A 113075-nucleotide genomic window follows, 5' to 3' on the forward strand; every position below is an offset into this window, starting at 1 on the left:
AAGGGCTCGCCTAGGCCGACTTCCGCCGCGCCCCGGCCGCCTGCTTCTTGGCGGCGGCCTCCTTCGCCGGCTTCTTGCCCGCGATCGGCATCAGCATTTCCTTCTGGCCGGCCGAGGCTTTCTTCGGCTTTTTGGCGGGCTTCTTTTGCGCCGCCGTCTCAGCCGCAGCGCCGCCTACGCTCTTGCGCAGCGCGTCCAGCAGATCGACGACGTTTTCGCCCTTCGGCCGCTCCTTCGGACGGATGACCTTGCCGGCGCGCTTCTGATTGATCAAGTCGACCAGGGCGCTCTCGTAGTGATCTCGAACTTTTCCGGATCGAAGCGACCCGCCTTCTAATTCACGATGTGCTTGGCGAGATCGAGCATGTCCTTCGTGACCTTCACGTCCTGTATCTCGTCGAAATACTCCTGCTCGCTGCGGACTTCGTAGGGGTAGCGCAGCAGCGTGCCGACGAGCCCTTTGTCCACCGCCTCGAGCGCGATGATGTGCTCGCGGTTGGTCAGCACCACCCGCCCGATCGCGACCTTGTCGGTATTGGTGGCCGCGAATCCTTGCAGTGCGGCTTCGATGGACCATAGCAACGAAGTCCAGAGGCCCGACCGATGCCGGAACGTATCCGAGCAAAGTGGGTTCCTTATGGAGTCAGTTGCGTGAGTGCGGACAGACCGCACGGTCTGACGCTTGGAGGTGTGCCATGGAACGCATTGCGTTTTACGGGGGCGCAGCTTTGGTGATGTTCGGGCTGCTCTTCCTGGTCTTCAGTCGAAGAGAACCAAGAGGCGAACACCGCTTCGAATTTGGACCCTTCAAGTTGAGGTCACGAACGCCGGCCTTCGTTGTCATGGCATTCGGGCTCGTGTTGATGTGGATTAGCCCGCGATTTCCTGTTCCGATGTCCTATGCCCGCGAGCCGCAGGTAATCACAAAGGATGGGGGCATGGTGGACTACGGGTGTGGTTCACATGCAGTCTCGACTGTCGAATACAGCGCTCCAGCCGGGTTCAAGATTGTGAGCGCGCAGCCGGACACAAAGGATGTTGTCAGCACAAAGACTGCCACGCCAAAAATCACGTCGAAGGACGAGCGGCACGTGACGGCACAGGCTGATTTCGACGGCAAGGACAAAGACACCCTTGGTCTAAATTGTCCTGGCGGTGGCCACGGCCGTGTCAGTTTGCGCATTGAGATTCAGCCCGAATGAGGCTCCAGCGCAACCGATCGATTGGCGCGGACACGACTTCGCAGGTGCGCAGCGCGGCTGCCCGCTGAACGGTGTTTGCTTCTTCCACCAGGCGGAGCGCCGCCGTCGACGTCTGCCACGCGCTCCCGGAATGGCTCGATTTCGATCTGTCGACCAAGCGCGCCGCCGCTCGCATGGCTGCTGGATACGGCCCGCAAAGCGACCTGCGGATACCGGCAAAGCGAGCGCCGTTCGAGCTCAAGGAGTTCTTAAAAAAAACGTGGCTACCGCTGGTCTGACGGCGGCGACGGGCGGCCCCGCTCCTGGTATGTCGATATCGACGAATTCGCCCTCGATGACGAGGGTCGCGTTCCTGCGGACCGATATCTACATCCGGGACGTTGAACCCATCGTTCCTTGCGCCCCCTTACCGTCCGTGAAGCGCGTGAGCGTCTTGGGAAGGTGTGGCGCGCCTCATTACCTCACACCGTAATCCCACCGAAATATCTCGAATACCTTGTCCCGGTTGTCGCGGAGGTGCGAACGTTCCGGCTGCGAGACCAAGTGCAGGTATTTCGAGACCAGATTGGGAACGAAACCTGCGGCAAGGTCCATAGGTTCGAGCGTGGCGAGGGGACGGTGGGTGCCTAGAACATCCCCCGCAGACACGTTGGCGGGAAAACTGAGGGCCATGCCATGAGACGGATAGAAGTCGAGATGGAAAGCTTCGAACACTCCGCCCGGATTTGGTACGTTTGTGGCGGCCACCGAAACCCAATTGCGGATCGCAATTTGACAGGCCTCTTCGATCTCGTCCTCATCGCCTTGAAAAAGCGTCGCGCCGTACCACAAGATCAGGTGGACTCCTTGAGTCCAGCGCGCCTGGCGCGCGGCTATCCGTGTTCGCCTGTCGAACGCCTTCACCTTCTTCCGATGTGTCTTGGCGTCTAGCGTTGCGTCTTCAGCCGCGAGGAGCTCGGCAGCACCCGTTTCCTCGTCGAACAGGAGTTCAAAGGGCTCCTCGACGCGGGCGCGCATGTTCGCCCGTGCCGCGCGAACGGCGCGGAGTATATCGCCCTTTGAACCTCCCAGCTTGTCCGTCAAGGTCACTCGAAACGTCGCCTTCAACCTGTGGGAGGAAGGCAATGTCGGAACGGATGGCGGCGGCGCCTTCGGCACGTCAGGTGGTCCCGCAAAGCGCACCCTATCGGACGCCGGATATTGCTGCCGCACGCGATCGAACGTGGTTTCGACAAGGAGAAGATAGTGATCATGGCTGATGACCCCGGGCACCTTGCCGCGCGCGCCGCGTTGAACCTCCAGCCAGTCTGAGAAGGTGCTCGTCAGCGGCGTCCAATCTGCCGATGCGGAGGCGAAATTCGAGATCTCCCGCAGACCACGCGCGAGGTCGGAGACGTCGTTGTCGACTTCCAAATCAGCCGTTGCGATAGCGAAATTGCGCATCACTTCCTTAGGTACCGGGTCGTCGTGAGCTTGCACGGCCAGGCCGCCTCGTCCGTTGGGCGCGACCGACAGGGCCTCTGCCCGCTTCTTCTGAACGAAGCTCAAAGCCGTCCGATGTACGTCCGCCAAAGGGGGAGAGGCGCGACCGCCTCCAAGGTTTTCGATTTCGCTCCTTTTGAATATATCGTAGGCCCTCGCATTCGTCAGAATATGCTTTACGCCATCCTTGTGGACTGCGTGGTCGATCTCGAAACGTGTCACCGGGACGAGGCTGACTATCTGCTTGGACGCGTTTTCTCGGCCAAGCTTACGGAGTAACTTGGTTTCCAGTTCGAGCTTGGCGTCACGCAACGCGTTGATCAGAGCGACCCGCTCACCGGCGGACACGGCCTCCCAGTCGACCACCACGACGACGTCGAGATCGCCTTTGTCCGGTTGAAACCGATTGCCGCCGTCGTTGACCGTGCTGCCGAACAGATAGGCTCCTAAAAACTTGGGCGAACCAAGGGATGCGACCCAGTCGGAAAGCATAGTCTGCAATTCGTCGATGACGGCGGGACGTTGGAGCATTTCGAACCTCGAACGATCCAAGCCTGATAGCAGCAAGGACGCGTGTCGACGAGTCCTATTGGGCTTGCAAGCGACGCGCGCCTACCCAACCGGGATCATCCGGGGCGGCGACCCGAACTAGAAGACCGGCACCGGAACTAACGGTCGATCTTGCAACATATCCAGCCTACCGGCGGCGCTCACGGCCGGGCCGCCCCGCGACAGCGGGACATAGAGCGCCTTGCGGCCTTCTGCGTTGGTCGCCCCACCCCCGCCGCGGATCGTCGAAACGTTCGGCGCCGCGCCGGCGCGGGACGCGTTCGCCGGGATGATTGATCGGACCTGCCCAGGTCGCTGCACGCTCATGGAGACACCAGCGTCATCCGCTCGTCCCGACCAGGCTGGCCTGCATTACGCACCAGATCGACGCGTGCGTCATCCGGTTGTTCGGCGGCGTTGCTGCCGCCATCGCTTTGGTGCACGGCGCCGGCAAGGGCATCCACCAGTCGCGTACGGAACGCTGCCGCTCACGATATTCGGGGCGGCTCGGCCTCGCGGCGCCCCCACCGCACGCTGTCGGGATAGGACTTCGCCGACAAGACGGGTGTGTCATTCGCTGCGGCCGACCTGTTCGCTTAATCGCATGGGTACTCGACAGAAACCGATCGGGATGCCTAAGGGAGCTGACCAAATCGGACACGCTACCGCGGTAGCGTCTACAACGATGGTCCCAGTGCGGGACAGCTTGAGCAAGCCGACAGGCTTCGCGGGAGGTAGCCTACGCCCGCGCATGAAGGCTAGCCGATTGAACACGGCGCAGCGAATTGGACGTTGATTGACGGCGCCAAACTGGCTAAAAGGCCGCCATTGGTTTGCGGCTCCCGGCGGGGGCCGCATTCGTTTGTGGGTTCCCTCTTGGGGTCCCGCAGAGCTGAGTGAGCTGAGGTTTCTGCTACGGTTTCTGCTACAGAGCACAAACTAGCTGCAATAAGCCTCTGATAACACTAGCAATCTTGCTGGTCTCGCTCTAACCGCTCGAAGGGAGCGGGACAGCTGATGATGGTATTTGGACTGATAGCCCTGATCGCCGGCGCTGCGTCGGCCCTGATGTTCGCCTCGATCGTGTCGGGCGCGCTGATCTCGCTCGTCCTGATTTGCCTTGCTCCGCTCCCCTTGATGCTCGCCGCGATCGCCTGGGGGCCGTTTTGCGGTGCGATTGGCGGTCTTGTCGCCACGCTCTTGATCGGCGGTGCTCTCAGTCTGCCCCTTGCCCTCGGTTACGGTCTCGCGATCGCGTTGCCGGCCTGGTGGCTGGGCCATCTCGCCATGCTGGGAAGGCCTTTGGCTGCCGACATCGCGGGCACCGATGCGGATTCGGTGGAATGGTACCCGCTCGGGCGGATCCTGTTCTGGATTGCGGCGCTGGCGACGCTTCTGACCGCGGGATCGCTATTTTCGCTGGGAAGTGACGCATCGGCTATCAGCGACGCGCTGCACCGCGGCTTCGCCAAGGTTTTCTCGATGATGGGCGACACGACGGTCACGGAGAGCGATCCCCGCGTCGGCCTGATGGTGTCGGTCACGCCGGTTCTGCTTGCGGCCTCGCATATGACGACGCTGATCTTGAACCTCTGGCTGGCCGCCAGGGTCGCGGCTGTTTCAGGGCGACTGCACCGGCCCTGGCCGGAGCTCAGCAGCACGAGCTTGCCTCCGATGACCCTCGTGGTGCTCTGTGTCGCGCTTGCCTTCAGCTTCTTCGGCGGAATGACCGGCATTCTCGCCGTCGTCGTCACCACCGTTTTGATGATGGCCTATGCGCTGGTTGGCTTTGCCGTTCTGCACACCATCACGCGCGACCTCGCCAATCGGGCGTTCTGGCTCGCCAGCGCCTACGTCATCGTCTTCATGTTCAGCGTGAGCCTCATCCTGCTGACCGTCCTCGGGCTCGCCGATGCCTTGTTCGGCGTCCGCGAGCGCTTCCTGCGCAACCGGCAACCGCCGCCATTGCCGACATCTTAAGTCCAACCCGAAATCTGAAAACCCAGAGCACTTCAAAGGAGAACGAATATGGAAGTCATTTTGCTGGAACGCGTGAGCAAGCTCGGCCAGATGGGCGAAGTCGTGAAGGTTCGCGACGGCTATGCCCGCAATTTCCTGCTCAAGCGCGGCAAGGCGCTGCGCGCCACCGCCGACAACCGCGCCAAGTACGACGGCATGAAGGCCGATCTCGAAGCTCGCAACCTGGCCTCGAAGGGCGAGGCGTCCAAGATCGCCGAGAAGATCGAGGGCAAGAACATCATCGTGATCCGTCAGGCGTCGGAAGCCGGTCAGCTGTTCGGTTCGGTCACCGTGCGCGACGTGGTCGCCGCCTTCGAGGCTGACGGCGTCGCCCTCGCGCGTCCGCAGGTGCAGCTCGACGCGCCGATCAAGACCATCGGCAAGCACTCGATCACCGTCGCGGTTCACCCCGAGGTCGAGGTCGAGGTCACCGTCACGGTTGCGCGCAGCCAGGACGAGGCCGAGCGCATCAACCGTGGCGAGGACATCTCGACCCGCAACGAGGACCGCGACGCGGCCGCCGAGGCGATCGCCGCCGCCGGCGAATTCTTCGATCCGGAAGCCCAGCACGACGACGTCGCGCCGGCTCCGGCTGCGGACGACACCGAGAAGTAAGCCTCGCATTTACGCAGGCTGCGAAGCCCGGCTGCCTCAGGCGGCCGGGCTTTTCGTTCTTGCGGACACGTCTTCGTTCAGCATCGCGATCGAGGCGAGCGCGGTGGCCGTATGCTTCTCGACGCCGTCGCTGACGCAGAACACATCGGCCGCAACCACGGACACCTGGCGGCCCGGCTTGATCACCCTCGCACGGCAGATCAGTTTGTCGCCGACCGCCGGTGACAGCAGATTGAGCTTGTATTCCGCCGTCAGCGCCGGCTGACCGCGCGAGGTCGCCGCCGCAATGGTCGTGGCGTTGTCGACCAGGAAAGCGGTGACGCCGCCATGGAAGAAGCCATGCTGCTGCAACAGCTCCGGCCGGCGCTCGACCGCAATCGTGCAATTGCCCCGCGATATCTCGGAGAGTTCGGCACCGACCAGGTTCATAAAGCCCTGGCGGGCGACATTGGCCTGAATGCGCTCGGCGATCGGCGTGAAGTCGGGATCGGCTTCGTTGCTCATCATGCCACTCCTTCCCTGTTGTTGGCACGTCCGGGCGGCACCAGCGCGCGGATGGCACAGGCGATCAATGTGTCGGCCTCCCCGCGCGGATCGGCGCGATCCCGCCCGGAGAGAAAGGCGCGGCAGAAGATCTGCGCCGGCCCGATCAACTGACTGACGAACATCACCGGCGTCATCGGCCACAGTTCGCCGCGCGCGACCAGCGGCGCGCGCCAACGCTCCACGCCTTCAGCGAGCCGCGCGTTCTGCGCGCGCTGCGCTTCGCGGACGTCCTCACCCCATTCGTTGCGTGAGATCTCGAACAGATACCGCGCCTCGCGGCGGCTCAGTACGACCCAGTCGAGATGGGCGCGGATCAGGCGATCGATGCCCTGCTTTGCATCCGGCGCCGGATCGAGCGCAGCAAGCATGGCGGCGTGATAGTGCCGCAGCACCTCCAGGAATAACGCGCCGGCGAGCTCCTTCTTGGAGCCGAACGCATGAAAGAAGCTGCCGTTGGAGGCACGGGCCTTGGCGCGGATCGCGGCCACCGTCGCGCCCTCGAAGCCCGACCGGTCGAACACCGCGAGCCCCGCAGCCAATAGATCCTCGCGCACGCCTGAAGACATCGTCAGCTCCTAGAGTATTACTCTAGAGCAATGCTCTAATGGCGGTCAACACGAGAGAAGGCCGCGCTGGGCGCGGCCTTCCGAGATCAAGGGGATGATCGGCTTATCGCGAGATCGGCGGCGCCGGCGGACCAGAAGACTCGGCAGGTGCAGGCGATGGAGCCGCGGCGGGTGCGGACGGCGCCGGCTCCGCCGGCTTGGCTGCCGGTTCGGCGCTGGGCGCGGGCTCGGCCGGCTTTGAGACGGCGGCTTCCGCAGGCTTGGGCGCAGCCGGTTCAGCCGGCTTGTCAGGAGCCGCCGGCGGGGCTGGGGTCACCTGCGGCACCGGATCGGCGCGCAGGGCCGGCGTCTCGCTGCTGCTCGGCTGGACCTTGGCGCTCTCCGGTTTGGCTTCGGCCGGCTTGGCGCTCTCAGGCTTGGACTCGTCGCGACCGGATTCGACCTTGGCGTTCTCGTTCTTCGGTTCAGCCTTCGGCTCGGTTTTCGGCTCGGACTTGGGCTCAGTCTTGGAGTCGACCTTGGGCTCAACCTTCGGCGCGGCTGTATCGTCCGTCTCCGGCTTGCCGCGCTTGCTCATGCGCTTACCCTTGCCCTTGCGACCCTCAGGCGGTTGCTCTGTGGCGGCCTCAGGCTTGGTACCTTCCTTTGCACCTTCCTTGGCCCCTTCCTCGCTCGTCCGCGCCGCGCGCTTCTGACGGCCCTCAGGCGCCGGGCTCGCGGCGCCCTCGCCCTCCGGCTTCGCGGTCTCCTGCGAGCGCTGGCGGCGCCCCTGATGCTCAGGCGACTGCCCAGGGTTCGTGTTGGCGTCCTTCTCCCTGGCGCCGTCCTTCTTGTCCTTGCCGTCCTTGCCGCCGTCCCTGGACTGGTAGCGGGCGTCGGTGGCACCGTTGGAGATGAGGTAGGAAGCCAGCACGCCGGCCATGTCGGGGCTGGTGGTGTAGTGCTGGCGCAGGAAGCCCGGCAGCGAGCCCGGCGCCACCGTCTTCAACAGTCCTCGCGGGCTCTTGTGGCAGGCATTGCAGGTCTGCGCGAAGATCTGGGATGGGGCCTTGCCGGCCTCGAGGTTCGTCGCCTGCGCCAGAACGGCATCGGCGGCGCCGAAGCCAATCAAAAATAGCACCGTGGCGAGACTGATCGCTCGGCTCGACATTCCCATCATCTCCATGAAATCCGACAGATACAGCCGGCATCGGGCGCGGCGGCGGTCACCTTTTAGCCGATTGCGGCGCGAATGGAAGCGCACTCATCAAGCATGTGAACACGCGATTTTCGAATATCGGCTTTGAACACAACGCAATAGCGGGGTGGGAATAGGCTGCCTAGATTTACATGCGAACGCATTGGAACCAATATATCTTCCGGGCGTCGGTGTGATGGCCGGGTAGTCGCATCTTTTCGGGTTCGCTCGAGAGGTTGGTGCCTATGGACCGCTTGTTGCGTAAGTTCTTGTCCCAATTCATCCGCCGCGGTTCGATGACGATGACCACGGCGGGTGGCATGACATTCACCGTCGGTGACGGCTCCGGTGAGCCGGTCGAAGTTCGCTTCACCACCGCCGACGCCCAACGAAAAATCCTCGTCAACCCCGAGCTCGGACTTGGCGAGGCCTATATGAACGGCGAGTTCGTCGTCGAGCGCGGCAGCATTGCCGATGCCCTCGCGATCCTGCTCGATCAATCCGACCTGTTGCCGCAATGGGCAAAGCCCTGGTGGCACCTGCGCTATCTCACGCGGCATTTGAGGCAGTTCAATCCACGGACACGCTCGCGCAGCAATGTCGCGCATCACTATGATCTCGACGCGCGGCTCTATTCGCTCTTCCTTGATGCCGACAAGCAATATAGCTGCGCCTATTTCGAGACGCCGGACGCCACGCTCGACGACGCGCAGCTCGCCAAGAAGCGGCACGTCACGGCGAAGCTGCTGGTCAAGCGCGGCCAGCGCGTGCTCGATATCGGCTCAGGCTGGGGCGGGCTCGGCCTCTATCTCGCCGAGACCGCCGGCGCCGATGTCACCGGCGTGACGCTGTCGACGGAACAGTTGCAGATCGCAAACGCGCGCGCCGCCGAAAAGGGGCTGACGCGACAGGCGCGGTTTCTGCTGCAGGACTATCGCGACATCGAGGGGCCATTCGACCGCATCGTCTCGGTCGGGATGTTCGAACATGTCGGAGCACAGTTCTACGGCACGTATTTCAAGCGCTGCGCCGAGCTGCTGAGCGAGGATGGCGTGATGCTGCTGCATTCGATCGGCCGCTCGCAGGGCCCGGATTCGACCAATCCGTGGATCGCCAAATACATCTTCCCCGGCGGCTACATACCGTCGCTGTCGGAGGCGCTGCCTGCGATCGAGGACGCCGGTCTCCTGGTCTGCGACATCGAGATCCTGCGCCTGCATTATGCCGAGACGTTGAAGGCCTGGCGGGAACGCTTCATGGCGCGGCGCGAGGAGGCCGTGCAGCTCTATGACGAGCGGTTCGCGCTGATGTGGGAATTCTATCTCGCGGCCTGCGAGATGACCTTCCGCAAGCAGGGCATGATGAACTTCCAGATCCAGCTCACCAAGCGCCAGGGCGTGGTGCCGATAACCCGCGACTATATCGCGCATGAGGAAGCCCGACTGCGCGCGCTGGAGGGCGGCGCGAGGCCGAAACTGAAGCTTGCCGGTGAATAGGATCTAATGACGCAGGGTGGATATCTGGGAAGAACGGTAAGAGGCCGTTAATGCGAGCTGCGCCCTCAATTCCACGAGGACCTCGGGTGCGACCGGCTGGCGCCGGATTTCGGGCTGCTCGGCGTGCTGCATGGCCGCGATCAGCCCGGACAGCCAAAGCCGGCTACCCGCCTCGCTTCGCCAATTCTGGTGCCGCCGTTCTGGCCGCATCGCTTGCCTCGTTCCCTGTTGGCGGGTTGCGGGAGACAATTCCCTGCCCGCCTGCCTGTTCCGGTCTTACCCCCGAAAGAATCCGGGGAGATGTGATCTAGTTCACATTCCTCTCGACGGCGCTGCCCTAGACCGTCGCCATGAGCAAAGAGACCCAAACCTCCTTCGACGTGCAGGACGACCTCCGCACCGATTACGCCCTGATCGCCACCGGCGTCGGCGCGGCTCTGGTTGCGCTGGTCTACCTCCTGCTGGTCTGAACCCGTCCGGGAAGCGCCAGCGCGCCATTTCGCGCGCCTTCAAATACGTCTGCATTCAATTCATTAGGTTCATCGTTTCGGGATTTTTCCGTGGCGTGATCGCGGCCACTTCCGGTCCGCTCCCGAGTTCCGCAAAAATCCGTCAAGCGCGCCGCATGCTGCGGCTGCTAATCATCCACCGCTTTTAAGATCGGTTGATAGCGGCGAGCTTTTGCTTCCGCTTTGGCTTGAGGCGGCGCTTTATCCCGGCCCCGCATCCGCCGTAGAAAATTGCTATCGCTCGACCATGGCCCTGACTGATTCGAACGTCCTCAAACTCGCGCCGGAGCCGGGAACCCCCGCCTATCGCAGCGCGCCGCACAATATCGAGGCCGAACAGAGCCTTCTGGGCGCGATCCTGGTCAACAACGACGCGTTCTACCGTGTCTCCGACTTCCTGGAGCCGAAGCATTATTTCGAGCCGCTGCACCAGACGATCTATGAGACCGCCGGCAGCCTGATCCGGATGGGCAAGATCGCCACGCCCGTGACGCTGAAGACGTTCCTGCCCGCCGATACCGATGTCGGCGGCATGACCATCGGCCAATATCTGGCGCGGCTCGCGGCCGAAGCGACCACCATCATCAACGCCCAGGACTATGGCCGCACCATCTACGATCTCGCGCTGCGTCGTGACCTGATCGGCATCGGCGAGGACATGGTCAATGTCGCCTATGACGCCCCGGTCGACTTTGCGCCGCGGGCGCAGATCGAGGACGCGGAGCGCCGGCTCTACGAACTCGCCGAATCCGGCCGCTATGACGGCGGCTTCCAGAAATTCTCACAAGCGTTGGCTGTTGCGGTCGATCTCGCGGCAAAGGCGTTCCAACGCGACGGAAAGCTGTCGGGCATCTCGACGGGCATGCGCGACCTCGACACCAAGATGGGCGGCCTGCAGCATTCCGACCTCATCATCGTGGCTGGCCGCCCGGGCATGGGCAAGACGTCGCTGGCGACCAACATCGCCTACAATGTCGCCAAGGCCTATGTCGGCGAACTCCAGGCCGACGGCACCATGAAGGCCGCCAATGGCGGCGTGATCGGCTTCTTCTCCTGCGAAATGTCGGCCGACCAGCTCGCCACGCGTATCGTGGCCGAGCGCACCGGCGTTCCCTCTTCCCACATCCGCCGCGGCGGCATCACGGAGAACGATTTCGACAAGATCCGGGAGGTCTCGATCGAGCTGCAATCGCTGCCGTTCTATGTCGACGCGACCGGTGGCCTGTCGATCGCGCAATTGATGGCACGCGCCCGCCGGCTGAAGCGCCAGAAGGGCCTCGATCTCCTCGTGATCGACTACATCCAACTGCTGTCCGGCTCCGGCAAGCGGAGTGACAACCGCGTGCAGGAAATCACCGAGATCACGACCAGTCTGAAGGCGCTCGCCAAGGAGCTCAGCGTTCCGATCATCGCGCTGTCCCAGCTCTCACGCCAGGTCGAATCCCGCGACGACAAACGGCCGCAGCTCTCAGACTTGCGTGAATCCGGATCAATCGAGCAGGACGCCGACGTGGTGCTGTTCGTTTACCGCGAGGAATATTACCTCGCGATGAAGGAGCCCCGCCCGGGCACGCCTGAACACGAGAAGTGGCAGCTTGACATGAGCCTTGCGCACGGAAAAGCCGAGGTCATCATCGGCAAGCAGCGCCATGGCCCGACCGGCACCGTCGATCTGGCGTTCGAAGCCTCGATCACGCGGTTCGGCGACCTCGCGCCTGACAGTCAGCTGCCGGCGCGCGGCGGTAACGACTACTGAGTTCCTTGAACCGGCAGAGTTCCTTGAACAATATCTGCCTCTTGCGTAAAACGGCGCCATGACAATGGCGTCCGAGCCGAACATGATCCCGCAATCCGGCCTCCTCTCCGCGGAGGCCAATCAGGCTGCCGCGCTCGCTGCCTTCGGCGGCGTGCTCACCGTCGATCTCGATGCCATCATCGCCAACTGGCGCAAGCTTGAGAAAACCGCTGTGCCGGCCGAATGCTCGGCGGTGATCAAGGCCGACGCCTACGGTTGCGGCACCGCGCAGGTCGCGCAGGCCCTGAACAAGGCTGGCTGCAAGACCTTCTTCGTCGCCACCATCGAGGAAGCGCGCGCCGCCCGCGCGGCGGTGCCGGACGCCGCGATCTACGTGCTCGGCGGCTATTTTCAAAACACCGGCGAGCACTACGCCAGGATCAATTGCCGCCCCGTGATCGGCGACCTCAACGAACTCGCCGAATGGGACGTGTTCTGCCGCCGTACCGGATGGTCCGGCGGCGCGGCTATTCATATCGACACCGGCATGAACCGGCTCGGGCTGACGTTGTCGGAAGCGCAGGCCATCATCCCGCGCATCAATGCCGGCGATCACGGCATCACGCTGGTGATGAGCCATCTCGTTTCGGCCGAGCAGCTCAACAGCTCCGTCAACGCCAAGCAGCTCGCGGCTTTCCGCGGCATCGCCAGCGAATTCTCCGGCGTGCCGGCGGCGCTCGCGAATTCCTCGGGCATTTTCCTCGGCGCACCCTTCCAGTTCGACCTGGTGCGGCCGGGCGCCGCGCTCTACGGCGTCAATCCGACGCCGGAGGCCGACAATCCGATGCAGCCAGTGGTCGACCTCAAGGCGCGCATTGTGCAGATCCGCGCCATCGAGCGCGGCGAGAGCGTCGGCTACGGCGGCACCTGGACCGCGCGACGACCGACCAAACTCGCGATCATCGCGGTCGGCTACGCCGACGGCTATTTCCGCGCCGCCAGCTCGAATGACGGCACGCGCGGCGCCGAGGTCATCGTCGCCGGCAAGCGCTGCCCGGTCGCGGGCCGCGTCTCCATGGATTTGATCGCGATCGACATCACCGATCTGCCGCCGAACACGGTTCGGCGCGGCCACATGGTGACGCTGCTCGGCGAGGGCATCACTGTCGACGAGCTCGCGCATCATTTCGGCACGATCGGCTATGAAGTGCTGACCAGCCTCGGGCATCGCTACGCCCGCGTCTACAAGGGCGGCCACGTGGTCGAGCCACTGGTGAAACCAGAGCCCGTGCAGGTCGGCGAAGCGCCGCCCTCCCCGCCACCGCTCGAGCAGCCGGCGGCTCCGCCGCCGCTGCCGGGCTGAGTGTCTCTTACTTCTTACGGCTATCCAGCGCGGCCTTGCAGGTTGCGCTGAGCTGGTCGCGTTTGGCGTTGAGGCAAGCGATGACTTTGCCGCCGCCGGGCGCGATGCCGGTGCAGAATTTGTCGTAATCCGCCTTGCACGCACCGCGCGGATCGACCGATTGTGCCGAAGCGGCTCCGGAAAACGCGACGACGAGCGCAAGAACGGCAAAGCTCAATTTGGACATTGTATCTCCGGTATGGGCGGCAAGAGCGGGTAGCTCTACATGAAGATTGCGACATTCAACATCAACAACATCAACCGCCGCCTGCCCAATCTGCTCGCATGGATGCGCGCGGCGAAGCCCGATGTCGTTGCGCTTCAGGAATTGAAGGCAAGTGATGGCGAATTTCCGGCAGCCGCGATCGAAAAAGCCGGCTATGGCGCGGTGTGGCGTGGACAGAAGACCTGGAACGGCGTCGCCATCCTCGCCCGCAACGCCGAACCCATCCTGACGCGCGACCGGCTGCCGGGACGGACCGACGACCACGAGGCGCGCTATATCGAGGCTGCCGTGCGCGGCGTCATCGTCACCAGCCTTTACCTGCCGAACGGCAATCCGCAGCCGGGGCCGAAGTTCGATTACAAGCTCGACTGGTTCGCGCGGCTCAAGCGCCACGCCAAAACCTTCATCAAGCAGGACCTGCCCGTCGTGCTCGCCGGCGACTACAATGTCGCGCCAACGGAGATCGACATCTATCCGACGCGCTCGTGGGACAAGGATGCCCTGGTCCAGCCGAGAAGCCGCGCGGCGTTTGCGTCACTGGTCGAACAGGGCTGGTGCGACGCGATCCGCGCGCTGCACGGAGACAAGCGCATCTATACGTTCTGGGACTACAAGCGGAATCGCTGGCCGCGCGATGCCGGCCTCCGGCTCGATCATCTGCTGCTGAGCCCCGCCCTCGTCTCGCGCCTGACCAAGGCCGGCGTCGACAAGAAAGTTCGCGGCGAGGACGGCGCGAGCGATCACGCGCCGGCGTGGGTCGTGCTGAAATGAGCGAAGTCCCGTAGGGTGGGCAAAGCGCAGCGTGCCCGCCAAATTCGCGTACGGAGACAGGTGGTGGGCACAGCGCAAGCGCGCCTTTGCCCATCCTACGATTGATCGCCCGATCCAATCATCGCCCGTAATACTCCTGCACTGTATCCCACGCCGCCTTCTGCAGCAGTTGCACCGTCTCTGGATCAATCCCCATCGTATAGGAATTACCGACCGGCGAACGTCCGGTCAGCGCGGCGAGCGTGACGCTGGCGGCGAGATATGTGCCGGCGGGGCTCGGGTGCCGCTTGTCCGGCGCATAGAGGTTGAGCTCCGGCTGGAGCTTGCGGACACGCGCGAAGGCAAGGCCCGCGGGAATGACCAGAGCATCATTGGCATTGCCGGCGGTCGTGTAGGCCTCGGCGAGTGCTTCCGTCATTTCAGGCTTGTCGAGATAGGCCCACGACATGAACAGCACCGGCCGCATGCCGTGGGCGCGGATGATGTCGCTGTCCTTCCTGGCAAAGGTGGCGAAGGCGTCCTTGAGTTGCGGATGGATCGGGCACTGGCTGCAATCCATCATCACGACCGCGTCGTATTGCCTGCCCGGCTTGTTGAAGACGACATTGTTATGATCGTCGAAGGAATAGGCGCCGAGACCACCCGGCCGCAGCAGATTGTCCATGTCGTGCCAGTCGAGGCCGGAGCCGCCGATCGTGGCCATGGTGTTGCGATAGGACGCCTTGTTGGCTTCATCCGCGGCTCGCTCCAGAAAGGAGAGATGCCCGGGCAAGCCGTTGTTGTAGTAGAAAAAGCTGTTGCCGACGAACAAAGCCGCCCTGGGAAAGTCCGGTCCGAGCGTCGTCACCTTCGGCTTGGTTTGCGCTTGGGCGTTGAAGCCGGCTGCAACGGCCAGACACACCGCAAGCATCACTCGCGCAAAAAGACGCATCATGGCTTCCTCCCCTTTTTTATTGGGCAGGAAGCAAATCAGCTTTTCAAATGCGCCTCAAGAGGACCGGTGGTGCGAGCAGACATGCGGGAGACCGCCTGCTCACCACAAATTCTTGCCGTCGATCATGTTGACCGGTACCGCCTCCAGATCGAAATCGTCGAACAGGCGCGCGTTCACGGCGACCTTGGGATTGTCGAAATCGGGCTTGCCGTTCGACCAGTCCGGCGACTCCGAGTAGGTGCCGCAGCCGCAATTCGCGCAATAGTGATGCTTGACCGTGCGGCTTCCCCAGAGATAGGTCGCGACGTTATCGGCGGGCGACAGCAGGCGAAACTGCGCGGGCGAATAATAGGCCCACAACGCACCGCGCTTGGTGCAGAGCGAACAGGTGCAGCGCGTCACGTTCGAAGGCGCCTCTGTCACCTCAAATACCGTCTCACCGCAATGACAGCTTGCCTCGACCGGCATGATCCGCTCCCGTTTTGTCAGGAGGTGGTCATAGCCGGCCGCTGCTGCCAACATGCTGTCAGCAGCCAACAGGCCACGAAATCTAGTTCGCGGACAGACGCTTGGCGTTTGCGGCCGCGTGCTGGCGATAGCGCTGGACCGCGGCCGCCGGGGTTGCGCCCGAAAGCAGGCTCGCAAGCGCTTCGAAGGCGGCAGCGACCTTCTCGCTGACCATCAGCACGGCTTCGCGGCCGGCCGGCGTCGTCGCAATGGCCGAGCTTGTCGCAGCGCAGTCGGACCACATCGCTCGCTTCGACCATCGCGCCCGCGTACCAGGGAAAGCCATTGTCGGACCCGCCGAGCACCGCATGACGGTCGAGCGCGGAGAAGGAATGGAAGTCGGGCATCACGCACCTCAAATTCTTTGAGCGACGCTCCGATCAATACGCTTCAAATTCTAAGGATCAGGCCGGGGAACTGGTCGGATTGGCGACGGGCGCGACACCGGCGATTAACTACCGGCCGGTCGTCAGCTCCATTCGCGCTCTCGCCCTCCTCCGGCTAGACTTTGCCGATTCCCGGAGTTTCTCCCTTGGCCTTTCTCTTCGTCCTCGGCGTCGGCCTGATCGCAGGCACCATTTCCGGCATCGTCGGCACGGGTTCGTCGATCATGCTGATGCCGGTGCTGGTCTATGCCTATGGGCCAAAGGAGGCCGTGCCGATCATGGCGGTTGCTTCCGTGATGGCGAATTTTTCGCGCATTTTGGCGTGGTGGCGCGAGGTCGACTGGCGGGCATGTGTGGCTTATTCCGTCACGGGGATTCCGGCCGCAGTGCTGGGCGCACGAACGCTGCTGGCGCTGCCCTCCCATGCCGTCGATCTCGCCATCGGCATCTTCCTGATCGCGATGGTGCCGGTGCGGCACTGGCTGGCGCGGCATGACCTCAAGGCCAATCTCTGGCATCTCGCGATCGGCGGCGCGATCATCGGCTATCTCACCGGTATCGTGGTCTCGACCGGGCCGCTCAGCGTGCCGCTGTTCCTGTTCTACGGCCTCTCCAAAGGCGCCTTTCTCGCAACCGAGGCCGCCGCCTCGCTCGGCCTCTACTTCGCCAAATCGGTGACGTTCGAGCACTTCGGCGCATTGACGCAGGAGGTCTTCATCAAGGGCCTGATCGCAGGCTCCTCGCTGATGGCCGGCGCCTTCGTCGCCAAACGCTTCGTGCTGCACCTGAAACCGGAGATGTTCCGTATGGTGATGGATGCGATCATGATCGCAGCCGGGCTCTCGATGCTCTGGAACGCGACGCAGCCGTAGGGCATGATCCGGAAAAGTGTGCGGCGGTTTTCCGAAAGATCATGCTCAAACAATAAAGTCGCTCAGGCGGCGAATTCGGGCGCGATCGACGGGCTTTCGACCAGCACGCGATCTTCGCCGCCGCCGGCTTCCGCGAGCCCGCGCAGCACGGCATCGAGCGGCTGCGGCTTGTGATACAGAAAACCCTGGCCGAGCCTGACGCCCATCTCGCGCATGGCCCGCGCCTGCTCGTCGCGCTCGATGCCTTCCGCGATCAGAGTAAGCCCCAGCGTGCCCGCTAGCGAGGCGATGACACCGACGATCGCCTTGTCTTCCGCACTTTCAGGGATTTCGCGGATGAACGCCTTGTCGATCTTGACCTTGTCGAGAGGAAATCGCCGCAGATGCGCCAGCGAGCTGTAGCCTGTGCCGAAATCGTCGAGCGCAATGGTTGCACCCAGGCGACGCAGCCGGCGCAGCGTGTCGGATGCGCTGGCGATGTTGTTGATCAGCGACCCCTCCGTGATCTCGAGCTCGAGCGACGAGGCTGCGACGCCGAACTGCTCACAGGTCTGGCGCAGCTCGGCGGCGAGCGAATGATCGGCAAGCTCGGACGGCGGCAGATTGATCGCGATCCTGATGTGCGGCCTGCCTGCAGCGGTCAGCTGTTGCAGCGCGCGGCAGGCGTCGGTGAGCACGTAACGCGTCAGGCGCGCATTGTTGCCGCTGCGCTCGATCAGCGGCAGGAACTCGCCAGGACTGATCACACCGTGCTCGGGATGCCGCCAACGGATGAGCGCCTCCAGGCCGATGACCTCCTGGGTCACGAGATCGACCTGGCTCTGATACCAGACTTCGAACTGCCCCTTGGAGAAGCCGGTGGAAATGGCAAGCTCCAGATCCCTGCGGCGGCGATAGTCGCGCTGGAGCGCTTCATCCAGCACCGCGACGGTACCGGGCGCCTTGGTCTTGGCATGGTAGAGCGCGATGTCGGCCAGCGCCGGCAGGTGGGACAATTCCGGATCTCCGGCACGGCGCACCGCAAGACCGATGCTGGCGCGCGGCACGACCTGCTTGTCATGCAAAAGGATCGGCGCGGAAATCGCCTCCAGCAATTGCCGCGCGAAAGTCTGCGCCGCCTCCTCATTGCTGACCTCAGGACGAATGACCACGAACTCGTCGCCGCCGAGCCGCGCGACCCAATCGTCCGATTGGACCGTGCCGCGAAGCCGCTCTGAGATATGGACCAGGAACTTGTCACCGGCATCGTGACCGAAGGTATCGTTGATGCCCTTGAAATCGTCGAGATCGATGAAGCTGAAAGCGATCAGCGCGTCGGGCGAGTCGGCATCGCGGCTCAAGGTCACCAGACGCTCGGACAGCGAGCGGCGGTTGGGCAGACCCGTGAGAGGATCGTGAGAGGCCATGTGGCCGAGCCGGTCGAGCGCGCCTGACGTCGTGTGTTGCATCGCATTGAAGGCGTTCGCGAGCTGGCCGAATTCGTTCGACGATTTCACGTCCGCCGGATAGGCACGGCCATCCTGCTTGCTTCGCTGGATCGCCGACATCATCGCGGTCAGCGGTTTGCCAATGAAGATATTGGCAGAGATACGCATTGCGATCGCCGTCGCAAGCGTTGCGAGCACGCCGACGACGAGAAGCAGCCCCAGCCTGCTGCCGGTGTCGACGTAGAGCGTCGCGTAGGAATAAGCGATCACGATACGGCCGGCTTGAACGGCGATGTTGCCATTGCGGTAGGCGATCGGACGCGAGACCTCGGCGAGCGCCTGGACATTGGGCCGCGCCACGACGCGGGCGATCACGGCACCGGTATCGTCGTAGACGGCAGCAGCTGCGATGGTCTCGTCGTGCATGATCTCGTTGAGCACGCCCGTGACCTGGTCGTAGCGCATCTTCCAGAGCGGCTCGGCGATCAGCTCGGCGCGGCTCTCCGCGACACGGGCAATGCGGGCATCGAGCTGCCTGATCTGCGACCAGAAGCTCGAGACCTCAACGCCGGCGGAAGCAAGCAGTTGCACCAGCAGCAGCACGGGGACCGTGGCCCACATCATCGCGCGAACGACCGATCGCGACGGCGCGGGCTTGATCGGACCGTTTATCCCTTGGACGTCCCGCATCATTCACCGGCGCCGCTTGCAGGTGACAGCGACGAGATCAGGGCGTCCACCGAGAAATCATATTGGCCGCAGCGTTCCGGCTTTGCCCTGAACCGCGCAAAGTCGATCCGGTCGAAGGCCCGGGCATTGATCAGCCCGGCGACGGAGCCGAGATTGTCACGCGTGATCGCGGACGTCTTGACCTCGATATGCGGCGAAGATGAAGCGAAGTCGCAGCCGTCAGCATAGTCGCGTAGCAGCACGATCGACCAGCCGCCAAGCAGGAAATGACCGCCGTCGGTCAGCAGCAGGCGGCCCGCCTTGATCTCGCGTAGCGCATCCTCCGACCAGTTGAGGCCGACCACCTGAAGATCCTGGCCCGGTGCGATGCCGGCCGCCTCGACGGCTTTGAGTGCGCCCAGCGCCATCGGGTCGTTGCCGGCCCAGATCCCCGCGGGACGGATGCCCTTGCGCTGCGCCCAGCTCAGATAATTGGCTGCCACCTGCTCCGCTTCCGATTGCGTCCAGTTGGCAAACAGCAGCCGGTCCACGACCACGTCTGGCGCGGCGGCGACCGCGAGCTGAAGGCCCGCATTGCGGGCAATCGAGGCTGGCGTGATCTCGTCGCCGCCGATCGCGAGCAGATGGATCTTGCCGTCGGGGCTTTGCCATTTCTCGTTGCGCGCGGCGCCGATCAGCGCATTCGCCATCCGCGCGCCCGCCGTGGTCAGGTCGGTCGTGATGTCGCCAAGCCAGTTCTTGAGCTTGCTGCGCGGCGGTCCGAAACGCATCGCATCCTTGCCGATCAGGGTGTTTGACAGCAGCAATGTCTTGATGCCTGCGGCTTCCGCCGCCTCCAGGATCGGAACAGCCGCGGACTCCTCGTTCGAGAGAATGAGGTAGTCGGGCTTGTCGGCGCGGGCGACCACGCCAAGACCAAGCTCCTGCATGGTGCGGTAATTGCGCTCGCTGGTCAGCACCTCGACACGGGCGTTGAGCTTGCGGCCGGCGGCCTGCATGGTCTGCCCAACCATGTCCCAGTAGACCTCTCCGGTCTTGCCAGGGTTAACGAAAACAATGTTGAGCGGTTTTGCGTCGGCTGCAGCGACAAGGCCGGCTGGCGCGAGAACGCCAAAGGCCATGCCCATGGCGAGCAATATGCGTAAGACTACCGTCACTGTTGTTAGCCATCCCATCTTGGTTCCGAAACTGGACCCGCGTCCGCTAACATTTGGCAAAGTCCGGCGCGGCGGGACGGCGTAGCGCTAACAAAGGGTGTATAGGCCGGACGACATGCGGCTATTGCAGCGCTCGCAGACGCCCGCGCGGCCCACCATTCCGTGCTATCAGCGAATCTGAAACCTCCGACTCACCATACCGATGGCCAAGAACACGCTTTCCTTCGTCTGCCAGAACTGCGGCGCCGCCTATAACCGCTGGCAGGGCAAGTGCGAGTCCTGCGGCGAGTGGAATACGCTCGCTGAGGAAGACGCGACTGGCAGCGTACCGGTCTCGATCCGCTCCAAGCGCAAGGGCCGGACATTTGCGCTGGAAAGCCTCGCCGGCAAAAGCCCGGATGCACCGCGCCTCTCCTCAGGCATGACCGAGCTCGATCGCGTCACCGGCGGCGGCTTCGTGCGCGGCTCGGTGCTGCTGGTCGGCGGCGACCCCGGCATCGGCAAGTCGACGCTGCTGACGCAGGCGACCAGCCTGATGGCGCGTGCCGGCCACCGCATCGTCTACATCTCCGGCGAAGAAGCCATCGCCCAGGTGCGGCTGCGCGCCGAACGGCTCGGGCTGTCGGATGCACCGGTACAGCTCGCGGCCGAAACCTCGGTCGAGGACATCGTCTCGACGCTGTCGGAAGGCGCCGTCCCGCGGCTGATCGTGATCGACTCGATCCAGACCATGTGGACCGACACGGTGGAATCGGCGCCCGGCACGGTGACGCAGGTCCGCGCCTCGGCACAGGCACTCATTCGTTTCGCCAAGAAGACCGGCGCCGCCATCATCCTGGTCGGCCACGTCACCAAGGACGGCCAGATCGCCGGCCCGCGCGTCGTCGAGCACATGGTCGATGCCGTGATGTCGTTCGAGGGTGAAGGCTCGCAACAATTCCGAATCCTGCGCGCCGTCAAAAACCGTTTTGGGCCGACCGACGAGATCGGCGTATTCGAGATGACCGGCCTCGGCCTGCGCGAGGTCACAAACCCGTCCGAGCTCTTCCTGTCCGAGCGCGACCTCGGCACGCCGGGCACCGCAGTCTTCGCGGGCATCGAGGGCACACGGCCCGTTCTGGTCGAATTGCAGGCGCTGGTAGCGCCGACTTCGCTCGGCACCCCGCGCCGGGCCGTGGTCGGCTGGGATCAGAGCCGGCTCTCCATGGTGCTGGCGGTGCTGGAGGCTCATTGCGGGGTCAAGCTCTCGGGCCATGACGTCTATCTGAACGTCGCGGGCGGCCTGCGCATCCACGAGCCGGCCGCCGATATGGCCGCAGCGGCCGCGCTGGTGTCGTCCCTGGTTAATGCGCAGTTACCCACCGATGCCGTCTATTTTGGCGAGATATCGCTTTCCGGCGTCATCCGCCCGGTGGCGCAGACCCCGGCCCGGCTCAAGGAAGCGGTCAAGCTCGGCTTCAAGCGCGCCGTGTTGCCCGAATCGGCCCGAGGCGGTGATGCCAGCGGTGACGCCGGACTGACCCTGAATGCCGTCAACAGCCTCACCACCCTGGTCGCCGAAATCGCCGCCAAGGGCTCCCTTCGCGGCGATCAGAACCCGCCGGCGGAGAAAAATGCCACACCGGCAAGATTCCGCCGTGGAGAGGGTTAGCTGGAGGTGACGCCAAGCGCCCCCACAGCTATACAGCCGTCACAAAAGCAGCATGGGATTGCGTGGTTGCGGCCTTGCCGGGAACGTCGTCTGGCCTTCAGTTAGGGCGGCGGCCAAACACCGATTCGCTGAGCACCCTTTGAGCGTACGAGCGGACCAGACCAGCCGATGCCAGTAACACTCCTCGACCTGATCCTGCTCGGTGTGATGCTGATTTCGGGCCTGCTTGCCATGGTCCGCGGCTTCATGCGTGAAATCCTCTCGATCGCGGCCTGGGGCACCGCGGCGATCGTGACGCTGTATTCCTTCTCCAAGCTGCTGCCGACCGCGAAGACCTATTTCAACAACGACACGGTCGCGAGCGTGGTCGTCGTCGCAGGCGTGTTCATCGGGACCCTGGTCGTGGTCTCCGTGATCACGGTCCGGATCTCCGACATGATCCTGGATTCGCGCATTGGCGCGCTGGATCGCACCCTCGGGTTCCTGTTTGGCCTGGCTCGCGGGCTTTTGATCGTCGTGGTCGCGTTCCTGTTCTTCACCTGGCTGGTGCCGGACAAGCAGCGCCCGGACTGGGTCTCGGGGGCCAAGTCCCGCGTGGTGCTCCAGGGAACCGGGGATTGGCTGATGTCCCTCTTGCCTGACGACCCCGAGAACACCATCTTGAAGAGATTCAAGAAAAACAAACCAGATGATGATCAAGCTGACACCGAGCAGCAGCCTTCGGGCAATGGCGACGGCTACAGCAAACCGGCTCGTGACAGCCTGAAGAAGCTGATCGAGAAACCTGCGGCGCGTTGATTGAGCCCTAAAGAGAGGCGCGGACGAGATGCGACACCCTGACCAGGACGCCCACACTGAACTCGATCCCGGCTCTGCCGCGCTAGAGCTTCAGGACGACCTGGAGGGAGATACGCTGCGCGAGGAATGCGGCGTGTTCGGCATCTACGGACACCCTGATGCCGCCGCGATCACCGCGCTCGGCCTCCACGCGCTTCAGCATCGCGGCCAGGAGGCCGCCGGCATCGTCTCCTACGACGGCAGCCGATTTCACTCCGAACGCCGCCTCGGCCTCGTCGGTGACACCTTCTCCCGCCGCGAGGTGATCGATCGCCTGCCCGGCAACATGGCGGTTGGCCATGTCCGCTATTCCACGACAGGCGCGACTATCCTGCGCAACGTGCAGCCCCTGTTCGCCGAGCTCAATGCCGGCGGCCTTGCGGTCGCCCACAACGGCAACCTCACGAACGGCCTGACGCTGCGCCGCGAGCTCGTGAAGCACGGCGCGATGATGCAGTCGACCACCGATACCGAGGTGATCCTGCACCTGGTCGCGCGCTCCAGGCGCGCTCGCTTCATCGAGCGCTACATCGACGCGTTGCGCGAGATCGAAGGCGCCTATGCGCTGGTCTCGCTCACCAACAAGAAGCTGGTCGGCGCGCGCGATCCGCGCGGCATCCGCCCGCTGGTGCTCGGCGAGCTCGACGGCTGCCCGATCCTGACGTCGGAGACCTGCGCCCTCGACATCATCGGCGCGCGTTTCGTGCGCGACATCGAGCCCGGCGAAGTCATCGTGTTCGACGATCACGGCCAGGACATCCACAAGCCGTTCCCGCCGATCGCGCCGCGGCCCTGCATCTTCGAATACATCTATTTCTCGCGTCCGGATTCCATCGTCCATGGCCGCTCGGTCTACGAGGTCCGCAAGGCCTTCGGCGCGCAGCTCGCGCGCGAGAGTCACGTGCCGATCGACGTGGTCGTGCCGGTGCCGGATTCCGGCGTTCCCGCTGCGATCGGTTACAGCCAGCATTCCGGCGTGCCTTTCGAGCTCGGCATCATCCGCAACCATTACGTCGGCCGCACCTTCATCCAGCCGACGCAGGCGATCCGCGAATCCGGCGTGCGCATGAAGCATTCGGCCAACCGCGCCGCGATCGAAGGCAAGCGCATCATCCTGATCGACGACTCGCTGGTGCGCGGCACCACGTCGAAGAAGATCGTGCGCATGATGCGCGATGCCGGCGCCAAGGAAGTGCATTTCCGCCTTGCCTCGCCGCCGATCCTCTATCCCGATTATTACGGTATCGACCTGCCGGACCGCGGCGGCCTTCTGGCTGCGACGCATTCGCTGGAAGAGATGCGCGAGATCATCGGTGCCGACTCGCTCGCCTTCCTGTCGATCGACGGCATGTACCGCGCCATGGGTGAGCCCGGCCGCGACCCGGCCAATCCGAAATTCTCGGATCACTGCTTCACGGGCGCCTATCCGACCCACCTCACCGACCAGACCCAGACCGAGCAGCAGCCGCGGCAGCTGTCGCTGCTGGCGGAAGCGAGCTAATCCTCGGCTGTCATTCCGAGGCGCCTGGCGCGGCCCCGGAATGACGCCCCCGGGCGGGCTTGTGCGGGCCGCCCTCCTCTGCAATACCCCCGCGATGACCAAGCCTCTCGCCAACCGCATCGCTCTCGTCACCGGCGCCTCGCGCGGCATCGGTTTTGCCACGGCAATCGCACTGGCCAAGGCCGGCGCGCATATCGTTGCCACCGCGCGCACGCAAGGCGGGCTCGAGGAGCTCGACGACGAGATCCGCAAAGCGGGAGGCAACGGCGCCACGCTGGTGCCGCTCAATCTCACCGATTCCGATGGCATCGCCCGGCTCGGGGCCGGCCTGCACGAGCGCTACGGCAAGCTCGACATCCTGGTCGGCAATGCCGGTGTGCTCGGCCCCTCCTCGCCGGTCGCCCATATCGAGCTCAAGACGTTCAACGACGTCATGGCCGTCAATGTCTCCGCGAACTTCCAGCTGATCCGCTGCATGGAGCCGCTGCTGAAGCAGTCCGACGCCGGCCGTGCCGTGTTCATCACTTCTGGCGCCGCCAACAAGGCGACCGCCTATGTCAGCCCCTACGCCGCCTCCAAGGCCGCCCTGGAAACGCTGGCCCGCGCTTGGGCACAGGAGACCGCGAACACGAAGCTGCGTGTCAATTTGTTCAATCCGGGCCCGGTCCGCACCCGCATGCGCGCGACCCTGATGCCGGGCGAGGACCCGGCGACGCTCGATACCTCCGAGCAGGTCGCCGAATTCATCGTGCCGCTGTGCGCGCCCGACTGGACCGAGACCGGCAAGTTCTACGATTACAAGACGCGGACGCTGATGAGCTTCCGCGCGCCGGCCTGATTGACTCAGGCACCTCCCGGCGATTGACTGGCCGCGCTCAAGCGGTAGCAAGCCGCAATCCAAGAAAAGGGAGGTTGCCATGGCGTCATGGCATGATCGCACATTGCGTGCGCTTGCACGCGTCTCTCAAGCTTTCTCCGTCCTGACAACAGCCATCGCGTTCGCGCTTCCGGGCGGCGCCACGGCCGGCGAGGTCCCGACCTTTGCGGTCGACGCGTCCTGGCCGAAGCAACTCCCGAACAACTGGATCCTCGGCCAGGTCGGCGGCATCACCGTCGACTGGCAAGGCCACATCTGGATGATCCATCGTCCGCGCTCGCTCACCGACGACGAGAAAGGCGCAAGCCTCAACCCGCCCCGCTCGAAATGCTGCGTGTCGGCGCCGCCCGTGCTCGAATTCGACACCGACGGCAATTTGCTGCGATCCTGGGGCGGCCCTGGCGCCGGTTATGAATGGGTCGGCCGCGAGCACGGCATCGAGGTCGATCCGGCGGGCTTCGTCTGGATCGGCGGCAATGCCGACAATGACAACGCCATTCTCAAATTCACGCTCGACGGCAAGTTCGTCGGCCAGATCGGCAAGATCGCACCGAGCCTCGGCAGCAACGACACGACACAGCTCGGCAAGCCCGCCGAAACCGCGCTCGACAAGGACGCCAACGAAATCTACGTCGCCGACGGTTATGGCAATCGCCGCGTCATCGTGTTCGATGCGACCACGCTCGCCTACAAGCGGCACTGGGGCGCCTACGGCAACAAGCCCGATGACAGCAAGCAGGCTGCCTACGATCCCAAGGCGCCGGTGTCGCAGCAGTTCGGCAACCCCGTCCACTGCGTGAAGATCGCCAATGACGGTCTCGTCTACGTGTGCGATCGCATCAACAACCGCATCCAGGTGTTCAAAAAGGACGGCACCTTCGTGAAGGAGTTCTTCTTCGAGAAGAATACACTCGGCAATGGCGCGGTGTGGGACGTTGCGATATGGCCCGATCCGAAGCAGACCTATCTGCTCAGCGCCGACGGCGAGAACAACGAGATCAGGGTGATCAAGCGCGAAGACGGCACCGTGGTCGGCAGCTTCGGGCACAATGGCCGCAATGCCGGGCAATTCCACTGGGTGCATGCCATGGCGGTCGACGCCAAGGGGAATGTCTATACCGCCGAGGTCGACACCGGGAAGCGCATCCAGAAATTCAAGCTGACCTCGGACGCGCTGAAATAGCGCCTCAACGCATCTTGCCCAAAAGTTAACCGACGGATGACGCTACGACGCACCGCCATCCGGCTTTAGGCGCATTGCCGGGACCTGCGGGAAACGGTAGAGCCATCAGCCGGAACAAGGCTCCGCAAGAGAGCCGTCCGCATATTTGACAATGGAGGAGACCTTTTATGACGACGACGTTCGCGCGCCGCTCGGCGGCCCTTCTCGCCTGCGCCGCTTTCGGTTTTGCCACATCAGCCTACGCCCAGGACAAGACCGTCACGATCGGCGTGCTCAACGACATGTCCAGCCTCTATGCCGACATCGGCGGCCCCAACTCCGTCGTGGCGGTCAAGATGGCGGTTGAGGATTCCGGCCTGCTTGCCAAGGGCTGGAAGATCGAGGTCGTCAGCGGCGATCACCAGAACAAGCCGGACGTCGGGGTCAACATTGCGCGGCAGTGGATCGACACCCAGAAGGTCGACATGATCACCGACACGCCGAACTCGGGCGTGGCGCTGGCGGTCAGCAACGTAGCCAAGGAAAAGAACGTCGTCCTGCTCAACAATGGTGGTGCCAGCGCCGACCTTACCGGCAAGGCCTGCAACGCCAACACGATCTCCTACACTTACGACACTTACATGCTCGCCAACGGCACCGGCAAGGCGCTGACCAAGGCCGGCGGCGACAGCTGGTTCTTCCTGACCGCCGACTACGCCTTCGGCGCCGCGCTGGAGCGCGACACCAGCGCCGTCGTCAAGGCCAACGGCGGCAAGGTGCTTGGCGGCGTCAAGCATCCGCTCAACACCTCGGACTTCTCGTCATTCCTGCTGCAGGCGCAGAACTCCAAGGCGAAGATCGTCGGGCTTGCCAATGCCGGCGGCGACACCACCAACGCGATCAAGCAGGCGGCCGAGTTCGGCATCGTCGAAGGCGGCCAGAAGCTCGCAGCGCTCCTGCTCTTCATCAACGACGTCCACTCGCTCGGCCTCAAGACCGCGCATGGCCTGACCTTCACCGAATCCTTCTACTGGGATCTGAACGACAGCACTCGTGCCTGGTCGAAGAAATTCCAGGAGAAGGTGGCTAACCACGCGATGCCGTCGATGACCCAGGCCGGCAACTACGCCGGCGTGATACATTATCTCAAGGCGCTCGAGGCGCTCGGCGGCAATCCGCATGACGGCGCCAAGGTGGTCGCCAAGATGAAGGAAATCCCGACCGACGATCCGCTGTTCGGCAAGGGTCCGCTCCGCGAGGACGGCCGCCGCATCATCCCGGCCTATCTGTTCGAGGTGAAGAAGCCCGAGGAGTCGAAGGGGCCGTGGGACTATTACAAGCTGATCGCGACCATCTCGCCCGAAGATGCCGCCAGGCCGCTCAAGGACAGCGAGTGCCCGCTGGTGAAGAAGTAAGGCAGTCAACGTTGCCGTAAGGTGGGCAAAGGCGCGCAGGCACCGTGCCCACCATCTCTCCCCGATCAAAGAAGTGGTGGGCACGCTTCGCGTTGCCCACCCAACGAAACCGGCTACGAAACCGGCTTCGTTGTCGCGAGCGCCCGCACTGCGATGGCCACGCACACCACCATCAACGCCGCGGCCAGCAAGAACGGCGCGCCGGGCAGACGCAGCGGCGCGCTGGCGCCGATGAAATATGAAAACGTCAGCGTGAACAGGAACGGGCCGACGAGCTGCGACACGCTCTGCACGCTTGCAGTCGCGCCCTGCAACTGCCCCTGCCGATCGGGGGCAACCAGCCGCGTCATCAGCGATTGCATGGCGGCGCCCGAGATACCCCACAGCGACATCACGGGAATGCCGATCCAGAACAGGGGCCCGGTCGGCGCAGCACCAAAGATCACGAAGCCGATCGCGCCACAGCACAGGCCCATCACCAGGGCGTTGCGTTCGCCGAGCACGCGCACGATCGGGCCGATCGCAAGCCCCTGCACCACCATGGCGCAGATGCCGACCATCGCGAGCGTCAATCCCACCGTCTTGGAATCCCAGCCGTAGCGATAGGTCGCGTAGAGCACGAAGGTCGAGGGCAGCACGACATGCGCGACCTGTGCGATGAAGTTGACGACCGATAACGCGGTCAGCGCCGCGTTGGAGCGCAGCAGATGCAGCGCACCGATCGGATTGGCGCTGGTCCAGCGGAACGGCGCGCGTTTGTCGGGCGCCAGCGATTCCGGCAGGACGAACAGCCCATAGAGCGCGTTGGCAAGGCTGAGAGCGGCCGAGGCCCAGAACGGCAAATGCGGATCGATATCGCCGAGCAGTCCACCCAGCGCCGGGCCCAGAATGAACCCCGCGCCGAAGGCTGCGCCAATCCTGCCGAAGATCGCCGCACGCCGCTCCGGCGGCGTGATATCGGTGATGTAGGCAAAAGCGGTCGAGATGCTCGCCGAAGTGATGCCGGAGATCACGCGGCCGACGAACAGCCAGACCAGCGACGGCGCCAGCGCCATCAGCACATAGTCCGCGGCAAGCCCGAAATTCGACAGCAGAACCACCGGCCGGCGCCCGAAGCGATCCGACAGCGCGCCGAGCAGCGGCGAGAACACGAATTGCATCAGCGCCCAGGCGGTGCCGAACAGGCCGAAGATTCGGGCCGCCTGCGCGGTGTCGTTACCGACAAAACTCTCGATCAGCTTCGGCAGGATCGGCATGATCACGCCGAGCGCCAGCATGTCGAGCAGGATCGTGACGAAGATGAAGGCAACGGCCCCGCGCCGGACCGGCGCTGCGCCTTGCGCTATCGCCTCGCCGGCCTCGCCGCTCACGACGGCCGCTTGCGCTTGTGTGCGAACGGATTGGCCTTCTCGCGCAGGGTGATGCGCACCGGCGTGCCCGGCAGGTCGAAGGCCTCACGCATCGAGTTGACGAGGTAGCGCAAGTAAGACTGCGGCACCGCGTCCGCGCGCGAGCAGAACAACACGAAGCTCGGCGGACGCGCTTTGGTCTGGGTGATGTAGTTCAGCTTCAGCCGGCGGCCGGACACGGCCGGTGGCGGATTGGCCTGGATCGCCTGTTCGAACCAACGGTTGAGCGCGGAGGTCGGCACGCGCCTGTTCCAGAGCGCGTAAGCATCCTGGATCGCCTGCATCAGGCGATCGATGCCCTCGCCCATCAGACCGGAGACCGCGACGATCGGCACGCCCTTGAGCTGCGGCAGCCAATGATCGGCGTCGCGGCGCAGACCCGAAACCGCGCCGCCGCCCTTGGTTTCCATCAGGTCCCATTTGTTGACGGCGAGCACGACCGCGCGCCCCTCGCGCTCGATCAGATCGGTGATGCGCAGATCCTGCTCCTCGAAGCGATTCTGCGAATCCATCATCATCACGACGACTTCGGCGAAGCGCACCGCGCGTAGCGCATCGGCAACCGAGAGCTTCTCCAGCTTCTCCTCGATGCGCGAGCGCCGGCGAAGACCGGCGGTGTCGAACACGCGAAAATCGCGACCCTTCCAGTTGAGCTCGACTGCAATGGAATCGCGCGTGGTACCGGCCTCGGGGCTCGTCAGCAGGCGCTCTTCGCCGAGCAAATGATTGATCAGGGTCGATTTGCCGGCATTGGGACGGCCGACAATGGCTACCCGGATCGGGCGCGTCGCGGCCTCTTCCTCGGACAGCGGCTCGTCGTCCTCGGCCTCATCCTCCTCGACAGGCTCCGGCATCAGCTTGGCGAGTTCGTCGTAGAGCTCGCCCAGGCCCTCGCCATGCTCGGCGGAGATCTGGATGGGATCGCCCAGGCCGAGCGCGAAGGATTCCATCGCGCCGGCATCGCCATGCTTGCCTTCGCTCTTGTTGGCCACCAGCAGCACCGGCTTGTTGGCCTTGCGGGCGAAATCGGCGAAGGCGCGGTCAGTCGGCGTAAGACCGATGCGCGCGTCGATCACGAAGAACAGCGCATCGGCCTGCGCAATCGCGGCTTCGGTCTGCTCCTGCATGCGCGCCGTCAGCGAGCCCCTGGCGCCCTCGTCGAGGCCGGCGGTGTCGATGATGGTGAATTCGAGATCGCCGAGCCTGGCATCGCCCTCGCGACGGTCGCGGGTGACGCCGGGCAAATCATCGACAAGCGCGAGCTTCTGTCCGACCAGGCGGTTGAACAGCGTCGACTTGCCGACATTGGGACGGCCGATAATGGCGATCGTAAAGGACATCGGTCATTCGTGCGCCGCGGAGGCTGCGCCTGTCAATTCAGTGAAAAATATCAGCGCGAGAAGGTGCCGCTGGGGAGCGGCGCCGGGAAGGCCCCCTGCGTCTGCTGTTGCTGGGTGGGCTGCGCCGGTTGTGCCGAGGGCTGCGCGGCTTGCTGATCCGGCGGCGGCGCGGTGGTGCGCTTGCGGACGATCTTGTGCTTCGGCGGCGGGGCTGCCGGCGCCGGTGCCGCCTCAGGATGGGCCTCGCCGTCGACCTCACCGGCCGGGGCTTCAGCCGGTGCGGCAGCGGTGGAGCCCGGTTGCTTCGCCTTCTTGCCCTTGGCGGATGTCGACGATTTTGCGGGCTCAGCGGGCGGCGGTTCGGCCGGCAGCGCCGCAACAGCAGGCGCGTTCGGATCCTGCTGCGCGCCCTTGTACATGTCCTTCGGCACGCCCTGCTCGAGACCCGGGACGCCCTCAGGGAAGACCGGCCTGCGTTCGCCCGGCAGCTTCTTCTTGGTGTCGAGGAAGTCGAGCAGATCGCTCGGATCGAAGCTTGAGCAGCCGCCCAGGACGCCTGTAAAGGCGATCAGGACGGCGGCTGCGATCAAGCGAGGCGTGCGGCGCATATCGATATCTCGTCTGAGCTCTCAGGACCGTCAGCTTTTGGCGACGGGCGGCAGCAAGGCCTGGAGCGCTTCGGCGCGCGAGCGCAGGCCCGGCGGCGTTTCGCCATCCTCGGCGATCGCGTCGACCCATTTGCGGGCCGCGGTCATGTCGTTGTTGCGCCAAGCCGACAGCGCCAGCAACTCGCGGGCGCTGTGGCGGAAGGTCGATTTGGGCTCCGCGGAGGTCTCCAGCCGCTGCTGGATGTCGGCGTAGCTCGCGCTGTCCACCAGCAGGCTGGCCGCGCGGATCTTCGCCAGATCCTGCCACTCGCTGCCGAGGCTGCGGTCGGCGGCGATGTCGTCATACATCTTGGCCGCAGCCTTGGGATCGCGGGTCGACGTCTCCGCGGCGGCATGGAGCCGTGACAGGGTGCGGTAGCCAGACGGAGCCTTGGCAGCAAGATCAGCAAAGGCGGTCTCGGCCTCGGCGTGCTTGCCCTGCTCGGACAGCTCGACGGCCTTCTCGAAGGTCGCGCCGGCCTCGGCGGCCTTCTTGGCCTCCAGGTACTGGTAACCGCGCCAGCCACCCACGGCCGCCACGATCAGCACCATCAGGGCGATGAAGTAGAGCGAATATTTGTCCCACAGCCTCTTGAGCTGCTCGCGACGTACTTCCTCGTCGACTTCGTCAAATAATTCAGACACTTATGCTAATCCCATGCCCGGCCGGGAGCGCGCGCCAGATCGTGCGCGTCTAAAGCCCGTCCCCACGTCGCGGCGGCGATACCCTATCGATATGGCGGTGGCAAGGCAAAGCAAGGCCGATCAAGGCGTTAACGCGCGATCCGGGATATCCCGGTGCCCGCCAAGGCCTCGGTCAGGCCCCAACCAGCAGCTCCCGCAGCTGCCGCTTCACCACCTTGCCATTGGCGTTGCGCGGAAGGGGTTCAGCGGTGACTGTCATGGTCTCCGGCACCTTGTAGTCGGAAAGCCGCTCGGCGCACCAGGCCTTCAGGTCCTCGCTACCAACCTGGACGCGCGTGACCACGACCGCGTGGACGCGCTCACCCAGCACCGGGCATGGCTTTGCGATGATCGCGCTCTCGACCACGGCGGGATGGCCGGCCAGCACGGATTCGACTTCGGCCGAATAGATCTTGAGGCCGCCGCGATTGATCATGTCTTTCTGCCGGTCGAACACGCGAACAAAGCCTTCGGCGTCGACCGAGCCCAGATCGCCCGAATGCCAGAAGCCGGCGGTAAAGCTCTCGGCCGTGGCCTTCGGGTTGCTCCAATAGCCCTTGATGACCGAGGCACTCTGGATCCAGAGCTCGCCGATCTCGCCGGGCGGCAGTTCACGCCCATCTGCACCCATCGCAACGATGCGCGCGCCGGGACACGGCAGACCGACACTGTCGATATGACTTTCCGTCAATTCGCCCGGCATGATCGTCGAGGGCGACGTCGTCTCGGTCGCGCCGTAGCAGTTCGCGAGCTTCAGGCCGGGAATCGTTGCCTTGAGCTTCTCGATGGTTGCGACCGGCATCGGTGCGCCGCCAAAACCACCGATGCGCCAGCTCGAGAGATCGTAGCTGTCGAAATCCGGCTGGAGCAGGCAGAGATTGTACATCGCCGGCACCATCACCGTGTAGGTGACACGTTCGCGCGCGGCGAGCTTGAGATAGTCGGCCGCCTTGAACTCCGGCATGATGATCAGCGCGCCGCCACAGCAGATCATCGTCGTGATGTTGGCGACGACACCCGTGACGTGCCCGAGCGGAACGGCTGCGATCGACCGATCAGCTTCCGTCAGTTGCAGGCAGGACACGAACACCATCGAGGAATGCACGATGTTGCAATGGGCCAGCATCGCGCCCTTCGGCTTGCCTGTCGTGCCCGAGGTGTAGAGGATCATCGCGGTGTCCTCCTCGTTCACCTCAACCGGTGCCGGCGCCAAGGCATTGTCGGCGAGTATCGCGAAGCGCGACAGAGCCGGATCGTGGTCGACGGCAATGCGGTGAACCACACCGGGAACATCCTGCGCGTCAGGCAGCCGATCGGCGAGCGCAGCCTCGTGGATCAATATCCTGGCGCCGCAATCGGAGAGCACATAGGCGATCTCCGGCTTCTGCTGGCGCGTGCTGAGCAGCACGGTGACCAGCCCCTCATGCGCGGCGGCGAACAGCAGCAGCGGAAATTCGATGCGATTGCCGAGCAGGATCGCAACGCGGTCGCCGCGTTGCAGGCCGAGCTTGCGAAAGCCCGATGCTATCCGTGCGGCCTGCTCCACCGCCTGCCGCCAGCTCAACCGGATATGACCGCAGACGAGCGCTTCGCTGTCACGATTGCGCGCAGAAGCCGCCGCGATCATCGCCCAGAGACTGGCCGGCCGATCAATGAAGGCCGGCACCACCCGATCACCAAAACGCGCCTCGAACCGCATCGGCGGGATCTGAGATTGCGACCAGTCCATCGGAGGGTCCTCGGCTTGTTGCTTTTGTCACCTTCCGCGCATGAGCACGGAGGTGATGTCTTGCGCTGATCGGCTATCCGCCCATCACGGGAACGCCGATCACGACAGGATGGAACGCAAACGCCAGCGCCAGGTAAGCGACGATGCCGACCGCGACTGCGATCAGATCGTTGGTGACGCCGCCCACCGGAATCGGCGGGCCGCCGGCATCCTTGCGATGCTTCAGCGAAATGCGGTCATAGACGCCCCAGCCCAAGAAGGAGCCGAACAAGATGATGGAGCCAAGATCGCCATTGGCGAGCAGGTGCGCCGCCGCCCACAGTTTGATACCTGCGAGCATTGGATGTTTCAGCGTCGCATAGATGCGACCGCGCAGGTAGGACGCGACCACCAGAATGACGGCAGGGAGCATCAACGCCACCGTGATGTGCTTCATCGCCTTCGGCGGATGCCAGACGTCGATCCAGCCGGTCGCACGATAATGGCCAAAGCCCCAGACGATCAACGCCAGTCCCGCGAGCGAGACGACCGAATACAGGATCTTGTAGGTCCCCTCGCCCAGCCGCGCGATCGCCTGTGCGCGCGCATCACGTTTCGTTGTGAAAACATGGGCGGCGAAAAACAGCACCAGCCCCAGGATCATGACCAGCAGACCCACGACATCCTCCCCTCAACCAGCGCCCCAGCTCTGAGGTATCATTGATTGGCCGCCGCTCGCAACTGACGCGCTACCTTCCGAGCTCTCGATTGTCGACATAGCGGATCGCAATGGGCCGTCCGGCCAAAGCGCCACCAAGGCCGCTGGTGAACTTCAACGGGAGACAGGCGTTCAGCGATGAATTGATCGCCTTGAGGTAGGTGGTTCGCGTATCGGCGGGGACGCCCGCAGTCGCAAAGGTCAGCCGCGGCGGACCGATCAGGCCGCCGGCTTTATTGAAGCTGAAACGGACGGCCATCTGCATGCCTGCGCGCGCGTTGTCCGATGGCGGTGACCAGCATGTGCGCAGCTCCGCAAAGAGATCACCGATCGTATCGAGATCGTGATCCGGCTTTTGATACTTGGCCCGATCAGCCTCCGCAGGCACGCTCTCGATCGTGAGCTGGAGGTTCTGGCCATAGGGATAGTCGATCTCGGGAATGCAGGGGCCGGGCTCGAGCGGACTGCAATAGGACGGCGTGCAGGGCCGGCCGTCGAGCACACTACACGGCTCGTGCGCAAACGGGATCGGATTGATCTGGCGACGCTGCGCGTCGGCGGTGAAGGTTGATATCGCCAACAGTGTGAGAACGAGAATGCCGCGCCACATGCTTTGAGCTCGCGATGCCACGTCGGCGAAAGGTGGCACCGTTCGTGACAGCGTCAAGCCTGCGCCCGTTCACATGCTCGCGTGCGAAAGGATGGGGCGCCCTACCCCTTCCGCTTGACGTCCTTGACGTTGGTGAACTCGATGCCCTCGGCGCGCTCCTTGGTATAGCCGAGATAGAACTCGTTCCGGGCGAGATACACGGGGTCGCCGTCGACGTCGTCGGCAATACTCGACGTGTTGCCCGCGATGAAGGTGTCGAGCTTCTTGCGATCCTCCGAGGAGACCCAGCGCGCGAGCTGGAACTCACTCACCTCGAATTCGACCGGCAGTGAATATTCCGCTTCCAGCCGTGCCTTGAGCACGTCGAGCTGCAGCGCGCCGACCACGCCGACCAATGCCGGTGCGCCGTCGCGCGGCCGGAACACCTGCACAACGCCCTCTTCCGACATCTGCTGGAGCGCTTCCTTCAGCTTTTTCGCCTTCATCGCGTCGGTGAGGCGGACGCGGCGGACGATTTCCGGTGCGAAGCTCGGCACGCCGACGAAATTGAAATCCTCGCCCTCGGTCAGCGTATCGCCGATGCGCAGTGTACCGTGATTGGGAATGCCGACGACGTCGCCTGCAAAGGCCTCGTCCGCCACCGATCGGTCCTGGGCAAAGAAAAATTGCGGGCTCGACAGCGGCATGCTCTTGCCGGTGCGCACCAGCTTGGCCTTCATGCCGCGGCTGAGCTTGCCGGAGCAGAGGCGCGCAAACGCGATGCGGTCGCGGTGGTTCGGATCCATATTGGCCTGGATCTTGAACACGAAGGCGCTCATGCGCGGATCGGTGGCCTCGACCTTGCGCTGGTCGCTGTCCTGCGCACGCGGCTCGGGCGCAAACTTGCCGAGGCCTTCCAGGAGGTCGCCGACGCCGAAATTGCGCAGCGCGCTGCCGAAGTAAACCGGCGTCAGATGGCCCTCGCGGAACGCATCGAGCTCGAACGGTTTTGAGGCCTCGGTGACGAGTTCAAGCTCGTCCTTCACCGCCGACACATCGAGATTGGCGTTGAGCTTGGCCAGTTCCTCGATCTCGATCTGCTGCGCGGCACCTGTCTTGGCGCCGCCGCCTTCGAGCAGGCGTACGCCGCCATTGACGACGTCATAGGTACCGAGGAAGTCGCGACCCCGGCCGACCGGCCAGGTCATCGGCGTGGTGTCGAGCGCCAGCGTTTTCTCGATCTCGTCGAGCAGCTCGAACACGTCACGGCTCTCGCGATCCATCTTGTTGATGAACGTGATGATCGGGATGTCGCGAAGGCGGCACACCTCGAACAACTTGCGTGTCCGCGCCTCGATGCCCTTGGCCGCGTCGATGACCATGACGGCAGAGTCGACGGCGGTGAGCGTGCGATAGGTGTCTTCCGAAAAGTCCTCGTGGCCCGGCGTGTCCAGCAGGTTGAACACAAGGCCTTCGAACTCGAAGGTCATCACCGAGGTCACGACCGAGATGCCGCGCTCGCGCTCGATCTTCATCCAGTCCGAACGGGTGTTGCGCCGCTCGCCCTTGGCCTTGACCTGGCCGGCCAGGTTGATGGCGCCGCCGAACAGGAGAAGCTTTTCGGTCAGCGTGGTCTTGCCGGCGTCAGGGTGCGAGATGATCGCAAAGGTGCGCCGCCGCGACACTTCTGCGGCAAGCGGGGAACGGGCCGGCGATTCGGCTGTGGTGGCGGCAATGTCGGACATGGCGGGAGCGTTTGGCAGGGAAAATGGGCCGGATCAAGCCTCATTTGGTGATTGCGCAGCCCTTCGGCCAGCCCCATATCGGCCTCCGGGAGGACGACCTCCTTGCTCATCAGCATATTGGCCTAGCGGGGACGACCCTGCCTTGAATGGAGGGTCGTCATGGCCTGGAGCATCCTGTTCGTTGCCGGTCTTCTCGAGATCACCTGGGCGATTGGCCTGAAATATACCGAGGGTTTTACCAGGCTGGTTCCCTCCGTGATCACGCTTGCGGCCATGGCCGGCAGCGTGATCCTGCTCGGTCTCGCACTGAAGTCCCTGCCTGTCGGAACCGCCTATGCGGTCTGGACCGGCATCGGCGCGGTCGGCACCGCCACGCTCGGCATCTACCTGTTCGGCGAGCCCGCCACCGCGCTCCGCCTCGCCAGCATCGGACTGATCGTGGCCGGCATCGTCGGGCTGAAGCTCGTTACTTGAAGATCTGGACCGCCCACCAGCTCAGCGCGGCGACGATGGCTGAGGCCGGGATCGTGATCACCCAGGCATAGACGATCGAGCTCGCCACGTTCCAGCGCACCGCCGAGACGCGGCGGGCCGCACCGACGCCGACGATGGCGCCAGTGATGGTGTGGGTGGTCGAGACGGGAACGCCGAGGAAGGTCGCAATGAACAGGGTGGCCGCGCCACCGGTCTCGGCGCAAAATCCCTGCATCGGCGTCAGCTTGGTGATGCGCAGGCCCATGGTACGGACGATGCGCCAGCCGCCCATCAACGTGCCCAGAGCCATCGCGGCCTGGCAGGACAACACCACCCAGAACGGCACCGTAAATTCATTGCCGAGATGGCCCTGTGAATAGAGCAGCACGGCAATGATGCCCATGGTCTTCTGCGCGTCGTTGCCGCCATGTCCGAGCGAATAGAGCGAGGCGGAGGCGAATTGCAGGATGCGGAAGGCGCGATCGACCGCGAACGGCGTCGAGCGCACCGAGAGCCACGACACGATCGCGACCAGCATCATCGCGAGCAGGAAGCCGACCAGCGGCGACAGCACGATCGCCAGCACCGCCTTGGTCAATCCGCTCCACACGGCCGCATGGATTCCGGCCTTGGCCATGCCGCCGCCGACGAGGCCGCCGATCAGCGCATGTGAGGACGAGGACGGAATGCCGAGCGCCCAGGTCACCAGATTCCAGACGATGGCGCCGACAAGTGCGGCAAAGATCACCTGGGCGTCGACGATCGCGGGATCGATGATGCCGGTGCCGATGGTCTGGGCAACGTGCAGGCCGAACACCATGAAGGCGACGAAATTGAAGAACGCGGCCCAGATCACCGCGAATTGCGGCCGCAGCACGCGGGTCGAGACGATGGTCGCGATCGAATTGGCGGCGTCGTGCAGGCCGTTCAGGAAGTCGAACAGCAGTGCGACGGCGATCAGTCCGACCAGGACGGGAAGACCCAACGCAGCATCCACAGCGCGGCCCTGCCCTACACTTGCTCGATGACGATGCTGTTGATCTCGTTCGCCACGTCATCGAAGCGATCGGCAACCTTTTCGAGATGGTCGTAGATCTCGGCGCCGACGATGAAGTTCATGGCGCTGCCGTCACGATGCTTGAGGAACAGCTCCTTCAGACCGATGTCATGCAGGTCGTCGACGCGGCCCTCGAGCTTGGTCAGCTCTTCCGTGATCGCGGTCAGCATCGCGACGTTCGGCCCGATCGATTGCATCAGCGGCAGCGCCCGTCCAACCAGATTCGCGCATTCGATCAGCAGCGCACCGATCTCGCGCATCGGCGGCTCGAAGGTGCGGACCTCGAACAACATCACGGCTTTCGCCGTCTGCTGCATCTGGTCGATGGCGTCGTCCATCGAGGTGATCAGGTTCTTGATGTCGCCGCGGTCGAACGGCGTGATGAAGGTGCGACGCACCGCCGTCAGCACCTCTCGGGTGATGTTGTCGGCATCGTTCTCGAACTGGCTGACGCGCTGGCAGTAGACCGGCGTCTCTTCGCCCCCGTTCAGCACGCCCTGGAGCGCGATCGAGCCCTGGATCACGGTCTGGGCGTGGCGGTCGAACAGGTCGAAGAACCGTTCTTCCTTCGGGAGGAAAGCGCGAAACCATCGCATCATGGGACTGGTCTACCGGTTGGAAATAGCCCGGCCCGAACGGACCGTCACAAAACCGTCATAGACCATTTTCGCCTGGCGCGCGTGTCATCTCACGCCCGCGAAGCCGGATCATCCACCGGATTCGCAAACCAATAAAACATACGTTATATCAGCTACTTATAGCGACCGCCGGAAGTAGTGCGCGATTTCACCGATGATGCCACGGCGGAAGGTGAGCACGCAGATCACGAAGATCGAGCCCTGGATCACCGTCACCCACTGGCCGAACCCCGCCAGATATTGCTGCATGGCGATGATCACGAAGGCGCCGACCACGGGGCCGAAGATGGTTCCGAGACCGCCGACCAGCGTCATGAGCACGACTTCGCCCGACATCGACCAGTGCACGTCGGTGAGCGAGGCGTTCTGCGCCACGAACACTTTCAGCGCGCCGGCGAAGCCTGCCAGCGTTCCCGACAGGACGAACGCCAGGAACTTGTACTGGTCGGTCCGGTAGCCGAGCGAGATCGCGCGCGGCTCGTTCTCGCGGATCGACTTCAGAACCTCACCGAAGGGCGAGTTAATGATGCGGTAGATCAGCAGGAAGCCCGCGAGGAAGCCGACCAGCACGACATAGTAGAGCACGGTCGGCTTCGACAGATCGAAGATGCCGAACATGTGCCCCTGCGGAATGCCCTGGATGCCGTCCTCGCCATGGGTAAACGGCGCCTGGAGATAGATGAAGTACAGCAGCTGCGACAGCGCCAGCGTGATCATCGAGAAGTAGATGCCCTGCCGGCGGATCGAGATGTAGCCGGTGATGAGCGACAGCCCGAACGCCGCGGCGACGCCGACGAGCACGCCAAGTTCGGGCGGCAGCGCCCAGACCTTTAGGGCATGCGCGCTGCAATAACCGGCAGTGCCCATGAACATCGCATGGCCAAACGACAGCAGGCCGCCGTAGCCGATCAGGAGATTGAACGCGCAGGCAAGCAGCGCAAAGCACAGCGCCTGCATCACGAAGAACGGATAGACTCCCGTGAAAGGCACCGACGCAAGCAGCAGCGCCATCACCACAAACAAGATCATCTCGTCGCGCATCGCGCGCGGGGTTACCGTCAGCGTGTCGTCCGTCAAGGCTGTCATATCAGGCCGCCCTTCCCGTCAATCCCGTTGGCTTCACCAAGAGCACCAGCACCATCAGCACGAACACGACGGTGTTGGAGGCCTCGGGGTAGAAATATTTGGTCAGGCCCTCGATCACACCGAGTGCGAAGCCGGTGATGATGGAACCCATGATCGATCCCATGCCGCCGATCACCACCACCGCGAACACCACGATGATGAGGTCGGCGCCCATCAGCGGCCGCACCTGGTTGATTGGCGCCGAGAGCACGCCGGCGAGCGCGGCAAGGCCGACGCCGAGGCCGTACGTGAGCGTGATCATGCGCGGTACGTTGATGCCGAAGGCACGCACCAGCGTCGGATTTTCAGTCGCTGCACGCAGGTAAGCACCAAGCCGCGTCTTCTCGATCAGGAACCAGGTGGCGATGCAGACGAACAGTGAGAAGACGACGACCCAAGCGCGATAGATCGGCAGGAACATGAAGCCGAGATTCAAGCCACCCTTGAGCTGGTCCGGGATGGAATAAGGCAGGCCGGAAGAGCCGAAATAGTTCTGGAACACGCCCTGCACGATCAGCGCGATGCCGAACGTCAGCAGCAGGCCGTAGAGGTGGTCGAGCCCGGTCAGGAATTTCAGCATGGTCCGCTCCAGGAGCATGCCGAAGATGCCGACGATGATCGGCGCAAGCAGCAGCGCCCACCAGTAATTGATGCCGCCGAGGTTCAGCAGGAAATAGGCGACGAAGGCGCCCATCATGTAGAGCGCGCCATGGGCGAAATTGATGATGTTGAGCATGCCGAAGATGACGGCGAGCCCGAGACTGAGCAGCGCGTAGAACGAGCCGTTGATCAGTCCCACCAGTAGCTGTGCGTAGAGAGCCTGCATCGATCCAGCACCCAGTCCCTTCGGCGTTCCCAAAGTAGCGTCCGCCGGCTGGCAGCCGGCGGACTGTTGGTCTTACTTCTTAAGCAGCGCGCACTTGCTCTCGGAGAGCGGCGTAAAGGCCTGCTCGCCCGGCACAGTGCCCACGAGCTTGTAGAAATCCCACGGTCCCTTGGACTCGGAGGGCTTCTTCACTTCGAACAGATAGGCGTTGTGGATGGTGCGGCCGTTCGGCTGGATCTCGCCCTTGCCGAACAGATCGTCCTCGGTCGGCATCGACTTCATCTTCTCGACGACCTTGACGCCGTCATGCGGATTGCCGCCGAGCGCTTCCAGCGCCTTGAGATAGTGGCGCACGCCCGCATAAACGCCCGCCTGCACCATGGTCGGCGGAGCGCTGTTCTTCATCTTTTCGGCGAAGCGCTTGGAGAAGGCACGGGTCTTGTCGTTCATGTCCCAATAGAACGTCTCGGTGAAGTTGAGGCCCTGCGCGGTCTCGAGCCCGATCGCCTTGACGTCGGTGAGGAACAGCAGCAGCGCGGCGAGCTTCTGGCCGCCTTTGACGATACCGAATTCGGCTGCCTGCTTGATCGTGTTGGTGGTGTCGCCGCCGGCATTGGCGAGGCCGATGATCTTGGCCTTGGAGGCCTGAGCCTGGAGCAGGAAGGACGAGAAGTCCGGCGTGTTGAGCGGATGCTTGACGCCGCCGACGACCTTGCCGCCGTTGGCGGTGATGACGGCTGTCGTGTCGCGCTCGAGCGCCGCACCGAAGGCGTAGTCGGCGGTCAGGAAGAACCAGGTATCGCCGCCGGCCTTCACCAGCGCCTGACCCGTGGTGTGGGCCAGCATGTAGGTGTCATAGGTCCAGTGCACGGTATTGGGCGAGCACTGCGCATTGGTGAGGTCCGAGGTCGCCGCACCCGAATTGATGTAGACGCCGTTCTTTTCCTTGACGACGTTGTTGACGGCGAGCGCCACGCCCGAGTTCGGCACGTCGACGATGATGTCGACCTTGTCGACGTCGAACCACTGCCGCGCGATCGCAGTGCCGATGTCAGGCTTGTTCTGGTGGTCGCCGGAGATGATGTCGATCTTCCAGCCCTTGCCCGTGAGGCCGGAATCCTCGACGGCCATTTGGGCCGCGAGCGTCGAGCCGGGTCCGCCGAGGTCTGCATAGAGACCGGACTGATCGGACAGCGCCCCGATCTTGACCGTCTTGTCCTGTGCGAAGGCGGCGCCAGCGGTGGTCACGGCCAACGCCGTGCCGAGCAACAACGATGCAATCGACTTTTTCATGTGACTTCCCTCGTAAATTCTCTCGTCGTCGTTTCTATTGGCCGTTCCACTTTGGGCGGCCTAGACGCCGAGATAGGTGTGGAGCTTGTCCATGTTGGCGGCAAGCTCCGCATTGGAAAATCCGTCAATGATCTTGCCGTGCTCGACCACATAGTAACGGTCGGCAACGGTGGATGCGAAGCGGAAGTTCTGCTCGACCAGAAGGATCGTGAAGCCCTCCTTCTTGAGCCGCGCAATGGTGTGGCCGATCTGCTGAATGATGACGGGCGCAAGACCTTCGGTCGGCTCGTCCAGCATCAGGAAGCTCGCGCCGGTGCGCAGGATGCGCGCGATCGCGAGCATCTGCTGCTCGCCGCCGGACAATTTGGTGCCCTGGCTGCTGAGCCGCTCCTTCAGGTTCGGAAACAGATCGAAGATCTGTTCGAGCGGCAACCCGCCCGGGCGCACCACCGGCGGCAGCATCAAATTTTCCCGCACGTCGAGACTGGAGAAAATCCCCCGCTCTTCGGGACAGAACGCGACACCCATGCGCGCGATCTTGTCGGAGGTCGCGCGGATGATCTCCTGATCGTTGAACTTGATCGAGCCGGCACGCTTGCCGATGATGCCCATGATCGACTTCAACGTGGTGGTCTTGCCGGCGCCGTTGCGCCCGAGCAGCGTGACGACCTCGCCCGCATTCACGTCGAAATTGATCCCGTGCAGGATGTGAGATTCGCCGTACCAGGCCTCGAGGTTGCGGACCCCAAGGACATTGCCGCCGGTTGCAGCTTTCACTGGTGCCTCGGCCATTGCAGTCTCAGGCATGACCGGCTCCCAGATAGGCTTCCTTGACGCGCTCGTCCTTGGTGAGCTCGGAATAATGGCCCTGCGCAAGCACCTGCCCGCGCGTCAGCACCGTGATGATGTCGGAAAGATTGGCAACGACGCTCAAATTATGCTCGACCATGAGGATGGTATATTTCGCCGAGATCCGCTTGATCAGTGCGGCGATCTTGTCGATGTCCTCGTGCCCCATGCCGGCCATCGGCTCGTCCAGCAGCATCATTTCCGGATCGAGTGCGAGCGTGGTTGCGATCTCGAGCGCGCGCTTGCGTCCATAGGCCATCTCGACCGCAGGCGTGTTGGCAAACTCGCTGAGGCCGACATCGTTCAACAACTCGCGCGCGCGGTCGTTGAATCGATTGAGCACGGACTTGGAGCGCCAGAAATCAAAGGAGCTGCCGTGCTGCCGCTGGAGCGCGACACGAACATTCTCCAGCGCGGTGAGATGCGGAAACACCGCCGAGATCTGGAACGAACGCACCAGTCCCAGCCGTGCCACGTCAGCGGGCGCCATCGCGGTGATGTCCTGTCCCTTGTACAGGATCTTTCCGGCAGACGGCTTGAGGAACTTGGTCAGAAGATTGAAGCACGTCGTCTTGCCGGCACCGTTCGGGCCGATCAACGCGTGAATGCTCCCACGGCGAACCTTGAGCGCAACGTCGCGGACGGCGAAGAAGCCCGCAAACTCCTTGGTCAAGCCTTCCGTTTCGAGAATGAACTCATCGGCCAAACAGATTTCCCCCTGCCCGCACAAATGCGCGTGGCTGTCCTTGTGACTTCGACTTTCCGGAGGCCTTGGAGCCTATCCCGGAACGCCGCCTCCGGGCGCGGAATATGCCGGAGGTGACGGGGGTTAGGCAAGGCGGAAAGCTGAGCAGGTCAGGCCTCTGGCCGGGAGTCTTATGCTCCCTTAGTTGGAGGCTTTGCGATGTCGCCTGCCGGCCTTCCGGTTCGCAAGACACCGGTCATCAAGTCGTCGTTAACGGTCTTTGGTCCCGCGCGCCAGCCTTCATCAAAAATTTTCCCGCCGCGGCGATCATGCGCGGGTTTCATTCGCCGGGAATATTGCTTTGGATTTCGCAAGCGCCGCTCCCTCCGTCGTCAAATCGATCAGGCAGCGTGATCTCCTCAACACGTGGCTGCGACTTTATGCGCGCCAGCAGGTTGCACCGGCGATCTGGGAGTATCAACCCGCGCGCCTCGAGGAAGAGCTGTCCGATCTCATCTATTACACGGTGGACAATTCGACGCCGACGCCACGCCTGATCATCCAGAGCGAAGGCACGCGGATCTCGCGCGCTTACGGCCATACCGGCAAGGGCGTTCTGCTGGAGGATTATGTCGGGCCGCGGCTCGCGCCTTTCGTGATGCCGATCTATCATGAATGCGTGGTGCGCGGGCTTCCGGTGTACAGCGTTGCCGACGTCGACGACATCTACGACCGTGTCGTCGCTTATGAACGGCTGCTGCTGCCCTTCCTGACCGACGGCAAGGTCAGCCACATCATCGCCTCGCTCAAGACCTTCTGCGAGGACGGCGGCTTCGAGATCAAGAATCTGCTGCGCGGAAATGACGCGCTGCCGCGGCCGAAACTGCGCACAGTGATCGACCACGACCTGTTTCACCGCGCCCCCGGACGCATCGCGGCGGCCGACGTCGTGGAATTCGCCGATCAGTCCGATAGTCCTGATGTCACCGCCGAGATCATCGAGCTGAACTAGCTCTTGCGCGCGGTAGCGCCGACTTCCTTGGCGTAGATATCGGGCTTGAAGCCGACCAAGAGCTTGCCGCCGATTTCGAGCACAGGCCGCTTGATCATGGATGGTTGCGCTAACATCAGCGCCAGTGCCTTCTTCTCGGTCAGGCCTTCCTTGTCGGCATCGGGCAGCTTCTTGAAGGTCGTGCCGGCGCGATTGAGCAACGTCTCCCAGCCGAGCTTGTCGCTCCAATGCTTGAGCTTGTCCTTCTCCACGCCGGCGGCCTTGTAATCGTGGAACTCGTAAGCAACGCCATGGGTGTCGAGCCAGGCGCGCGCCTTCTTCATGGTGTCGCAGTTCTTGATGCCGTAGATGATGTTGGGCAAGACGGTCCTCGCGCATGCGTCGTATCGTGATCCCGCGGGCGTTGTACGAAACTCCTGATCGCGCGACAATATTGCGAACGACGCTTTCGACATTCTTGAACGGACGCATCATGCACGTTACCCACGATCCCGCCGCATCCGCCTCACCTACGATCGACTTCAACACGTTCCTCGCGGTCGATATCCGCGTCGGCACCATCGTCGATGCCAAGCCGTTTCCCGAAGCGCGCAAGCCTGCGTGGCGGCTGTGGATCGACTTCGGCCCGGCCATCGGCGTGCGCAAGAGTTCGGCGCAGATCACGGAAAACCATCCGCTCGAGACGCTGGTCGGACAGCAGGTCGCCGCCGTCGTCAATTTCCCGCCGCGCCAGATCGGGCCAGTCGTCTCGGAGGTCCTCACGCTCGGCTTTCCCGATGCCGAGGGCAAGGTCGTGCTGATGCAGCCGGGCAAGCCGGTGCCTAACGGCGGACGGCTGTTCTAGCGGCATCGCCTTCGGCGGCCGGGCGCCGCCTATCGCTTCATCCTCGTTCTACGGCGCAGCCGCCGGGACTTGACCAAAATCTCTTTTGCCAATAAAAATGACTGACTGATCGTTTTTTATATTGGCCGGCTTTAAAAAGACTGTTCTGGCTTTCTCCTCAAAAACGATCGATCTGTCAGTTAATTACGGACGGGACGGATGCCCAAGATCAGCGACAAGAAGCGTGAAGACAGGCGTCAGCAAATCCTCGAAGCGGCGCTGGCCTGCTTCTCCGAAGACGGATTTCACCAGACCGGCATGGCCGACATCGTGAAGCGGTCGGGCTTGAGCCATGGCGCAGTCTATCTCTACTTCCAGGCCAAGGACGATCTGATCGAGGCCCTCGCCGACGACCGGCATCGCCGCGAGGCTGTGCTCAACTCGGTGGCGCAGGGATCCGGTGATCCGATCGAGGGACTGCACGCGCTGGTCCGCGTCTACGCGCAATGGCTCACCGATCCGGCGGGCGAAGCGCGGCGCCGGGTCGGCATCCATGGCTGGTCCGAGGCGCTGCGCAACCGCCGTGTCCGCAGCAGCGTCGTCGAAGGAATCGACATGCCACGTGCGTTGATCGTGGCGTTGGTCGAGCGCGGCCAGCACGACGGCCTCATCAAGCGCGACATCGGCGCCGATTCGATCGCACGTGTGCTGATCGCGATCTTCCAGGGCTTTGTGCTGCAAAAAAGCTGGGGCGAGGATTTTGACGTCGCGGCCTGCATGGGGGCCGTCACAGCCGTCATCGACAGCTTTCGTGCGGCCAAACCCGACATCAAGCGACGGGCGAGGACGTAAGCGATGCCCTGGATTCACGACCTCGTTGCCGGCGCCGGTGTCGGTCTTATCGGCGGACTGACCTCGGGCTTCATGGGTACGAGCCCTGGCGGTGGCCTTGTCATCTTCTGCGTGCTGCTGCTCGGTGCTGAGCAACACGTGGCCCAGGGCACCTCGCTGATCACGCAGATCCCGCCGACGGGCCTCGCCGGCGTGCGCCGTTACTGGCAAAACGGCAATCGCAGCCCGTTGACATGGATCGTCTGGATCGGCGTCGGATTTCTCGTCGGCGGCACGGGCGGCGGCTATGCCGCGGCCGCCGTGCCCGACGCGGTCCTGCAATGGACCTATGTCGTCTATCTCGTTGCGCTGATCGCGCTCCTGATCCTGCGCCGTGACCGCAAGGACGGTAGCAGCCACGCCGACGATAGCGACCAAGTGCCCTGGGTCCCCCTGCTCCTCATCGGCGCACTTGCCGGCTTTTCCTCCGGCTTCATGGGAATCGGCGGCGGACTCGCGATCACGGTCGGTCTCGCCGCAGGCTTGCGCGTGCCGCAGCATCAGGCGCAACTCGTCAGCTTGATCTTCTCGGTCATTCCGACCAACATTCCGGCGGCCTGGATCTACTGGAGCAAGGGCCTGATGGTCGGCTGGCCGGCCATCATCGGCATCATTGCCGGTCTCTGGGTCGGCACCGATCTCGGCGCCCGCGCAGCCAACCGCGTCAGCAAAGCAGTGCTGCGCCGAACCATGATCGGGCTCGTCACCTTGATGGCGCTCTACATGAGCTACAAAGCTCTTAGCTAGCTCACGGACGTTTTGGAATATTCAATCCGCGCTGCACCGCCGGGCGCCCAAGCCCGCGCTCGAGCCAGGCACCAACCGCCTTGAACTGGCTGAACGCGACGAGATCGCCGGCGCCGTAGAAGCCGATGAGATTGCGCACCCAGCCGAGCATTGAAATGTCGGCGATGGTATAGTCGTCATCCATGAACCACTGCCGGCCAGCGAGATGCGCCTCCATCACGCCGAGCAGGCGCTTGGACTCGGCCACGTAGCGTTCGAGCGGGCGCTTGTCCTCAAAATCCTTGCCGGCGAATTTGTGGAAGAAACCGACCTGGCCGAACATCGGCCCGATGCCGCCCATCTGGAAATGCACCCACTGAATGGTCTGGTAGCGGCGCGCGGCATCCTGGGGCAGCAGCTTGCCGGTCTTCTCTGCGAGGTACTGCAGGATCGCACCGGACTCGAACAGCGGCAGCGGCTTGCCCCCGGGCCCGTTGGGATCAAGGATCGCCGGGATCTTGCCGTTCGGATTGAGCGAGAGGAACTCCGGCGTCTTCTGATCGTCCTTGCCGAAATCGACGAGATGGACCTCGTAAGGCAGCCCGATCTCTTCCAGCATGATCGAGACCTTCACACCATTCGGCGTCGGCAGCGAATAGAGTTGAAGCAATTCGGGATGCTTGGCGGGCCAGCGCTTGGTGATAGGGAAGGTAGACAAATCAGACATCGAAACCCCGGCTTCATTCGTGAGATGCCGCCTAATTTAGGCGAGCGATCGCACGGCGCAAGGCCGAGTCATTCAGTCAAGTTACTCCGGCCTCAGTAGATGACTGGTGGCGTAGATGTCTCGCTGGGCGCGTTGCTCAATGAAGAGCTGCCCGGTGACGAGCAACGCTCCGGCAAACACGAGCGTGAGCATTGCGGTAGCGAACTGGCTGGCATCATTCATCGCGCGAGCTTCTCTGTCATATGTTCGCACGGGGAACGCGGGCCGACCGTCGCCAGTTCCTGCATAGTTCAAATAATTTGCTTGTTTTTCCCGGCGCGAGCCTCTCAAACGGCTAATAGTTGATCTCCATCCGCAGACCGCGCGGATCGATCTCATCCCCACCAACGCACTGCGTGCTGTCGCGCGCGGCGATTGCGCAGGCACAGGCATCGATGAGATCGTCGCGGTCGATGCCGGTGCCGTGGCGCTGTGTCAGCCATTTTTGCAAGCGCGTGAAGCCGCGCTGCATCAGCAATGCAGTGCGCTGCTCGCGGCCTTCAGCCGATGACTTCGTCGCAAGCCGGATTCGCCCTGCAAGATTCCAGAAGATCAGTTCCGGATGCGCTTCGCCGGTCGTCGCCTGCCGCGCCGGTGTCATGATCTCGTCGACATCCCTGATCTTGTCCCTGATATTCCAGAGCTGCGCCGAGATGCCCCCGCCCTTGCCTTCGTGCTCCCAATAGCGCCGGTTGGCTGCGGCCATATCGGAGAATGTCCAGAGGTCACGGCGGGCCCCGAGAAACACGGCGGGGCCCACCAATTCGCGCGCACGCAGGTCGCAGATGCGATAGCCGCTCGGCTTCAGTCCGATCGGCATGTCGATCATTGCGCGCGCATGCGGCATTGCGAGCAGACGGGCGAGCCCCGGCGAATAGTCGAAGCCGTGACCGCCGCGGTCATCGATCCACGCGGCAACCCAGCCGAAACGAAATCCGTCGAGACCGAGATAGGTTTTCACGTGTCCGGTCTCGCCTCCAACCAGCGCTCGCTCATCCCTCACCGTTATGTCGCTCGAACAGCCGCTGCGCCAGCAGCGCATGGCCGAGCGTGCCGCCGGCGCGCACCGCGGCAGCGATCAGCACGACGAAGGCCGGGATCGATTTGAGATCGTCGGGGGTTTGATATCCGGTCATCGCTTACCTCGTCAGATATTCGCGCATCAGGGCGCGGGCGCGATGCAGGCGCGCCTTCACGGCCTGTCTGGACGCTCCGAGCACGCCCGCGATCTCATCGATGGTCATTTCCTTGATGTCGCGCATCAGCGCGACATCGCGGTAATGCAGTGGCAGTGCTTCGAAGGCTGCGGCCACATCGAGCCGCAGATCGGCCTCGGGACGCGCGAGCAACGCGGCCTCCGCCTCGCTCTCATCGATCGATGGCGTCAGCCCCGCCTTGCGCGCGAGCCGCAGGCATTCGCGGCGGACCACGCTGAACAGCCAGGCGGATAACGCGAGCAACGAGCGGATGGTGCCGACATGCCGAGACAGGATCCATAGCGTCTCCTGCGCGGCATCTTCCGCATCAGCCGAGCTGCGGCACGTCGCACGTGCGTATCGGCGAATGTCCGGCTGCGCTGTCTCGAGCAGGCGCGAGATCGACTGGGGGTCACCAAGCCGCGCGGCTTCGAACAGGTCTGATGGGATCGCAGTCGCACTCACGACACACCTCCCCGTCCGATCCCGGCCAACGCGCACATCGGGCAATAGCCGACTAGGCCGGTCAATGCGAAGCCCGCCCCGCCGAGCACGACCAGCCAGGCCACCGCACCGCCGAGATAGACCAATGCCGCGACCGCCGCCGCAATCCCTGCGGCAACCCGCACCGCCTGGTGCAGACCGCCGATGTTCTTCCTGTAAAAAGCCATCGCATCCTCCAACACGAGCCGAGGCGAAGTGCCTCGATTGTGAAGAGGACGCGATCGCGCCAAAGGATTCGCAGGGATCCGCAATTTTTTCGTGGTCAGCCTCCGACGGACCGGTAGGCCAGGCGTTTGAACTCGAAGAAGAACGGATTCCAGAAGCCCATATGGCGCTGGGCCATCAGGACGCCTGATGTATTGGCCTCGGGACAGATCCACCAATGCGTGCCGGCGAGCCCACCCCACTGGAACTCGCCGGTGGAATTCGGAGGATCGAACTGGGTTGGAGCGAAGGTCACGGCGCCGCCCAGGCCAAAGCCCTTGCCGGGCATCGGCCCAAGATTGGCGAAACGGATGGTCTGGCCCGATGACAACTGGTTGGTCATCATCTGCCGCAACGTCTCCGGCTTCAGCAGCGCCTCGGGACCGGGCACCAGGGCGCGCACCAGCGCAAGCATGTCCGGCAGGGTCGAGACCAGCCCGCCACCACCCGACAGCCGCGGGAACGCCCGCCGATAGGCCTGCGGATACGGCAGATTGTCGGCACGCGTGAGGCCCGGCTTCATCGGATCGAGCACGTCGGCGCCGGTATAGTGCGCGACCAGCCTGCCCTGCTGCGCCTCCGGCACAGAGAATCCGGTATCTGTCATGCCGAGCGGATCGAAGATGCGTGCTTTGAAGAAAACGTCGAGCGGCTTGCCCGAGACGACCTCCACGACGCGGCCGAGCACGTCGGTCGCCACCGAATATTCCCAGGACGTGCCGGGATGATAGGACAGCGGCAGATCGGCGAGCTTGTCGATCATGTCGGTCAGCGGCGTCAGCGGGTTGAGCACCCCCGCCTCATTGTAGCCTTTGAACAGAACCGAGCCGGGATCGAAGATGCCGTAGCTGAGACCCGACGTATGGGTCAGAAGGTGGCGGATCGTGATCGGGCTTTTCGCCGGCTCGACATCGGCGAGGCTCCCAGCGCCCTGCTTCAGCACCTTGCGATGGCCGAGCTGTGGCAGGAATTTTTCGATGGCAGCATCGAGCCCAATGCGGCCTTCCTCGACCAGCAGCATGATCGCAGAGGTGACGAAGATCTTGGTGTTGGAGAACGCGCGGAAGATATGGTCCGGCCGGAGCGCCGTCTTCGCCTCGCGATCGGCAAAGCCGATGCATTGCTGATCGACCACTTCGCGCCCACGCAGCACCGCCCAGGACACGCCGGGAATGATCTCCTGATCGACGTAGCGTTGCATCGCTGTCCGCGTCGCGGAAAAATCTGGCGTCCTGGCGTCCATGAATAGGCTCCTCCCGAGTTTGTTGCTTTGGATATAGCAACGAATCGGCTGCGAGGAAGCCCATTCGCGCGAGCCTCGACCCGCGCCGTCAATATCCGCATTCTTGTTTTGTCGACGACACGACGTAAGCCGAGCCGCCCGGCCCGCTCCGCCGGGCCGTCATCCCTGCTTCATGAACGCCGTCACATGCAGGCGACGACGGATGCGCATGCCCTGACGTTGATAGAGGGCGATGGCCGAATTGTTGTGCGAGAACACGTGCAGGAACGGAATTTCGCCGCGCGCCTCGATCTGGCGTGCGACGGCTGCGAGCAGCGCCTGCGCGTAGCCGCGCCCGCGATAGTCGGGGTGGACGCAGACCGCGGTCATCTCGACGAACTTACCCGGCTTCATCCGCTCGCCCGTCATCGCGACCAATTCGCCGCCGGCGCGGATGCCAAGGAACGTGCCGAGCTCGTGCGTCCGCGCGGCGAACGGCCCGGGTTTGGTCAGCGTCGTCAGCGCCGTCATCGCAGGAACGTCGGCCTTGCCGAGCGTGACGATCTCGGCGTCGCGCAACGGGCTGTCGGCGGGCGAACCGATCATCTGCTCGCCGGTCTCTGCGATCACGACCTTGAAGCCTGAGGGAACGTCGACAGGCTCCGGCGTGAACAGCGCGGCGACTTGCGAGGGCGACATGAGATCGCCGAGCGCTTCAAAGCTTGTCGTGGACATGTCGACCATGTCGGCGAACGGCGTCATGTCCACGGGATAGCGCAGCGCCCGCGGGCCGCCTTCGGCCAGATGCTTATGGCTCGTCGTCAGCGCGCTCCAGATCGGACGATCGAGCAACGCCTCATCGCTGTCGGACACGGGCCTAGTCCTTGTCGAAGCTGACGATGACGGCGGCGTTGGCGATCAGAATGGGGTCGTTGGCCACTTCCGTGGCGGAGGGAATTTCCAGTCCGCCCTTCACCGCGGTAACGGTCACGGTGCCGTAGGGAAGCTCCTTGGCAACCGCCTCCGTGTCGACGGCTTCAGGGTTGGGCACGCCGATGGTGACGTCGACAAACATGTCGTTCGCGGTCTTGCCGATCATCCGGAAGAAGCCGAGGCTCGAATGCCTGATGGCATCCGACACCGCGCGCTTCGCCGCCTTGGTGGCGTCCCTGCCGTGAACGTCGACGCCCATGCCCATCTCGGTAACACAACGAACGCGGCTCATGTTCATTCCTGCCGGTGCTTGAGTTCAGAGGGGCAGACCTTCCGCGATCCGCGCCTCCGGCACAAGCGTCTTTTCGCGCAGGAAATAGGCGTTTCGGTCCTCCTCCTGCGCGTTCACGACCGCGCGAATTCGCAGCAAATCCTTGCGCGCGACCAGGCCGACCACGCGATGAGTGGCGCGATCGACCACCGGTAACCGTCCGAGATCGGAGGCGACCATGAGATCGGCGACCCGTCCCAGCACGTCGTCGGGATGCGCCACCACGCTGGAGCTGTCCGAGACGACGTCATCGAGCGTCGCTGCCTGATGATTGCCCTCGGTGCGCCAGCGCAGAACGTCGGCGCGGGTCACCATGCCGCTCAATCGCCCATCGGCGGCGACGACCGGATAGGATTTGTGACGGCGCCGGTCCGAGGTGAAGAACGCCACCGCCGCGTTGATCGACATGTCGACCGGCAGCGTGTCCACGTTCGTGACCATGACATCGGCCGTGCGCATCAACTCGAACGGATCAATCGCATATTCGCGGGTGATGTGCTGGCCGCGGCGCGCGATCTTCTCGGTGAGGATCGAGCGCTTGAGCAACAGCACAGTCACCGCATGCGCCGCGCCGGTCGCCGCCAGCAAGGGCAGCAGCATGTCGATATTGCCGGTCAGCTCGATCGCGAACATCACGCCGGTCAACGGCGAACGCATCGTGCCGCCCATCATCGCGGCCATGCCGACCAGCGCCCAGAACGATGCGCCACCCGGCAGCACCAGCCCCTCCATCCAGCCGGCGGTGCCGCCGAGGATGAGCAGCGGCGCCAACACGCCGCCCGAGGTGCCCGAGCTCAGCGCGACCACCCAGATCACTGACTTCACCAGCAGGAGCCGGATCGCCTCGTCGCGCACCATATGGCCCGACAGGAGATCACCGATAACATCGTAGCCGACGCCGAGCGCACGGGGATCGATGATCCCGCCGAGGCCGACGATGAGGCCGCCAAGCATCGGCCACCACATCCAGTGAACGGGCAGATGATCGAACAAATCCTCGATCGCATAGAGCAGGCGCGTCATCAGCCCGGATTGCAGGCCGGCCACGATGCCGACGCCGATTGCGGCCGCGAGGCCCCACCAGGGAAGATTCGGATGCTCCGTGAACGGAAATAGCGGTCCGGTTCCGAACAGCAGCGGACGCCACGCCGCCGAAATCACCGCTGCCATCACCACAGGCAGGAAGCTGCGCGGCTTCCATTCGAACAGCAGCAGCTCGACCGCAAGCATCACCGCCGCGATCGGCGTGCCGAAGATCGCCGTCATACCGGCGGCCGCGCCCGCGACCAGTAGCGTCTTGCGCTCGGCCGCGGTGAGATGGAAGCACTGGGCGAAGATCGATCCGATCGCGCCGCCCGTCATGATGATCGGTCCCTCGGCGCCGAACGGGCCGCCGCTGCCGATCGACACCGCCGAGGATAGCGGCTTCAGGATGGCGACCTTCGGCTGCATCCGGCTGCCGCCGATCAGGATGGCCTCGATCGCCTCGGGGATGCCGTGGCCGCGGATTTTCTCCGATCCGAATCGCGCCATCAAGCCGATCACGAGACCGCCGAGCGCCGGCGCCAGCACCATCCAGATCCCCGGATGAGCATTCGCCAGCGAGACATTTTCGGTGCTGAAGTGGCCGAACCAGACCAGATTGGTCACCAGCGCAATCAGCTTCAGCAGCACCCAGGAGGCCCCGGCACTGAGGCTGCCGACCAGCACCGCCATGCCGATCAGGACCAGCACGCGGCGGTCGGCGGTAAAATCTCCGGGTTTGCCGCGAGAACGCGGGAGGCCGCCGGTCATATCGGGGGTCTGGCGCATGAATAGCTCTTTTCGGGAGGATTCTTCGCACCTGCAATATATCGTACTACGATACATATCAAGGAATGGCTGGTATGAGCCGGCCTCCCGAAATCGGACAGCTGGCGTATCTCAGAGGTTGGTTAGCGCTTCCTTTGCAGCCAACCTTCGAGAAGCCCGCCTGTGGCGGGCTCCCCGGAGCCTCACCGCCTATTTCTGCCGGGCGCGTAGTTCGTCGACCAGCACCCGCACATTCTCGGAATAATCGATCGGGATCGAGACCAGGTGCACGCCACCCGCCTTGAAGGCGGCATCGAGTGTCGGGCCAAAGCTGTCGATGTCTTCGACACGGTGGCCCTTGGCGCCATAGGCCTTGGCGTAAAGCGCGAAGTCGGGATTGCCGAAGGTCATGCCGTAATCGGCAAAGTGATCGACCGCCTGCTTCCAGCGGATCATGCCGTAGGCGTTGTCCTCCAGCACCAGCACGACCAGATTGAGCTTGAGACGGACGGCCGTCTCCATCTCCTGGCTGTTCATCATGAAGCCGCCGTCGCCTGCGACCGCGAGCACGCGGCGATCGGGATAAAGCATCGCGGCCATCATCGCCGACGGCAGGCCGGCGCCCATCGTCGCCAGCGCGTTGTCGAGCAGCAGCGTGTTGGCGACACGGGTGCGATAGTTGCGCGCGAACCAGATCTTGTACATGCCGTTGTCGAGCGCGACGATGCCGTTCTCGGGAATGACCTTGCGGATGTCGTGCACGATGCGCTGCGGCGTCGGCGGCCAGCGCGTCTCGGTGGCGCGGTCGGCGATGTGGTTGAGAATCTCTTCGCGCAATGGCAACAGCGCCGCAGCCTGCGGCAGCTTGCCTTCGAGCCGGTCGGCCAGAAGCTCCAGGCTCGGGCCGACGTCGCCGACCACCTCCGCATCGGGGAAATAGACCAGCTCGACGCTCGCCGAGGTGTAGCTGACGTGAATGACCTTCGGCCCCGACGGACCCATGATGAAGGGCGGCTTCTCGATCGGGTCGTGGCCGATCGCGACGATCAGATTGGCGGCGTCGATGGCATCGTGCACATAGTCGCGCTCGGACAGCGCGGCGGTGCCCATGTAGAGATTGGTGCCACCGGGTACGGTGCCCTTTCCCATCTGCGTGGTGAAGAAGGGAATGCCGGTCCGCCGCACGAAGCTCGCAATGCCGTGAGTCGAACGTGGCCGGCTGGTCGCGGCGCCCATCATCACCAGCGGACGCTTTGCGGCCAAAATCATCTCGGCGGCACGATCAAGCGCGGCGCGGTGAGCGACGGGGATCTCGATCGGATGGATTGCGATTACGGGCGTAACCGGCACCTCGTCGCCGGCGATGTCTTCGGGCAATTCGAGATGCACCGGACCCGGCCGCTCCTCCATCGCCACGCGGAAGGCATCGCGCACCACGGTCGGAATCGAGGAAGCGCTGACGATCTGCCGCGACAGCTTGGTCAGCGGCTTCATGGTCGCAACGACGTCGACGATCTGGAAGCGCGCCTGCCGGCTGCTCATGATCGGCTTCTGTCCGGTGATGAGGATCATCGGCATCGCGCCGAGATGCGCGTAAGCCGCGCCGGTCGACAGATTGAGCGCGCCGGGCCCGAGCGTGGAGAGGCAGACGCCGGGCTTGCCGGTCAGCCTTCCATGCGTGGCGGCCATGAAGGCCGCGGCCTGCTCGTGGCGGGTCAGGACCAGTTCGATCTTCGATGTGCGGAGCGACTCGACGAGGTCGAGATTTTCCTCGCCGGGCACGCCAAAAATGCGATCGACGCCCTCGTTCTCCAGCGCCGCGACGAACAGGTCCGATCCCTTCGCTTTGCGTTCCTGTCCACTCATATCGCCTCCGCCTGCTGCGTCGTGTCCCGTGGCACGGGAGCGGACGCATGGTAGCGGTCTGGAGCACATGCACAACTCACAATGAAGCGTGCGACTACCTCCACATCGTCATTGCGAGTGCAGCGAAGCAAATGACGGAGTTCTATGCAGCATGTCGCTCAGTCAATTTTCATCTCAACTGCAGACACACCTTTGCATCCTCGCGGCTCATCTTGCCCGAGCTTTGTTCCATCGCGTCACCCTCAGATGAAAGAGGGCGCAGGGAAGACCGGGTGCCGGCCGGCACCCGCGGTCCACTGTGCGAAGGTTGCGCTACAAGAGGCTGCACAGCGGCATACAGGTGCAGCCAAAACATCCGGCCTTCCCTGCGCAGTGGGTTGACGGCTTATGTCGTGATCTCCCCGGGGAGCGATGCACTATTGCCCCCGTCGTCTCGCAGATGACTGATGTGTGCGCCCGGTTGGACATCGCACATCACCACGAGCCTTGGCGCACAGGCTCCGGGCGCCAGGACCACACGATTTTGCCGTACGCAATCACACCGGTCGTATGCGCGAGGCCTTCGCTCACGGTTGCCCGCCCTGCAAAACCCGTCGCACCGATGTGAGCCACGCCCACCGCCGTCCGGCCCGCGTCGTGACGATCGCGATACGCCCCTCTTCCATGGGCCGGGTTGCGCGACACATACGTCGTTTCCGAATTTCGGTAAAGTGGAATATTTTCGAGCGTGCGGCTTGACCTGACGATGGGGTGTTTTGCCCGTCGGGCAACGCAAGCGCTTGTAGGGCGAAGCTGGGCGGCACGAACATCGGCTCGCAGCCGCATGGAACTTCTTTAACCCAAGTGAGTTCGCACAATATGGTGCAGGACACTCCGACACTGCTGGCGCGTGCTGACCAGGCGATCGCGGAAGCGAAACGGCTGACTCAGATCAACTTCGCCCTGTATGAGGTCGTCCGGGCGAACATGTACGCCTTTTGGCAGCAGCCCCATTTCGAGGGCGCCCAATACGAGACCCAGTATCCTCAGAACCTCGTCCCCCCCCCCCCCCCCCCCCCCCGGGCAAGTGATTGCCGGGCTGCCGGCCGCCGAACCTTAAAGGCGAGCCACCGCGCAGATCGAGGCGCCGGAGAAATCGCCAATCGACCGGATCATCCGTCGAGCGGGCCCTGGTCACTGCGATACTGGAGCTCTTTCAGAATGCGCTCGACATCCTGCTCGTGGATCGCTTGCGCATCCCGCATCGTGTCGAGCACCTTTTTGGCGCAGTCCGTGGGGTAGCCGCGCGCCTGAAGCAAGTCGATCAACTCTTCCTGCCGGGCGAGGATCCGCCTTCCTTCCGCAACATGCCGTTCGGCCGTGACGAGATGTTCCTGAGCGAGGCTGTGGTCCATCACGCAATCTCCTGAGCCTGGGTCCATCTCGCAGTGCGCAAGCGCCACGCAGGACGCGCACGCAAGTTGCCGTACGACAGAGGTTTCCCAGTCGCCTAAAGCGACTAACGACAAGGGAGCTTTCTGGTTGCCGGGAACCCTGCTCGCTTTTGGGTAAAGCGTGGACACATGCGCGCTGCGTCGCGACAAGGCGGATGGTGCGTTCCTCGATGCACGCCGCAGCGCCCCCAGGTGGGAGGTAGGGCTTGCGCTGTCGGCGCGGCCGCCGAGAGCATGGCAGACCTCACTCGATCACCTCGCGGGCACTGATCAAGATGGACGGCGGTACCGAAAGACCCAGCTTCCTTGCCGTCTTGAGATTGATGACGAAATCAAATTCCGTTGGCTGCTGCACCGGAAGCTCGCCGGGGCGCTCACCGCGGAAAATGCGGTCGACATACTCGGCGGCTTGACGGCACTGAAACACGCAGCTCGGTCCGTAGGCAGCCAGTCCACCCGCCGTCGCGAATTGACGAAAACCGTAAACGGCCGGCGATCGATATCGATCGGCAAGTTCGATGATGAAGTCGCGCTGGCGGGTCAGGAAGCCGTCCGGCGGAACGATGAGACCTCCATTCGGTCCAAGGCCGGAGATCACTGCTTCGATTTCTGCCGGCGTACGAACCTGAGCATCAATTGTCTCCAAACCTGCACCGGCAGCGGCCTCTCTGACAGCGCCGAGAGTTTGCCTGGGGCCAGGGTTCTCGGGATTTGACAAGAAAGCTACGCGCGAGACATGCGGCGCCAGCTGCTTCAGAAGTCCCAGCCATTTGGCGCCAATCGACACCTCCATGGATGTGAACCCGGTCGCATTGCCACCGGGATGGGCGAGGCTTTGGACGAATCCTTGTGCTACGGGCTCGTAGATATAGACGAAGACAATCGGCAATTGCGGGATCGCTTGCAACAAGGCCTTCAAGGTCTGGCTGGTGCTGGTGACGACCACGTCCGGACGATGCGCAAGAAACTCGGCTATCGCGCTATTCGCACGCTCGGCGTTCGATATACGCCATCGCACGTCGATCATGAGGTTCTGTCCGACTTTCCAGCCCCGCTCTTCAAGGCCTTGCTTCAAAGCCTCGACGCTGTCTCTGGCTTCGGAGTCACCTTCTGCACCCGGCACAAGGACGGCGACTCGTCGAACCTGCTCGTCACGAGCTGTGGCCAGACAAGGCCATGCAGCAATGCCAAGACCCGCGAGTGTGACGAACTCCCGCCTTCTCATGTCTTGCCCTCCGGGTTGAGGAAAGCATCCATGAGCGCATTGGCGCGGTCAAGTCAGCGACGCCAGCCATAGGTCGGAGGAAAACCGTGAAGCGTGCAAATCGCGGCTTCCGCTCCACCCGGACAAGCCGACCTATGGATGTTTGCCTGGCTCCATTGATTTGGATCAATCGCCGAATATCCGAACAAACTTACTGGCAAGGGGCTTATGTTGTTTCAGGTCTTTGGAGGAAACATGAAATACATGCTCGAGTACACTGTACGCACAGCAGGTCTTTCCCATGACCAGAACTTTGCGGGGTCGCAGTCACTTCTCACTGCGTTCAGCAAATGGAAGCCGGAGGAAGAGAAGGGTCTGACGATCCACGCCTTCGTTGCAAACCTGAGCGGACGGGGTGGTTATGTCCTGGTGGAGGCCAACGACCCCAAAACCATCACCACATTCGTTGCGAAGTACAACTTCTGGAATGACATCAGTGTTGTTCCTGTCATCGATATCAGCGAGTCGGTGCCGATCAACGCAAGTTCACTGGCGTGGGCGCAGAGCGCGTCAAGGAGCTGACACGACGCGCCCCGACAAGGTCATCGGGGCGCGCTTTTCCGATTGCTTCACGACGCGACAGCATAAGAGATGGTCTCTGTTATATCGGTCTCGGGTCTCAAGCGCCGGCGGCGGCACAGCCGGCGGCTCCGGTGCCTGGTTGCATCGCTTCGCCTGGTTGATTGATCACGACGCAGTTCAGCGGCGTTGCGTGCCGTAGGTCGGCGGCGGCGCCTGCACTGTCGGCGCGGCCGCGGCAAACAGGTCTTCCTTGCTGCCGGTCATCGGCGGATAGATGCGCTTGCGGTTGATGGTCTGCTTGGTCGCCTTGGCAGCCTGACCCGTTGTCCGCACCTCGCGATCCCAGCCTTCCGTGTAGAGCGCGCCCCAGGCACCGAGATCGAGCACTGTCACGTACCAGTCGATCCGCAGCGGCAGCATCGGCCGGCCGGCGAGATCGGCCACCACATTGTGGCCGGCGAAGCGACCCATGGGGCGGGCGAACTGGCAGGACATCACGGTCGGATGCAGGCCATCGACCACGCTGGAGGCGACGTCGCCGGCAGCGAAGACGCCGGGCACATCCGCGACCCGCATGAAGGGATCGACCAGCAGGCGTCCGAGGCGGTCGCGCGCGCCCGCGAAGCTTTCAGCCAGCCGGCTCGCACGCATGCCGGCGCACCAGATCAACGTCTGTGTCGGGATGAACTCGCCCGAGCTCAGGCGAACGCCCGAAGCCTCGACGGACGCGACGCGCACGCCGAGCCGCGTCTCGACCTCGAGCGACGACAGCGCCGTCTCGATGACGGGACGCGCCTGCGCGCCGATCGTGGCGCCGACCGCGAGATTGGGATCGATCAGGATGATGCGGCGGCTGCCTGACATGCCGGCGCGCACGAGCCGGTCAGGCATTTCGGCGGCAACCTCGATGCCGGTGAAGCCGGCGCCGACCACTGCGATCGTCGACCGTCCCTGCGACGGCGCGCTGCGTGCAAGCGAGGTGAGGTGATCGTCCAGACGACGCGCCGCGGCAAAAGTGTCGACGTCGAATCCGTGCTCGGCGAGGCCCGGAATATTCGGCCGCATCACTTCGCTGCCGAGCGCAAGCACAAGACGATCGTAGCTCAGCGTCTCCTCGCCGCTGCTGGTGACCAGCGCGATCTGGCGCCGCGCCGGATCGACCGCCTCGACCTCGCCGATCCCGTGCGTGACGCCGATTGGATCGAGCAGTTGCGCAAGCGGCAGCGCCACCTCGCTGAGATCGACCTCGTAATTGCGCACACGGATATTGTGGTAGGGATTTCGGTCGACGAGGTGGATCTCGATGTCGCGGCCGGCGTCGCCGATCTCGTCGCGCATGCGCGCGGCACCGATGGCCGCCCACAGACCCGCAAACCCGGCGCCGAGCACGACGATACGCGCCATGTCCGTTGACTTCGCTCTTCCCTGTCATCTGGCGGTCTACGCCGCAGAAACAGATATAGCTCATTCAGCCGGATCGACCAAACACGACCGTGCCGCCGGGCAACGGGCGCGCTCAGGCCTCGCGCAATTCGGACGGTGTCCCACCAAAGCGCTTGCGGAAGGCGCGGTTGAAATAGGACAGATCCGAGAAGCCCGAGGAATGCGCGATGTCGCTGATCTTGCGCGCCCGCGCGCGGGGATCGCCGAGCAGTTTTCGCGCCAGCAACAGGCGCTGCTCCAGCACGAATTCAGTAAAGGTGGTGCCGGCCTGCTCGAACAGCCGCTGCGCCTGGCGCGGGCTCAGCCCTGAGCGGGTGGCGACCTCGGACAGGCAGAGATCGTTGCGGCCGAGTGCGGCCATCACGTCGGCGCGCATGAGATCGAGGCGGGCCGCGGCATGGCCGCGACCGCGTGCGAGCGCGGCGTGCTCGGCGTCGGTGCCGAGCAGCAGGCCGACGAGATCGACCATATGCTGCGCGGTCAGGCGCTGGCCGACGGCGTCGAGATGCGGCGCGTGATGGGCGGCAAGCGCGTGATAGCGGAAGATGGTCTCGGCGACCGCGCCGTCGGACAGCACTTGCGACAGCTTCTCCTCGGCGCGCGGATTGATGTCCAGCAGCGCGCGGCGCGGCATGCGGATGGTGGTGAAGCGGTTCTCGTCGGTGTGACCGACGCCGCCGGTGATGCTCATGTCGGCCAGCACCATCTGCTCCGGTGCAAGCTCGACGGTATGACCATTTTGCCGGACGCTGACGAGGCCGGCATGCGCGGCGATCAGCACGAGATCGTCGCTGCCGTCGGCGAGACCGCTCTGCGTGCGCGAGTAATGCGCGGAGGCACCCTCGGGAATGGCAAGCGCGATGTTGTCGACCATGCTGACCTGCAGCCGGCAATCGATGCTGTCGCCATGGCTCGGCCCGATCTCGAGCCCACAGGATCCCAGAGCCCGCTCGCGCCAATGTTCGAACGCCGGCCCCTGCGGCAGGCCAGCATATTGGTGGATAAAGATGCCCGGTGGCTTGGCTGCGTCCATCTGATTTCGAGCCCCTCTCCGGCACCATGATCGGCCGTGCCGACTGCAAATTCCGGGCATTTGACGCCGCGAAACGGATAGAGGTTCAAATCAGGGACGGATTCAGCGGGACTTGTCGGATTGCGACGACGGCATGGACCGTGGCGACAGAAACGGCGGCTACTTCTTCGCGGGAACCTGCGGCTGGGACGGGGGCACAGTCTCGATCAGCTTGCCGGAAAACACCGGCGCCGAGGTCGGCTGGCCGTTGGGCGAGCCGCCCGACTGCTCGACGGTGACTGCATAGGTGGCGCCATTGACGACATCGGCGTCGTAGCCGGCGAGCACCGGGCGCGCCGTGAAGTCGCCACCGCCGATCACGCCCAGCGAGCGCGGGCGCGGCAGCTTGTCGGAGATCAGCCAGAGCTCGAAGCTCTTGCCCGGCTCCGGCGTCGCGCCGACCTTGCGCACCGTGAAGTTCTTGGTCGCGCCATCGATGGTGAGGATGAAGGCGGGACCGCCGCTCTGCCCCTGCAACAGCGCGACATATTGCGCGGGCAAAGATACCGGCGCGGCCGGCGTCTTGACCTCGACCGTCTGAATGCGCGGCACGGGCCGCAACGCGCCAGGCAGTGCATTCGGCTGGAATATCTGAAGCGACAGCGTCACCAGCAGCACGGCCGCGAGCGCGCCCACGGCGGAGGCAATCGTGCGCCAGCGCTTCACGCGGGCCTCGAGATAGATCACGTTGCTGTCGTCGACGACCGGAGCCGGCGTCACCGGCGTCACGGCCGGATCGGGCGCATGGGTCTGCGGCACGAATTGCGGCGGGAAGATCGGAACGGCCTCGTAATCGGGTCGGTGCTCCGGTTGCTCCGCATCCGGCGACGGCGCTTCCGGCGCTGGAGGCTCTACGCTTGCTGACTCTGTCGGTGCAGATTCAGGCGATGAAGGCTCCGGTGAAGAGAGCTCCGGCAGTGGTGGTGACGGCGCGGCCGACAGCACCGGCGGTGCCGCAAGCGAATCCTGCGAGGATAGCGTCTGCGCGATCTCGCGCTTGATGTTCTCCCACACGATCGGCCGCGGCTCGATCGTGCCGACCATCTGGTTGAGGACCCCGAGCCGGTATTCCCACGCCTGCACGATTGCGGCGAACTCCGGGTCCACCGCCATCATGGTCGCGACCTGCGCGCGCTCGTCGGCATCGAGCGTGCCGAGCGCGTATTCCGCGGCGAGCGCGATATGGTCCTCGCTGTAGGCCATCAATTGCAGTCCAACACCATCCTCGTCGTCGAAACGCTCACAGTCCGAGACACTCCCGGATATCCAGCATGCTGCGCCGGAGCCACGTCTTCACCGTGTTGACGGGCGCCGCGAATTTCTCCGCCAATTGCTCGCGGCTCCAGCCATTGTAGTACGCGAGAAGCACGAGCCTCTGACGGTCCGGCTCGAGCCGGCCAACGCATTCCAGCAGCCGCTTCAACTCCTCGGTCATCTCCCGGCGCGCCAGGGGATCGGGACTGTCGGCGGCGACGTCCATCGCCTGCGGCTCCTCCTCGAGGGAGGCCTCCGTCTTCTTGCGCACGACATCGATGGCGCGGTTGCGCGCGATCGAGGCCATCCACGTGATCGGCGATGACAGCACCGGATTGAACTGGCCGGCGTTGTTCCAGATCTTGACGTAGGTCTCCTGAATGACCTCCTCTGCGAGATCCTGTCGACGCAAGATACGGAGGACGACGCCATAGAGTTTCGCGCGCGTGGCGGCGTAGAGGCGCTCGAACGCGGCCTGATCGCGCTTCGCCACCGCCTCGATCAGCCCGACCAGCTCTGCTGGCGTCAGCATTCAGCCCCCCAACGCGCGGCCCCGTCGCATCCGCGCGGACCCCTGCACTGCATTACCATAGCGCGCGGCCAAGCCGGTCACCAAGTGGCGGCGCGCCATGTTGTGGACAGCGCACGCAAAAACCCGGACCTTGCGGGTCCGGGCTCGCAAATTCTCAAGCTTTTGGTGCCGGCTGCCGCTTACGCGACGGCGCCGATGCGGGAACGCATCAAGCCGATGCTGTCGAGATCGGCCTGCTCGCGGGCATTTTCCTCGGCGCGCTCGCGGGCCTGGTCGCGCTCGTCCAGGAGCTCGACCTTCTTGAGTTCCTCGAAGGCTTCGCCGAGCGCGGCCTTGGCTTCCTCGAGCTGGCCCTTCAGCTCGTCGGCCGAGCGGGTCAGGTTCTCGCGGCGCTGGATGGCGGCCTTGGCATAGGTCGGATAGGCGAAATGCGAGGGATCGTTGATCCCGGCGCGGTCCTGCTCGGTCTGGATCTCGCGTTCAAGATCGACCGACATCCGCTGGAAATCGGCGATCATGGACTCGATCTGGGCGACCCGGCGGCGCTTCTCGTCGACCTGAAACTTCTTCAGGCGAATGAGGGTATCACGTGACTTCATCGACTCGTACTCCCCAGAAGTCCCTTAGCTGCACGTGGGACGGCACCGGTCTCCCCACAGTCCCCGTGAGGGCCAAGACCGGCTCTGCTACTCTGTGGGAAGGGATGATGACGGGACAAAGTTAGCGTTCCGTTTCCAAATTACCGAGGATTTGCGCCAACTGGTGGTAGCCGTCGGCCAATGACGCATTTTCATCCTTGCGCTGGCGCAGGAAGGCCTCCAGCGGCTCGTGCAGCCGGATCGCCTCGTCGACCTCGGGGCTGGAGCCGGCCCGATAGGCTCCCAGCCGGATCAGTTCCTCCATGTCGGCATAGGTCGCCATGACCGCCCGCGCCTTCTGGATGGTCGGCCAGAACTGCGGGTCGGCCGATTTCGGCATGGTGCGGGAGACGGATTTGAGGATGTTGATGGCGGGGTAGCGGCCGCGCTCTGCGATCGAGCGCTGCATCACGATATGGCCGTCGAGGATGCCGCGGACAGCATCCGCGATCGGCTCGTTGTGATCGTCGCCGTCGACCAGCACGGTGAAGATCGCCGTGATGGCGCCCTCGCCCAGGCCCGGGCCGGCGCGCTCCAAGAGCTTCGGCAGCTCGGTGAAGACGGTCGGGGTGTAGCCCTTGGCGGTCGGCGGCTCGCCGGCGGACAGGCCGATCTCGCGCTGGGCCATGGCGAAGCGCGTCACCGAATCCATCAGGCAGAGAACGTCCTGGCCCTCGTCGCGAAAATATTCGGCGACCGCGAGCGTCAGATAGGCGGCCTGCCGCCGCATCAGCGCCGGCTCGTCGGAGGTCGCAACCACCACGACGGAGCGCGCCAGTCCCTCTTCGCCGAGGTCGTCCTGCAGGAATTCCTGCACCTCACGGCCGCGTTCGCCGATCAGCCCGATGACGCTGACGGCGGCATCGACGTTGCGCGCGAGCATCGACAGCAGCACCGATTTGCCGACTCCGGAGCCGGCGAAGATGCCCATGCGCTGGCCGCGGCAGCAGGTGAGAAAGGTGTTCATCGCGCGCACGCCGAGATCCAGCGGCGCGCCGACGCGCTTGCGCGAATGCGCCGGCGGCGGCGAATTGCGATATGGCATCGGCGAGGCGCCCTGGGGCAACGGCCCCTTGCCGTCGATCGGCTCGCCCAGCGCATTGACGACGCGGCCGAGCCAGGCCGATGACGGCCGCACCTGATTGGCGGCATTGGCGATGACGGCCTTGCAGCCGCGCCGCACGCCGTCGAGGCCGGCGAACGGCATCACGACGGCGTTGTTGCCGGAGAAGCCGATCACCTCGCATGGGATGGATCGGTTGCCGCCAGTCTCGATCACGAGCCGCGCGCCGACCGACATCGCGTGGATCGGGCCGGCCACCTCGACCATCAGCCCGCGAACGCCGACCACACGGCCATAGATATTGACGCCGTCGATATCGCCGATCTGTTCAGCCAGAGCCTTCATTAGAGGGCCTTCATAGCGGCACGCGCCTTCCTGATCGGGGCCTTCATGGCGAAACCCTTAAATTTCGCCATATTTCTGAACGGCGCTTAACTTCGTGTTTACCCGCATCGTTAATCATTGCGTCACTGTCTTTGTGACTGAGCGTGGCTCCCCTTCAGAAGAAGGCTGAGTCGCGGGAGTCGGTTAGGCCCGTCTCTTAAAGTGGAACTTGAACGGAGCCGGATAACGAAAGCTGCTTCACACGCAAGACCTTAGGGCGATTCGAGAAAAATTGCACCGGGGGGACTTGCGTTCCAGAATCAGGATTTGTTAACCATCTGTTGTCAGGATCCGAATCAGTTGTTCAAAGGCGTTTTGTTGAGTGCCGCGAATGCGGCCGACCTGACGCCCAGGAGCGGCGACTATGGGGAACTGGCATGCGCGTTTTGCTGATTGAAGATGACAGCGCCGTCGCGCAGTCGATCGAGCTGATGCTGAAGTCTGAGAGCTTCAACGTCTACACGACCGATTTGGGGGAAGAAGGCGTCGATCTCGGTAAGTTATACGATTACGACATTATCCTTCTCGACCTCAACCTGCCGGACATGTCGGGCTACGACGTGCTCAAGCAGCTTCGGGTCTCCAAGATCAAGACACCGATCCTGATCCTCTCCGGCCTCGCCGGCATCGAGGACAAGGTCAAAGGTCTCGGCGTCGGCGCCGACGACTACATGACCAAACCCTTCCACAAGGACGAGCTGGTTGCCCGCATCCATGCGATCGTGCGCCGCTCCAAGGGTCACGCCCAGTCGGTCATCCAGACCGGCGACCTCGTCGTCAACCTCGACACCAAGACGGTCGAAGTCGGCGGCCAGCGCGTGCACCTGACCGGCAAGGAATACCAGATGCTGGAGCTGCTCTCGCTCCGCAAGGGTACGACCCTCACCAAGGAAATGTTCCTCAACCACCTCTATGGCGGCATGGACGAGCCCGAGCTGAAGATCATCGACGTCTTCATCTGCAAGCTCCGCAAGAAGCTGGCCAACGCTTCCGAGGGACGCAACTTCATCGAGACCGTGTGGGGCCGCGGCTACGTGCTGCGCGAGCCGCACGAGCACGAAGAGCGCATCCCCGCCTGATCCTGGGTTTACCCGCGAGCCCTCCCGGGCTCGCTCCTCCCAGCCTGGACCCCGCCGCAAATGGCGGGGTTTTGTTGTTTGGGGCTTCGTCAGGCGCTGGCGAGTGAAGCGGTGGCGAGCGTGGGCCTGCCGACCGGAACGCGCGACGCCGCCTCGCGCAGCCAGGCGATCAGCGCGTAGCCGATGATGAATCCGAAGGCGAAGGTCGGGACCACGAACGACCAGAGGAACGACCAGGCCGGGACGTTGTCGACGACCTCCATCACCGGCATCGGGCTGATCAGGTGGATCGCCATCAGCACCCACAGCATCGTGGTCATGCCGCCGCCAAAGACGAGACCATCGCGCATCCGCCGCGTGATCCGCGACCGATGGCTCCACGTCGAATCCTGCACCAGCAGCGCCGCCATGCCCGCGATCCCCCAGGGAAAGATCAGGAGCGGCAGATCGTGCCAGATGACGTCGAAACGAGGCCTGTCCGGAAACTGGTAGACGTCGAACGCCGCCTGGATGATGCCAAAGATCGGGGTGCTCAAGAGGCCGACCGTCAGGATGAAGGCAATCGGCACTCCGCCGAAAATGCTCTCGTTCGCGAAGGCGTATTGCCGCTTGAGGTGGTAGACCAGCGAGAAATTGATGATGAGGTAGAGCGGCGTCGTCACCAGCGTCCGCAGCATGGCGACATCCGAGTCACCAGGCATGTGAACGACCTTGCCGGACCCGACCAACCACGCCAGGCACCACACAAAGGCGAAGCCGGCCACGACCGCGACGAACTTCAGGATGCCGGGCGGTGCCGGTTCCAGCGTGAAGCCGATCCGCCCCAGCCTTTGCCTGCTGCGGCCGAGGGTCCATTCATCGGCCAGCGCGGCGCGCGCGGCGAACAGGAAGAGATTGTTGAGCAGGGCATCCATATCCTTGCGCAGATCTTCCAGCATGCATCCCGCCGCGGTCTGGGCCGCGAGTTGCAGTTGGCTCACCACGCTGTGGCGGGTCGAGAGCTGGTCGAGCGCCTGCCAGTCATCAGGCTCGACAAGGCTGTCCTCCATGATCGCACCGTAGATCTCGGCACTGCTCTTGAGCACGCGGACGGTGCGGAAGCAGAGCGAATCGTAGACCGCGAGCAGCTCCGCATAGAGATCGGAATTGCGTTCCATGAAGGGCTGATGCTCGGAAGCCCAGCGCTCGAGATGAAGCATCAGCGCCGAGATCTTGAGGAAGCGCGACTGGATCGCGGTCGATTGCGTGGCGCGGAAATCATCGACCTGGTAGCCGACCCTGGACAGCTTGCGCTGCAGGCTCGGCATGTCGTCGGGACCGACCTGGAACGACGCGGCGGCAAGCGCGTCGCGCAGCGCGAACGCGCTGACGGGAATGCCGGCCAGCCCCTGGCAGAGTTTTCTCCACCACCTCGGCACGACCGGAATGAGCCAGGCGACCATCAGGACCCAGACCGCAGCGAGCGGCGACAGCTTCGCGGGAAGAAAAGCGTAGATCAAAAGGAACGGCGTGATGAAGACGGCGAGGCCGAACAGGAACAGCGGCCGCGTCGTGAACGAGCGCGTCCCCTTCAGCGTGTGAAACCTGAACCAGTAGAACAACACGACCAGAAGCGGTCCGCCGAACGACTCGAAGATCGCATTCAGGGGTTCTACGACATGAGCAAGCGACACGATGAACTCCTATCGCCAGGGTTCGCTGTTAAAGGGCGCCGAACACCACGGCATGCGGCGGCCGCGTGAAGCGTCACGCGGCCTGGGCGACCATCTTGGCCTTCTGGACCAGCAGATCGATATTGTCGGGGGCCAGCGCGATCGCGCTGTCCATATCGTTCTGGGCCTTCACCACGTCCTTGATCTGGGCATAGGCATTGGCCCGCGACACCAGATATTTCGGCTCGTTCTCGTTGGTCGCGATCGCCATGCCGAACGCCTTGATCGCGTCCTCGACATAGCCGCGCTTGTCGTCGGTGCCGGCGGCCGTCATGCTGACGATGCCCTTGATCCAGTAGAACTCGGCGTTCTTCGGCTTGAGCTTGATCGCTTCGGTAATGTCGCTCAGCGCATTCTCGTAGAGACCGACGGTCACGTTGAAGTTGGCTCGCCGCACGAAATATTCCGGCTTCGCCGGATCGAGCTTGAGCATGTAGGCGAAGCTCGCGGCGGCCTTCGGGATCTGCTTCTGCTTGTGCTGAAGCGTGCCGAGATCGAAATAGACCTTTGCGAGCCGGACCGAGAGTTCGGAATCGCCGGCCAGGAGACCGTGCAGTTCCTGTCCGCGCCGGGTCAGGTCCTCCAGCGCCTCGACCGTCGTCGGGGCGATCAGCAGCGCCTCCATGAAGTCATCGCGGCGCTGTTGCAGCATTTCCTTCGAGGGGCGCCCCGCCTCGGGCGGCGCGACCTGCGGCTGCGGCGCTTCGACGTCGAAGATCCGGCCATCGGGCGAGCGCATGTAGAGGACCGGAATGCCCCACTCGACGCGCGACTTCTCCTGGATGAATTTGCGCGCGAGCGTGACCGCATCGTCGATCGGACGGTTGCCGGCAAGCGCTGCGTAAAATCCCTCCGACATCGAGATCGCAGCGTTGTCGGTGATTGGAAACTGCATCGCCACCACGGCGGGCAGCCATCCCGTCTTCATCAATCCGATCGCCGGATTGCCGAAGCGGTCGCCGACATTGACCCTGGCGCTCTCGCAGCAATTGAGCACGATCAGGCGCAGGCTGCGCCGCGCTCCCGTCAGCATCATCGCGAGGTCGGTGGCGAACTTCTTCACCGGCTTGCCGTCCTCGTCGACCATGACGACGAAGCCGCTGGCGCCGGCGCCTGGCAATGCCTCCTCGACGCCGCCATGCCCGATGAAGTGGAAGATGTGCCATTCTCCTTCAAGCAGCTTCTTCATCAGGTCTTTGCCGGTCCCGCCGGGGACCCACTGGAAATCGACCTTGCCTTCGTGCTGGAGTGCGTCGATGCCCTTATTGATGCGGTCGCGCTCCTTGACGACGTTGAGCTTCGGCCATTCGCTGGTCGATGGATCGGCGATCATGCCGAGGATGCGCAACGGTCCCTTGACGCCCATCCGGCCGACGCCGCCCGCCGTCTCGAGATAACGCACGATGGGGCGCGTGAGGCTGACGAAGCCGGGCATGTCGTCTTCGTCGTAGAGATATTCCCAGGGCAGTCCGGCGAGGTCAGCCGCCTCGATGCGCAGCTTGATCCTCAGATCCTGCGCGGCACCCTTGCTGCGCTCATAGATCCGCTGGATCGACGGCACGTCGGTGAAGACGCTGCGAAACACGCCGCGGCCAAAATCCCGCAACACCTGCTCGCCGCGCGTGGTCGGTCCCTGGCGATTCTTGTCGTCGATCTCGAGGACGGCGCTTTCGAGCTCGCCGCGCAGCTTGGCCAATTCGCCGGGTGCCGAGAACCAGAATTTGACCTGGCTCTTCGGCGCCTCGCCCGCCGGAGACCTGACGACCCGGCCGTAATATTGCTGAGGACCGCCGCCCATCGGCAGGTCGGAGCCGATCTCGAGCTCGAAATCTTCGTATTCGGCAACAGGCATTTTGAGCCTCACTCAACAAGATTTTGGTCTGAACGAAGTATCCCTCGAATCGAGCGGCCGAGATGACGGCGGCCGCAAAGCAATGTCTCAGACTATCACATGCAACCTCGAGACGCATTTGTGAAGCATGTCTCATGCGGCCCGAATTTTTGTGCGGTGCCCGGCGCGTGCCGGAGAGCCGGGTTGTTTCTGGGGATCGAACCTGACAGGCCGGTGCGGCGACTAAGCGATCGTGCCAGAATTCGCGGGCGCCAACGTCGGACCTCTCCCATGATCCTGCAATCGCTCGCCGGCCTGCCCGCCTTCCTGGTCTATTTCTGCACCGGGCTGATCGCGATAGTGGCATATCTGTTCGTCTACACGCGGATGACGCCGCACAACGAGTTCCAGCTGATCCGGGACAACGATCCAGCGGCTGCGATTGCGCTCGGCCTCAGCCTGCTCGGCTTCGTGGCGCCCCTGTTCAGCGCGATCGCCCATTCCGCCAATGTGCTGGACTGCCTGGTCTGGGCCTTCGTCGCGCTGATCGTGCAGGTCGCCGTGTTCTACATCGTGAAAATTCCGGTGCCGAACCTGTCGGGGCGGATCGCCGCCGGTGAGCTCGCGCCCGCCATCTGGCTCGGCCTGTCCTCGCTCGCAGCGGGCCTGCTGAACGCCGCCTGCATGATCTATTGATATGGCCGCCAAGCCTCCCACCAAAGATTTCGGCAAGCGCAGGCCCGCCGCCGTGCCGTCGGCACCGCGCGAGCCGGTGAAACGCTCGGGCCATGTCGCACTGCTGGTGATGGGGACGATTGCGGTCGGCACCACCGCCTTCACGTTGATGCCGCGGACGGCTTGCGATCCGAATCCGCCCGGGGCGACAGCCCCCGGGGCAACGGTCCCCGGCGCAGCGGCGCCGGCATCGGCGAGCACCAACTGCAGCAGCCGCAGCTCATCAGGCAGCTCGCATTGGTCGTCGCGGTCGAGCTTCTACAGCAGCGACTCCTCAAGTCATTCCTCGTCGGGTGGCTCGTCCAGCTCAGCCTCCGGTGGCGTCACGCGTGGCGGCTTCGGCTCGTTCGCGCATGCCTTCTCGGGCGGGAGCTGACGCGCGAGGTTTTGAATTCAACGCCGCGCGCCTGTCTGGTTTAAAGCGTGCGGGAGGACAGGCCATGAAACGCTCGCGAAGGGTCATGCTCACGCTGATGGGAAGCGCCGCGGTCAGCGCCGCCTCGATGGGATTCACCAGGCGAGAACATCCCTGCGGCTCCGGGCTCGAAGCCGTGCCCGGCATCGACGGCGAGCCATATTGCCGGCCGCGCTATGGCGGCTTCGGCGGCACGCTGCATCGCATGCACGGTAGCCATCATGGTCAAGGTCATGGCGGTCAAGGTCATGGCGGTCACGGCGGCTGACACATGCAACGTATCAGCTGTCCCGAGCGCGACGATTGGCAACAGACCGCCGAGCAATGCGGCTTCGCCTTCCACACCATCGACGGCGAGCGCTATTGGGACGAGCGCGCTTATTACGCCTTCACGCTCGAGGAGATCGAACGCTCGATCGAGACGCCGACCGGCGAGATCGACGCAATGTGCCTGGAGCTCGCCGGCCGCGTGATCGGCGACGAGCGCCATCTGCGCCGGCTGAAGATACCGGAGGCATTCTGGAGCCTGATCTCCGAGAGCTGGGAGCGCGACGACCACAGCCTGTACGGCCGTCTCGATCTGAGATTCGACGGCGAGAGTCCCGCAAAACTGCTCGAATACAACGCGGACACGCCGACCTCGATCTTCGAGGCCGCGGTGTTCCAATGGACCTGGCTCGAGCAGGCGATCGAGAGGTGCATCATCCCCGCGCGCGCCGATCAGTTCAACTCGATCCACGAGCGACTGATCGAGGCATGGAAGCAAGTTGCTGCGAATAAGCATCTGCACCTTACCGGCACCACCGGCAACGAGGAAGACGCCGGCACGCTCGCTTATCTCGAGGATACCGCGCGCCAGGCGGGCCTCTCGACCACGCTGCTCGACATCGAGGAGATCGGCTGGCGCGACGTCGGCGGCTTCGTCGATCTCGACAACCGCGACATGGAGCTTGTCTTCAAGCTCTACCCCTGGGAATGGATGTTCCACGATGCCTTCGGCGCAAAGCTACTGGGCGCGCCGACGCGCTGGATCGAGCCTCCGTGGAAAGCGGTGCTCTCCAACAAGGGCATCCTGCCGCTGCTCTGGGAGATATTTCCAAACCATCCCAACCTGCTGCCGGCTTACTTCGAGGACGATCCACGCGCCGCCGAGCTCGGCAGCTCCTACGTCCGCAAGCCGCTGCTGTCGCGCGAAGGGGCCAACGTCACGCTGGTGTCGGGCGGAATGTCACTCGACGAGCACACGGGGCCCTACGGCGCCGAAGGCTTCGTGCGTCAGGCGCTGTCGCCGTTGCCGAATTTTTCAGGCGTCTATCCGGTGGTGGGAAGCTGGCTGGTGAACCACGAACCGTGCGGGCTTTCGATCCGCGAGGACGAGAGCCCGATCACGGGAAACAGCTCGCGGTTCTTGCCGCATGCGATTTTGTGACGCTTGTTGTCTTCCCTTCTCCCCCTGTGGGAGAAGGTGAAGAAGCCCTCTCACCTTGCCGCGGCGACCTTCAGCGGCTGCGGCATCAGTCCGCCCATCGGGCGGCCGGATCGCACGGGGTTGAGCTGGTAGAGGCCACGACGATCGGACATCGGGCGGAACACGTCGGTGATGCCGACGACCGATTCGGCGGCGCCCAGCAGCAGCGTGCCGTCCGCTTCCAGGCCCCTGGCCATGCGCTCGAAAATCACGGCCTTGGTGTCCTGATCGAAATAGATCAGGACATTGCGGCAGAAGATCACGTCGAACGTGCCGAGGTGAGAGAAGTCCTGCAACAGATTGAGCTGTCGGAACTGCACCATCGCACGAACATCGGCATTGAGCTGCCACACGTCGCTCGATTGGGTGAAGTATTTCATCAACAGCTGGATCGGCAGGCCGCGCTGCACTTCGAACTGGCTGTAAACGCCGGCCCTGGATTTCTCCAGCACCTCCTGCGAGAGATCGGTGGCGACGATTTCGATGCGCCAGCCGGCGAGCGCGGCGCCCATCTCCTTCAGGCACATCGCGATCGAATAAGGCTCCTGCCCAGTCGACGACGCTGCCGACCAGATCCGCAGCGACTTGCGCGCGGCGCGTGCCTGAATCAGGCGAGGCATGATGCTGTCGCGCAGATGATCGAACGGGATCCTGTCGCGGAAGAAGAAGGTTTCGTTGGTGGTCATGGCCTCGACCACATCAGTCGCAAGCCGGCCATCGCCGCTCCTGATCTTCAGCACGAGATCGGGGATCCCGGGCAGGCTCGCCTTGCGGGCCAGCGGCAGCAGGCGGCTCTCGACCAGATATTGCTTGTCGGGTGAGAGATCGAGGCCGGAGCGTTCTTTCAGGAACTTGCGCAGATAGTCGTAATCCGCAGGCGTCACGAGCGGTCTCCCGCAAACAGGCGGTTGACCTTGGCGCCGATCTGGTTGAGCGGCAGGATCGCCGCGCAGATGCCGGCGTTGGCCGCCGCACCCGGCATGCCCCACACCACGCTGGACGCTTCATCCTGCGCGATGACGCTGCCGCCGGCGGCGACGATATCCTTGCCGCCGCGCATGCCGTCCGAGCCCATGCCGGTCAGGATCACGGAGAGGATGTTGCCGTGCCAGATGTCGATGGCGGAGGTGAACAACGGATCGACCGCGGGCTTGCAGAAATTGACGGCGGGGCCGTCGTCGAGCGCGATCGCGGGTTCGGCGCCGCTGCGCACGACGCGCATATGCTTGCCGCCCGGCGCGAGATAGATGCGCCCCGGCTTCACCGGTTCGCCGTCGACAGCCTCGGCTGCGGGCTTGCGGCTCGAGCGTGCCAGATGCTCGGCGAGAATGGTGGTGAAGGTCGGCGGCATATGCTGGGTAATCAGCACCGGGAAGCGGTCGATGACGGGGCCGAGCTCGGTGACGAGCGTCATCAACGCCTGCGGGCCACCGGTCGAGGAGCCGATCAGCAGCACCTTCGGCGCCTGGGTCGAGAACGGACGCGTGGACATCGGGCCCGGGAACAGGGCGTGCGGGGCTGGTGCCGGCGCCGCAGCAGGCCGAGCAACAACCGGTGCACGCGCAACCGGCGCAGCCGGGCTCGCAGGCGCGAGCGGTGGGCTCGCCACGGCCGACTTCCGGCGCAGCCGCGCACCGAGATGACGGATCTTCTGGATCAGATCATGATGGAAGATATCGGCGGCGGACGCCTCGCGCGTCGATTCCGGTTTCGGAATGTAGTCTGCCGCGCCGAGCGACAGCGCCTTGAAGCTGACCTCCGCATTGCGGCGGGTCAGCGTCGACGCCATGATGACGACGAGATCGCGCTTCTTCGCCAGCAGTTGCGGCAGCGCCGAGATGCCGTCGAGCTCGGGCATTTCGATGTCGAGCACGGCGACGTCAGGGTTGATGCGTTCGATCTGGTTCACCGCCTCGAGCCCGGTGCGCAGCGACGCCGCGACCTCCATGTCGTGCTCGGCCCCGATCCAGCGCGAGATCAGACCGCGTATGACGACGGAGTCGTCGACGATCATCACCCGCAGCGGCCCGGCTTCACGCGACGTGCCCGTGGTCGAATTGCCTGCGAACGCCACACTCATTACTCACCAACTCAGACTGAAACGGTTTAGTTGAAAACAAGCGCCGAAGGAGCCGTCCAGCCTCCGGTGTTCGCTCAGATCAAGCCGACTTCCTGGAACTTCGCCGTCACGATGTCCTTGTCGAAGGGCTTCATGATGTACTCGTTGGCGCCGGCATGGAGCGCACGCGCGATGTGCGCGACGTCGTTCTCGGTGGTGCAGAACACCACCTTGGGCTGATCGCCGCCGGGCATGCGGCGGAGATGACCGAGGAACTCGTAGCCGTCCATGACAGGCATGTTCCAGTCGAGCAGCACCGCGTCGGGCAGCCCGCGCTTGCAGGCTTCCAGTGCCTTCTCACCGTCCTCGGCTTCGAGAATCTGGAAGTCGAGGCCTTCCAGGATCCGGCGCGCAACCTTGCGGATGACGCTGGAATCATCAACGACGAGACAAGTTCGCATGTGAACCTCTGCTTCCTGTCCCCTTTGCGGGGGCACTTCCAATTGCACGTCTGTCGGCGGCCATGCCGCCGTATCAGGCAGCCATCATCTCGGGTGCGAGCTCGAGCACGCGATCGACGTCGAGGACGACCATGAGCTGGCCGTCGAGACGGTGGACGCCGCCGGCGAGCTTGGCCATGCGGGGATCGAGGTTGACGGGGTTCTCCTCCATGCCGGCCTCGGGCAGGCGCAGCACCTCGCCGATCTGGTCGATCAGGAGGCCGTAGGATTCGCCGCGCAGGTCGACGCCGACCGCCATCGCCGTCTTGCCGTCTTCGTCCCGGGGCAGGCCGAGACGCGAGCGCATGTCGACCACGGTGACGATGCGGCCGCGCAGGTTCAGGACGCCCGCGATCTCGCGCGAGGACAGCGGAACCCGGGTGACGCGCTCGGGCATGAACACGTCCTGGACGCGGGAGATCGGCAGGCCGAACAGCTGGCCGCCGATCATCGCGGTGACGTATTCGACCATGGCGCCTTCAGCGGACTGGGTCTTCTTCTTGCTCATCTCGTCTCTCCTGATCCCTTGGCGTTACGCCGCTGCCCGGCTCAGCTCGGAGGCGCCGGCGGCGCCCGCGGTCTGTTCCTTCAGCGCCGCGATCAGACCGGGACGGTCGAACTTGGCGACATAATCGTGGAAGCCGGCCTGACGGCCGCGCTCGATCGCCGCCGGCGACACCAGGGCGGACAGGCCGATGATCGGCATCGCACCCAGATTGCTGTCGGAGCGGATCACCTCCGCGAACTCGAACCCGTTCATGTCGGGCATCTCGATGTCGGTCAGCACCACGTCGAAGGTCTGGGCGCGCAAGGCCGCGAGGCCTTCCTGCGCGGTCGGCGCGGTGCGGACGCGGTAGCCGGCGGCCTTGAGCACGGGCGCCAGCATGTTGCGGAAGAACGCGCTGTCATCGACCAGCAGCACCGACTGCGAGTGCATCGACGGCTTCATCTCCTTGCGGGTGAACCAGTCGGCGAACGCCATCGGCAGGAAGTGGCCGACGTCGATCACTTCGGTGGCCTGGCCCTTGATCACGGCCGAGCCGAGGATGCCGCTGGCCGAGCCGCCGACCTCGATGTTGAGGCGTTCCTCGACGATGTCGATGATCTCGTCGACGACGAGACCCATGGAGCGGCCGTCATCGGCGAACACCAGGATCGGCTGGGCGCCCTGGGACGCGACGGTGACGCCGTCCATGGCCACCAGCGGCATCAGCTGCTCGCGGTACTGCACCATGTAGCGGCCGTTACTGAACTCGATCTTGTCGGCCGGGAGCTCTTCCAGGCGCGTGACCAGCCCGAGCGGGACCGCCTTGGGCTGGGACGAGCCGGCGCGGAACACCAGCAGCGAGGTGGTCTGCTCGCCCGAGCCGATGTGGTGGGCGCCATTGTCGTCGGCCATGTCATGGGCCGAGGAGCCGGCGGCGCCGAGCGCCTTGGCAATGCCGTTGGGGTCGATGATCATGATGACGGCGCCATCGCCCAGGATGGTGTTGCCCGAGAACATGTCGATGTGACGGAGTTTCGTCGACATCGGCTTCACGACGATTTCTTCCGTATGGAAGACGCCGTCGACGACGATACCGAACGTCTGGCTGCCGACTTGCGTCACCACGATGAAGCCGTTCTCGGGATCGCTGGCCGCGCCGTCGTCGATCTTCAAGAGCTTCTTCAGATGGATCAGCGGCAACAGCTTGTTGCGCAGGCGCAGCACGGCCGTGTCCTTGATGCGCTCGATGCGGTGCTCCGAGTTGGCGCGGGCACGGACCAGCTCGACCACCGAGAGCTGCGGGATCGCAAAGCGGTCACCGGCGGCTTCGACGATCAGCGCGGAGACGATCGCCAGCGTCAGCGGGATCTTGATGGTGACGGAGGAGCCTTCGCCGGCCACCGACTTGATGTCGATGGTGCCGCCGATCTGGTCGATATTGGTGCGGACCACGTCCATGCCGACGCCGCGGCCGGAGACCGAGGTGATGGCGGCCGCGGTCGAGAAGCCGGGCGCGAAGATGAACTTGTGGATCTGGGCTTCCGACATCTTCTCCAGTTCGGCCTCGGTGGCGAGACCGGAGGAGATCGCCTTGGCCTTGATCTTCTCGGTGTTGAGGCCGCGGCCGTTGTCGGCGATGCAGATGATGATGTGGCCGCCTTCATGATAGGCGGAGAGGCGGATGGTGCCCTGCTCGCCCTTGCCTGAAGCGAGGCGCTCGGCGGGGGTCTCCAGGCCGTGATCGGCGGAGTTGCGCACCATGTGGGTGAGCGGGTCCTTGATCAGGTCGAGCACCTGGCGGTCGAGCTCGGTGTCGGCGCCGTGCATCTCCAGCTCGATCTGCTTGCCGAGTTCGCCCGAGAGATCGCGGACGATGCGGGGCAGCTTCTGCCAGGCATTGCCGATCGGCTGCATGCGCGTCTTCATGACGCCTTCCTGCAGCTCGGCGGTGACGTTGGAGAGGCGCTGCAACGGCACCTTGAACTCGGTGTCCTCGTTGCGGCGGGAGATCTCCAAGAGCTGGTTGCGGGTCAGCACCAGCTCGGAGACCATGGTCATCAAATGTTCCAGCGTATCCACGTTGACGCGGATCGACTGGTTGGCGATGCGGTCGCCTTCGCCGGCGGCCTCGTCGGCCATCGACTTCTTCGGCGCGGCCTTCTCCTTGGGCGCCTTTGCAGCGTCCTTCGCCGCCGGTGCAGGAGCTTCAACGGCAGGCCCAGCCTTCTCTTCAGCCTTGGCAACCGGAGCAGGCGCGGGCGCTTCGATCGCGGTCTCGCGGAAGGCGCGCTCGAGCTCGTCGAGCGAGACTTCGCCCGGACGCAAGGGGCGTTCCAGGGTCTGGTCGATCAGCGTGCCCGTGGTCATCTCTTTTGCAGGAGCAGGTGCCGCGACGGGAGCTTCCGGCACCAGCGGCGGCGCTTCGGCAACGGCAACGGGAGCAGCAACGGCAGCAGCCATGGCCGCCATGCCCTGCTCGACCATCGCTTCCAGCTTGTCGATGAGATCGCGGTCGTTGCCTTCGGGCTCGGCTTCGGTCGCCTCGAGACCTGCGAGAATCTCCTTGATGCGGTCGATCGAGGACAGGATCAGCGTCACCGCCGGTCCCGTCACCGGCATGCCGTCACGGAATTTGCCCATCAGCGTCTCGCCGGCATGCGCCAGCGCTTCAAGCCGCGGCAAACCCAGGAAGCCGCACGTACCCTTGATGGTGTGGACCAGGCGGAAGATGTTATCCAGGATCTTGGCGTTGTTCGGCTCCTGCTCGAACTTCACCAATTGATTATCCACGGTGTCCAGGCTCTCGCTGGTCTCCGTCAGAAACTCCCGCAACAGATCATCCATGAAAACAGGCCTTCATACAGAGAGGGCGCGCACGACTCGTGATGCGCCATGTCGGAATGGGGCCAGCTTCACCGCAAAGCGTTTAATAATGGTTGAGTATGTGCAAAAGAACGGAACCAACAAAGAGATAAGGCGCTCCGGACAAACCGAAGCGCCTCGTAAAGAATGGATTAATCTCTGCGAGCGGCGCGCGCGTTTACGAAGCGGTAATGATGATGGCTTCGCCCTCTAGCTTGAGCGTCACGGTGAGCCCACAGGCCTGCGCCAACAGCCGCGTATAGTAAGGCTGGATCGCGTGCGCATCCGCCGCCGGTCCGCGTTCGCCGCTCAGAAGCTCGGAGATGTTCTGCGGCAGGCGGGCGTTGTGTCCGGTCGCGGTGATGCGGAAGCTCATCGTCTCGCCCTCGCCGATCGGATCGATCGTCAGCGTGCCGCCGCGCGGGATCGTGTGCTGGGAGACGACCAGCATATTGAGCAGCAGCTTGACCCGGTTCTTCGGCAGCAGCAGTCGCGGCAGATTCCACGTGATCGTGCACTTGCCGTCCTCGATGTGGCCCTTCGCCATGGTCTGGGCATCGCCGAGATCGATCTGCGCGCCAGAGGAGCCGGCCGCGCCGAAGGCGAGACGGCAGAATTGCAGCCGGGCCGAGGCCGTCTTGGCGCTCTTGCGAATGAGGTCGAGCGCGAATTCGCGGTCCTCGGGCTTGGGATCGTCATCGAGCACTTCGAGCCCATTGACGATGGCGCCGACCGGGCTGATGAGATCATGACAGACCCGCGAGCACAGGAGTGCCGCGAGTTCGAGCATATCGGGAGCAGAAACGGTACCGGGTGACGGAGCGTCGGACATAAAGGGTTCCTGGAATTGCACGGCGCGGACGCGGCGAATCACGCATGCTTGACGGATGCTGCGGGTTCTAACATTCGCCAGCCCGTGGCAGCTAGCTTGCGATAGGTCCGAACCGCCCATAAAGGACGCGGGCGAATCACGTGACGAGAGGCGAAATTTGCCGATGAATGAGGCATGCAGGTGAGGATCATCGACGGCGAGACCGCCGACCGGCTGATGGAGCCCCTGACCGCGCTGGTGGTGCAGGCCGGCGAAGCCATCCTGGGGGTCAACCGCGGCGCGATGCGGGTCGACGGCAAGCAGGATGGCTCGCCGGTGACCGAGGCCGACCTCGCCGCCGACCGAATCATCGCCGAAGGGCTCGCGAAACTTGCGGGGGATGTGCCGACGCTGTCGGAAGAGCGGACCCACCTCGCCTCGCCGCCGTTTCGCGGCAGCTTCTTTCTGATCGATCCGCTCGACGGCACCAAGGAGTTCGTCGCCGGCCGCGACGAGTTCACCGTCAACCTCGCCCTCGTGACCGAGGGCGTCCCGCTGCTCGGCATTGTCAGCGCGCCTGCGCTCGGGCTGCTCTGGCGGGGCATCGTCGGCCACGGCGCCGAGCGCGTGAAGTTTGACCGTGCCACGATCGGCGCTGCCGAGCCGATCCGGACCCGCAGGCTGCCCAAGCACGGCGAGCCCTGGATCGCCGCGGTAAGCCGCTCGCATGGCGATCCCAAAAGCGAGGCATTCATCGATGGCAGGCCCAACGCCGTCAGAAAGACCTGCGGCTCAGCCGTGAAGTTTGGCCGGATCGCCGAGGGCAGCGCCGACATCTATCCCCGCTTCGGGCCGACCTGCGAATGGGACGTCGGGGCGGGCTGCGCAGTGGTGACCGCGGCCGGCGGCAAGGTGACCGACGGCAAGGGCGGCGAGCTCCGGTTCGGCGAGCGCGGCGACACCGGTTTCATCATTCCGGCGTTCATCGCCTGGGGCGACGCCGGGGCGGTAACGCCCTACTGACTGAGCTTGTCCTGAAGCGCCGGCCAGCGCTTGCCGACTTCATACAGGAAGCGTTCGGGATTGGCGGCGAAGGCGTCGCGGTTGTCCTCGCGGCTGAACAGATAGAGCCGCTGCGCCGAGATCACATAGAAGCGGGGATTGGCCGCGTTGACCACCCCGCGCGCAATATCGACCGGGTCATAGCCGCCGTACTGCGGGCCGTAGACCTCGGGATGGGCCAGGAATTCAGCCCGGTTGCCGTCGTTGCGGAAGCGCCAGACTGCGCCCCAGAGATTGGCCTCGAACTCCGCCGTTCCCCGCACCGCCCCGCCATCGACGAAATAGGCCACGGGATCGAAGCCCTCGATCGCCACGCCCGAGAAGCGATTGACGACGATCCGCTCAGTGGTGGCCGCCTGCACCGGCACCCCGGAGCAGACCAGCCAAATGCCCGCCACCAGGCAGACCAGACCGCCGATCAAGGCAATTCGGGGGCGCAAAGGGCTATCTTCCTGCCGTTGTGCCGTCATAGTTGCTGCGGATAACATCCGAGTCGAGGGGACATCCGGCGCAACCTAGAACCGTGCCTGTTGGCGTCAGGTTAAGGGAAGCGGACCGGAATCGATACCAGGGGTTCTTTTATGACTTTCGCATCACGCCTTGCCGCAGTGGCGCTCATCGCGCTGGCCGGCTGGACCGTGCCGGCCTCCGCCCAGACGGCCGCGCCGCCGCCGGACCTGCCGCCGCCGACGCGGACCCCGACGCCCAACACCTACGGGCCGGACGAACTCGTCAACGCCGGCCACCGTTTCTTCGGCAACGTCTCGCGCGGCCTCGCCTCGATCATCGAGAAGGCGGTCAGCCAATGGGGCCTGCCGAACGGCTATATCCTCGGCGAGGAAGGCTCCGGTGCCTTCGTCGCCGGCCTGCGCTATGGCGAGGGTACGCTCTATACGAAGAACGCCGGCGACCTGCGCGTCTACTGGCAGGGTCCGTCGCTTGGCTTCGACTGGGGCGGCGATGGCGCGCGCACCATGACGCTGGTCTATAATCTGCCCGCCACCAACGCGATCTACCAGCGCTTCGCCGGCATCGACGGCTCGGCCTATATCATCGGCGGCTTCGGCATGACGGCGCTCACGTCGAACAACATCGTGCTGGTGCCGATCCGCTCCGGCCTCGGACTGCGGCTGGGCGCCAATATCGGCTATCTCAAGTACACGCCGCGAGCGACCTGGAACCCGTTCTAGCGCTCCCTCCCCGGTCAAGTTCCGGATTCACGTTAACAACAGGGCGGGGCTGGCTTTTTGCCGGCCCGCCATGCATTGTCCTTGGTAAATTTTTCCTTAGCTTTCGGAGTTCTGCCCCATGGTCGAACCGATCATGTACCTGGCGATCGGTTTCCTGCTGTCGATGCTGTGCGGGCTTGCCATCGTGCCGCTGGTGCATAACCGCGCGGTACGCCTGACCACGCGCCGGCTCGAGGCGGCGACGCCGCTGTCGATGGCGGAGATCCAGGCCGACAAGGACCAGCTCCGCGCCGAGTTCGCCATGTCGGCGCGCCGGCTGGAGATGAGCGTCGACCAGCTCAAGAACAAGACGACGAGCCAGCTCGCCGAGCTCGGCAAGAAGAGCGACGCCATCAACCGCATGAAGATCGAGCTCGGCGAGAAGAACGCCACGATCTTCGCGCTCGAGGCGCGCGAGAAGGCGGTGAAGGAGCAGCTCCGCGCCACCGAAGAGGAATTCAACATCAAGACTGCAGCCTTGCGCGAGGCCGAGATTGCGCTGAGCAACAAGCAGGGCGAACTCGCCAAGATCAATTCCGAATTGTCCGACCGTTCGATGATGGCGGAAACCCGCCAGGTCGAGCTGGTCGCGGTGCGCGCGCAGATCGAGGAGTTGAAGAACCGCGTCGGCGATGCCGAGAAGGATTTTGTCGCCACGCAGGCGCGGCTGACGCACGAGCGCTCGGAATCGGAAGTCGCCTCGCGCGAGCTTGGCGATGCGCGCGGCCGCGTCGAGAATCTGAACCAGCGCGTCACCGAGCTGGATCACCAGCTGATCGTGCAGGTGAAGGAAGCCGAGATGCTGACCGGCCGCGTCGCCGATCTCGAAGGCCGCCTTGCGACGCAAGGCAAGCTGCTCGCCGAGCGCGACTACGAGAACAACCAGCTCCGCCAGACCAACGAAGGCTCCGAGCGCACGATCAAGGATCTGCGCGTCGAGATCGCCGGTTTGAGCGGCGGCAAGTCGTCGGCCGCGATGGAGACACTGCGCACCGAGAAGGCCGCACTGGAAGAGCAGCTCGTCACGGCCCGCGACGAGCGGGCGAAACTCCAGCGCGACATCAACGTGATCCAGCAGCAGGCCGAGAGCTCCTGGGCGACCGAGCGCATGGAGAATGCGCTGCTGCGCGAGCGCATCAACGACATCGCCGCCGAGGTGGCAAAGCTCGCGATGCAACTGGAAGGCCCGAACTCGCCGATCGAGGCGCTGCTGGCGGCCGAGGCCGGCCAGCCGCCGAAGCAGGCCGCCCGCCCGGCCAATGGCGTCGCGACCAACGGCGCGGCAGCCGCCGCCCTGCCCGAGGGCGGTGGAACGCTGGCCGAACGCATCCGCGCGCTCCAGGCCCACGCCTCTCGCGCCCGCCAGCAAGGCGCTTAAATCACCCCAAATCCGGCCTCGCCGCCGAATTGCGACACTGACGAAAGGTTTTCCGGCTCGAAGCCGCCTGAAAACTTGACACGTCTCACCCGCACTTCTAAATCGCGGGCTCCAATGCGCCGGCCAGCCGACAAGGTCCGGCCGTAGGCACGATGGTTACGGGTGCATAGCTCAGCGGGAGAGCGTTCCCTTCACACGGGAGAGGTCCAAGGTTCGATCCCTTGTGCGCCCACCATCCATCATCCTGAACCCTGCTGTTTGCGGACGATCCCTGATGCGGGGACGGCTTTCGTCACCCATCCGATCGAAATGTCGAAAACAACCCCATGCACAGTAGCCGACTTCAGTCGGATCAATGGGTTGCGCATTTTCCGAAAATAACTTGCGCCGTCGGGCAAAACAGGGGCAATGACGGGGCAAGCTTCACGCGACCCGATTTGGCCTCCACGCCGCGTACAGCCCGACGAGGGTTCCGATCGCGACGAGCGCTGCCGCCAGCAGCACCTGCAACTGCCCGTCATCGGTAGCGCCGACGGACGACACGAGCCTGGTCACGATGACGAACAGGATGCCCACGGCGGCCGCTGTCCCCACGCAGAGATAGGCGAGCTCTCGCGCCAGGTTTCGGCCGAGAAGGCCGAGCGCGGTGAAATACATCGCGCAAGCGTTGGGGTGAACGAACAGGGCGATGCGTGCGTAAGGACCGTAGGCGTCGAACAGGGACTCGCACCGGCCCAGCGCCGCTGATGAGGCGACCCGCTGCAGGAACGGTCTGAAGAAGCGAGCCTGTCCGTAGCTCAGAACGGCGCCCACGATGATGGCCAGCCACGCCACGATGAAAACGGAGACATCCGCCGACTTCGGACCGAGCGCCGCGGACATCAGGATGAGAGCCGTGCCGGGAAAATAGCCAAAATACGGGAACACCGACTCCAGCAGCACGCAGACGAACATGAAGACCGGAAACCATGCTGAGCCGGTCGCATCCCGGACGATGACGTTCAGGTCGAAAATGTCGGTCTTGTACAGGACGAGGTACATGCACATGGCCAATCCGGCCAGCGCGTAGAATGGCAACGCTCCCGACAGAAATCGTCTCATCCAACCGTCGGGCCTTGTTGCGCGGACACAGCGGAGATCATCGATACCAGGGCACGACAATGGACATGCGCTGATCATCTAGACGAACGGGACGGCCGATGTCGATGACACTCTTTGCCGCGCAATCCTCGCCGCGCCCTGCGCGTCCCCTACGCGATCGCCAAAATCTCGATCTCCTGCGCCCCTCCGCCGACCACGTCACCCACAGCCTTCCCCATCAGCGATTTCGCGACCGGCGCGACGAACGAGATCGATCCGGCCTTCGGATCGGCCTCGTCCTCGCCGACGATGCGGTAGGTCTGCACGCGGCCATCAGTGCGGCTGAAGGTCACCGTGCTGCCGAAGGCGACAACATCGGTCGATGCCGGATTGGCAACGAGCTGCGCCGTGCGCAGGCGCTCGGTCAGATAGCGCGCGTCCCGCAAAGGCACCGCCGACTGCCGGCGCTTTTCGTTGACGTCGTCGATGGCTTGCGCGGCTTCATAGGCCTCGCGCGCAGCGTGAAGCTGCGACTGCAATGCCTGCAAGCCCGCTTCCGTCACGAGGTTCGGATGCGGCGAGATCGGACGATCCGGCAGCAACGTCTCGGAGGCGGTCTCGGCGCTCTCTTCTTTGGTAAAGGCGACGCTCAATTCGAGATCCTGTCGAACGGTTTTGGAGTGATCGCCGCGCCACTCGCCTGCAGTCCACCGCAGTGAACCGCGCCGGGTGACCTGCGATCATCTTTCACTATATCTCAAGTTCGACGAAACGGCGTAGCTTGAAGACCAGGTCGGGCAGCGCCTGACGGAACCGGGTCGCGTTCTGGAAATTGGTCGAGAACGGCGCGAAGGTGATCATCGCGTTCCAGTGGCGATAGCCGTAGACCGTGACCGAGACACCGGACGCCGGAAAACCCTCGATCTTGCGCAACTCGCCGAGCACGAGTTCGGCAATCGCTGCCGCGGGCAAACGTCGCTTGCCGTCGGACGTCAGCGGTTGATTGACAGGCGCGGCCGGCTCCGGAACAGCGGCCGCGTCGTCGGACGCATCCTGGAGCTTGGGCGATTCCGCTTCCGGGATCTCGGGCACCGCAGGAACGGGCTCGCTCGCCGGCGCGGCCGGCATGAAGTCAGCAAGCGGCGGCGGGCTTGCGGCCTCTGCGCGCTTGTTGCCTCCCAGGATGCTGCTGATCATGGCCACAAGGCCAGCATCCTTTGCGTCGTCACTCATCACGGCTTCCCCCGGCTCGGCCTACTCTAACATCGGCACCGTAGACTGCCACAAGGGCCGCGCGTCAGATCAAACCATCACTCCTGCATGGCTCCCTGCTCCGCCGCGACAGCACGCCGCGCCGCAAGACGATCGGTCATTGCTTCTCGAACGGAACGTATTGCTGATACTCCTTGGGCACCGAGCTGCGGTAACGCTCCGGCACGGTCCCGGTATCCATCGAATGCTCCATCTCCTGCCGGGTCATGGCCTTCGGCGCCGTCTTCTTCGCCGGCTTCTTCTCAGCGCTTTTCTTCGAAATAGTCGACGGGCTCGATGTGTCGGAGGCTGTGCCCGGCGGTGTCGTGGTCGTCGGCGCGGCGGTTGCAGCCGGTTGCGTGGTCGCCGGCGTGTTCTGCGCCAGCGCGAGCGGTGTCTGCATGATGAGCGCCAGTGCCGCAGTCGCGGTCAGCAAATATAATTTTTGCATCAGAACCTCCAATATACCTGAACCCCAATGGCAAGGGCGTCGTCCGGCGCGATCGACGCGTGCAAGTCGACCGAGGATAGGCGGGACCACGCCCGCAAACTGTGGCCGAGATCACATGCCCACGACGGCTTGCCGCATCATAGGCGCTTGCCGGGCACGACGCACGCTCCGATACCGGGGCGCGCGCGACAACGCGTCGGATGCCGCCTCGAATACGCAAGGGCCTCGTGGCGACTTTCCGGCAGGTCGGCCGATCGCGGATCACTCCGCGTTACGCATTCTCGCAAGCCTCAACGATTGACGGCGCGGCATGCGCGCACCGACACAACTTTCACGGGAGCATGAAATTCGGTACGGCATCGGCCTCGCTGATTAGGTCGGCGAGGCTGACATTGCCTCGCATCGCCGATGTCGATGACGAGAATGTTATTCAGCATCGACACGCGAAAAATTCGCGAAGCACATCCACAGCTTGTTCGCAACGCTGCCTCACAAAACCGGATCGACGTCGCGCAATGTGTGAAGCAGCGCATTGCGAGGCAAAATTCAGCGATCTAGCTTCACATGCATATCCTATGACGAACAATTTTAGATTTAGTTGCTTGCCGTCGTCACTTTTCATGGAGGTCCTTTATGAGCAGTCGTCACGCTATTGCGCCCCGCGGTCTCAACGCCACCCGTTCGCCGCTGTCACAAGGCCGCTTCGGCCGCATGTTTCGCACTCTGACACCGGCTAAATTCGGCCCGAACGAAGCCGACAACATCGCCAACCTCGCAGCGCTCGCCGACAACATGGTCGGCGATTTCGATCCGCCCAAGGACGGCCCCGACGCCGAGGAGAGCGGAATTCCCGCGCTCTACACTTACTTCGGTCAGTTCATCGATCACGACATCACCTTCGATCCGGTGAGCTCGCTGACCAAGCAGCAGGATCCGGATGGGCTCGTCGACTTCCGCACGCCCGCGCTCGATCTGGACAATCTCTATGGCCGCGGTCCGAACGACCAGCCCTACATGTACGACAGCAGCGGAAAATTCCTGCTCGGCGATCCCCTGACCGGCACCGGCGTCGCCAACGCCGTCGACCTGCCGCGCTTCAGGGGACGCGCACTCATCGGCGACCCCCGCAACGACGAAAACAGCATCGTCTCGCAGTTCCAGGGATTGATGCTGCGCTTCCACAACCGGATGGTCGACGACAATGACGGTCTCTCCTTCCAGGACGTGCAACAGCGCGTGCGCTTCCACTATCAATATGTCGTGCTGAACGACTTCCTGCCGCGCATCGTCAATGCCACCGTGCTGAACGATCTCAGGACCGGCGGCCATTACGATCGCGGCAAGCTCGCCTATTATCACTGGAAGACGTACCCGTTCATGCCGGTCGAGTTTTCGGTTGCCGCCTACCGGCTCGGACATTCCATGATCCGGCCCGGCTATCGGCTCAACGACGCCGACAACATGCTGCTGCAGATATTCCCCGATCCGAACAATCCCGACAACAACGCGCTGACCGGTTTCCGCGCGATGGGGCCGGGACGCGCCATCGACTGGGGGCGGTTCATCGACATCGACACCCGCGCCTACGGCGTCGAGGACGACAGCACCAATCCCGACAACAAGCGGCGCCTCCAGTTCGCCTACCGCATCGACACCTCTCTGGTCGATCCGCTGCGCAAGCTGCCGCCGGAGGTCGCCTCCAATCCGTCGTCGCTGGCGCTTCGCAATCTCGAACGCGGCTGGCGACTCGGGCTGCCTTCGGGCCAGGCGGTCGCCAGGGCGATGCACCAGACGCCGCTGACCGACGAGCAGATCATCGTCGGCCGGGCCGTCGATGATCCCGATCCGTCCGGCGACCCGCAGGTTCCGATCGCGTCGATTGCGAACGGCATCTTCAAGGGTAATTGCCCGCTCTGGACCTACATCCTCGCGGAAGCGGCCCAGTTCAAGACCGCCGTCGCAGTTCCGGCCACCGGCGCCCCGGCGGGCGGCGTCAACACGCCTCAGCTCGGCCCGGTCGGCGGACGTATCGTCGCCGAGGTCTTCCTCGGCATGATGTTCGGCGACGCCTCCTCCGTGCTGTCGCTCGATCCGAACTGGGCGCCGGTGACCGGTCCCGCTTTCGCGCTGAAGGATCTCGTGACCTACGCACTCGGCCAGGGCGCACCGCTGCATTGAACTATTGACGATGACCGACGAAGGCCGCCTGCGTCATGCCGGCGGCCTTCAGCTAACGATGCTGAGATCAGTCCGCGGGCTGCCTCGTTCACCTGCGAGCACCAGTAGCCGAGGTGTGATTTCAATGGGAGTGCTTTCGCTGTCTCAGGGCTGCAGCAATGACAGGAGCCTTTGACGATCCTGATCGCGCAGGCGCTGGCAGTCTCGCAGCCGTTCCAGCTCCTTTTCAGCGTTGACGGTATTCTGACCATCCTTTTTCAAGTCGAGAACGAGCCGCTCCTGTTCTGCAAGCTGGCGTTCTCCTGCGACCACATCTCGTTCAACACGGCTCAATTCATCATAGATCGAAGTTCTGTCCATCGAAGCACTCCACGTGCTCGATCAACCCCGATCGGCGTTTCACCGTTCCTTCTCTTCTGCCGTTTTTTCCCGATCATTTTGACGCTAGCGGGAGAAATGGACTCAACCGCGAGTGTACGTGTCGGCGTCTCAGGCGAAGATCAGAGACGGGCCTATGAGCAGCCCATGTCCAGTCGGACGTGAAGAAGACCAAGCGCATCCTTCGTCGCGTCGGCGCAATCGGTGCTTGAAGAAACTCATCGCCGCCGGTTCATGAGCCACAGCGCGCCCGACGATCCCGCGAGCGTGACGACCATCATGAGAACGAGCCCGGCGGACATGACGGCATCCCCTGCTGCCGCCAGTGAGCTGCCGCCCCCGCCCACGAGCATCAGCAGTGGAATGGCCACAAGCGGGCCGCCGAGCTGGGCGGCAAGGAAAGCGCCGAGAAGCGAGACGACGATGTTTGCAATCCAGCCGAGCACACCCCGTTTTTTCGTCCATGCCTCGTGGACGGCGATCGCCAAAGCGGCGGCAAACGTGGCCGCCGCAATCACCAAGCCCCCACCGACGGCATCCATCGGAATCGCGCCGGCCATCTGCAGAACCACGATGCCGATCACGGCAATCAGCACGATGATGTATGGCATGAGGTTCGTCCCTGCTGCTCGGTCGGAGGCGACTGCCGGCATGCTCGCGTGGCAGGCTCGCCTCCTCTCACGATTAGTTGCTGGGAATCCTTGTCCGGTTCATCCGCGGAGCTCGAACGGCCTCCGAACCCAAAGCCGCTGCGTGCAAATGTGCGCGGCCGATTGGCTTGGATCAAAGCGCGCTTTTTGTCTGGGAGTCGCCACAGGGTTGCAAGACGTGCCTGACCAGCCGGCCTACAATCCTGGTGAGTGGTGAACTGTGAACTGCCTCACTTCACCACTCCACCGATCAGGATATCTTCCTAGACGGCTACCCCGGTGCCCGAGCGACGGAGGATAAGATGCATCATTCGTTCTACTTGTTTTTGCCGCTCGCGCTCGCAGCCACGCCTGTCATGGCACTCGAAGTCCTGACATCAGATGCGAAGCGTTCGGCGATAGCGGCAGAAGCGAGATATCGGATCCTGATCCGCGTCGCGGGCGCGCTGACTATATTACTGGTCGTATCAAGCCTTATGACATTCCATCCCGAGCTCGGCGCAATCATCGCGGAGTATAATCAATTCTCATAACCGTTCCGTCGAAATGATGCCTCGGGATTGAAGCCTCCGACAGTGAGCCGCAGCCACGAGCCGTTGAAGCAGCATTGACGCGTTTATCCGGCAGCAAACGCCCAAGCGGATCGACGACCGCCTTATCTCGAAAGTCCGGCGTCGGTGCGCAGATGCGCTAATGCGCCGCCGCGAGGCCGCTCTCCGCAAGCCGCTCCGCGAACCAGAGCGACTGCGCCTGATCGACGACGCCACTCACATAAACTTCCGAAATCGTCACGCTGTCCTTGTCCAGCACCAGCAGCACGCCCATCCAAAAGGCGAACCAGACATGCGGATCGGTCATCGCCTTCAGCTTGTGCTGATCGTGCTCCAGCGGCGTGTGATTGCTCGCCTTGCGAATTTCAACGCTGAGCAGATTGTTCGGGATCTCGCGCTGGTGCACGACCACGTCGGGATAGATCGACTTGCCGAGATGATCGTCGGTCGAGATGATGGTACCGTGCGGCAGGTGCAGCGTGCGCTCGCCGAGCCGGTCGTAATTGCAGTCGACTGCCCAGCCCTGGAACTGCCGCTCGAGATAGACGGCGAAGCGGTGCGTGATCGCGCGCTCGCCGATGTCCTTCTCGAACAGGAATCCCTCGTGGGCGTAGAACTCCCGGAGCGCCGCGATTATCTTGTTCAGCTCGGTCTGCATCGTGCCCCCGCCCATCACGCGCCCACTCGCGCCGCTATCAGACCTTCATGGTGAGAGCGCGGAACGCGCCACACCAGCAATGTCGTCCCGGCGAAGGCCGGGACCTATGCCGCGAGATCCACCGAGGGCGCGCGGTGCGCCTGCCGGACCTCGAATCTTCGTCAAATCTCTCCCCGGGGTTATGGGTCCCGGCCTTCGCCGGGACGACGTCCTGAGAGAGCTCGGCCAGCCCTACATCTGCACTTCGATCAGCCGCGGTCCCGGCTCGGCGACGGCCTCGGCCAGCGCCTTGTTGAACTCGTCGGCATTGGTGACGGCGCGGCCCGGCACGCCCATGCCCTTGGCCAGCGCGACGAAATCGAGCGTCGGCCGATCGAGGCGGAGCATGTCGTTGGCGCGCTGGCCGGGCTCGCCGGCGCCGACATTGTCGAACTCGCCGCGCAGGATCTGGTAGATGCGGTTGGCGAACACAATGGTGACGATGTTCAGGTTCTCGCGGGCCTGCGTCCACAGCGACTGGATCGTGTACATCGCGCTGCCGTCGCCGACCATGGTGATGACCTTGCGATCGGGGCAGGCGATCGCGGCGCCGATCGACAGCGGAGTCGAGAAGCCGATCGAGCCGCCCATGTTCTGCAGCCAGTCGTGCGGCGCGGCTGCCGCCGTCGGCGGAAAGAAGCCGCGGCCGGTGGTCAGCGACTCGTCGACCATGATCGCGTTCTCGGGGATCGCACAGGCGATCGCCTGCGCGATCGAGGCGAAGGTGAGCGCGCCGGTCGGCTTGACGAGTTCAGCCGAGGCATGTGGCTTGACGTCCCTGGCGCTGGCCTTCACGGCGCCGGCGAGCGCTTCCAGCGCCGCCACCGAATTCTCGCCCCAGGAGGTCATGCGATGGACCTCGCAGCCCTCGGGCTTGAGCATGCTCGGCTTGTTCGGATAGGCGAAGAACGCCACGGGATCATCGGACTCGACCAGCACGATGTGACGGAACCTGGCCAGCATCGGCAGCGCGTTCTCGATCACATAATGGATGCGGTCGATCGAGAAGCGGCCGCGGCCGCGCGCCATCTTCGGGCGGAAGGTCGGGCCCATCACGGTGCAGCCGGTCTTGGCGGCGATGCGCTCGGCCAGCGCCAGGCCCTGCTCGCTCAGCGCGCTGCCAGTCATCAAGAGCAGCGTGCCCTCGCCGTCGCCATGCAGGATCTTTGCGGCCTGCTCGACCGCCTGCGGCGAATAGCTGGCGCGCTGCTGCTCGGCCGGAACCTCGGCCACGCCATCGGCTTCGTTCCAGGCGGTGTCGGCAGGCAGGATCAGGGTTGCGATCTGCGGCGGGGCGCTCTTGGCGGCGGCGATCGCGGCGGCGCCGTCGGCGGCGACCGATTTGGAATTCGGCGAGGTGCGGACCCAGGACGACATCGGCCGGGCCAGGCCCTCGATGTCGGAGGTCAGCGGCGCGTTATAGTCGATGTGGTAGACGGCGTGCTGGCCGACGATATTGACGATGCCGGAATTGGCCTTCTTGGCGTTGTGCAGATTGGCGAGGCCATTGGCGAGACCGGGGCCGAGATGCAGCAAGGTCGAGGCCGGCGTGCCCTTCATGCGGAAATAGCCGTCGGCCGCGCCCGTCACCACACCTTCGAACAGGCCGAGCACGCAGCGCATGCCCGGCACGCGGTCGAGTGCCGCGACAAAATGCATCTCGGAGGTGCCCGGGTTGGTGAAGCAGACGTCCACCCCGCCCTTGACCATCGTCCGCACCAGGCTTTCCGCACCGTTCATTCTATCTGCTCCCGCAACCGGCCCATTCCAGTGATCCGTCCGATCAATCATTGTTCGCGGGCCCGGTCAAAGCAAGAGCCGGCATTGCCGCCCTGCCCCGCATGACAACCCGCCGGCTTGGCTAATGCTTTTTCGACAAATTGGCCCTGGTTGGCGATTTGGTAACGCCGCCCGTTAACGATGACCTGTCTGTTAGGAAGGTTTGCCTCACGGGGCCGTGGCTTGCGGAATGCCCGCAAATATGGCCTGTGGCTTCTGTTGAATCGATTTTTTTGCTGGGGGAAACAATGATCCGGTTTTTTGCCGCGCCGATCACCGCAATCGCGCTCTTGCTGGCTGGCGCAGCCGACGCATCCGCGGCCGGCATGATGGACTTCACGGGCACCAGCTCCACCGGCTATCTCGGCGGCGGCGGCGCGAGCCCGATCCCCCGCACCACCGTCATGTACAACGGCAACTATGCCCCCGGCACGATCGTGGTGAACACCGCAGAGCGCCGGCTCTATCTCGTGCTCCAGAATGGCCAGGCGCTGCGCTACGGCATCGGCGTCGGCCGTGACGGCTTCCGCTGGGGCGGGGTGCACAAGATCACGGCCAAGAAGGAATGGCCGGAATGGACGCCGCCGTCGCAGATGATCGCCCGCCGGCCCGACCTGCCGCGCCACATGAAGGGCGGCATCGAGAACCCGCTCGGCGCCCGCGCGATGTATCTGGGCTCGACGCTTTACCGCATTCACGGCTCCAACGAGCCGGAGACGATCGGCCAGGCGGTGTCCTCGGGCTGCTTCCGCATGACCAATGACGACGTCACCGACCTCTACGGCCGCGTCGGCGTCGGCACCACCGTGGTCGTGCTCAACAACTGATCCCCGAACACCGCGGGAACCCTTCATCCGCGTGAATTTGCGGACTTGTGCGTCGCCGGCGAATGCGGCAGCGTTGCGTGACGATGCGCGCTTTCAACCTGCCCTCGGCCGCCTTTCGCTTCGCCCTGCTGGCGTTTGCGGCGCTCACTTGTCTGCCTGATGCCGCACCCAGGGCCATCGCCGGCGAGCTGCCCGCGATCGCCTCGCGCCAGCGTGCCGAGAAGAAGAGCTTTACCGACGCCGAGATCGTCGACGGCTTCTTCAAGACCGCCTTCGGCGCCGAATACCACCTCGCGGGCCGCGTCGACCGCATCCGCAAGTTCGACGGACCTGTGCGCGTGTTCGCCGAGACCGATCGCGCGGATCGCAAGGCGCAGCTCGCAAAGGTCGTCGCCGACATCGGCAAGCGCGTGCAGCATCTCGACATCGCCATGACCGACGTCAGCGAGGCGGCGAATGTGCGGGTGAAGCTGGTGCGCGATCGCGACCTCTACCGCACCATCACGAGCTTCTACGGCGCCGAGAAGGCGCGCGAGATCCGCACCTCGCTCGATCCGCAATGCCTGTCCGGCTTCCGCAAGAACGAGCAATACGAGATCGAGCATTCCGACGTCATCCTCACCGTCGACAGCAGCGACTTCACCTTCCTCGACTGCGCCTATGAGGAAGTGCTGCAGTCGCTCGGGCCGATCAACGACACCGCGAGCGTGCCGTGGACGATGTTCAACGACAACGTCTCGATGGGCTATTTCGACGTCTACGACCAGTACATCCTCAATCTGCTCTACGACCCCCGCATCAAGGCCGGCATGACCGTGCTGGAGGTGAGAGCGGTGCTGCCCGAGGTGCTCGCGGATGTGCGCGCCTGGGTCAAGCAGGTGAACAATCTGAAGGAATAGACTTTACGAGCCCCCTCTCCCCTTGTGGGAGAGGGGAAGACGCCGTGCTGCGTCCTATCCTACGAGATCGGCGACGGTGGTCGCGGCCTTCAACCCGGTGCCGGTGAGGACCGCGACCGTGGTCTCGTTGGCCTTGATGGCCCCGTTGGCCGAGAGTTTCTCCAGCGCCGCAGCCGCGCTGGCGCTGGTGGGCTCGGCGAACAGGCCCTGCCGCGCCAGACGGCGCAGCGCGGCGACGATCTCGTCCTCGGTGAGCGCAACCGTGCCGCCGCCGCTTTCGCGCAAGGCGCCGATGATCTCGCGCAGCCGCAGCGGAGACTTGATCGCGGTGCCCTCGGCAATGGTCTTGTTCACCTCGCGCGCCACAGGCGTATCGACGCCGGCCTTGAAGCTCGCATCGATCGGCGAGCAATTGAGCGGTTGCGCGGCGAACAGGCGCGGCAGCTTTGCGATCTGTCCCGCCTTCAAGAGCTCGCGGAAGCCGAAGGCGCAGCCGAGCAGGCTGCTGCCGGCACCGACCGGGACGATGACGTTGTCGGGCGCACGAAACCCAAGATCTTCCCAGATCTCATAGGCGAACGATTTGGTGCCCTCGAGAAAGAACGGCTGCCAGTTGTGGCTGGCATAGAAGGTCTGGCTCGACTGCCTGATGGCCTCGGCCTCCGACTCCTCGCGCGGCCCCTCGACGAGCTGGACCTCGGCGCCGTAGGCGCGCACCTGCGCGATCTTGGCCGGCGAGGTCGAGGCCGGCGCCAGGATCTTCACGCGCATGCCGCCGGCCGCGCCAAGCCCGGCCATCGACGAGCCGCCATTGCCGGAGGAGTCCTCCAAAATGGCGTTGACGCCGATCTGCCGCAGGAAGGATAGCATCACCGCGGAGCCGCGGTCCTTGAAGCTGCCGGTCGGGTTGAACCATTCGAGCTTGAAGAACGGCCGCAGATCGCCCCACGCCTGCTGCACGAGCGGCGTGCAGCCGGCGCCCAGCGAGATCGGGTCGTTGATCTCCACCGGCAGCGATGCCCGGTAGCGCCACAGCGATCGCGTGCCGGTGTCGATATCCGCGCGCGAGATTCCTGCCCCCGGCGTCACCAGCAGCGGTGTGCGCTCATCCGAGCACCAGCGCGGCTCGTGAAGCGGATAAAGCTTTCCATTGCGTGGATCGATGTAGCTGGCGGCAGACATACTAGCTGAAGACATGGCGCACTCCGAAAACGAGGCCGGAGCCGTAGGATATGTCTGATTGCCTAGGTTTTGCCTAGTCCGATGCGGTGCATGAGGTCCGTGAAACGCGCATCGCTGCGGATGGAATCGAAGGCGGGGCGCAGCAGGATCGAGGGATTGAAGCGGGCCTCGTAAGCCTTGTCGAGCCAGTCGAGCGCGGCGTCGCGATCGCCAAGACCTGCATGGATGAGCGCGATGTTGGCCTGCGCTGATGGATATGTGTCCGCGTGCGCCGCCATGTCGGCAGCAATCCTGAGAGCGTCCTCCTTGCGGCCGGAAACGGCGTAAGCGTAGGCGAGGTTGGAATCGAACACGCTGCTGTGGCCGGAGATCTCGATCGCCTTGCGGAACTCGGCAATCGCCTCGTCGAAGCCACCGAGCTGAACCAGGGCCTGGCCAAGCTCATAATGGCCGACGGCGAATCCTGGATCGAGCTCGAGCGTCTTGCGGCTCTGCGCGACCGCCGCGGCGAAATCCCTGACGATGCAGAGCGCATCGGCGATGTCGGCGCCGATGATGAGGGAGAGCGGATCGAGGCTTTGCGCCTGGTTGAATTGTTGCAGCGCCTCTGATGTCTTGTCCATCAGCATCAGATGCCAGGCGTACCAATGATGTGCGGTGGCGTAGCTGGGGCTGAGGCGGATGGCGGCCTCGTATTCGGACGCAGCGACGTCCCAGTCCCAGCCGTAGAGATCGAGCGCGAAGGCAAGCGAGGTGTGGGCTTCGCCGAGCGTGCCGTCGAGCTCGAGCGCCCTGCTCGCCGCCGCGGTCGCCTTGGAGAATGCCTCCGTGGTCGAGAGCACGCCGTATTCCCAGTCGCCGGCGAGTGCATAGGCATCGGCAAGGCCGGAATGGGCCTCGGCATAGGAGCGGTCAATCTCGATGGCCTGGCGGAAATATTTGATCGCGGACCTGAGACCGTCGCCGGTGCGCTTGTTCAGGAAGTAACGGCCCTTCAGGTAATCTTCGTAGGCCAGCGGATCGACGCTGCGGGCCTTTTCAGGTGTGGCGCGCTCGCCGTGATTCAGCGTGGCGCGCACCTGCCCGGCCACGGCACGGGCGACACGGACCTGAAGCGTCAGCGCATCACGCACGTCGCCTTCATAGCTGTCTGCCCAGACCCGGCTGTCGTCGCTCGCGTGGATCAGCTGCGCCGTGATCCGCACGCGCCCATTCGCGCGCATCACGCTGCCTTCGATGACAGCGTCGACATTGAGCTCGCGCGCGATGGTCGCGAGCGATTTGTGCGCGCCTTTATATGTCATCGCCGAGGTGCGCGAGATCACCCTCAGTGCATCGACCTTGCCGAGCTCCGTGATCAGCTCGCCGGTCATGCCGTCGGCGAAAAAATCCTGCGACTGAACTTCCGAGGTATTGATCAGCGGCAGCACCGCAAGCGAATGGATCGTTTGCGGCATCTCGCGCCAGCGCGAGAGCCAGGCCAGCAGCGCCGCGGCGAGAAGCACGATCAGGCCGATCGAGGCGAACAGGCCATGCCGGCGCCTGACAACGGGCGGTGCCGGAGGCGCAACCTGCGGCTCCGGCGGAGGCGGATCGGGCGCGCGCGCGGGACTTCCATCGATCATGACGGTGACATCGGCGAGAAAGCGATACCCCCGGCGCGCCACCGTTTCGACGAAGCGCGGGCTCTCCGCGGAATCGCCGAGCGCCTCCCTGATCTTGCTGACGGCCTTGTTGAGCCCGTGATCGTAATCGACCACCGTCTGCGGCCAGAGCAGCGTTCGCAGCTCCTCGCGCGTCACCACCTCGCCCGGACGTTCCAGCAGCGCCGAGAGCAATTGGAACGGCTGCTCCTGCAAGCGCACACGCCTGCCGTTCTTGACCAGCTCACCGCTGCGCTGGTTCGCCTCGAACGCGCCGAACTTCGTGCGTCTCGCCGTTGCGGGTCGATCGATCAATTCCGGTTCGTGCAGCATGGAGGTCTCGTCGAAGCGTTGGGGAGGTGTGACCGGAAGCCGCTGATTTCACCGCGCTTCCCGGGGGATTGCGATTCCAGCGAAAGACCACCGGCCGTCCATTGAGATCGCCCGCCATTTCGATCAGGAGAGCCGCGCACATCAACACGGGATCGCGCGAGGCTGACGATGCAGGACGGCGTCAATGCAAATCGGGACGGCATGCTGACGCTCGACTCGGCTTATAATTTTGCGCGCTTCCTGAGCTGCGACGCGGAAGCCGCCGAGCACATCGTGCAGGCGGCTTTCCTCCGCAACGATGTCGAACCGGGGCGACGAACCCGGACCCTGATGTTGAAGGGCGTGCGGAATTGCTATCGGACATGGCTGACCACCCGTCGGCAACGCGATCGGCAAAGTGATGTATTCGCACACAAGCGCTTACCCGATGCGGTCAGCGCTTCCGTCCTCCAATCGGACGACCGCGCCGACAAAGTTTCGATCCGCGCCGAGGCCAGTGCGACTGCCATTCGCTGCGCGATCGAGACCCTGCCGCGGCGCCTGCGCGAGATCCTGGTGCTGCGCGAGATCGACTCGCTGTCCTACCGGGAGATATCGGAGGTGACGTCGCTGCCGATGGGCGAGGTCATGTCGCGACTGGCCTGCGCGCGGCGCAGGCTTGCCAGCTCAGTCGGCTGTTGATTCGAAAAATACAATTATATCAATGCCTTAAATGGACGAAATCGCTGGCGGGCTGCCCGACCGGCATCGCCCCGCCATTCCCGTCGGCTCCGCCAATACCCATATAAGAGACCAGCAAAGCGGCCCTGCCCGCCCCCTTATGATTAACTTGTCTGTCGTGGCTGGCCGCTACAATATGTTGGATTGCGTCGCCGGGCTCTGGTCCTGCAACGCGGTGGAGCCAGGCCCGTCCGAGCGGCGGGCCGTTGGCTTTTTGGGAGTTTGGCCATGAGCCGCGCGAACCGAACCGATCACATCCGCCTCACCTCGCATCCCGAGCCGGGCCGCAAGGCGGCCTTTCCGATTCACTGGGGCGCAGCCGACGCGCGCGCCCGCGGGCCGATCATCGGAACGGTGTCGCGCGCCGGGGATCGCAACGTGATCGGCAGCCATGGCGGCTCCTACGCGATGTACCGCGCACTCGCCGTCTCCGCCGGTGCGCTCGATCCGATACGTAGGCCCGACCTCACCAACACATTCCCGGCGGCGACCATCGGGCCGTTCGAGCAATGGCGCGATCCCGCAAAGATCGTCGCGCTCGATCCCTGGGGCCATTTGGTCGCCGAGAATTTCGGCAAGGACATCGCCGAGGGCGTCGACATCCGCCCGAGCATCGCGATCACGCGCGCACGGCTCGACCTGCCCGAGATCCGCGAGGCGCTCGCCGCCAAGCGCCTGCGCGCCGACGGCGACGTCGTGCATGCCAATGGCAGCGTCTCGGTGGTGAAGATCGCGATCGATCCGGTCTGGTACCTGCCCGGCCTTGCCGAGCGCTTCGCGACCGGCGAAACCGAGTTGCGCCGCACGCTGTTCGAGCAGACCGCCGGCATGTTCCCGGAGCTCGTGACCCGGCCGGACCTGAAGGTGTTCCTGCCGCCGATCGGCGGCACCACCGTCTACATGTTCGGCGATGTGACGAAACTGCCGGACCATCGCACCAGGATCACCTGTCGCGTGCACGACGAGTGCAACGGCTCCGACGTATTCGGCTCCGACATCTGCACGTGCCGGCCCTATCTGATCCACGGCATCGAGGAATCCGCGCGCGGCGCGCAGGAGGGCGGGCTCGGACTCGTCGTCTACAACCGCAAGGAAGGCCGCGCGCTCGGCGAGGTCACCAAGTTCCTGGTCTACAATGCGCGCAAGCGCCAGGAGGACGGCGATGCGGCCGCCGCCTATTTCGAGCGCACAGAATGCGTCGCCGGCGTCCAGGATGCGCGCTTCCAGCAATTGATGCCCGATACCATCCACTGGCTCGGCCTCAAGCGCATCGACCGCTTCCTGTCGATGAGCGACATGAAGTACGACGCGCTGACCTCGCAGGGCATCGACATCGTCGAGCGCGTGCCGATCCCGCCGGAGCTGATCCCGGCCGACGCCTATGTCGAGATCGCCGCGAAGAAGGCGGCCGGCTATTACTCGACCGACATTGCGCCGGAAAAGGACGTCGACGGCGTGGTCGGACGTTCGCTGGAAAAATACTGATCCGGCGATGGCGGCTTCAGAACACGAGGCACGCGCGCTGCTCACCGCGAAAGCGGTTCGCGCGCGCGCCGGACAGATGCTCGAGATCGGCCTTCGGGGCGGCCTGACGCACTTCACCATCGATCTCGATCGCATGGATGGCGTTGCCGACGCCGTACTGGCCGTCACGCGAAAGGCCTATCCGACGCTCGACATTCCCTTCCACGCGCGGTGGCGGCATTTTGTGTTCGGCGGCGTCGACCGCTGGGCGCGGCTGGCGAACGCAACATCGTGGCCTGATCGCGCGGCGCGAGCGCGCGCGGAATTCGACCTCGCCATCGTCAGCGTGCTGCTCGACGCCGGCGCCGGCGCAGCGTGGCGCTATCGCGACGCCGTGACCGGACAAGGCATTGGCCGCTCCGAAGGGCTCGCGCTCGCGAGCCTCGACATGTTTGCCGCCGGGCTCTTTTCGCGCGACGCGCGCGTACCGTTCAGGGTCGATGCCGATGTGCTCGCAAGGCTGCCGCTCTCGGCACTGACGTCCGCCTTCCAGGCGAGCGATGCCAATCCGCTACTCGGCCTCGCGGGACGCACCGATCTGCTGCAACGTCTGGGCAGACTTGTCGCTGCGCGCGCCGACATCTTTGGCATGCAGGACACGCCACGGCCGGGCGGCCTGTTCGATCATATCGCCGCACAAGCGACTGATGGCGCCATCCCCGCCCCCGCGATCCTGTCTGCAGTGCTGAACCAGCTTGGACCGATCTGGCCGTCACGGCTCGAGCTCGCGGGCGTTCCGCTCGGCGATTGCTGGCGGCATCCGGCGATCAAGACCGATGATGCGACCGCCGGTCTCGTGCCGCTGCACAAGCTATCGCAATGGCTCAGCTACTCGCTGATCGAACCGCTCCAGCGCGCAGGTTTTGATGTCACCGACATCGGCGGCCTGACCGGGCTTGCCGAATACCGCAATGGCGGCCTGTTCGTCGATCATGAGGTGCTGCGCCTGCGCGATGGTGCCGATTTCGATCGCGCACACGCGGTCGACTCGCTGCTCGTCGTCGAGTGGCGCGCACTCACTGTCGCGCTGCTGGACCGTGTTGCCGAACGGGTTCGCGCCAGGCTCGGCCGCACGCCGCAGTCGTTGCCCCTCGCCAGCATCCTGGAAGGCGGCACCTGGGCCGCCGGCCGCGCCATCGCGTTTGCCCGCCGTCCCGACGGTTCGCCGCCGCTCAAGGTGATCAGCGACGGCACGGTGTTCTAACCCTCTCCCCTTGTGGGAGAGGATGCCTCGCGAAAGCGAGGCGGGTGAGGGGTATGTCTCCGCGGGCACATCTTTCACTGGAGTTCGCGGAGAGTACCCCTCATCCGGCGCTACGCGCCACCTTCTCCCACAGGGGGAGAAGGGAAGAAGCAAGAGCATCCGATCATGGAAGGCGTCACGATCGTCGATCATCCGCTGGTGCAGCACAAGCTGACGCTGGTGCGGGACAAATCAATCTCGACCAAGTCGTTCCGCGAGCTGATCAAGGAGATCGGCATGCTCCTGTGCTACGAGGTGACGCGCGACCTGCCGCTCGCCGACACGGTGATCGAGACGCCGCTGGCGACAATGCACTCGGCCAAGATTGCCGGCAAGAAGCTGGTCTTCGTGCCGATGCTGCGCGCCGGCACAACCTTCGTCGACGGCATGATGGACCTGGTACCGACTGCCCGCGTTGCCCATATCGGCCTCTACCGCGAGCCCGAGAGCTTTGCCGCGGTCGAATACTTCTTCAAATCGCCGTCGGATCTCAGCGAGCGCCTCGCGATCGTGGTGACACCTGTCGTCGCGACCGCCAACACGGCCGTCGCTGCGGTCGACCGGCTGAAGGAACGCGGTGCCAAGGACATTCGCCTCGCCTGCCTGATCGCGGCCCCGGAAGGCCTCGAGCGGCTGCGCGGCTTGCATCCGGACGTGCCTATCTGGACCGCCGCGGTCGACGAAGGCCTCGACGAGAACGGCTTCATCCTGCCGGGCCTCGGCGATGCCGGCGACCGCGCTTACGGGACAAGGTAGGTCGTCATGCCCGGGCAAAAGCGCGAAGCGCGTCTTCGCGCTAGATGTCCCGGGCATCCACGTTCTTGCACACCGCGACCAGAGACGTGGATGGCCGGGGCAAGCCCGGCCAGACGCTGTGATGTATTGTCGACGCCCCTTACCGCCTTCAAATCTTCCCGCTGCCGCAGATGTCCTTCAGCGCCTGCCACTCCTTGTCGGTCAGCAGCGGCGGGCCGCTGGCGGGGCGGTCTTCTTTCGTCATCCGTGCGAGGCGATCCTCGGTGAGCGGATGGCTCGCCAGGATCGTCGCGAAACTCGAGCCGCCCTCCTTGCCGGTGATGCGGAACATCAACTCGGCCGCGGGCTTCGGCGAGCGGCCGAGCTTGTGCATGATCTCGATCGCGAAGGTATCGGCACTGGTCTCGGCCTCGCGCGAATAGGAGGCCTCGACCACGCTGCGCGAGGCGAAGATCACGGCGGACGAGCCGGTGACGTCACCGAACAACAGGCCGATCAGGAATGAGGTGCCACCGTTGTAGATCAGGCCGCGCATGTTGTCGTGATGCTTGAGATGGCCAAGCTCGTGGGCGAGGATGCCGGCGAGTTCGTCGGGATTGTCGGCCCTGTCGAGCAGGCCGCTCAGCACGAAGACCTTGCCGCCCGGCAGCGCGAACGCATTCGGCACCGAGGTGCGCAGCACACCAGCCGTCATGGAATCGTCGTCGAGGCCGGCGGCGTCGCGCAGGCGATTGACGAGCTTGCGGAACGCCGCCTGACCGGCCGGGTCGTTGCAAGCCGCGCCGCGGAAGATGGTTTTCACCTGCACCTCGGACGCATCGCCGATGCGCCGCTCGATCGGTTTCGGCACCAGCGGCGCAAGGCGGTCCGCGGCCAGCGGCACGCCGAACAGCACGACGCAGACGATGGAGACGGCCGCCGCAAGCGACCACCCCACGATCTTTGCAACGCCGCGGCCGGTGGTCTGATGATCATCGATGCGAGGACATCGTGCGACGAGATCGGCGCCGAAAGCGGCATCGCGGATCTCCAGCCGCGCCAGCGGTGGTGCGGACGTGGAAGTCAGGCGCAGGACGCCGGCCGGACTGTCGGCGCGGCGGATTTCGTCATAGGCCCAGCGCGTGACGGTCGGGGCCGACTGTCCGTCGCTGAGTTCGGCGATCTCGAGCGTATCTCCCGGCGTCAGCACGACCTGGCGCCGTCGGCTTGATAGCCCGTCGAAGAAGATCGCCTTTTGTCCGGGCTTCATCTCGGCGCCAGGCTCGGCGGTCACATCACTCACGATCTAGAATCCCGCGACATCGAGACCATCAGCAAAGCCTTCGCCGAGCGCGCTGGCAAGCTCGCCGCTGGCGCGAACATCGGCCGCGGCGCCGATATCATGCACTGCGACGGTTTCCAGCACCCTGGCCCAGAGATCACGCTGGAGATAGACACGCATGATGATGTTGATGGCAAGGGCCAGTGCGAGATAGCCGATCACCATCATCACCAGCATCGGGATGCTCTTGGCCGCGTGGCCCGGCCCGAACACTTGCTCGGGCGGCAAGCCAGTCAGCTTGACGACGAGCATGGTGGCGCCGCCGATATAGAAGCCGAACAGGGTCGAGAGCAACACCCACCAGCCGATCATCTTCCAGTAAAGGCCGTAGAAGGCATTGTGCGGCAGATCAGATGCCACGCTGACGCCGCCGATGCGGATGCCGTTCAGCCACCAGCGCCATTCGCGTGCCTTGAACTCGGCATAGAAGAACGGCGCGAGCGGGAAGATCACGACCGCGATCGGGCTGAACAGCCACAGCCACCAGCCGCGCTTGAAGAATTCCCAGCCGCTGCCTTCGAAGTCGCCTTGCAGATCGCCGAAATGCGTATGCCGCATCTTGTAGCGCTCCAGTGACGCCTCGCGCCATGGCAGCGCCAGGCCGAGCGTCAGGAACACCAGGAGGCCCCACAGCATCGCGCGGAACGAATAGGCCCAGCCGGAGCCGTCCATCCAGAAGCGCACGCCACGCCAGACCGTGCGCGTCAGCCGGTAGCGGCGCGCACGAAAGATTGCGAACTGGCCGAAAGCGTAGAACGAGATGAACAGCGGCGTCGATGCAAAGCCCTGCCAGCGCTCGAATTCGATACCAACGAGGAAATAGGCGAGATAGATCGGCACCAGGATCGCGAGTGCAACCAGGAAGCCGATCAGGAGCTCCTTGGCGCGGCCGGTGTATTCGGCAGCGTCACCATCGATCGACGTGTTCGACCACAAATGGCGGCGGATGTCGGTGACGAGCCAGAAGCGGTAGAAGCCGAAGGTCACGAGCTCAAGCATGGCACCCTTGGTGACCATCTTGCGGAACTCGGTGCGATTGCCGGTGAAGTCGACCCGCGTGGGCGGCAGCGGCGGCGGGACCGGCTCGGACGGGCCGATGGGGGACCATTGCATGTCGTTCACGGCAGCAACCTCGGGATGCGGATCTGCTCCGCTCAAACTATAGATCAGAGATTAGTCGATCCCCAAGATGGACGGGTTCGATTTACCCCGATTTCGCAGCGTTTCTCGCATGTTTTCACGCCAGGCGACGTGCGCGAGGTCACGTTCACGCGCGAACGTGACGGCCGTCCGACGCTCTCGCGAAGGTTGGATGTGGCAAAACTCTCCCTTGCTCCGACGCAGACAACGGGCTGTAATTGCACCTCAAATACCGCAGCGCAGAATTCACAAGAACCGCGCGGTCCACGTCAGGGAGAACGGTCATGCATGGGACCATCGAGAGCGCGAAGATCGACGCATTGCGCGAGCGCGCTTCCTCCCTGCCGCTGGAGCAATTCGATCCGGGCGACCCCGAACTGTTCAAGACCGATACGTTCTGGCCGTATTTCGACCGGCTGCGCCGCGAAGATCCCGTGCACTATTGCAAGGATTCGATGTTCGGACCGTATTGGTCGGTGACGCGTTACAACGACATCATGGAGATCGAGACCAACCATTCGGTGTTCTCCTCGGCCTCCTCGCTCGGCGGCATCACCATCCGCGACATCGATCCGGATCTGCGCCGCGAGAGTTTCATCTCGATGGACCCGCCCCGCCATGCCGCACAGCGCAAGACGGTGGCGCCGATGTTCACGCCGACGCATCTGGACAATCTCGCGCTCAACATCCGCAAGCGCTCGGCCGAGTGCCTGGACAATCTGCCACGCGGTGAGGTGTTCGACTGGGTCGACCAGGTCTCGATCGAGCTCACCACGCAGATGCTGGCGGTGCTGTTCGACTTCCCCTGGGAGGACCGCCGCAAGCTGACGCGCTGGTCTGATATCGCCACCACCATTCCCGGTCCTGATGGACTCGTCGCCACCGACGAGGAACGAATGACCGAGCTAGGGGAATGTGCGGCCTACTTCTCGCGCCTCTGGAAGGAACGCGCCGAGCAGCCGCCGAAGAGCGACCTGCTCTCGATGATGGTTCACAGCGCGGCGACGCGCGACATGGATGCCAAGAACTTCCTCGGGAATCTCGTCCTTTTGATCGTCGGCGGCAACGACACCACCCGCAACACGATGTCGGGATCAATCTACGCCTTGAGCCAGCATCCGGAGCAATATCGCAAGCTGCGCGAAAACCCCGCACTGCTCGACAGCTTTGTACCCGAGGTGATCCGCTGGCAGACGCCGCTGGCGCATATGCGTCGCACCGCGCTTTCAGATTTCGAGTTCCGCGGCAAGCAGATCAAGAAAGGTGACAAGGTCGTGATGTGGTACGTCTCGGGCAACCGCGACGAGGAGGCGATCGAGAAGCCTTACGACTTCATCATCGACCGCGCCCGGCCGCGCACGCATCTTTCCTTCGGCTTCGGCATTCACCGCTGCGTCGGGTTGCGCCTTGCCGAGCTCCAGCTCAAGATTATCTGGGAAGAGATCCTGAAACGGTTCGACCATATCGACGTGATGGGCGAGCCGAAGCGGGTGTATTCGAGCTTCGTGAAGGGTTTGGAAACGCTGCCGGTCAAGATTGCGGCGTGACCTCTGAATTATAGTGTATAACATTGGCACTTGCGACGACGCCCCTCGCCTCGCCATCGCGACGGCGTGAACGAACACACTGGAGCGACTGCCCATGAACATTCAGACCCCGGTCAAGGCCGACAAGGCCGAACGCATGCGGCGCGCGCGCGAGGAAGCCTATGCGACGCCGCTGAAGAATTTTCATCCGGGCGCGCCCAGGCTGTTCCAGGACGACACGCTGTGGCCGTGGTTCGAGCGGCTGCGCAAGGAAGAGCCGGTGCATTATTGCACCAATGCGCCGATCGAGCCGTACTGGTCGGTGGTCAAATACAACGACATCATGCATGTCGACACCAATCACGGCATCTTTTCCTCGGACTCGACGCTCGGCGGCATCGCGATCCGCGACGTGCCGGAAGGTTACGACTGGCCGAGCTTCATCGCGATGGACCAGCCAAAGCACTCCTTACAGCGCAAGACCGTGTCGCCGATGTTCACGCCGACGCATCTGGACGAACTCGCCAAGCTGATCCGCCAGCGCTCGCAGACCGTGCTGGACAATCTTCCCCGCAACGAGACCTTCAACTTCGTCGAACGGGTCTCGATCGAGTTGACGACGCAGATGCTGGCGACGCTGTTCGACTTCCCCTGGGAGGAGCGGCGCAAGCTGACGCGCTGGTCCGACGTCTCGACCGCGCTGCCCAAGAGCGGCATCGTGTCCTCGGCCGAAGAGCGCCGCCGCGAGATGGACGAGTGCTACGCCTACATGTCGAAGCTGTGGAACGAGCGCGTCAACTCCGCGCCGCGCAACGATCTGCTGTCGCTGATGGCGCATAGCGACGCCACACGCTTCATGGACCCCGACAACCTCATGGGCAACATCATCCTGCTCATCGTCGGCGGCAACGACACCACGCGCAACACCATGACCGGCTCGGTGCTGGCGCTGAACGAGAACCCCGAGCAGTACGACAAGCTGCGCGCCAATCCTGACCTGATCGACACCATGGTGCCCGAGGTGATCCGCTGGCAGACGCCGCTGGCACATATGCGGCGCACGGCACTTCAGGATACCGAGATCGGCGGCAAGCACATCAAGAAGGGCGACCGCGTGGTGATGTGGTACGTCTCGGGCAACCGCGACGAGGAGATGATCGAAAGGCCGAACGAGTTCATCATCGACCGTGCCCGGCCGCGCACGCATCTTTCCTTCGGTTTCGGCATCCACCGTTGCGTCGGCATGCGGCTTGCCGAGTTGCAGCTCCGGATCGTCTGGGAGGAGATGCTGAAGCGGTTCGACCGCATCGAGGTCGTCGGCGAGCCGAAGCGGATCTATTCCAGCTTCATCAAGGGATATGAGACGCTGCCGGTGAGGATTCCGGGGTAGGCTCTATCCTCCGTCATTGCGAGGAGCCCTTGCGACGATGCAATCCAGACTGTCTCCACTGGGGGATTCCGGATTGCTACGCTACGCTCGCCATGATGGATCCCAGCTATAAAATTTCGGCATGACAGGTCGCGCCAGATGCGAAGACAACACGGCGCCTGACTGTTCTACGACACGACCGCATCTAACTCAATTTGATGTCCCACACGCCTTCCCGACGGCAGGCGGCGACCTCGTCGCGCAGGAGCGCGGTGACAGCCAGCGAGGCCGTCGAGGCCGGGCGGTCGATCGGAGAAGCAAAAATGAGCTCGCGCGTCATCGGCTTGGAGACGACAGCGGTTTCCAGCCGCCCGTCGGCAACCTCGCTGTGGACGGACGATGGCGGCAGCAGCGCGAAGCCGAGGCCTTCCTCGACCAGGCTCGTCAGCACGCGGAACGAATCCGCTTCCAGCTGGACGTTGAGCTTGATCTTGCGCTGCGCGGCCGCGTGCTCGATCAGCGCGCGGAGACCGTGGGAATGACTGGGCAGCACCAGTTGCTGCCGCAGCAGCCAGCCGATATCGACGGTCTTCTTGCGCGCCAGACCGCAGCCGCGCGGGCCGACCGCGACGATGTTGTCGCGGCCGAGGCTCTGCACATTGAGATGCAGATCGGCCGAGCGGCCATAGAGAATGGCGAGATCCATCTCGCCGCGATGCAGCCATTCGACGATGTGGCCGCTGTAGCTCTCGACGATGCGCAGCGAGATACCGGGATATTTTTCGACGCAGCGCCGCGCGAAACGCGCCGACAACACGCAGCTCACGGTCGGAACCAGGCCAAGCACGACCTGGCCCGACGGAGGCCCCTTGGCCGACTGGATGTCGTCGCGGATCTGGTCAAGTTGCCGCACGATGCCGGAGGTGCGCGCCAGCAGCAGGTGCCCGGCTTCGGTCAGCACCATGCCGCGGCCATTGCGGGTGAACAGTTCCGCGCGCAGCTCGTGCTCCAGCAGCTTGATCTGCCTGGAGAGCGCCGGTTGCGCCACGCGCAACGTGTCGGAGGCCTTGCTCAGACTGCCGAGCTCCGCCACGCAACTGAAGGTCCTGAGCTGCCGGAAATCCATGCTTGCCAATCCTGGAAGGCTACTTCATACGCTATAGCAAATGAGCATAGGGGGCTGGCGATGTTTTCACAACGCCAGAGGATCGGCCGGCGTTATCTTAACTGCCGCTCAATACGGGAAACGCCATGAGTGAAGAACACCACACCGAAGACTACGCCGACATCCGCGAAGCCGTCGCAAAGCTCTGCGCGCAGTTTCCCGGCGAATACTGGCGCAAGCTCGATCGCGAGATGGCCTACCCCAAGGCGTTCGTCGATGCGTTGACGCAGGCCGGCTATCTCTCGGTGCTGATCCCCGAGGAATATAGCGGCGCGGGCCTGAAGCTGTCCGCGGCGGCCGCGATCCTCGAAGAGATCCAGCGCGCGGGGTGCAACGGCGGCGGCTGCCACGCCCAGATGTACACGATGGGTACAGTGCTACGGCACGGCAATTCCGAGCAGAAGGCAAAATATCTGCCGAAGATCGCGAGCGGCGAATTGCGGCTGCAGGCGTTCGGCGTCACCGAGCCGACCAGCGGCACCGACACGTCTTCGCTGAAGACCTTTGCGCGCAAGGAAGGCAACGACAGCTACATCGTCAACGGCCAGAAGATCTGGACCAGCCGCGCCGAGCATTCCGACCTGATGGTGCTGCTGGCGCGCACCACGCCGAAGGAGCAGGCGAAGAAGCGCACGGATGGCTTGTCGGTGTTCATCGTCGACATGCGGGAAGCCAAGAACAATGGCCTCGAGATCCGCCCGATCCGCACCATGATGAACCACGCCACCACAGAGGTGTTCTTTACCGATATGAAGGTGCCGGCGGAGAACCTGATCGGCGAGGAGGGCAAGGGCTTCCGCTACATCCTCTCCGGCATGAATGCCGAGCGCATCCTGATCGCCGCCGAATGCGTCGGCGACGCCAAGTGGTTCATCGCCAAGGCCACCAACTACGCCAAGGAGCGCGCCGTGTTCGGCCGTCCCATCGGCCAGAACCAGGGCATTCAGTTCCCGATCGCCAAGGCCTATGCCTCGATGCGCGCGGCTGAGCTGATGGTGAAGGAAGCCACCCGCAAATACGAAGCGGGGCTCGACTGCGGCGCGGAGGCCAACATGGCCAAGATGCTGGCCGCCGATGCATCCTGGGAAGCGGCGAACGCCTGCATCCAGACCCACGGCGGCTTCGGCTTCGCCGAGGAATACGACGTCGAGCGTAAATTCCGCGAGACGCGGCTGTATCAGGTGGCGCCGATCTCGACCAACCTGGTGCTCTCCTTCGTCGCCGAGCACGTGCTCGGCATGCCCCGCTCGTACTGAGGCAGCCATCATGGGAGCACTTGACGGGATCAGGGTGATTGCGGTCGAGCAGGCGGTGGCGGCGCCGTTCTGCACCTCGCGGCTGGCGGATGCGGGCGCGGAAGTCATCAAGATCGAACGGCCCGAAGGCGATTTCGCCCGCGGCTATGACGCCGCGGCCAAGGGCCAGAGCAGCTATTTCGTCTGGCTCAACCGCGGCAAGCAATCCGCGGTGGTCGACCTCGCCACCAAGGAGGGCCGCACGGAACTGGAGAAGCTGATCGCTGGCGCCGACGTGCTGGTGCAGAACCTCAAGCCGGGCTCGATGGACAAGCTCGGCTTCTCGCGCGAGCGGCTGCTCAAGGACTATCCGAAACTGATCTCGTGCACGATCACCGGCTATGGCGACGAAGGACCCTACGCCCATCGCAAGGCCTATGATCTGCTGATCCAGGCCGAGAGCGGGCTTGCCTCGATCACCGGCAATCCCGATGGCGCCTCGCGCGTCGGCATGTCGATCGTCGACGTCGCGACCGGCGCCACCGCGCACGCGGCGATTCTGGAGGCCCTGATCGCGCGCGGCCGCACCGGCAAGGGCGCCGACATCCGCATCTCCATGTTCGACGTGATGGCGGACTGGTGCACCGTGCCGCTGCTCAACGCCGAGGCCGGCAATCCGCCGAAGCGGATGGGGCTGCGCCACCCCTCGATCGCGCCCTATGGCGTGTTCACCTCGAAGGACGGCAAGGACATCCTGATCTCGATCCAGAGCGAGCGCGAGTGGAAGACGCTCTGCGCGGCGGTGCTGGACCGGCCTGATCTGCCCGCCGATCCCCGCGTCGCCAACATGGTGGAGCGCGTGCGCAACCGCGATTTCACCGACACAACGGTGGCAGACATCTTCGGCGGGATGACGCGCGACGAGCTGCTGAAGCGGCTTTCCGATGCCGACATTGCCTTCGCCGAGGTCAACAGCATGACCGACCTCACCAAGCATCCGCATCTGCGGCGCATCGAAGTGGACACGCCGAACGGCCGCGTCAGCTATCCCGCGCCGGCGCCGATCGTCGTCGGCGAGACCCGCTTCTATGGCGCCGTGCCCGCCATCGGCGAAAATCCCAAGAAGTGGCAGAGCGAGGCGTCATGACCGAGAAGCTCGACATCGATCATTTGCGGCAATGGATCGGCCGCAGCACGGAAGCCACCGACATCGTCACCGCGCAGCTTGTCATGGGCCTGCGCGCAACGCTATTCCAGGAGGTCGGCGAACCCGGAAAGGGCGATGCCGCGCCGTTCACGGTGCATTGGTGCCTGGCGCAGCCGGTGTTTCCGATGTCGATGCTCGGCCCCGACGGCCATCCCACCCGCGGCGGCTTCCTGCCGCCGGTGCCGCTGCCGCGCCGGATGTGGGCCGGCGGCGAGATCGAGTTCCTGCAGCCGCTGCAGGTCGGCGATGAATCGACCCGGAGCTCCCGCATTGCCGACGTGCAGATCAAGACCGGCTCGACCGGCACGCTGTGCTTCGTCTCGGTGGAGCACAGCATCTCCTCGCCGCGCGGCACGGCTATCCGCGAGCGGCAGGACATCGTCTATCGCGAGATGACGAGCAGCGCGCCGGCGACGGCCAAGGCTCCGCCTCCGCCGCCGAAAGCGCAGCATCGCGAGACTCACGTATCCGATCCGGTGCTGCTGTTCCGTTACTCGGCGCTGACCTTCAACGGCCACCGCATCCACTACGACCGCGACTACGTCACCAAGGTCGAGGGCTATCCGGGCCTGATCTTCCACGGCCCGCTGCAGGCGGCGTTCATCATCGAGATGGCGGCGAAGCTCCACGGCGGCAAGGCGCCGAAGAAGTTCACCTATCGCGGCGTGCAGCCGCTGTTCGAGGGCACTGAGTTTTCCATCAACGCGAACCAGACTGATGCGGGTATGGAGCTGTGGACCGCGAATGCGGAAGGGCAGCCGACGATGAAGGGCACGGCGGTGTGGTGAGGCTTTCTCCTCGTCATTGCGAGGAGCGAAACGACGAAGCAATCCAGACTGTCACCGCGGCCGCACTCTGGATTGGATTGCTTCGCTTCGCTCGCAATGACGGGCGGCGTTGGTAGCGCGACAATAAACAACGGGGACGGAAACCAATGTCCAAGAACGGCAAGACCGGCAGCAAGTCCGTCACCGTCAAGCAGGCGACGCTCGACCTGCTGCGCGCCTTCGGCATCAAGAAGGTGTTCGGCAATCCTGGTTCGACCGAGCTGCCGTTCCTGAGCGACTGGCCTGACGACATCGACTATGTGCTGGCGCTGCAGGAAGCCTCCGCCGTCGGCATGGCCGATGGCTACGCGCAGGCGACGCGCAATGCCGGCTTCGTCAACCTGCACTCGGCGGCCGGCGTCGGCAATGCGCTCGGCAACATCTACACCGCGCACCGCAACCAGACGCCGCTGGTGATCACCGCCGGCCAGCAGGCGCGCTCGATCCTGCCGCTGCAGGCGTTCCTTTATGCCGAACGTGCCTCCGAATTTCCACGGCCTTACGTGAAGTACAGCGTCGAGCCGGCGCGGCCCGAGGACGTGCCGGCCGCCATCGCGCGCGCCTATTACACCGCGATGCAGCCGCCATGCGGGCCGACCTTCGTCTCGATCCCGATCGACGACTGGGCCCATGCCTGCGCACCCGTCGAAGCGCGCAAGGTCAGCCGCGAGATCGGTCCAGAACCCGACGCAATGAAAGCACTGGTCGCCGCACTCGGTTCCGCAAAGCACCCTGCCCTCGTCGTCGGCCCCGGCGTCGATCGTGCCGGCGCGGTCGACCTGATGGTGCGCGTCGCCGAGAAGGCGAAGGCCAGCGTCTGGGTCAGCCCGTTTTCGGCGCGCTGCTCGTTCCCCGAGCGTCACCCGCAATTCGCGGGCTTCCTGCATGCCTCGCCCGCGCAACTGTCCGACGCGCTGCGCGAGCACGACCTCGTCGTCGTCGTCGGCGCACCGGTGTTCACCTTCCACGTCGAGGGCCATGCCGCAATCTTCGACGGCGGCGCGACGATCTTCCAGATCACCGACGATCCTGACGCCGCGGCGGTGCCCCCCGTCGGCACCAGCATCATTGCGACGATGAAGCCGGCGCTGAGCCAACTGCTCGACATGCTGCCGGAGAGCAAGCGCGCCACGCCGAAAGGCCGCACGCTGCCGCCGGCGCCGCAAGCCGCCGATCCGCTGCCGGTCGAATTCCTGCTGCACTCGCTGTCGCAGGCCATGCCTGAAGGCGCCTCGCTGGTCGAGGAAGTGCCCTCGCACCGTCCGGCGATGCAGAAATTCATGCCGATGCGCGGGCAGGATAGTTTCTACACCATGGCGAGCGGCGGCCTCGGCTATTCGCTGCCCGCCGCGGTCGGCATGGCGCTCGGCAAGCCGACGCAACGTACGGTCTGCCTGATCGGTGACGGCTCGGCGATGTATTCGATCCAGGCGCTGTGGACCGCCGCACAACGCAAGCTGCCGCTGACCATCGTCGTCATCAACAATTCCGGCTACGGCGCGATGCGTTCATTCAGCCAGGTGATGCAGGTGCGCAACGTGCCGGGGCTCGAGCTGCCGGGGATCGACTTCGTGAAGCTCGCCGAAGGGATGGGCTGCCACGCGGTCCGCGTGAGCAAGGCCGCGGAGCTCGGCGAGGCGCTCAAGCGCGGCATGGCGTTTGAGGGTACGAGCCTCGTCGAGGTGATCGTGGATTCGGCGGTGCCGGTGCTGTACGGGCAGAAGCATTGACGTCGTCGTCCCGGCGAAGGCCGGGACCCATACCGCGTGATCTGTCGACGATGTGACGGTATCAGTACCGAATAACTACCGGTCTTCGCCAAACTTTAGCCTGTGGTTATGGGTTCCGGCCTTCGCCGGGACGACAGCGAGTGTTTGGCGCAAGCGTGCCTCAAGCCTACAGACCCTCCCCTACTTCCCGAACTCCTCCCGCATCTTCGCCTGGATCTTGGCCATGCCGCCGATCCAGCGGTCGTAATTCTCGGTCTTCTTGCGCATGTAGCCGAGCACCTGGGGGTGCGGCAGGATCAAAAAGGTCTCCTGCTCGAGGCCGGCGAGCACGTCCTTCGCGACCTGCTCCGGCGTGAGGTCGCCGTCGCCGGATTGCGGGCCCTTCGGGATCGAGCGCAGCATGTTGGTGTCGACGCC

General features: G+C 64.1%; 107 protein-coding genes, 1 tRNA gene and 3 pseudogenes (1 of these 111 only partly in view). 43 read left to right on the top strand and 68 right to left on the bottom strand.

Annotated elements, in window-relative coordinates; genetic code table 11:
• Window positions 1–10: 10 nt before the first annotated feature.
• Window positions 11–531, bottom strand: a pseudogene (locus JQ631_RS12665) (Ku protein); the annotation flags it as partial.
• A 164-nt stretch (window positions 532–695) separates the two neighbouring features.
• Here JQ631_RS12665 and JQ631_RS12670 point away from each other — a divergent pair.
• Window positions 696–1202 carry a hypothetical protein gene (locus tag JQ631_RS12670; RefSeq protein ID WP_212326588.1) on the top strand — a complete coding sequence of 169 codons (507 nt, stop codon included), beginning with the start codon at window positions 696–698 and terminating at the stop codon, window positions 1200–1202.
• Window positions 1203–1658: 456 nt separating this feature from the next.
• Here JQ631_RS12670 and JQ631_RS12675 read toward each other — a convergent pair whose 3' ends face one another.
• Entirely contained in the window at window positions 1659–3215 is a 1557-nt protein-coding gene (locus JQ631_RS12675) for a hypothetical protein (RefSeq protein WP_212326590.1), read from the bottom strand.
• A gap of 1035 nt (window positions 3216–4250) precedes the next feature.
• Here JQ631_RS12675 and JQ631_RS12680 point away from each other — a divergent pair.
• Together JQ631_RS12680 and rplI are read left to right on the top strand one after the other, a co-directional pair.
• Window positions 4251–5213 (top strand): DUF2232 domain-containing protein, encoded by a 963-nt coding sequence (locus JQ631_RS12680; protein WP_212326591.1) that lies wholly within the window; start codon window positions 4251–4253, stop codon window positions 5211–5213.
• A 48-nt stretch (window positions 5214–5261) separates the two neighbouring features.
• The gene (gene rplI, locus JQ631_RS12685; protein WP_212326592.1) at window positions 5262–5867 is read left to right on the top strand and encodes a 50S ribosomal protein L9; all 606 of its coding nucleotides are present in this window, start codon (window positions 5262–5264) and stop codon (window positions 5865–5867) included.
• A gap of 36 nt (window positions 5868–5903) precedes the next feature.
• Here the strand turns inward: rplI and JQ631_RS12690 are convergent, their stop codons facing one another.
• The 3 genes from JQ631_RS12690 to JQ631_RS12700 all read right to left on the bottom strand — a co-directional run bounded on the left by JQ631_RS12690 (window position 5904) and on the right by JQ631_RS12700 (window position 8129).
• Window positions 5904–6371, bottom strand: a complete 468-nt coding sequence (locus JQ631_RS12690; protein ID WP_212328588.1) for a PaaI family thioesterase — start codon at window positions 6369–6371, stop codon at window positions 5904–5906.
• Window positions 6371–6979, bottom strand: a complete 609-nt coding sequence (locus JQ631_RS12695) for a TetR/AcrR family transcriptional regulator (RefSeq protein ID WP_212326593.1) — start codon at window positions 6977–6979, stop codon at window positions 6371–6373. The genes JQ631_RS12690 and JQ631_RS12695 overlap by 1 nt, the downstream gene beginning before the upstream one ends.
• A 103-nt stretch (window positions 6980–7082) precedes the next feature.
• A complete protein-coding gene (locus JQ631_RS12700) occupies window positions 7083–8129 on the bottom strand; it encodes a hypothetical protein (RefSeq protein ID WP_212326594.1) in 1047 nt (348 codons plus the stop codon).
• A 272-nt stretch (window positions 8130–8401) separates the two neighbouring features.
• On the opposite strand from JQ631_RS12700, the gene JQ631_RS12705 reads away from it, so the two are divergent.
• The 3 genes from JQ631_RS12705 (at window position 8402) to alr (ending at window position 13259) form a co-directional block, all read left to right on the top strand.
• Entirely contained in the window at window positions 8402–9652 is a 1251-nt protein-coding gene (locus JQ631_RS12705; RefSeq protein WP_212326595.1) for a cyclopropane fatty acid synthase, read from the top strand.
• Window positions 9653–10408: 756 nt separating this feature from the next.
• Entirely contained in the window at window positions 10409–11917 is a 1509-nt protein-coding gene (locus tag JQ631_RS12710; protein WP_212326597.1) for a replicative DNA helicase, read from the top strand.
• 64 nt (window positions 11918–11981) lie between these two features.
• Entirely contained in the window at window positions 11982–13259 is a 1278-nt protein-coding gene (alr, locus tag JQ631_RS12715) for an alanine racemase (protein WP_212328589.1), read from the top strand.
• Between the two features lie 7 nt (window positions 13260–13266).
• Here the strand turns inward: alr and JQ631_RS12720 are convergent, their stop codons facing one another.
• Window positions 13267–13485 (bottom strand): cysteine rich repeat-containing protein, encoded by a 219-nt coding sequence (locus JQ631_RS12720; RefSeq protein ID WP_212326599.1) that lies wholly within the window; start codon window positions 13483–13485, stop codon window positions 13267–13269.
• A gap of 39 nt (window positions 13486–13524) precedes the next feature.
• Here JQ631_RS12720 and JQ631_RS12725 point away from each other — a divergent pair, with 39 nt between their 5' ends.
• Window positions 13525–14295 (top strand): exodeoxyribonuclease III, encoded by a 771-nt coding sequence (locus tag JQ631_RS12725; RefSeq protein ID WP_212326601.1) that lies wholly within the window; start codon window positions 13525–13527, stop codon window positions 14293–14295.
• Window positions 14296–14413: 118 nt separating this feature from the next.
• Here JQ631_RS12725 and JQ631_RS12730 read toward each other — a convergent pair whose 3' ends face one another.
• From JQ631_RS12730 to JQ631_RS12740, 3 genes and pseudogenes are all read right to left on the bottom strand, one after another.
• The gene (locus tag JQ631_RS12730; RefSeq protein WP_212326604.1) at window positions 14414–15229 is read right to left on the bottom strand and encodes a globin family protein; all 816 of its coding nucleotides are present in this window, start codon (window positions 15227–15229) and stop codon (window positions 14414–14416) included.
• A 99-nt stretch (window positions 15230–15328) separates the two neighbouring features.
• The gene (locus tag JQ631_RS12735) at window positions 15329–15697 is read right to left on the bottom strand and encodes a GFA family protein (protein WP_212328590.1); all 369 of its coding nucleotides are present in this window, start codon (window positions 15695–15697) and stop codon (window positions 15329–15331) included.
• Between the two features lie 82 nt (window positions 15698–15779).
• Window positions 15780–16083, bottom strand: a pseudogene (locus tag JQ631_RS12740) (hypothetical protein).
• A gap of 185 nt (window positions 16084–16268) precedes the next feature.
• On the opposite strand from JQ631_RS12740, the gene JQ631_RS12745 reads away from it, so the two are divergent.
• Window positions 16269–16994, top strand: a complete 726-nt coding sequence (locus JQ631_RS12745) for a sulfite exporter TauE/SafE family protein (RefSeq protein WP_212326605.1) — start codon at window positions 16269–16271, stop codon at window positions 16992–16994.
• A 62-nt stretch (window positions 16995–17056) separates the two neighbouring features.
• Here JQ631_RS12745 and JQ631_RS12750 read toward each other — a convergent pair whose 3' ends face one another.
• Both JQ631_RS12750 and JQ631_RS12755 read right to left on the bottom strand, forming a co-directional pair.
• Window positions 17057–19114: a putative bifunctional diguanylate cyclase/phosphodiesterase gene (locus JQ631_RS12750; RefSeq protein ID WP_249160271.1), complete on the bottom strand. Its 2058-nt coding sequence runs from the start codon at window positions 19112–19114 to the stop codon at window positions 17057–17059.
• Window positions 19111–20232, bottom strand: a complete 1122-nt coding sequence (locus tag JQ631_RS12755; protein WP_249160624.1) for an ABC transporter substrate-binding protein — start codon at window positions 20230–20232, stop codon at window positions 19111–19113. Before JQ631_RS12755 ends, JQ631_RS12750 begins: the two co-directional genes overlap by 4 nt.
• Before the next feature lie 238 nt (window positions 20233–20470).
• On the opposite strand from JQ631_RS12755, the gene radA reads away from it, so the two are divergent.
• From radA to JQ631_RS12785, 6 genes are all read left to right on the top strand, one after another.
• Window positions 20471–21919, top strand: coding sequence for a DNA repair protein RadA (gene radA, locus JQ631_RS12760; protein WP_212326607.1), 1449 nt, complete (start codon window positions 20471–20473; stop codon window positions 21917–21919).
• A 168-nt stretch (window positions 21920–22087) separates the two neighbouring features.
• Entirely contained in the window at window positions 22088–22717 is a 630-nt protein-coding gene (locus JQ631_RS12765) for a CvpA family protein (RefSeq protein ID WP_212326608.1), read from the top strand.
• A gap of 28 nt (window positions 22718–22745) precedes the next feature.
• The gene (purF, locus tag JQ631_RS12770; RefSeq protein WP_212326609.1) at window positions 22746–24257 is read left to right on the top strand and encodes an amidophosphoribosyltransferase; all 1512 of its coding nucleotides are present in this window, start codon (window positions 22746–22748) and stop codon (window positions 24255–24257) included.
• 94 nt (window positions 24258–24351) lie between these two features.
• The gene (locus JQ631_RS12775; protein WP_212326610.1) at window positions 24352–25095 is read left to right on the top strand and encodes an SDR family NAD(P)-dependent oxidoreductase; all 744 of its coding nucleotides are present in this window, start codon (window positions 24352–24354) and stop codon (window positions 25093–25095) included.
• Window positions 25096–25174: 79 nt separating this feature from the next.
• Entirely contained in the window at window positions 25175–26317 is a 1143-nt protein-coding gene (locus JQ631_RS12780) for an NHL repeat-containing protein (protein ID WP_212326611.1), read from the top strand.
• Between the two features lie 167 nt (window positions 26318–26484).
• On the top strand, window positions 26485–27711 hold the full coding sequence (locus tag JQ631_RS12785; RefSeq protein ID WP_212326612.1) for an ABC transporter substrate-binding protein: 1227 nt from the start codon (window positions 26485–26487) through the stop codon (window positions 27709–27711).
• Between the two features lie 113 nt (window positions 27712–27824).
• Here JQ631_RS12785 and JQ631_RS12790 read toward each other — a convergent pair whose 3' ends face one another.
• The 8 genes from JQ631_RS12790 to JQ631_RS12825 form a co-directional block, all read right to left on the bottom strand.
• Complete coding sequence (locus tag JQ631_RS12790) at window positions 27825–29081, bottom strand: TCR/Tet family MFS transporter (protein ID WP_212326613.1); 1257 nt, start codon at window positions 29079–29081, stop codon at window positions 27825–27827.
• On the bottom strand, window positions 29078–30460 hold the full coding sequence (gene der / locus JQ631_RS12795; protein ID WP_212326615.1) for a ribosome biogenesis GTPase Der: 1383 nt from the start codon (window positions 30458–30460) through the stop codon (window positions 29078–29080). Before der ends, JQ631_RS12790 begins: the two co-directional genes overlap by 4 nt.
• 50 nt (window positions 30461–30510) lie before the next feature.
• A complete protein-coding gene (locus tag JQ631_RS12800) occupies window positions 30511–31068 on the bottom strand; it encodes a hypothetical protein (RefSeq protein WP_212326617.1) in 558 nt (185 codons plus the stop codon).
• Between the two features lie 30 nt (window positions 31069–31098).
• The gene (locus JQ631_RS12805) at window positions 31099–31752 is read right to left on the bottom strand and encodes a tetratricopeptide repeat protein (protein ID WP_212326619.1); all 654 of its coding nucleotides are present in this window, start codon (window positions 31750–31752) and stop codon (window positions 31099–31101) included.
• 172 nt (window positions 31753–31924) lie between these two features.
• Window positions 31925–33520: a class I adenylate-forming enzyme family protein gene (locus JQ631_RS12810; RefSeq protein ID WP_212326621.1), complete on the bottom strand. Its 1596-nt coding sequence runs from the start codon at window positions 33518–33520 to the stop codon at window positions 31925–31927.
• 73 nt (window positions 33521–33593) lie between these two features.
• The gene (locus JQ631_RS12815; RefSeq protein WP_212326623.1) at window positions 33594–34178 is read right to left on the bottom strand and encodes an NnrU family protein; all 585 of its coding nucleotides are present in this window, start codon (window positions 34176–34178) and stop codon (window positions 33594–33596) included.
• Between the two features lie 70 nt (window positions 34179–34248).
• Window positions 34249–34827: a UCP034077 family protein gene (locus JQ631_RS12820; protein WP_212326625.1), complete on the bottom strand. Its 579-nt coding sequence runs from the start codon at window positions 34825–34827 to the stop codon at window positions 34249–34251.
• Window positions 34828–34928: 101 nt separating this feature from the next.
• Complete coding sequence (locus tag JQ631_RS12825; protein WP_212326627.1) at window positions 34929–36551, bottom strand: peptide chain release factor 3; 1623 nt, start codon at window positions 36549–36551, stop codon at window positions 34929–34931.
• 159 nt (window positions 36552–36710) lie between these two features.
• Here JQ631_RS12825 and sugE point away from each other — a divergent pair, with 159 nt between their 5' ends.
• A complete protein-coding gene (gene sugE, locus JQ631_RS12830) occupies window positions 36711–37025 on the top strand; it encodes a quaternary ammonium compound efflux SMR transporter SugE (RefSeq protein ID WP_212326628.1) in 315 nt (104 codons plus the stop codon).
• Here sugE and JQ631_RS12835 read toward each other — a convergent pair.
• The 7 genes from JQ631_RS12835 to JQ631_RS12865 form a co-directional block, all read right to left on the bottom strand.
• Window positions 37018–38022, bottom strand: coding sequence for an inorganic phosphate transporter (locus JQ631_RS12835; protein ID WP_212326629.1), 1005 nt, complete (start codon window positions 38020–38022; stop codon window positions 37018–37020). The genes sugE and JQ631_RS12835 overlap by 8 nt on opposite strands.
• A gap of 14 nt (window positions 38023–38036) precedes the next feature.
• A complete protein-coding gene (locus JQ631_RS12840; RefSeq protein ID WP_212326630.1) occupies window positions 38037–38681 on the bottom strand; it encodes a DUF47 domain-containing protein in 645 nt (214 codons plus the stop codon).
• 156 nt (window positions 38682–38837) lie between these two features.
• On the bottom strand, window positions 38838–39806 hold the full coding sequence (locus tag JQ631_RS12845; protein ID WP_212326631.1) for a branched-chain amino acid ABC transporter permease: 969 nt from the start codon (window positions 39804–39806) through the stop codon (window positions 38838–38840).
• 1 nt (window position 39807) lies between these two features.
• Window positions 39808–40671, bottom strand: coding sequence for a branched-chain amino acid ABC transporter permease (locus JQ631_RS12850; protein ID WP_212326632.1), 864 nt, complete (start codon window positions 40669–40671; stop codon window positions 39808–39810).
• 72 nt (window positions 40672–40743) lie between these two features.
• A complete protein-coding gene (locus JQ631_RS12855) occupies window positions 40744–41964 on the bottom strand; it encodes an ABC transporter substrate-binding protein (protein WP_212326633.1) in 1221 nt (406 codons plus the stop codon).
• 60 nt (window positions 41965–42024) lie between these two features.
• Window positions 42025–42771: an ABC transporter ATP-binding protein gene (locus tag JQ631_RS12860; RefSeq protein WP_212326634.1), complete on the bottom strand. Its 747-nt coding sequence runs from the start codon at window positions 42769–42771 to the stop codon at window positions 42025–42027.
• Window positions 42764–43519: an ABC transporter ATP-binding protein gene (locus JQ631_RS12865; RefSeq protein ID WP_063983735.1), complete on the bottom strand. Its 756-nt coding sequence runs from the start codon at window positions 43517–43519 to the stop codon at window positions 42764–42766. Before JQ631_RS12865 ends, JQ631_RS12860 begins: the two co-directional genes overlap by 8 nt.
• Window positions 43520–43859: 340 nt before the next feature.
• Between JQ631_RS12865 and JQ631_RS12870 the strand changes: the two genes are divergently transcribed.
• On the top strand, window positions 43860–44510 hold the full coding sequence (locus JQ631_RS12870; RefSeq protein WP_212326635.1) for a hypothetical protein: 651 nt from the start codon (window positions 43860–43862) through the stop codon (window positions 44508–44510).
• Here the strand turns inward: JQ631_RS12870 and JQ631_RS12875 are convergent.
• A complete protein-coding gene (locus tag JQ631_RS12875) occupies window positions 44507–44872 on the bottom strand; it encodes an ArsC family reductase (protein ID WP_212326636.1) in 366 nt (121 codons plus the stop codon). The two genes, JQ631_RS12870 and JQ631_RS12875, sit on opposite strands and share 4 nt — an antisense overlap.
• A 110-nt stretch (window positions 44873–44982) precedes the next feature.
• Between JQ631_RS12875 and JQ631_RS12880 the strand changes: the two genes are divergently transcribed.
• The 3 genes from JQ631_RS12880 to JQ631_RS12890 all read left to right on the top strand — a co-directional run bounded on the left by JQ631_RS12880 (window position 44983) and on the right by JQ631_RS12890 (window position 46971).
• A complete protein-coding gene (locus tag JQ631_RS12880) occupies window positions 44983–45354 on the top strand; it encodes a tRNA-binding protein (protein WP_212326637.1) in 372 nt (123 codons plus the stop codon).
• 198 nt (window positions 45355–45552) lie between these two features.
• A complete protein-coding gene (locus JQ631_RS12885) occupies window positions 45553–46185 on the top strand; it encodes a TetR/AcrR family transcriptional regulator (RefSeq protein ID WP_212326638.1) in 633 nt (210 codons plus the stop codon).
• Window positions 46186–46188: 3 nt separating this feature from the next.
• Window positions 46189–46971, top strand: coding sequence for a sulfite exporter TauE/SafE family protein (locus JQ631_RS12890; protein WP_212326639.1), 783 nt, complete (start codon window positions 46189–46191; stop codon window positions 46969–46971).
• 1 nt (window position 46972) lies between these two features.
• Here the strand turns inward: JQ631_RS12890 and JQ631_RS12895 are convergent, their stop codons facing one another.
• From JQ631_RS12895 to JQ631_RS12950, 12 genes and pseudogenes are all read right to left on the bottom strand, one after another.
• A complete protein-coding gene (locus JQ631_RS12895; protein ID WP_212326641.1) occupies window positions 46973–47677 on the bottom strand; it encodes a glutathione S-transferase family protein in 705 nt (234 codons plus the stop codon).
• A 334-nt stretch (window positions 47678–48011) separates the two neighbouring features.
• Entirely contained in the window at window positions 48012–48677 is a 666-nt protein-coding gene (locus JQ631_RS12900) for a DUF429 domain-containing protein (RefSeq protein WP_212326643.1), read from the bottom strand.
• A gap of 31 nt (window positions 48678–48708) precedes the next feature.
• A pseudogene (locus tag JQ631_RS12905) lies at window positions 48709–48810 on the bottom strand (carboxymuconolactone decarboxylase family protein); the annotation flags it as partial.
• 45 nt (window positions 48811–48855) lie between these two features.
• On the bottom strand, window positions 48856–49377 hold the full coding sequence (locus tag JQ631_RS12910; protein ID WP_212326647.1) for an RNA polymerase sigma factor: 522 nt from the start codon (window positions 49375–49377) through the stop codon (window positions 48856–48858).
• On the bottom strand, window positions 49374–49583 hold the full coding sequence (locus JQ631_RS12915; RefSeq protein ID WP_212326648.1) for a YgaP family membrane protein: 210 nt from the start codon (window positions 49581–49583) through the stop codon (window positions 49374–49376). The genes JQ631_RS12910 and JQ631_RS12915 overlap by 4 nt, the downstream gene beginning before the upstream one ends.
• A 95-nt stretch (window positions 49584–49678) precedes the next feature.
• On the bottom strand, window positions 49679–50863 hold the full coding sequence (locus JQ631_RS12920) for a serine hydrolase domain-containing protein (RefSeq protein WP_212326650.1): 1185 nt from the start codon (window positions 50861–50863) through the stop codon (window positions 49679–49681).
• A gap of 159 nt (window positions 50864–51022) precedes the next feature.
• A complete protein-coding gene (locus JQ631_RS12925) occupies window positions 51023–51715 on the bottom strand; it encodes a GNAT family N-acetyltransferase (protein WP_212326651.1) in 693 nt (230 codons plus the stop codon).
• A gap of 4 nt (window positions 51716–51719) precedes the next feature.
• A complete protein-coding gene (locus JQ631_RS12930; RefSeq protein WP_212326652.1) occupies window positions 51720–52067 on the bottom strand; it encodes a Lin0512 family protein in 348 nt (115 codons plus the stop codon).
• Window positions 52068–52091: 24 nt separating this feature from the next.
• On the bottom strand, window positions 52092–53918 hold the full coding sequence (locus tag JQ631_RS12935) for a chloride channel protein (RefSeq protein ID WP_212326653.1): 1827 nt from the start codon (window positions 53916–53918) through the stop codon (window positions 52092–52094).
• A 189-nt stretch (window positions 53919–54107) separates the two neighbouring features.
• A complete protein-coding gene (locus tag JQ631_RS12940) occupies window positions 54108–55763 on the bottom strand; it encodes an acetolactate synthase large subunit (protein WP_212326654.1) in 1656 nt (551 codons plus the stop codon).
• 1151 nt (window positions 55764–56914) lie between these two features.
• Complete coding sequence (locus JQ631_RS12945; protein ID WP_212326655.1) at window positions 56915–57157, bottom strand: hypothetical protein; 243 nt, start codon at window positions 57155–57157, stop codon at window positions 56915–56917.
• Window positions 57158–57440: 283 nt separating this feature from the next.
• Window positions 57441–58421: an ABC transporter substrate-binding protein gene (locus JQ631_RS12950; protein WP_212326657.1), complete on the bottom strand. Its 981-nt coding sequence runs from the start codon at window positions 58419–58421 to the stop codon at window positions 57441–57443.
• 234 nt (window positions 58422–58655) lie between these two features.
• Here JQ631_RS12950 and JQ631_RS12955 point away from each other — a divergent pair, with 234 nt between their 5' ends.
• Entirely contained in the window at window positions 58656–58982 is a 327-nt protein-coding gene (locus JQ631_RS12955) for a DUF3303 domain-containing protein (RefSeq protein ID WP_212326659.1), read from the top strand.
• Window positions 58983–59159: 177 nt separating this feature from the next.
• Here the strand turns inward: JQ631_RS12955 and JQ631_RS12960 are convergent, their stop codons facing one another.
• The 6 genes from JQ631_RS12960 to fliI all read right to left on the bottom strand — a co-directional run bounded on the left by JQ631_RS12960 (window position 59160) and on the right by fliI (window position 65329).
• A complete protein-coding gene (locus tag JQ631_RS12960) occupies window positions 59160–60386 on the bottom strand; it encodes an NAD(P)/FAD-dependent oxidoreductase (RefSeq protein WP_212326661.1) in 1227 nt (408 codons plus the stop codon).
• A gap of 112 nt (window positions 60387–60498) precedes the next feature.
• A complete protein-coding gene (locus JQ631_RS12965; protein ID WP_212326663.1) occupies window positions 60499–61458 on the bottom strand; it encodes a helix-turn-helix transcriptional regulator in 960 nt (319 codons plus the stop codon).
• Between the two features lie 159 nt (window positions 61459–61617).
• A complete protein-coding gene (locus JQ631_RS12970; protein ID WP_212326665.1) occupies window positions 61618–62700 on the bottom strand; it encodes an anti-sigma factor in 1083 nt (360 codons plus the stop codon).
• A gap of 37 nt (window positions 62701–62737) precedes the next feature.
• Complete coding sequence (locus JQ631_RS12975) at window positions 62738–63283, bottom strand: sigma-70 family RNA polymerase sigma factor (protein ID WP_212326667.1); 546 nt, start codon at window positions 63281–63283, stop codon at window positions 62738–62740.
• A gap of 179 nt (window positions 63284–63462) precedes the next feature.
• Window positions 63463–63882: a flagellar export protein FliJ gene (fliJ, locus tag JQ631_RS12980; protein WP_092302166.1), complete on the bottom strand. Its 420-nt coding sequence runs from the start codon at window positions 63880–63882 to the stop codon at window positions 63463–63465.
• A 121-nt stretch (window positions 63883–64003) separates the two neighbouring features.
• Window positions 64004–65329 (bottom strand): flagellar protein export ATPase FliI, encoded by a 1326-nt coding sequence (gene fliI, locus JQ631_RS12985; RefSeq protein WP_212326668.1) that lies wholly within the window; start codon window positions 65327–65329, stop codon window positions 64004–64006.
• A gap of 416 nt (window positions 65330–65745) precedes the next feature.
• Here fliI and ctrA point away from each other — a divergent pair, with 416 nt between their 5' ends.
• Window positions 65746–66447 carry a response regulator transcription factor CtrA gene (gene ctrA / locus JQ631_RS12990; RefSeq protein WP_008138878.1) on the top strand — a complete coding sequence of 234 codons (702 nt, stop codon included), beginning with the start codon at window positions 65746–65748 and terminating at the stop codon, window positions 66445–66447.
• An 89-nt stretch (window positions 66448–66536) separates the two neighbouring features.
• Here the strand turns inward: ctrA and JQ631_RS12995 are convergent, their stop codons facing one another.
• Entirely contained in the window at window positions 66537–68120 is a 1584-nt protein-coding gene (locus JQ631_RS12995; protein WP_212326669.1) for a hypothetical protein, read from the bottom strand.
• A 73-nt stretch (window positions 68121–68193) separates the two neighbouring features.
• Window positions 68194–70011 carry a CHAT domain-containing tetratricopeptide repeat protein gene (locus tag JQ631_RS13000; protein WP_212326670.1) on the bottom strand — a complete coding sequence of 606 codons (1818 nt, stop codon included), beginning with the start codon at window positions 70009–70011 and terminating at the stop codon, window positions 68194–68196.
• A 270-nt stretch (window positions 70012–70281) separates the two neighbouring features.
• Here JQ631_RS13000 and JQ631_RS13005 point away from each other — a divergent pair, with 270 nt between their 5' ends.
• The 4 genes from JQ631_RS13005 (at window position 70282) to JQ631_RS13020 (ending at window position 72569) form a co-directional block, all read left to right on the top strand.
• Window positions 70282–70686, top strand: a complete 405-nt coding sequence (locus JQ631_RS13005; RefSeq protein WP_212326671.1) for a DUF350 domain-containing protein — start codon at window positions 70282–70284, stop codon at window positions 70684–70686.
• A 1-nt stretch (window position 70687) separates the two neighbouring features.
• The gene (locus JQ631_RS13010) at window positions 70688–71101 is read left to right on the top strand and encodes a hypothetical protein (RefSeq protein ID WP_212326672.1); all 414 of its coding nucleotides are present in this window, start codon (window positions 70688–70690) and stop codon (window positions 71099–71101) included.
• 64 nt (window positions 71102–71165) lie between these two features.
• Window positions 71166–71408, top strand: coding sequence for a hypothetical protein (locus JQ631_RS13015; protein ID WP_212326674.1), 243 nt, complete (start codon window positions 71166–71168; stop codon window positions 71406–71408).
• A 3-nt stretch (window positions 71409–71411) separates the two neighbouring features.
• On the top strand, window positions 71412–72569 hold the full coding sequence (locus JQ631_RS13020) for a glutathionylspermidine synthase family protein (protein ID WP_212326676.1): 1158 nt from the start codon (window positions 71412–71414) through the stop codon (window positions 72567–72569).
• Between the two features lie 50 nt (window positions 72570–72619).
• Here the strand turns inward: JQ631_RS13020 and JQ631_RS13025 are convergent, their stop codons facing one another.
• The 6 genes from JQ631_RS13025 to chpT all read right to left on the bottom strand — a co-directional run bounded on the left by JQ631_RS13025 (window position 72620) and on the right by chpT (window position 79348).
• A complete protein-coding gene (locus JQ631_RS13025) occupies window positions 72620–73492 on the bottom strand; it encodes a CheR family methyltransferase (protein WP_212326678.1) in 873 nt (290 codons plus the stop codon).
• The gene (locus JQ631_RS13030) at window positions 73489–74688 is read right to left on the bottom strand and encodes a protein-glutamate methylesterase/protein-glutamine glutaminase (protein WP_212326680.1); all 1200 of its coding nucleotides are present in this window, start codon (window positions 74686–74688) and stop codon (window positions 73489–73491) included. Before JQ631_RS13030 ends, JQ631_RS13025 begins: the two co-directional genes overlap by 4 nt.
• Window positions 74689–74762: 74 nt before the next feature.
• The gene (locus JQ631_RS13035; protein ID WP_007600538.1) at window positions 74763–75128 is read right to left on the bottom strand and encodes a response regulator; all 366 of its coding nucleotides are present in this window, start codon (window positions 75126–75128) and stop codon (window positions 74763–74765) included.
• A gap of 73 nt (window positions 75129–75201) precedes the next feature.
• A complete protein-coding gene (locus tag JQ631_RS13040; protein WP_212326682.1) occupies window positions 75202–75675 on the bottom strand; it encodes a chemotaxis protein CheW in 474 nt (157 codons plus the stop codon).
• Window positions 75676–75699: 24 nt separating this feature from the next.
• Entirely contained in the window at window positions 75700–78498 is a 2799-nt protein-coding gene (locus JQ631_RS13045) for a hybrid sensor histidine kinase/response regulator (RefSeq protein ID WP_212326684.1), read from the bottom strand.
• 196 nt (window positions 78499–78694) lie between these two features.
• Entirely contained in the window at window positions 78695–79348 is a 654-nt protein-coding gene (gene chpT, locus JQ631_RS13050; RefSeq protein WP_212326686.1) for a histidine phosphotransferase ChpT, read from the bottom strand.
• A 174-nt stretch (window positions 79349–79522) separates the two neighbouring features.
• On the opposite strand from chpT, the gene JQ631_RS13055 reads away from it, so the two are divergent.
• Entirely contained in the window at window positions 79523–80350 is an 828-nt protein-coding gene (locus JQ631_RS13055) for a 3'(2'),5'-bisphosphate nucleotidase CysQ family protein (protein WP_212326688.1), read from the top strand.
• On the opposite strand, the gene JQ631_RS13060 is transcribed toward JQ631_RS13055, so the two are convergent.
• Window positions 80344–80829, bottom strand: a complete 486-nt coding sequence (locus tag JQ631_RS13060; RefSeq protein ID WP_212326690.1) for a YHS domain-containing (seleno)protein — start codon at window positions 80827–80829, stop codon at window positions 80344–80346. The two genes, JQ631_RS13055 and JQ631_RS13060, sit on opposite strands and share 7 nt — an antisense overlap.
• 141 nt (window positions 80830–80970) lie before the next feature.
• Between JQ631_RS13060 and JQ631_RS13065 the strand changes: the two genes are divergently transcribed.
• From JQ631_RS13065 to JQ631_RS13075, 3 genes are all read left to right on the top strand, one after another.
• Window positions 80971–81579, top strand: coding sequence for a DUF1134 domain-containing protein (locus JQ631_RS13065; RefSeq protein WP_212326692.1), 609 nt, complete (start codon window positions 80971–80973; stop codon window positions 81577–81579).
• Window positions 81580–81697: 118 nt separating this feature from the next.
• Entirely contained in the window at window positions 81698–82996 is a 1299-nt protein-coding gene (locus JQ631_RS13070) for a coiled-coil domain-containing protein (protein ID WP_212326693.1), read from the top strand.
• A gap of 160 nt (window positions 82997–83156) precedes the next feature.
• Window positions 83157–83231, top strand: a tRNA-Val gene (locus tag JQ631_RS13075).
• 188 nt (window positions 83232–83419) lie between these two features.
• Here the strand turns inward: JQ631_RS13075 and JQ631_RS13080 are convergent.
• From JQ631_RS13080 to JQ631_RS13095, 4 genes are all read right to left on the bottom strand, one after another.
• Window positions 83420–84097 (bottom strand): hypothetical protein, encoded by a 678-nt coding sequence (locus tag JQ631_RS13080; protein ID WP_212326694.1) that lies wholly within the window; start codon window positions 84095–84097, stop codon window positions 83420–83422.
• Between the two features lie 149 nt (window positions 84098–84246).
• The gene (greA, locus tag JQ631_RS13085) at window positions 84247–84729 is read right to left on the bottom strand and encodes a transcription elongation factor GreA (RefSeq protein WP_212326695.1); all 483 of its coding nucleotides are present in this window, start codon (window positions 84727–84729) and stop codon (window positions 84247–84249) included.
• 97 nt (window positions 84730–84826) lie between these two features.
• Window positions 84827–85309 (bottom strand): hypothetical protein, encoded by a 483-nt coding sequence (locus JQ631_RS13090; RefSeq protein WP_212326696.1) that lies wholly within the window; start codon window positions 85307–85309, stop codon window positions 84827–84829.
• Between the two features lie 136 nt (window positions 85310–85445).
• Entirely contained in the window at window positions 85446–85778 is a 333-nt protein-coding gene (locus JQ631_RS13095; protein ID WP_212326697.1) for a hypothetical protein, read from the bottom strand.
• Window positions 85779–86411: 633 nt separating this feature from the next.
• Between JQ631_RS13095 and JQ631_RS13100 the strand changes: the two genes are divergently transcribed.
• Entirely contained in the window at window positions 86412–87956 is a 1545-nt protein-coding gene (locus JQ631_RS13100) for a peroxidase family protein (protein WP_212326698.1), read from the top strand.
• A 144-nt stretch (window positions 87957–88100) separates the two neighbouring features.
• Here the strand turns inward: JQ631_RS13100 and JQ631_RS13105 are convergent, their stop codons facing one another.
• Window positions 88101–88316: a hypothetical protein gene (locus JQ631_RS13105; RefSeq protein WP_212326700.1), complete on the bottom strand. Its 216-nt coding sequence runs from the start codon at window positions 88314–88316 to the stop codon at window positions 88101–88103.
• 236 nt (window positions 88317–88552) lie between these two features.
• On the bottom strand, window positions 88553–88945 hold the full coding sequence (locus tag JQ631_RS13110) for a hypothetical protein (protein ID WP_212326702.1): 393 nt from the start codon (window positions 88943–88945) through the stop codon (window positions 88553–88555).
• A gap of 341 nt (window positions 88946–89286) precedes the next feature.
• On the opposite strand from JQ631_RS13110, the gene JQ631_RS13115 reads away from it, so the two are divergent.
• On the top strand, window positions 89287–89517 hold the full coding sequence (locus JQ631_RS13115; protein WP_212326704.1) for a hypothetical protein: 231 nt from the start codon (window positions 89287–89289) through the stop codon (window positions 89515–89517).
• A 157-nt stretch (window positions 89518–89674) separates the two neighbouring features.
• On the opposite strand, the gene JQ631_RS13120 is transcribed toward JQ631_RS13115, so the two are convergent.
• Together JQ631_RS13120 and JQ631_RS13125 are read right to left on the bottom strand one after the other, a co-directional pair.
• Window positions 89675–90193 (bottom strand): hypothetical protein, encoded by a 519-nt coding sequence (locus tag JQ631_RS13120; RefSeq protein ID WP_212326706.1) that lies wholly within the window; start codon window positions 90191–90193, stop codon window positions 89675–89677.
• Window positions 90194–90424: 231 nt separating this feature from the next.
• Window positions 90425–91972 carry an acetolactate synthase large subunit gene (locus JQ631_RS13125; RefSeq protein WP_212326708.1) on the bottom strand — a complete coding sequence of 516 codons (1548 nt, stop codon included), beginning with the start codon at window positions 91970–91972 and terminating at the stop codon, window positions 90425–90427.
• 287 nt (window positions 91973–92259) lie between these two features.
• Here JQ631_RS13125 and JQ631_RS13130 point away from each other — a divergent pair, with 287 nt between their 5' ends.
• Both JQ631_RS13130 and JQ631_RS13135 read left to right on the top strand, forming a co-directional pair.
• Window positions 92260–92838 carry a L,D-transpeptidase gene (locus JQ631_RS13130; RefSeq protein WP_212326710.1) on the top strand — a complete coding sequence of 193 codons (579 nt, stop codon included), beginning with the start codon at window positions 92260–92262 and terminating at the stop codon, window positions 92836–92838.
• 83 nt (window positions 92839–92921) lie between these two features.
• Window positions 92922–93737 (top strand): DUF2927 domain-containing protein, encoded by an 816-nt coding sequence (locus JQ631_RS13135; protein WP_212328592.1) that lies wholly within the window; start codon window positions 92922–92924, stop codon window positions 93735–93737.
• Window positions 93738–93791: 54 nt separating this feature from the next.
• Here JQ631_RS13135 and JQ631_RS13140 read toward each other — a convergent pair whose 3' ends face one another.
• A complete protein-coding gene (locus JQ631_RS13140) occupies window positions 93792–94919 on the bottom strand; it encodes a threonine synthase (RefSeq protein ID WP_212328593.1) in 1128 nt (375 codons plus the stop codon).
• A gap of 62 nt (window positions 94920–94981) precedes the next feature.
• Window positions 94982–96895, bottom strand: coding sequence for a winged helix-turn-helix domain-containing tetratricopeptide repeat protein (locus tag JQ631_RS13145; RefSeq protein WP_212326712.1), 1914 nt, complete (start codon window positions 96893–96895; stop codon window positions 94982–94984).
• 168 nt (window positions 96896–97063) lie between these two features.
• Between JQ631_RS13145 and JQ631_RS13150 the strand changes: the two genes are divergently transcribed.
• The 4 genes from JQ631_RS13150 to upp all read left to right on the top strand — a co-directional run bounded on the left by JQ631_RS13150 (window position 97064) and on the right by upp (window position 101138).
• Window positions 97064–97576 (top strand): sigma-70 family RNA polymerase sigma factor, encoded by a 513-nt coding sequence (locus tag JQ631_RS13150; RefSeq protein ID WP_212326715.1) that lies wholly within the window; start codon window positions 97064–97066, stop codon window positions 97574–97576.
• Window positions 97577–97843: 267 nt separating this feature from the next.
• Window positions 97844–99100, top strand: a complete 1257-nt coding sequence (locus tag JQ631_RS13155) for a GTP cyclohydrolase II (protein ID WP_212326716.1) — start codon at window positions 97844–97846, stop codon at window positions 99098–99100.
• Window positions 99101–99107: 7 nt separating this feature from the next.
• Window positions 99108–100343, top strand: coding sequence for a URC4/urg3 family protein (locus JQ631_RS13160; RefSeq protein ID WP_212326717.1), 1236 nt, complete (start codon window positions 99108–99110; stop codon window positions 100341–100343).
• A gap of 165 nt (window positions 100344–100508) precedes the next feature.
• Window positions 100509–101138 carry a uracil phosphoribosyltransferase gene (gene upp / locus JQ631_RS13165; RefSeq protein ID WP_212326718.1) on the top strand — a complete coding sequence of 210 codons (630 nt, stop codon included), beginning with the start codon at window positions 100509–100511 and terminating at the stop codon, window positions 101136–101138.
• A gap of 148 nt (window positions 101139–101286) precedes the next feature.
• On the opposite strand, the gene JQ631_RS13170 is transcribed toward upp, so the two are convergent.
• Together JQ631_RS13170 and JQ631_RS13175 are read right to left on the bottom strand one after the other, a co-directional pair.
• Window positions 101287–102387 carry a M48 family metallopeptidase gene (locus tag JQ631_RS13170; RefSeq protein ID WP_212328594.1) on the bottom strand — a complete coding sequence of 367 codons (1101 nt, stop codon included), beginning with the start codon at window positions 102385–102387 and terminating at the stop codon, window positions 101287–101289.
• A 36-nt stretch (window positions 102388–102423) separates the two neighbouring features.
• Window positions 102424–103572 carry a YjgN family protein gene (locus JQ631_RS13175; protein ID WP_212328595.1) on the bottom strand — a complete coding sequence of 383 codons (1149 nt, stop codon included), beginning with the start codon at window positions 103570–103572 and terminating at the stop codon, window positions 102424–102426.
• A 311-nt stretch (window positions 103573–103883) separates the two neighbouring features.
• On the opposite strand from JQ631_RS13175, the gene JQ631_RS13180 reads away from it, so the two are divergent.
• Together JQ631_RS13180 and JQ631_RS13185 are read left to right on the top strand one after the other, a co-directional pair.
• Window positions 103884–105146 carry a cytochrome P450 gene (locus tag JQ631_RS13180; RefSeq protein WP_212326719.1) on the top strand — a complete coding sequence of 421 codons (1263 nt, stop codon included), beginning with the start codon at window positions 103884–103886 and terminating at the stop codon, window positions 105144–105146.
• A gap of 94 nt (window positions 105147–105240) precedes the next feature.
• Window positions 105241–106515 (top strand): cytochrome P450, encoded by a 1275-nt coding sequence (locus JQ631_RS13185; RefSeq protein WP_212326720.1) that lies wholly within the window; start codon window positions 105241–105243, stop codon window positions 106513–106515.
• 184 nt (window positions 106516–106699) lie between these two features.
• Here JQ631_RS13185 and JQ631_RS13190 read toward each other — a convergent pair whose 3' ends face one another.
• A complete protein-coding gene (locus JQ631_RS13190) occupies window positions 106700–107620 on the bottom strand; it encodes a LysR substrate-binding domain-containing protein (protein WP_212326721.1) in 921 nt (306 codons plus the stop codon).
• A 125-nt stretch (window positions 107621–107745) separates the two neighbouring features.
• Between JQ631_RS13190 and JQ631_RS13195 the strand changes: the two genes are divergently transcribed.
• The 4 genes from JQ631_RS13195 to mdlC all read left to right on the top strand — a co-directional run bounded on the left by JQ631_RS13195 (window position 107746) and on the right by mdlC (window position 112658).
• The gene (locus JQ631_RS13195) at window positions 107746–108915 is read left to right on the top strand and encodes an acyl-CoA dehydrogenase family protein (protein WP_212326723.1); all 1170 of its coding nucleotides are present in this window, start codon (window positions 107746–107748) and stop codon (window positions 108913–108915) included.
• 10 nt (window positions 108916–108925) lie between these two features.
• A complete protein-coding gene (locus JQ631_RS13200) occupies window positions 108926–110041 on the top strand; it encodes a CaiB/BaiF CoA transferase family protein (RefSeq protein ID WP_212326725.1) in 1116 nt (371 codons plus the stop codon).
• Window positions 110038–110889, top strand: coding sequence for an HTD2 family dehydratase (locus JQ631_RS13205; protein ID WP_212326727.1), 852 nt, complete (start codon window positions 110038–110040; stop codon window positions 110887–110889). Before JQ631_RS13200 ends, JQ631_RS13205 begins: the two co-directional genes overlap by 4 nt.
• Window positions 110890–111035: 146 nt before the next feature.
• Window positions 111036–112658 (top strand): benzoylformate decarboxylase, encoded by a 1623-nt coding sequence (mdlC, locus tag JQ631_RS13210; RefSeq protein ID WP_212326729.1) that lies wholly within the window; start codon window positions 111036–111038, stop codon window positions 112656–112658.
• Window positions 112659–112838: 180 nt separating this feature from the next.
• Here mdlC and JQ631_RS13215 read toward each other — a convergent pair whose 3' ends face one another.
• Window positions 112839–113075 carry the end of an SDR family oxidoreductase gene (locus JQ631_RS13215; protein WP_212326731.1) on the bottom strand. It continues 558 nt past the right edge of the window, so the window shows 237 of its 795 coding nt (coding positions 559–795); its start codon lies beyond the right edge, outside the window; the stop codon is at window positions 112839–112841.

This window comes from Bradyrhizobium manausense, assembly GCF_018131105.1.
GTDB lineage: Bacteria > Pseudomonadota > Alphaproteobacteria > Rhizobiales > Xanthobacteraceae > Bradyrhizobium > Bradyrhizobium manausense_B.

What these genes read in the sequence shown, in the direction of transcription:
- JQ631_RS13150 (WP_212326715.1), top strand. Translation starts at nt 97,064, where the DNA reads ATGCAGGACGGCGTCAATGCAAATCGGGACGGCATGCTGACGCTCGAC.
- JQ631_RS13145 (WP_212326712.1), bottom strand. Translation starts at nt 96,895, where the DNA reads ATGCTGCACGAACCGGAATTGATCGATCGACCCGCAACGGCGAGACGC.
- JQ631_RS13090 (WP_212326696.1), bottom strand. Translation starts at nt 85,309, where the DNA reads ATGAGTGACGACGCAAAGGATGCTGGCCTTGTGGCCATGATCAGCAGC.
- alr (WP_212328589.1), top strand. Translation starts at nt 11,982, where the DNA reads ATGGCGTCCGAGCCGAACATGATCCCGCAATCCGGCCTCCTCTCCGCG.
- JQ631_RS12735 (WP_212328590.1), bottom strand. Translation starts at nt 15,697, where the DNA reads ATGCCGGTCGAGGCAAGCTGTCATTGCGGTGAGACGGTATTTGAGGTG.
- upp (WP_212326718.1), top strand. Translation starts at nt 100,509, where the DNA reads ATGGAAGGCGTCACGATCGTCGATCATCCGCTGGTGCAGCACAAGCTG.
- JQ631_RS12755 (WP_249160624.1), bottom strand. Translation starts at nt 20,232, where the DNA reads ATGGCCTTTGGCGTTCTCGCGCCAGCCGGCCTTGTCGCTGCAGCCGAC.
- JQ631_RS13030 (WP_212326680.1), bottom strand. Translation starts at nt 74,688, where the DNA reads ATGAGTGTGGCGTTCGCAGGCAATTCGACCACGGGCACGTCGCGTGAA.
- rplI (WP_212326592.1), top strand. Translation starts at nt 5,262, where the DNA reads ATGGAAGTCATTTTGCTGGAACGCGTGAGCAAGCTCGGCCAGATGGGC.
- JQ631_RS12940 (WP_212326654.1), bottom strand. Translation starts at nt 55,763, where the DNA reads ATGAGTGGACAGGAACGCAAAGCGAAGGGATCGGACCTGTTCGTCGCG.
- JQ631_RS13080 (WP_212326694.1), bottom strand. Translation starts at nt 84,097, where the DNA reads ATGAGACGATTTCTGTCGGGAGCGTTGCCATTCTACGCGCTGGCCGGA.
- JQ631_RS13200 (WP_212326725.1), top strand. Translation starts at nt 108,926, where the DNA reads ATGGGAGCACTTGACGGGATCAGGGTGATTGCGGTCGAGCAGGCGGTG.
- JQ631_RS12800 (WP_212326617.1), bottom strand. Translation starts at nt 31,068, where the DNA reads ATGCGCCGCACGCCTCGCTTGATCGCAGCCGCCGTCCTGATCGCCTTT.
- JQ631_RS12825 (WP_212326627.1), bottom strand. Translation starts at nt 36,551, where the DNA reads ATGTCCGACATTGCCGCCACCACAGCCGAATCGCCGGCCCGTTCCCCG.
- JQ631_RS12695 (WP_212326593.1), bottom strand. Translation starts at nt 6,979, where the DNA reads ATGTCTTCAGGCGTGCGCGAGGATCTATTGGCTGCGGGGCTCGCGGTG.
- JQ631_RS12820 (WP_212326625.1), bottom strand. Translation starts at nt 34,827, where the DNA reads ATGTGGCGCGGCATTCTCGTTCTCACACTGTTGGCGATATCAACCTTC.
- JQ631_RS12960 (WP_212326661.1), bottom strand. Translation starts at nt 60,386, where the DNA reads ATGGCGCGTATCGTCGTGCTCGGCGCCGGGTTTGCGGGTCTGTGGGCG.
- JQ631_RS12670 (WP_212326588.1), top strand. Translation starts at nt 696, where the DNA reads ATGGAACGCATTGCGTTTTACGGGGGCGCAGCTTTGGTGATGTTCGGG.
- JQ631_RS13005 (WP_212326671.1), top strand. Translation starts at nt 70,282, where the DNA reads ATGATCCTGCAATCGCTCGCCGGCCTGCCCGCCTTCCTGGTCTATTTC.
- JQ631_RS13070 (WP_212326693.1), top strand. Translation starts at nt 81,698, where the DNA reads ATGGTCGAACCGATCATGTACCTGGCGATCGGTTTCCTGCTGTCGATG.
- JQ631_RS13180 (WP_212326719.1), top strand. Translation starts at nt 103,884, where the DNA reads ATGCATGGGACCATCGAGAGCGCGAAGATCGACGCATTGCGCGAGCGC.
- JQ631_RS13015 (WP_212326674.1), top strand. Translation starts at nt 71,166, where the DNA reads ATGAAACGCTCGCGAAGGGTCATGCTCACGCTGATGGGAAGCGCCGCG.
- radA (WP_212326607.1), top strand. Translation starts at nt 20,471, where the DNA reads ATGGCCAAGAACACGCTTTCCTTCGTCTGCCAGAACTGCGGCGCCGCC.
- JQ631_RS13000 (WP_212326670.1), bottom strand. Translation starts at nt 70,011, where the DNA reads ATGCCTGTTGCCGAATACGAAGATTTCGAGCTCGAGATCGGCTCCGAC.
- JQ631_RS13205 (WP_212326727.1), top strand. Translation starts at nt 110,038, where the DNA reads ATGACCGAGAAGCTCGACATCGATCATTTGCGGCAATGGATCGGCCGC.
- fliJ (WP_092302166.1), bottom strand. Translation starts at nt 63,882, where the DNA reads ATGAAGTCACGTGATACCCTCATTCGCCTGAAGAAGTTTCAGGTCGAC.
- JQ631_RS13130 (WP_212326710.1), top strand. Translation starts at nt 92,260, where the DNA reads ATGATCCGGTTTTTTGCCGCGCCGATCACCGCAATCGCGCTCTTGCTG.
- JQ631_RS12890 (WP_212326639.1), top strand. Translation starts at nt 46,189, where the DNA reads ATGCCCTGGATTCACGACCTCGTTGCCGGCGCCGGTGTCGGTCTTATC.
- JQ631_RS12720 (WP_212326599.1), bottom strand. Translation starts at nt 13,485, where the DNA reads ATGTCCAAATTGAGCTTTGCCGTTCTTGCGCTCGTCGTCGCGTTTTCC.
- JQ631_RS12880 (WP_212326637.1), top strand. Translation starts at nt 44,983, where the DNA reads ATGCACGTTACCCACGATCCCGCCGCATCCGCCTCACCTACGATCGAC.
- JQ631_RS13185 (WP_212326720.1), top strand. Translation starts at nt 105,241, where the DNA reads ATGAACATTCAGACCCCGGTCAAGGCCGACAAGGCCGAACGCATGCGG.
- JQ631_RS13195 (WP_212326723.1), top strand. Translation starts at nt 107,746, where the DNA reads ATGAGTGAAGAACACCACACCGAAGACTACGCCGACATCCGCGAAGCC.
- JQ631_RS12810 (WP_212326621.1), bottom strand. Translation starts at nt 33,520, where the DNA reads ATGGACTGGTCGCAATCTCAGATCCCGCCGATGCGGTTCGAGGCGCGT.
- JQ631_RS12920 (WP_212326650.1), bottom strand. Translation starts at nt 50,863, where the DNA reads ATGGACGCCAGGACGCCAGATTTTTCCGCGACGCGGACAGCGATGCAA.
- JQ631_RS12860 (WP_212326634.1), bottom strand. Translation starts at nt 42,771, where the DNA reads ATGCCTGAGACTGCAATGGCCGAGGCACCAGTGAAAGCTGCAACCGGC.
- JQ631_RS12700 (WP_212326594.1), bottom strand. Translation starts at nt 8,129, where the DNA reads ATGTCGAGCCGAGCGATCAGTCTCGCCACGGTGCTATTTTTGATTGGC.
- fliI (WP_212326668.1), bottom strand. Translation starts at nt 65,329, where the DNA reads ATGAAGGCTCTGGCTGAACAGATCGGCGATATCGACGGCGTCAATATC.
- JQ631_RS13065 (WP_212326692.1), top strand. Translation starts at nt 80,971, where the DNA reads ATGACTTTCGCATCACGCCTTGCCGCAGTGGCGCTCATCGCGCTGGCC.
- JQ631_RS12750 (WP_249160271.1), bottom strand. Translation starts at nt 19,114, where the DNA reads ATGATGCGGGACGTCCAAGGGATAAACGGTCCGATCAAGCCCGCGCCG.
- purF (WP_212326609.1), top strand. Translation starts at nt 22,746, where the DNA reads ATGCGACACCCTGACCAGGACGCCCACACTGAACTCGATCCCGGCTCT.
- JQ631_RS12915 (WP_212326648.1), bottom strand. Translation starts at nt 49,583, where the DNA reads ATGGCTTTTTACAGGAAGAACATCGGCGGTCTGCACCAGGCGGTGCGG.
- JQ631_RS12965 (WP_212326663.1), bottom strand. Translation starts at nt 61,458, where the DNA reads ATGGACGCAGCCAAGCCACCGGGCATCTTTATCCACCAATATGCTGGC.
- JQ631_RS13045 (WP_212326684.1), bottom strand. Translation starts at nt 78,498, where the DNA reads ATGGATGATCTGTTGCGGGAGTTTCTGACGGAGACCAGCGAGAGCCTG.
- JQ631_RS13170 (WP_212328594.1), bottom strand. Translation starts at nt 102,387, where the DNA reads ATGAAGCCCGGACAAAAGGCGATCTTCTTCGACGGGCTATCAAGCCGA.
- JQ631_RS12840 (WP_212326630.1), bottom strand. Translation starts at nt 38,681, where the DNA reads ATGATGCGATGGTTTCGCGCTTTCCTCCCGAAGGAAGAACGGTTCTTC.
- sugE (WP_212326628.1), top strand. Translation starts at nt 36,711, where the DNA reads ATGGCCTGGAGCATCCTGTTCGTTGCCGGTCTTCTCGAGATCACCTGG.
- JQ631_RS13160 (WP_212326717.1), top strand. Translation starts at nt 99,108, where the DNA reads ATGGCGGCTTCAGAACACGAGGCACGCGCGCTGCTCACCGCGAAAGCG.
- JQ631_RS12975 (WP_212326667.1), bottom strand. Translation starts at nt 63,283, where the DNA reads ATGCTGACGCCAGCAGAGCTGGTCGGGCTGATCGAGGCGGTGGCGAAG.
- JQ631_RS12725 (WP_212326601.1), top strand. Translation starts at nt 13,525, where the DNA reads ATGAAGATTGCGACATTCAACATCAACAACATCAACCGCCGCCTGCCC.
- JQ631_RS12970 (WP_212326665.1), bottom strand. Translation starts at nt 62,700, where the DNA reads ATGGCCTACAGCGAGGACCATATCGCGCTCGCCGCGGAATACGCGCTC.
- JQ631_RS12690 (WP_212328588.1), bottom strand. Translation starts at nt 6,371, where the DNA reads ATGAGCAACGAAGCCGATCCCGACTTCACGCCGATCGCCGAGCGCATT.
- mdlC (WP_212326729.1), top strand. Translation starts at nt 111,036, where the DNA reads ATGTCCAAGAACGGCAAGACCGGCAGCAAGTCCGTCACCGTCAAGCAG.
- JQ631_RS12705 (WP_212326595.1), top strand. Translation starts at nt 8,402, where the DNA reads ATGGACCGCTTGTTGCGTAAGTTCTTGTCCCAATTCATCCGCCGCGGT.
- JQ631_RS13125 (WP_212326708.1), bottom strand. Translation starts at nt 91,972, where the DNA reads ATGAACGGTGCGGAAAGCCTGGTGCGGACGATGGTCAAGGGCGGGGTG.
- JQ631_RS12775 (WP_212326610.1), top strand. Translation starts at nt 24,352, where the DNA reads ATGACCAAGCCTCTCGCCAACCGCATCGCTCTCGTCACCGGCGCCTCG.
- JQ631_RS12675 (WP_212326590.1), bottom strand. Translation starts at nt 3,215, where the DNA reads ATGCTCCAACGTCCCGCCGTCATCGACGAATTGCAGACTATGCTTTCC.
- JQ631_RS13155 (WP_212326716.1), top strand. Translation starts at nt 97,844, where the DNA reads ATGAGCCGCGCGAACCGAACCGATCACATCCGCCTCACCTCGCATCCC.
- JQ631_RS13100 (WP_212326698.1), top strand. Translation starts at nt 86,412, where the DNA reads ATGAGCAGTCGTCACGCTATTGCGCCCCGCGGTCTCAACGCCACCCGT.
- JQ631_RS12850 (WP_212326632.1), bottom strand. Translation starts at nt 40,671, where the DNA reads ATGCAGGCTCTCTACGCACAGCTACTGGTGGGACTGATCAACGGCTCG.
- chpT (WP_212326686.1), bottom strand. Translation starts at nt 79,348, where the DNA reads ATGTCCGACGCTCCGTCACCCGGTACCGTTTCTGCTCCCGATATGCTC.
- ctrA (WP_008138878.1), top strand. Translation starts at nt 65,746, where the DNA reads ATGCGCGTTTTGCTGATTGAAGATGACAGCGCCGTCGCGCAGTCGATC.
- JQ631_RS13020 (WP_212326676.1), top strand. Translation starts at nt 71,412, where the DNA reads ATGCAACGTATCAGCTGTCCCGAGCGCGACGATTGGCAACAGACCGCC.
- JQ631_RS13040 (WP_212326682.1), bottom strand. Translation starts at nt 75,675, where the DNA reads ATGAGCAAGAAGAAGACCCAGTCCGCTGAAGGCGCCATGGTCGAATAC.
- JQ631_RS12845 (WP_212326631.1), bottom strand. Translation starts at nt 39,806, where the DNA reads ATGACAGCCTTGACGGACGACACGCTGACGGTAACCCCGCGCGCGATG.
- JQ631_RS13175 (WP_212328595.1), bottom strand. Translation starts at nt 103,572, where the DNA reads ATGCAATGGTCCCCCATCGGCCCGTCCGAGCCGGTCCCGCCGCCGCTG.
- JQ631_RS13140 (WP_212328593.1), bottom strand. Translation starts at nt 94,919, where the DNA reads ATGTCTGCCGCCAGCTACATCGATCCACGCAATGGAAAGCTTTATCCG.
- JQ631_RS13105 (WP_212326700.1), bottom strand. Translation starts at nt 88,316, where the DNA reads ATGGACAGAACTTCGATCTATGATGAATTGAGCCGTGTTGAACGAGAT.
- JQ631_RS12935 (WP_212326653.1), bottom strand. Translation starts at nt 53,918, where the DNA reads ATGCGCCAGACCCCCGATATGACCGGCGGCCTCCCGCGTTCTCGCGGC.
- JQ631_RS13055 (WP_212326688.1), top strand. Translation starts at nt 79,523, where the DNA reads ATGCAGGTGAGGATCATCGACGGCGAGACCGCCGACCGGCTGATGGAG.
- JQ631_RS13010 (WP_212326672.1), top strand. Translation starts at nt 70,688, where the DNA reads ATGGCCGCCAAGCCTCCCACCAAAGATTTCGGCAAGCGCAGGCCCGCC.
- JQ631_RS13120 (WP_212326706.1), bottom strand. Translation starts at nt 90,193, where the DNA reads ATGCAGACCGAGCTGAACAAGATAATCGCGGCGCTCCGGGAGTTCTAC.
- JQ631_RS13110 (WP_212326702.1), bottom strand. Translation starts at nt 88,945, where the DNA reads ATGCCATACATCATCGTGCTGATTGCCGTGATCGGCATCGTGGTTCTG.
- JQ631_RS13135 (WP_212328592.1), top strand. Translation starts at nt 92,922, where the DNA reads ATGCGCGCTTTCAACCTGCCCTCGGCCGCCTTTCGCTTCGCCCTGCTG.
- JQ631_RS12855 (WP_212326633.1), bottom strand. Translation starts at nt 41,964, where the DNA reads ATGAAAAAGTCGATTGCATCGTTGTTGCTCGGCACGGCGTTGGCCGTG.
- JQ631_RS12730 (WP_212326604.1), bottom strand. Translation starts at nt 15,229, where the DNA reads ATGATGCGTCTTTTTGCGCGAGTGATGCTTGCGGTGTGTCTGGCCGTT.
- JQ631_RS12955 (WP_212326659.1), top strand. Translation starts at nt 58,656, where the DNA reads ATGAAATACATGCTCGAGTACACTGTACGCACAGCAGGTCTTTCCCAT.
- JQ631_RS13190 (WP_212326721.1), bottom strand. Translation starts at nt 107,620, where the DNA reads ATGGATTTCCGGCAGCTCAGGACCTTCAGTTGCGTGGCGGAGCTCGGC.
- JQ631_RS12785 (WP_212326612.1), top strand. Translation starts at nt 26,485, where the DNA reads ATGACGACGACGTTCGCGCGCCGCTCGGCGGCCCTTCTCGCCTGCGCC.
- JQ631_RS12680 (WP_212326591.1), top strand. Translation starts at nt 4,251, where the DNA reads ATGATGGTATTTGGACTGATAGCCCTGATCGCCGGCGCTGCGTCGGCC.
- JQ631_RS12930 (WP_212326652.1), bottom strand. Translation starts at nt 52,067, where the DNA reads ATGAGCCGCGTTCGTTGTGTTACCGAGATGGGCATGGGCGTCGACGTT.
- JQ631_RS12945 (WP_212326655.1), bottom strand. Translation starts at nt 57,157, where the DNA reads ATGGACCACAGCCTCGCTCAGGAACATCTCGTCACGGCCGAACGGCAT.
- JQ631_RS13035 (WP_007600538.1), bottom strand. Translation starts at nt 75,128, where the DNA reads ATGCGAACTTGTCTCGTCGTTGATGATTCCAGCGTCATCCGCAAGGTT.
- JQ631_RS12950 (WP_212326657.1), bottom strand. Translation starts at nt 58,421, where the DNA reads ATGAGAAGGCGGGAGTTCGTCACACTCGCGGGTCTTGGCATTGCTGCA.
- JQ631_RS12895 (WP_212326641.1), bottom strand. Translation starts at nt 47,677, where the DNA reads ATGTCTGATTTGTCTACCTTCCCTATCACCAAGCGCTGGCCCGCCAAG.
- JQ631_RS12885 (WP_212326638.1), top strand. Translation starts at nt 45,553, where the DNA reads ATGCCCAAGATCAGCGACAAGAAGCGTGAAGACAGGCGTCAGCAAATC.
- JQ631_RS13115 (WP_212326704.1), top strand. Translation starts at nt 89,287, where the DNA reads ATGCATCATTCGTTCTACTTGTTTTTGCCGCTCGCGCTCGCAGCCACG.
- der (WP_212326615.1), bottom strand. Translation starts at nt 30,460, where the DNA reads ATGTCCTTTACGATCGCCATTATCGGCCGTCCCAATGTCGGCAAGTCG.
- JQ631_RS13095 (WP_212326697.1), bottom strand. Translation starts at nt 85,778, where the DNA reads ATGCAAAAATTATATTTGCTGACCGCGACTGCGGCACTGGCGCTCATC.
- JQ631_RS12710 (WP_212326597.1), top strand. Translation starts at nt 10,409, where the DNA reads ATGGCCCTGACTGATTCGAACGTCCTCAAACTCGCGCCGGAGCCGGGA.
- JQ631_RS12780 (WP_212326611.1), top strand. Translation starts at nt 25,175, where the DNA reads ATGGCGTCATGGCATGATCGCACATTGCGTGCGCTTGCACGCGTCTCT.
- JQ631_RS12765 (WP_212326608.1), top strand. Translation starts at nt 22,088, where the DNA reads ATGCCAGTAACACTCCTCGACCTGATCCTGCTCGGTGTGATGCTGATT.